Raw genomic sequence first — 86,143 nt, forward strand, 5'->3', positions numbered from 1 at the left:
TTTTGCTTTCCGGCCCTTCCGGGCCTTTCGGCGGTGTTGACTCTATCAGATCCTTTCGGGCCTGATTCCCTGTCAACCGGGTTTGTCGTTGCGGCTGTTGGGCCGTTCCGACACTCAAACTCTAGTTGATTTCCCCGGCCGTTCAAAATCGGGCCGCGAATTCAATTCCAGGCATGCCGAAATTGATCCCGTTGGGAGATCGTGCTGAGTTTGGTGTGCCGCTCTCGCGGCGAGAGATGCCGCCGCAGAACCGTTACGGCTCCGTGGCAACCCGAAGAACTTTACGGATCCAGACAGGGGCTGTCAACCCCCGGTTCACTCAAGATCGCTGAGCCGACCGCCGGCGTCCGGCTGGGCGTCCTCGACCCGGCGGAGCAGCCTGGTCAGCAGCTCGCCGAGCAGCCCACGCTCATCGCCGGAGAGGTCCTGGAGCAGGTCCTCCTCGAAGACCGTCGCCAGGCGCATCGCCTCCAGCCACTTCTCCCGGCCCGCGTCCGTCAGCTCGATGATCACTCGTACGCGATTCGACTCGTCGCGGTCTCGGGTCACGAGGCCCTCCGCGACCATGCGGTCGATGCGGTGGGTCATGGCGGCCGGGGTGAGGCCGAGGCGCTTGGCGATCTCGCCGGGGCCCAGGCGGTACGGGGCGCCGGAGAGGACGAGGGCCTTGAGGACCTCCCACTCCGCGTTGCTGATGCCGAGCGTCGCCGTCTGACGGCCGTAGGCCACGTTCATGCGGCGGTTGAGGCGGCCGAGCGCGGAGACCACCTGCTCGACCTGGGGGTCGAGGTCGCTGAACTCGCGCTGGTACGCGGCGATCTGCTCCTCGAGGGTCGGCTCGGGCGGTGCTGTGGCGTCGGCGGTGTCACCCATGCCCGGCAGTATCGCACGCTGCGACTTTGCACTAAAGACCTTCGAGCCGTACTCTTTAGGTCTGAACTTTAGCTTCTAAGTCTTCAGGTCTAACTCCTGGAGCGACTCCTACGACTCCTAAGGCAGGTGAAAGTGACCAGGGCGATGGGCGCTGCGATGCGCCGGATCCACGTGGGCAACGCGCTGAGTGCGTTCGGTCTCGGCTTCACGGTCCCGTTCCTCTACGTCTACGTGGCGCAGGTGCGGGAACTCGGCCCTACGACGGCGGGCCTCGTGCTCGCCGTCTTCGCCGTGGCCGCGCTCGTCGTCCTGCCGTTCACCGGTCGCGCCGTCGACCGGCGCGGTCCGCTGCCCGTGCTGCTCGCCGCCCTGGTGACCGCCGCGATCGGCGCGATGAGCCTCGGGCTCGCCGCGAACACTCAGCTGGTGCTCGCCTCGGCCGCGCTGCTCGGTGCCGGGCAGGCCGTGATGCAGCCGGCGCTCGCCACGATGATCGTGGAGTGCTCGACGCCCGAGACCCGTACGCGCGCATTCGCCATGCAGTTCTTCCTGCAGAACCTGGGCCTCGGCCTCGGCGGTCTGATCGGCGGGCAGATCGTGAAGCACGAGCGTCCCGGTGACTTCACGCTGCTCTTCGGTATCGAGGCCGGTATGTTCCTGGTTCTCGTCGCGATCATGGCCACGGTGAAGCTCCCGGCGCAGCCGCGTATCGGCGATGCGACGCCGCAGGCCAAGGGCGGCTGGAAGCGGCTCTTCGGCAACCGGGCCATGGTGCAGCTGTGTGTGCTCGGCTTCGTCCTCTTCTTCGCCTGCTACGGGCAGTTCGAGTCCGGTCTGTCCGCGTACGGGGTGGAGGCGGCGGGGATCTCGCCGTCCACCCTTGGGATCGCGCTGGCCGCCAACACGGGCGCGATCGTGGCCGCGCAGTTCCTGGTGCTGAAGTTCGTCGAGCGTCGCAAGCGTTCGCGGGTGATCGCGTCGGTCGGGCTGATCTGGGCCGTGGCCTGGCTCTTCGCCGGGTACGCGGGCCTGGGGCACGGGAGCCAGGCCATGGCGACGGCCGCGTTCATCTCCACGTACGCGCTGTTCGGGATCGGTGAGGCCATGCTGTCGCCGACCGTCGCGCCGCTCGTGGCGGATCTGGCGCCGGACGGGATGGTCGGGCAGTACAACTCGGCCTTCGCCCTGGTGAAGCAGCTCGCCCTTGCGGTCGGGCCCGCGGTGGGCGGGCCGATGGGGGCCTCGCTGCACGGTCCGTACATCGTGCTGTTCGTGCTCTTCTCGCTCGGCATCACAGTGCTCGCCGTGAAGCTCGGGCGGTCGCTCACCCCGGCGCAGGACCACCCGTGGGCCGAGAAGAGGAGTCTCGTCGTACGGGAGGGCAAGCCCGCCCCCGAAGTGGCCGGCGTCTGACGACGGGCGTACGGATCACTCGCGCGGCAGGGCGAACTCGCACCAGACCGCCTTGCCGCCTCCCGGGGTGCGGCGGGAGCCCCAGGAGGACGCGATCGTCGCGACGATGGCGATGCCTCGGCCCGCTTCGTCGGCCGGCTCCGCTCTGCGGCGGCGGGGCAGGTGGTCGTCGCCGTCGGTGACCTCGACGATCAGGCGGCGGTCCGTACGACGGAGTCTGAGGCGCATCGGTGGGGTGCCGTGCTGCAGGGAGTTCGCGACGAGTTCGCTGGCGGCCAGGACGCCCAGGTCGTGCAGCTCCGTCGGGAAGCGCCAGCTGGCGAGGACGCCGGAGGCGAAGGCACGCGCGCGTGGTGCCGCTTCGACGCCGCCGAGCAGTTCGAGCGCGGCGCCCCGGAAGCGCTCCGCGTCGGCGCCCGTGCGCTTGGGGTGCTGGAGGACCAGGACCGCCACGTCGTCGTCGTGCTCGGCGGTCACGCCCAGGGCGCGGATGAGGCGGTCGCAGACCACCTGAGGGGTGCCGGTCGCACCGGCCAGGGCCTGTTCCAGGGCGGCCACTCCCTGGTCGATGTCCTCGTCCCGGCGCTCCACCAGACCGTCGGTGTAGAGCACGGCGGTGGCGCCGGGCGGGAACGGCAGGGAGCCCGACGTGTGCATCCAGCCGCCGGTGCCGAGGGGCGGTCCGGTCGGCTCGTCCGCGCGGTGCAGCTCGCCCTCCTCGTCGCGTACGAGGATCGGCAGGTGGCCGGCGGACGCGTAGGTGAGGCGGCCCTCGTTCGGGTCGTGGATGGCGTAGACGCAGGTGGCGATCTGGCTGGCGTCGATCTCCGCGGCGAGGCCGTCGAGCAGTTGCAGGACCTCGTGCGGGGGCAGGTCCAGGCGCGCGTACGCCCGGACCGCCGTGCGGAGCTGGCCCATGACCGCGGCGGCGCGCACCCCGCGCCCCATGACGTCCCCGATGACGAGGGCGGTGCGGCCGCCGCCGAGGGTGATCACGTCGTACCAGTCGCCGCCGACCGCGGCGTCCGTGCCGCCCGGCTGGTACGTGGCGGCGATGCGCAGGTCGTCCGGGCCCTCCAACTCCTGCGGGAGGAGGGAGCGTTGGAGGGTGACGGCGGCCTCGCGGTGGCGGCGTTCGCTGGCGCGCAGGCGCTCGGCGGCCTCGGCCTGGTCGGTGACGTCGGCCGCGAAGACGAGCACGCCGCCGCCGTCGGGGGTGTCGAGGGGGGTGCACGTGAACGTGTACGACCGGCCGCCGGGGACCTTGCGGGACTTGACCGTGCGCGGCTTGGCGCTGCGCAGGACCTGGTCGAGCAGGGGGAGCAGGCCGAGCTCCTCCAGCTCGGGCAGGGCTTCGTGCGCGGGGGCGCCGACCGGGCGGGGGCCGAAGGCCTCGGCGTACGCGTCGTTGACGTACGCGATGCGGTGCTCGGGGCCGTGGACCAGGGCGACGAGGGCGGGGACGCGGTCGAGGATCCCGCGCACCGGGAAGTCCTCGACGGCGGGCGTGGGAGCGGCGTCATCCGATTCGTCCACCAGGTGTTCGGCGCGGGCGGCGGGCACGGATCCGCGGTCGGATCGTGCTGCGGCGCGGCGTTGCGTTCCGGGGAGTCGGGCGCTCCAGCGCGTGAAGTTCACTGCGTTAGGCCTCGTGTGTTCGCTTCTGGGTCGAGACACGGCACTGGGGATGCCTCGTGCAAGTCGAGGGGCGGTTCGCCCTTGGTCGTGTCCAGTCTGTCGGACCGGACTGACATCCGTCAGACGCCGGTGCGGTGCGGGGAGTTCCTGGCTCCGGTCAGGAGGACTCCTTCGGGCGCTCCCCTCCGGCCGCGAGTTCGAACTCCGCACGCGGGTGCTCCAGGGAGCCCAGGGAGACGATTTCGCGCTTGAAGAGGCCGGAGAGGGTCCATTCGGCCAGGACGCGGGCCTTCCGGTTGAAGGTGGGGACCCGGCTGAGGTGGTACACGCGGTGCATGAACCAGGCGGGGTAGCCCTTCATCTTCCGCCCGTAGACGTGCGCGACGCCCTTGTGGAGGCCGAGCGACGCGACGGACCCCGCGTATTTGTGGGCGTAGTCCGTCAGGGGCCGGCCGCGCAGTGAGGCGACGACGTTGTCGGCGAGGACTCTCGCCTGGCGGACGGCGTGCTGGGCGTTGGGGGCGCACTCGGTGCCGGGTGCGTCGGCCGTGATGTCGGGCACCGCGGCCGCGTCACCCGCCGCCCACGCGTGCGTGGTGTCGTCCAGGGCGAGCTTCGCGGTGCACTTGAGGCGCCCTCGTCCGTTGCGCGGCAGGTCGGTCGCGGCGAGCACGGGGTGGGGTTTGACGCCCGCGGTCCAGACGACGGTCCTGGTGGGGAAGCGCGAGCCGTCGTCGAGTACGGCGACCCGGTCCTGGCAGGAGTCGAGGCGGGTCTCCAGGCGTACGTCGATGTTGCGGCGGCGCAGTTCGCGGACGGTGTAGCGGCCCATCTCCTCGCCGACCTCGGGCAGGATCCGGTTGGAGGCCTCGACGAGGATCCACTTCATGTCGTCGGGTTTGACGTTGTGGTAGTAGCGCGAGGCGTAGCGGGCCATGTCCTCCAGCTCGCCGAGCGCCTCCACGCCCGCGTAGCCGCCGCCGACGAAGACGAAGGTGAGGGCCGCGTCGCGGACCGCGGGGTCTCGGGTGGAGGAGGCGATGTCCATCTGCTCGATGACGTGGTTGCGCAGGCCGATGGCCTCTTCGACGGTCTTGAAGCCGATGCCGTAGTCGGCGAGCCCGGGCACGGGCAGGGTGCGCGAGATGGAGCCGGGGGCGAGGACGAGTTCGTCGTACGGGATCTCGACGGAGCCGGTGCCCTCCTCCTCGGTGGCGAGGGTGGCGACCGTCGCGGTGCGCTTGGCGTGGTCGATGGACTGGGCCTCGCCGATGACGACCTTGCAGCCGTCGAGGACGCGGCGCAGCGGTACGACGACGTGGCGGGGCGAGATCGAACCGGCGGCGGCCTCGGGCAGGAACGGCTGGTACGTCATGTACGGGTCGGGGGTGATCACCATGATCTCCACGGACCCGTGCCTGAGCTCGGGTTTGAGCTTCTTCTGCAGCCGCAGCGCGGTGTACAGGCCGACGTAGCCGCCGCCGACGACGAGAATGCGAGCCCGGGCGGATCCGGGGGCCCTCCCCCGTGTGTTTGCAGCCATCACCAGTCCATGACGCACCGCGGCCGCGCGTTTGTCCACAGGCCCGGCAATTTGTGTGACCGGAAGTCTGCGCGACCGCGACTCGCGGCGTGTTCCGCGGCTTTGGAGAAATACGCAGGTCAGGGTGTGACTTGGGCGGCTCGGGCAGGGGTGCAATCGGGGCGGAACCGGTGCGTACTCCGATCGGGGGGCGCACCGTCCGGAACGGGCCCCTTCTGAATTGACTCCGCCTCAACTATGTTCGTGTGTCATCGGGGTGCGGGGGAAGTACCACAGATGATCACGGCCAGACCCCCTCCGCGCACCGGCAGTCAGGCGGGGAAGTCTCCGGGGGGAGACGTCATTACCGGGGGAACGCTTATGCACATTCAGGATTCTCATTGGGGTTCCGCGTCAGCTCTCGCGGCGGCGGACGGGCCTCAGCGGAACGGTCCGGCGGAGGGTGCGCGCAGCACGCCGCTGCGGGTGGACGCCCAGCGCAATCTGGAGCACGTACTGCGCGCCGCGCGCGAGGTCTTCGGCGAGCTGGGGTACGGCGCGCCGATGGAGGACGTGGCGCGGCGGGCGCGGGTCGGGGTGGGGACGGTCTACCGCCGCTTCCCGAGCAAGGACGTCCTCGTGCGGCGGATCGCCGAGGAGGAGACCGCGCGGCTCACCGAGCAGGCGCAGACGGCCCTCGGTCAGGAGGACGAGCCGTGGTCGGCGCTCTCCCGCTTCCTGCGGACGTCGGTGGCGTCCGGCGCGGGCCGGCTGCTGCCGCCGCAGGTGCTGCGGGTGGGCGTGGCCGAGGAGGGCTCGGCCCAGTCGGCCGAGGACACGGCGCGGGTGCCGCAGCAGCGGCACGCGGCCAAGGCCGATCTGCGGCTCGTGGAGCAGCGGCCGGCGCCGGAGCTGGAGGCGGACCCGGATGCGGCGGGTTCGGGTACGGCGGCGCTGCTCGACGTGGTCGGCCGGCTGGTGGAGCGGGCGCGGGCGGCGGATGCGCTGCGTGCGGACGTGACCGTCGCGGACGTGCTGCTCGTGATAGCCACGGCCGCGCCTTCGCTGCCCGATCCGGCGCAGCAGGCGGCGGCCTCGGGGAGGCTGCTCGACATCCTTCTGGAAGGGCTGCGGTCCCGGCCCGCCTGATCTCTTTTCGGGTTCGGCACACTTTGCGGAAATGCCGGGTAACGGCCTGCGAGTCGGGCCCTAAGGGGTTCGAGTGCGGTCAACTCGTGTTCCTGGCATAGCTGTTCAGTGTGCCCCGAATGAGTGAACGGTAGTGCTGTGTTTCCGTAACTCGCCCCGGATGAGTGGTTGCCCGCATTCGGGGGGTCGGTGCCGTTGACGCGTGTGACACTCTTTCCCGGTGTTCGGTCTGAGTGTTTGTGCGGGGGGCTTCGCGCTATGGGCGTTGACGGGCGGGACGAGCCACTCTCCGGTGGAGATGTCGACTCTGCCGGGCGGCCCTCTCGGCAGGTGCCGAGCCAGGGCGGCCCTTCCGGCCCTTCCGGCGCCTCGAGCGGCGCGCGGGACGACGGCTCGCTGACCGACGAGCTGCTCGCCTCCGCTCAAGACCCGCTGTCCGACCCCGAGTTGATCGGCCGGATGCGCGCGGGCGACGACTCGGCGTACGAGGAGCTGTACCGCCGCCACGCGGAAGCGGTCCGGCGCTACGCGCGTACGTGCTGCCGGGACGGCCACACCGCGGACGACCTGACGTCCGAGGTGTTCGCCCGCATGCTGCAGGCGGTGCGCGGCGGTTCGGGCCCGGAGCACGCGGTACGCGCGTATCTGCTGACGTCCGTGCGGCGGGTCGCGGCGAGCTGGTCGAAGGCCGGGAAGCGGGAGCGACTCGTCGAGGATTTCGCGGTGTTCGCGGCGCAGGCCTCGCGTTCCTCGGAGGTCTCCGACGACGACACCCTGGATCTGGGCGCCGACGTGATGGCGATGCACGAGGCCGAGCGGTCCATGGTGATGCAGGCCTTCCGCAGCCTCTCCGAGGAGTGGCAGGCCGTCCTGTGGCACACGGAGGTCGAGGACGACCCGCTGAGCGAGGTGGCCCCGCTGTTCGGGCACGCCTCGCCCAACGCGACGGCGCAGCTGGCGAGTCGGGCCCGCGAGGGCCTGAAGCAGGCGTATCTGCAGGCCCATGTGAGCGTCTCGCTCGCGTCCGACGACGAGTGCGCGCGCTATGCGGACCGGCTCGGGGCGTACGCCCGCGGGCGGCTGCGCACGCGTGCCGAGCGCGGCCTGCGGGGGCACCTGGAGGAGTGCGCCAAGTGCCGTCTGGCGGCAGGCCAGATCAAGGAGTTGGCGAGCGGCATCCCGGCGCTCGTGCCGGTCGCGGTCATCGGTTGGTTCGGCGCCGCCGGGTACTCCGTCAAGGCCGGGCTGCTGTTCGGCGGGAGTGCCGCGGGTGCTGCCGGGGCCGGTGCGGCGGCGGCCGCGGGGGGCGCGTCCGGCGGTGCGGCCGGGGGCGCGGCGGCCGAGGGGCTCGGCGCCCCGGCGAAGGCCGGTATCGCGGCGGGTGTCGTCGTCGCGGCCGGGGTCGCGGTGGCGCTCGCCCTCACCGGCAGCGAACCCCAGCCGGAGGCGAAGCCCAAGCCCGCCCCCACCCGGTCCGCCGAGCCGCAGAAGCCGGAACCCGAGCCGGAGCGGGAGTCCCCGCAGCCGAAGCCGCCGGCCCCGAAGCCCTCATCCGAGCCGACCCCGACCCCGACGCCCACCCCCACACCCACGCCCACCCCCACACCCACGCCCACCCCCACACCGACTCCGACGCCACCTCCGCCGCCGAAGCCCAGCCCGTCGAAGCCCGCTCCGCCCCCGCCGGCGGAGCCGAGGATCTACCCGGTCAACGAGCTGCGGTACAGCGTTCTCGGCGACGGCACCGAGCCCGAGGTGCGGATGGGCGAGTCCAGCTGGTTCTGGCAGCGCCGGGGCCTGAACATCGGCGGTCAGCGGTACGACCACGGTGTGACCGTGCACGCCCGCTCCTCGCTGACCATCGACCTCAACCGCCCGTGCAGGTCGTACGACGCGCTCGTGGGCGTGGACGACATGACGTTCGGGCTCGGCGCGGTGCGGTTCGAGGTGCTCGCCGACGGGGAGCACCTGTGGAGCTCCCCGGTGATGCGCGGCGGGGACCCGGCGGTGCCCGTGCATGTCGACCTGACCGGACGCAGGACGATCCAGCTGGTCGTCGAGCCGCACACGGAGTTCGACGCGGTGGCGCTCGCGAACTGGGCACAGTCGAGAATCGCCTGCGCGTAGGAAAGGCCGCCCGCCTGCACCTACCGGCGGCCCAACTCACCTGCCGCGGCCGCCACTCCACCCAGCACGACATCGGGGCTGAGGCCCGCACCCGCCGTACGCACGCTCCCGTGCCGCCACTCCACCCAGCACGACATCGGGGCTGAGGCCCGCACCCGCCGTACGCACGCTCCCGTACCGCTCCTCTCCCAGGGCCGCGCGCGCTGCGAGCGCGTCCGCTCCCCGGTCGGTGTCCCTGAGGGCGCGCATCAGTTGGGCGTGCAGCGGTTCGTCGTACGGATGGTTCCCGGTCAGTTCGTGCAGTTCCGGTACGAGATCGTGGGCGCGGCCCGGGCGCAGCTCGGCCTCGACGTGGTGCGGGTGGCGTCGGGGCGGCGGGACTCGGGGCGGGCGGCGGGCGTGCGATCCGGGAGGTCGGCGAGGGCGGGGCCGCGCCAGAGGAGGAGCTCCTCGCGCAGGAGGCGGGACGCGGTGCCCGGATCGGCCGCGGGCAGCGCCTCCGTGCCGCGCCGGCTGAGGCGTTCGAAGCGGTGCAGGTCCACGTCGTCGCGATGGGTCGCGAGCTGGTACCCGCCCGGGGACGAGGTGATCGCCTGCCCGGCGCAGGCGGACGACCAGGCCTGGAGGGCGGCGGGTGCGTCCCGCGGCGGGTCGCCGGACCACGCCTCGTCGATGAGCGTCTCGACCGGGACCGTGCGCCCCGCCCGCGGCGCGAAGGCCGCGAGGAGCGCGCGCACGCGCGGGCCGCCCACCGGCACGGGGCGCGCTGCTCGTCGTGCGCCGTCGTGGCGCCCAGGTTTCGGTACCGCACAGGCCCCATTGTTCCTGCGGCCACTGACAAGCGCGGGTCGCGCGTGCGATCGGCGGCACGCGCAGGTGCGAGCCCTGCCGGGAGCCCGCGAGCTCAGCCCCCGCTCGGGCAGACCCCGCTCGGCTAGACCCCGCTCGGCCTAGACCCCGCTCGGGCTCGACGCGCTCCCCAACGCCCCTCGCTGCTGCCCGAGCACGCCCGGCGGCGTGATCCCGGAAGGCACCGCACGCGCGCGTGCCGGTGTGCCCGTCCAGCAGGTGCCGCGGCGGGAGAGGAGGCGGCGCAGCCACAGTTCGGTCGAGACGAGTTCGGCGAGGCCGTCGAGCCCGCCCTGCTCCCCGTCGGCGGCCTCCCGCAGGGCCCGTTGCACGACGCGGCCCTCGACCAGACCGGCCTGGGCGAGCAGCGGCGCCGCGAACAGGTCGACCAACTCCTCGACGGCGACGCGGAGTCCGGTGCCGACGGCGGCGGTGGACGAGGCGAGCGTGGGTTCGCCCCAGCCGTCCGGGAGGTCGGCCACGCCGGCGCCCTCCAGGACCGTGCGCAGGATGTCCGCGCGTGCGCCGGGCTGCACCCTGAGTGCTTCGGGGAGCGCCCGGCACGCGCGGACGACCTGGTTGTCGAGGAACGGGGCGTGCAGGCGCTGGAAGCGGACCTCGGCGGCCTGTTCCAGGACGCGCAGGTCGGCCGCGTGCCGGGTGAGGGCGGCACGCGCGCGTAGTTCGCCGGGGTGCTGGCCGGGGCCCGGTCCTGGGCGGGTCGCCGCCTGTTCGAGGCGAACCGATACTTCAGCGAGCGCCTCGCCGGTCAGCCAGCGCGCGGCGGGTCCCGGTCTCGCCCAGGCGAGCGCCGCGAGGGAGGCCCCGACCGCGCCCGCGGGCTCCTCGAACCGGCCATCCCTCAGGCGCGCGGCGGCGTCCTCGATGCCGGAGCGATACGACGTACGGGCGAGGCGGCGCGCGGCGGCGTACACCCGCGCGGGGACGAGAACCGAGCCCTCCGCCTTGGCCAACGCGGCGACGGGGCGCACGAGATGGCGACGGCGCCGGTCCATGAGGAGGTCCGCCAGGCGCGCGGGGTGCGCGTCGAGCACTTGGCGTGCGCCGTGCCCGGTGAAGTGGTCGGCGCTGCCCGAGGCGAGGCGGGCGCGGTGGCGTGCGGCGGTCACCAGGGAGGGGCCGGGTTCGTCGGTGAGCGGGCCGTCCAAGTCGGCGTAGGGCAGGGCCTCTTCGCCCGCCGCGACCACCACGTGGTGCAGGCGCGGGTTGGCGGCGATGGCGCCCGCGCGCCGCAGTTCGCCCTCGCCGGCGCGGGTCGTCAGGTCGTTGAAGGTGACGGCGAGGAGCCGCTCGCCCGCGCCGGTGCCGTGCCCGAGGACCGTGCCGGGCAGTCCCGGCAGGCCGGCGGCGAGCAGCGCGAGCGTGCCGGACGCGGGCCCTCCGGAGAGGTCGGCGCCGATGCCGGGCACAGGCATCCGCACACCGCGCCGCTCGGCGGGCCCCATGCCGGGGACCGGTCCCGGGTCGATGTCCGGTACGTGGCGTGGCGCGGCGAGGCGGGTGCGTACGGCCTCGACCAGGGCGTCGCGAACGCCGTCCACCGCCCGCGCGCCGTCCATCTGCGGGGCGGCGACGGCGAGCGAGGCGACCGGTTCGTACCCGGCGATCTCGCGGGCGCCGTCGCGCAGGATCAGGGCGTGTCCTGGCGGGATGCGGCTCACGCCGAGGTAGGGCGTGGAGTCGTGCAGCGCCTCGGGGACGTCGGGGCAGGCGAGCAGGGCCGCGAGATGGCCGATGTCGAGGTGGGCCTCGATGAGGTCGGCGAGCGGCAGGGCCGCCGTCGCGTACGCCGTACCGCCCGCCCAAGGGGTGTGGAAGACGGGGCGCGCGCCCGCGAGGTCGCCCGCGACGGTGACGCGGCGGCCGACCTGCACCACCGCCGTGTAGCTGCCGGGCCAGGCGGTGAGGTGGCGCAGGGCGCCGCCGCGGGCCGCGAACAGGCCGACGCGCAGCTGTTCGTCGCTGGCGCCGCAGGTGCCCAGCACGGCGATCCTGGTGCGGGCGTCGGCCTTGATCACACGCACTTCGTCGGGGCGCCAGTCGCCGACCGCCCAGAGCGGGTCCGGGTCCCCCCACAGGAGTTGGGAGCCCACGGGGTGCACGGTCTCGCCGCCGGCCGTGGCGTCGTAGGCACCGGCCGCGCCGTCGTAGGCACCGGGGGTCCTGGCCGGGCCCGTCCTCGCGGTGGTACTGCTCCACCCCACCAACCACCGCATCGACGCCTCCACAGGCTGTGGACAACCGGGACCGAAGGAACTGCCGGGAACAGAACCCGAAGGAACTGCCGGGAACTCAGGTCCATGCTGCCACGAAGACGGCGCACGAGAGGGGTGGTGGGAGCGCATGGGCATGGCTCAACGCGCCCCCGGATTCGGACACTTGAGACATCTCGGGGGCGGTCGGCAAGCGTCGATATTTGGCCAATTCGGCGACCGCTCAGGCGGCGCCACAGCGGGGACGAGGAAGGACAAACGCGCGCGTGCGGCACGGAATCGCACAGTCCGGGAGGTGCCCATCACCTCCCGGACCGCTCCGCCGCCCGCGGGGATGAAGGCGGCGGCATCCCCCAGCCCACTGGTTCCTGTGCACAGCGGGCCGACCCACGCACCGCCCATGGAAGCGCTCCCCCGAGGTGTCCGAGAAGAGCGCACGCGCAGGCGCACGGCCACACACCCGGAGCACGGCCCCTACGACCCGTACTCCTGTACAGACAACAATCTCGCCATCCGGAACCGGGCCCCTTAACGCTTGGAATGCGGGGAACTACGCTGGGTTTACGAATGCCGCGTGGTTATGCCAAAGCCGGTCATGCCACAGCCGCGGCAGCCGTCTGTGTCGAGGGGTGGCGCATGTCCAGGGAGCAACGCGGGCCGAACGAAAAGCTCGGCGCGGTTCTCGCCCTCGCGGGAATCAGCAACGCCGGACTGGCGCGAAGGGTCAACGACCTGGGTTCCCAGCGGGGGTTGACGCTTCGCTACGACAAGACCTCGGTGGCCCGCTGGGTCTCCAAGGGCATGGTGCCGCAGGGTGCCGCGCCGCATCTGATCGCCGCGGCCATCGGCCAGAAGCTGGGCCGCCCGGTGCCGCTGCACGAGATCGGCCTCGCCGACGCAGACCCGGCGCCCGAAGTGGGCCTCGCCTTCCCGCGCGACGTCGGGGCGGCGGTGAAGTCCGCGACGGAGCTGTACCGCCTGGACCTCGCGGGCCGCCGGGCCGGAGGTGGCGGGATCTGGCAGTCCCTGGCCGGCTCCTTCGCCGTGAGCGCGTACGCGACCCCGGCGTCCCGGTGGCTGATAACGCCCGCCGACAGCTCCGTCGAGCGCTCGCCCGAGAGCGCGGCGGAGGCCGACACGGCCGCCGCAGCGGGCGAGACGCTGCAGCGCGTCGGCCACAGCGATGTGCACAAGCTGCGCGAGGCCGCCGAGGACGCGCGCCGCTGGGACTCCAAGTACGGCGGCGGTGACTGGCGTTCGTCGATGGTCCCGGAGTGCCTGCGGGTCGAGGCGGCCCCGCTGCTGCTCGGCTCGTACTCCGACGAGGTCGGCCGCGCCCTGTTCGGCGCGACGGCGGAACTCACCCGCCTCGCCGGGTGGATGGCCTTCGACACCGGCCAGCAGGAGGCCGCCCAGCGCTACTACATCCAGGCGTTACGCCTGGCCAGAGCGGCCGCCGACGTCCCCCTCGGGGGGTACGTCCTGGCGTCGATGTCGCTCCAGGCCACCTACCGGGGCTTCGGCGACGAGGGCGTGGACCTCGCCCAGGCCGCCATCGAGCGCAACCGCGGGCTCGCCACCGCCCGCACCATGAGCTTCTTCCGCCTCATCGAGGCCCGGGCACACGCGCGTGCGGGCGACGCCCAGGCCGCGGGCGGCGCACTGAAGGCCGCGGAGGGCTGGCTGGAGCGCGCGCGGGACGGCGACAACGACCCGCAGTGGCTCGGCTTCTACTCGTACGACCGCTTCGCCGCCGACGCCGCCGAGTGCTACCGCGACCTGAAGGCGCCGCGCCAGGTGCGCCGCTTCACCGAGCAGGCGCTGTCCCGGCCGACCGAGGAATTCGTCCGCTCGCACGGGCTGCGGCTCGTGGTCAGCGCGGTCGCCGAGCTGGAGTCGGGCAATCTGGACGCGGCGTGCGCCCAGGGCCTGCGCGCCGTCGAAGTGGCCGGACGCATCTCCTCCGCCCGCACCACCGAGTACGTCCGCGACCTGCTGCACCGCCTGGAGGCGCACGGCGACGAGCCGCGCGTCGCGGAGCTGCGGGAGCGGGCGAGGCCGCTCCTTGTCACCCCGGCGTAGGAGTGGGCGTCCGGAACCGTGAGCGTCCGGCGGACCGCCTCTTGCCACTCCGGCGGCAGTCCATGATCCTTTCGGGTTTGAAGGCATTGTCAGTGGCGCAGTGCACTATCGGACCTGGGAGGTGGAGCGCATGACGTACGACTGCGACGTGCTGGTGATCGGCGGCGGGATCGTCGGCCTGTCCACGGCGTACGCACTGACGCGCACCCGTCCGGGCACCCGCGTCACGGTCCTGGAGAAGGAGCCGGGCCCGGCCAGGCACCAGACGGGCCGCAACAGCGGAGTGATCCACAGCGGGATCTACTACGCCCCGGGCTCGCTCAAGGCGCGGTTCGCGGTCCGGGGCGCCGCGGAAATGGTCAAGTTCTGCATGGAGTACGACATTCCGCATGCCGTCACCGGCAAGCTGATCGTCGCCACGGACCGCGCGGAACTGCCCCGCCTGCACGCCCTGGTGCAGCGCGGCCGGGAGAACGGCATCCCGGTCAGGGAGCTGGGCCCGGCCCAGATAGCGGAGTTCGAGCCGCAGGTCAGCGGCATCGCGGGCATCCACGTCGGCACGACGGGCGTGTGCGACTTCACGGCCGTCGCCGCCCGCCTCGCCCAGGCATCCGGCGCCGACGTGCGGTACGGCGCGGAGGTCACCCGGATCGACCGCCGCCCGGAGCGCGGCGTCGCGGTGCGCACGGCGGACGGCACGGTGCTGCGCGCCCGCGCCCTGGTCAACTGCGCCGGCCTGCACTGCGACCGCGTGGCCCGGCTCGCGGGCGACGACCCGGGCATGCGGATCGTCCCCTTCCGCGGCGAGTACTACGACCTGGCCAGACCGGAGCTCGTCCGCGGCCTGGTCTATCCGGTGCCCGACCCGGACTTCCCCTTCCTCGGCGTGCACCTCACCCGCGGGGTCGACGGCGGGGTGCACATCGGCCCCAACGCCGTCCCCGCCCTCGCCCGCGAGGGGTACGCCTGGTCGGTCCTGCGCCCCCGCGACCTCGCCGAGACACTGACCTGGCCCGGCAGCCGCCACATCGCCCGCAGACACTGGCGGTACGGGGCGGGCGAGCTGCAGCGCTCCCTGTCCCGGCGCGCCTTCACGGAAGCGGTGCGCCGGCTGCTGCCCGCCGTCACGGAGGACGACCTGCGCCCCGCGAAGGCCGGGGTGCGCGCCCAGGCGGTGCTGCGCGACGGCACGCTGGTCGACGACTTCCTGATCCGCGAGACCCCGCGCACGGTCCACGTACTGAACGCCCCGTCCCCCGCCGCCACGGCCTCCCTGCCGATCGGCCGGGAGGTGGCGGGGCGCGTCCTGCGGGTCTTGAACGGGGGTTAGGCTCCCCGCCCCGCCCTTCCCGACTGTGTCGAGGTGCGGCTGGCCCCCGAGGGGACCAAGAGACACCGAGGCACCCGAACCGCCGGAACCCACTCCCCACCCCGGCCCCGTAAAATTGTCCGCACTGTGTCTGACATCCCCGCGCCGAACGCCACCAACGCCCCCGATGCCGCCCCGACGGCACCGGCCGTCGACGAGCAGCAATCCCTCAGTGCCTCCCGCCGCACCCGCCCGAAGGGCGAGCCCCGCTTTCCGGACGGGCCCGCGCCCGACCCCGCGGGCTCGCACCACGAGCGCCGGATCCGCAGCTTCCAGCCGCGCCGCAGCCGGGTCACCACGAGCCAGGCCGAGTATCTGCAGCGGCTGTGGCCCCAGTGGGGCCTGGACATCGACGGCCGCGGCACGCTCGATCTGGACAAGATGTTCGGCGGCCTGCCCGTCGTCCTGGAGATCGGCTTCGGCATGGGCGAGGCCACCGCTCAGATGGCGGCCGACGACCCGCACACCGGCATCCTCGCGGTCGACGTGCACACCCCCGGCATGGGCAACCTCCTCGGCCTCGCCGAGCGCGGCGGCATGACCAACGTCCGCGTGGCCAACGGCGACGCGATCATCCTGCTCCGCGAGATGCTCCCCCCGGCCTCCCTCGACGGCCTGCGCGTCTACTTCCCGGACCCCTGGCCGAAGAAGCGCCACCACAAGCGCCGCCTGATCCAGCCGGAGTTCCTCACGCTCGCCGCGCGCTCCCTCAAGCCGGGCGCCCTCGTGCACTGCGCGACGGACTGGGAGGAGTACGCGGAGCAGATGCTGGAAGTCCTCACCGCGCACCCCGACTACACCAACACCCAGGCCGACGGCGGCTACGCCCCGCGCCCCGCCTCCCGCCCCCTGACCCGCTTCGAGGGCCAGGGCCTGAACAAGGGCCACGTGGTGCACGACCTGCTGTTCCGCCGCGCGGCGTAGGGCGGATTCTTACGGACCACGACCGTCACGTGCCCCTTCAGGGGCGCGGGGCTGTGACATGTGCGGCTACGCCACGGGGCGCGACCAGCCACGACGGTGCCGCAGACCAACGACAGCCAGTGCAAGCCCGTCGCGCCTGTCACACCCGCTGGTTATCGTCGACGACGTGACCGTAACGCCTCCGCCCCCATCCGCCACCCCCTGGTGGCACCGGCGCCCGGTCAAGGCGTGGGCGCTCGGCACGTTGCTCGCGCTGGCCGGCCTGGTGATCCTCGGCCTGGTCAGGGAGCAGACCGGCACCGAGGGCTTCCTGGTCGGCCTCGGCCTGGCCACGCTGCCGGTGCCGCTGCTGACCGCCGCGTTCCGCTGGCTGGACCGGGTCGACCCCGGGCCCTGGCGGAACCTCATATTCGCCTTCGCCTGGGGCGCCTGCGCGGCCGCGCTGATAGCGATCGTGGCGAACTCCTTCGCGACCCGCTGGATAGCCACGGCCACCGCCGACCCTGCGAGCGCCGACACCCTCGGCGCGACCGTCATAGCCCCCGTCGTCGAGGAGTGCGCCAAGGCCGCCGCCGTACTGCTCGTCTTCCTGTTCCGCAGACGGCAGTTCACCGGAATCGTGGACGGGGTGGTGATAGCCGGGGTCACCGCCACCGGCTTCGCGTTCACCGAGAACGTCCTCTATCTGGGCAACGCGTACGGCACCGACGAGGCCAGCGGCATCACCGGCCTCGCCCTCGACTCGGTCACCGCCGCGACCTTCTTCGTCCGCATCGTGATGTCGCCCTTCGCGCATCCGCTGTTCACGGTGCTGACCGGCATCGGCTTCGGCCTCGCCGCCCGCGCCGCGCAGCGCCGGCGCGTCCTCCGCTTCCTGCTCCCCGTCCTGGGCCTCGGCCTCGCGATGGGCATGCACGCCCTCTGGAACAGCTCGGCCGTCTTCGGCCCGTACGGCTTCTTCGCCGTCTACGGCGGCTTCATGGTCCCCGCCTTCGCGCTCCTGACCTGGCTCACGGTCTGGACGCGCCAGCGCGAGCTGCGCACCATCCGGACCGAACTCCCCGTCTACGCCGCCGCCGGCTGGATCGGCCCGTACGAGGCGTACGCGCTCTCCTCGATGCGCGCCCGCCGCTTCGCCCGCGACCACGCCGCCCGCCTCGGCGGCCCGGCCGCGGCCCGGACCGTCGCGGAGTACGAGGCGTACGCGACGTCCCTGGCGTTCCTGCGGCACCGGGGACGGCACGGCCGGGCGGGCGCGGAGTTCGTCTCCCGCGAGCAGGAACTCCTCGGCGAGATCTGGAGCCGCCGCGCGACCGCCCGCCCGGCCCTGGAGCACGCGGCCCGCGCCACGGCCCCACCGATCCCCGCACCACGCCCGTACCCGTACGCGTACCCCTACCCGAACCCGTACGCCCCTCAGCCCGGCCCGCGCCTCACCTATGTGCCGCGCCAGCCGGGATACGGGCCGCCGCACCCCGCCTACGCCCCGTACACCCCCTGCGCCCCCTCCCCCGCGTACGCCCCCGGCCGCTCAGGCTGAGGCGGCCGTCAGATCCGCCAACTCGGCGTCGGTGAGCTGGAGTTCGGCGACCTGGACGAGGGCGGGCAGCTGCTCGACCGTACGGGCCGAGGCGATCGGCGCGACCACGGTCGGCTGCGCGGCGAGCCAGGCGAGGGCGACGGTGGCGAGCTCGGCGTCGTGCGCGGCCGCGACCCGGTCGAGCGCGTCGAGCACCTTGAGGCCGCGCTCGGTGTCCAGATGACCGCCCGCGCTCTGCGCCCGCACGCTGTCCACGCTCGCGCCCGGCCGGTACTTGCCGGTGAGGAAGCCGGAGGCGAGGGAGTAGTACGGCACCGCGGCGAGCCCGGTCCGGGAGGCGACCTCCTGGAGCGGGCCCTCGTACGTGTCGCGGGAGACGAGGTTGTAGTGCGGTTGCAGCGCGACGTACCGCGCGAGGCCCTCGCGCTCGGCGAATTCGAGGGACTCGGTCAGGCGCTCGGCCGAGATGTTGGAGGCGGCGACGGCGCGCACGGTGCCCGCGCGGGCCAGCTCGTCGAGGGCGGTGACGATGTCCTCGACGGGGACGGCCGGGTCGTCGAAGTGCGTGTAGTACAGGTCGATGTAGTCCGTGCCGAGGCGGCGCAGGGAGTCCTCGACGCCCCGCTTGATGGTGTTCGGAGCCAGGCCCTTGGCGCTTTCGAGGGCGCCGACCTTGGTGGCGAGGACGATGTCGGCGCGGTTGCCGCGGGCCGCGAGCCACTTGCCGATGACGGTCTCGGACTCACCGCCGCTGTTGCCCGGCACCCACGCGGAGTAGACGTCGGCTGTGTCGACGAAGTTGCCGCCCGCCGCGGTGTAGGCGTCGAGGACGGCGAAGGACTGCTCCTCGTCGGCACTCCAGCCGAAGACGTTGCCGCCGAGGGCGAGCGGGAAGACCGAGAGGTCGGACGAGCCGAGATGGCGCAGAGAGGTCATGGGTACGTCAACAGCCGCCGCCGACGGGCGTATTCCGGTACGGACGTACGCGGAAGAACCCGTCCGGCGACGGCTGTGGAAGGCATGCCTCACCTCACCGATGCATGCCTCGTACCGGCAGCCCTGACCGAAGGTGGCTCAGAGGCTGATGCCCTTGTCGCGCAGCCACGCCCCCGGGTCCATCAGGTCGCCGCCCGGCGTCTTCACCTCGAAGTGCAGGTGCGGACCGGTGGAGTTGCCGGTGGAGCCGACCCGTCCGATGACGTCGCCGGTGGTGACCTTCTGGCCGACGCTGACGCTCATCGACGACTGGTGGTTGTACGCGAGCTCCGTGCCGTCCTCCAGCTCGACCACCGTGCGGTAGCCGTAACTGCCGGACCAGCCGGCCTCCTTGACGGTGCCGGAGTGGATCGACTTGATCGGCGTGCCCGTGGGCGCGGCGAAGTCCAGACCCGTGTGGTAGCCGGAGGCCCACATCGAACCGGCCTGTCCGTACGTGGTGCTGATGGTGTACGAGGACAGGGGGCTGACGAAGCTGCGGGCGAGCTTGGCGAGGCGCTCGGCCTCGGCCTTCCGCTTCGCCTCCTCCTCGGCCTTGCGCTTGGCCTCCGCGGCCTTCTTCTCGGCCTCGGTCTGCTGCTTCTCGGCCTCTTCGGCGGCGGCCTTCGCGGCGGCGTCGGCGGCGGCCGCCTGCTCGGCGGCCGCGGCCTCGTCCTGCTTCGACTCGGCCTGCTGCATGATGCGCGAGCGCAGCGCCTCACCGGCGTCGGCGGAGGCGGCCTGCTGCCCGCCGTCGAGCTGCGCGACGGGCGCGCCGCCCGCGGCGGCGGCCTGGGTGACACCGGAGAAGTCGCTTCCGGCGTCGGCGGATTCATCGGAGTCGGAGATCAGCGAGCCGACGCCGGGCAGGGACTCGGCGTCCGGCAGGGAATCGGTGACGCCGGAGAGGTCGGGCAGCGATATCGGTACCGGCGGACGGTCCTTGGCGGTCGCGATGCCACCGGCGCCGACCGCGGCGATGACGCCCACGCCGAGCACGGTGGAGCTGCGCGCGAAGCCGCCGCGCTGCTTGCCGACACGGTGCCGGCCGCGGACGGGACGAACGGACTCCTCGGTGGGATTCCACTCTTCCCAGGGCCCGTCGTCCTGCCCGAACGTCTGGTCACCGTCCGGGAAATACGCGGGCTCATGACCGCTCGCGCCTCTGCTGGTCGGGGTCGCCACTGGGGCGCACTCCTTTCCTTCCTTCTCGCCTACCGGGTTAGCTGACGGGTTCGGAACAGGAAGGTTTCCTACGGACGAAGAACGCCCGATTCACCCCAAGTTGGTGGTTCCCCGGCTCCCTTGCGGGATTAGGCGTGTGCGCACGGAGCCGACTCTTGTGACGGCTGGGACGACCGCGCTGCGTTATCGAACGTTAATAGACAGCGGCATCGGATTCCAAGCCGTTCCGACTGATCGTTCACGACTCTGGCCAAGGCTTTTTCGGACACGAGGGGGCGGAACCGGGCGAGTTGACTCCTCCGCTTACACCTCTCACGGCCTTCTGTTTTCTGACGTTGCGTCATTTGTTATGCGGAGGGCGGCGCTTCACTCACGCAGGGTGACAGCGTCGGCGGCCTCCGGCTCCTCCCCCGAGGGCCGCCGCACCCCGAGCAGCGCCATGTCGTCGGTCATGCCCGAGCCCTCGGTGTGCGCCCGTACCTCCTCGGCCACCGTGGCGAGCAGGGAGTCCGGCGCGGTGAACATCCGGCCGCTGAGCCGCGCCGCCGGATCGTAGAACTCCCCCGCCTCGTTCCGCGCCTCGGAGAGCCCGTCGGTGTAGAAGAGCAGTGTCGCCCCGGCCGGGAACCAGCACTCACCGGCGCGGTCCGGCCAGATCCCCAGGTCCCCCATGCCGAGCGGCAGCGCGGGCTCCTCCGTCGCGAGCACCCACAACCGCCCGCCCGCGGACAGCATCAGCGGCTCCGGATGGCCCCGGTTGATGAACCGTACGACCTCACGGCCGTGCGGCATCTCCGCGAGCACCGCCGTCGTGAACCCCTCGAAGGCGTCGAGGCCCAAGCGCCGGGTTCCCTCGCGCGCGAGCGCGCGCTCGAGCCGCTGGGCGACCGCCTCCAGCGTCGCCTCCTGCTCGGCCGCCTCCCGGAACGCGCCGATCACCACGGCCACGGCCTCCACCGCGCCCAGCCCCTTGCCGCGCACATCGCCCACGACGAGGCGTACGCCGTGCGGAGTGTCCTGCACCGCGTACAGGTCACCCCCGATGAACGCGTCCGCCTGCGCCGCCTCGTACCGCGCCGCGATCTGCAGGCCCCCGATCCGCGAGGCCGGTTCGGGCAGCACGGCGCGCTGGGCGGCCTCCGCGATCTCCCGCGCGGAGGCGAGTTTCTCTCCGCGCTGGCGTACGACGACATTGATGAGCACGGCGAGCGCGGACACCGTGACCACGTTGATCAGCTCGGTCACCTCCTGCGGCCGCCCGGCCGTCCCGTAGTACAACTGCAGCAGCACCACGGAGGTGGACGCGGCGACCCCCGTGAGCACCGTGCCGAGCAGCCCGAAGAACGGGGCCGCGACGAGCGGCGCCGCCGAGAACAGCGGGGCCGCCGTGAACCGCGGCGGGGTGAGCAGCGCGGAGACGAGCCCGATGCCGATGAGCAGCGTCGGCAGGCTGCGGACGAACGCGTGGGCCTGAGCGTGCATGATCGGCCGCTTCGGCTCTTCGAGGGGAGACCGGCGACGCGGACCACGTCCGCCCCGCCGCCCGCCTCGCGCTCCTCGCTGCCCCACCGGTCGCCTCCTGCCCCGTCCGCAGTGTCGGCGGACCACTGCCGCTCCTGTCCCAGGGTTTCCGCCCGGGAGGCGACGAGCGACTCCTCGTCGGCCGTACGAGTTACTGGGGCCGGGGGAAACGGGGGTGGCACGAGGGGTCACCGGGATGGCGTACACTTGTGTTCACCGACGCGGGGTGGAGCAGCTCGGTAGCTCGCTGGGCTCATAACCCAGAGGTCGCAGGTTCAAATCCTGTCCCCGCTACTGAAACATCAGGCCCGGCACATTCCGATGTGCCGGGCCTGATGCGTGTCGCACTCCCTGCGACCTGCGACTGGCTCGGCTCGGGCTCGGGCTACGGCTGGTCGTCGAGGACGCCCGCCTTCGCCACGCGGGCGGTACGGGACCAGTGCCTCCCCGAAGGTCCGTCAACTCAGGGCCCACACGGCTCACACAGGCTGAACCTTCAACTGGCGGGCGCCGCAAGCCGGAAGCCCACGCCGATCGCCACGAGGTCCTCCTCGTACGCACCGTGGCGACGGGCACAGCGCGCCAGGTCCCGGTCGTGCCGGAACGCCCCGCCGCGGGTGATGTGCGGGTCGAACGCCCAGTCCTCCACGGCCGGAACCGCATTCGGCGCGCCGGGGTAGGGGGCGTAGAGCGTGGATGTCCACTCGTCGGCGTTGCCCGCCATGTCGAGCACGCCGAACGGGCTGGCTCCCTCGGGGAACGAGCCGACCGGGGTGGTGGTCCGCATACCGAGGTCCACGAGGTTGGCCAGTCCGGTCCGGTACTCGTCCCCCCAGGGGAACTCCCGCCCGTCGTCCCCCCGGGCAGCGCGCTCCCACTCGTCCTCCGAGGGCAGCCGCACACCTACCCCGCCGAGCAGCGCGTCGATCCAACCGCAGTACGCGACGGCTTCCCCCCAGGGGACACCGGTCACGGGATGGTCGGCCGACCCGCGCGGCGCCGGCCGCCCGGTGTCCGCGGCGAACTCCGCCCACTGCCCGACGGTCACCGGGACACGTCCGATCAGGAACGCCGGTACGTGAACCTCCGCCCGCGGCGCCTCCTTCAGGTACCACTTCACCGGCACCCCGGTGTCCCGATACCGCTCGGCAACCCCCGGCACGTCCCCCTCGGCTGTCCCCCGCGCCACGATCCCCGCGGGAACCCGAACCCAGTCCACCTGCGGGGCAGGCAAACGGTGTTGCGACTGGTTCTGGTCCTGGTTCTGGTTCATTACGGCTGCTCCTCGGTCTTCGCGGACCGCGCTCATGGGCGGCATACGAAAAGGGCCCGCACCGGCGGGCCCTTTTCAGTGCTGGTTCGCACTCCTAGTTGCTGCAATATCCCACGCCGAGCACGCCGATCCCGCAGAGGATGTTCAGGCCGATTCCTGTCCAGTCGTCATCCTCCGGGCTCGGCGCGCGGTGCTCGACCGCGTTTGCCGGTCGCTCAGCTGCCACTGCTCCTGCGCCGGCGCCGGCGCCGAAGATCATTGCAGTGGCCATCAGAGTGACGGCGGTAAGCCTGGCACGGTTCCGCATTACGCCTCCAATACGACGGTGTACTGACTCTCAAACCGTCACCGTCAGCGCCCGACCGTGCAACGCGTGGTGGTCTGAACGGAGGGGGAGATGCCTGCGGAGGCGCCGAGATCCGAGTGCTGGGCTGAGCTTTGAGCCCCGGGCTCACAGCGAGGATCATCCGGCGGTTTCGCACGCCCGGACACGGGCTGTCTCCCGCACCCGGGCCGGCCGCACCCCGACCCCGATCCAGCCGGTCAGGACCATGGCGAGCCCCGCGGGGATCAGCGCCAGTCCGGCAAGATCGACCGAATTGACTCCCCCGGCCAAGAGGCTGCTTCCCAGGGCGGCTCCCGCCGCGGAGCCGAGGTACATCGCGGCCATCTGGAAAGCGATGACCGGCATGGCCTGGGCTGGGCGGTCCTGGGTGAGTGCTTGCTGCACGGTCGGAACGCTCGCCCACCCGGCAGCTCCCCACGTGGCCGCGGCGATCAACCACACAGCCGGAGCAGAAGAGATCCAGACCGTCGCGAAGCTCGCGGCGAGTATCGCGGGCAGGACCAGAAGCAGCGCCCTCGGCCCGTATCTGTCCAACGGCTTGCCGATCAGCGCGGCCCCGGTGACGCCACCGATGCCCCATGCCCACACGAGGGCGAAGCCCCAGCCTTGAAGACCTCGCGAGTCCGCCATGGGAAGCAGGTACGTGTAGAGGCCGAGGCTGGCCACGCCGAGCAGGAACGCCGCGACGATTCCGGCGGAGGTCCTGCCCGAGCGCAGCACTCCGAAGACCGGCGCCCCGTCCGTCCTGGGCAACGGCGGCAGCGTGCGTGCGCGGGAGGCGAGGGCGATCATGCTGAGTACGCCGACAGCGACGACCAGGGCCATGGTCCAGCGCCAGCCCCGGCTTTCGCCGATCAGCATCCCCACGGGCACTCCGGCGACGGTCCCCGTGGACAGGCCGAAGGTGACCATCGCCATCGCCCGGCCGCGCTCTCGCTCAGTGACCATCGCCGCGGCGGTCGCGGTAGCGACAGCCGTGAGGATGCCGGCGCCCGCGCCGGCCATGACGCGGGAGCCAAGGAAGATCCCGACTCCCGGTGCGACGACCGTGATGAGGTTCCCGAGATTGAACACGCCGAGCGCGATCAGCAACGCTCGCGCGGTACTGCCTTGGGTGAGCCTTCCGGACAGCAGCGGTCCGGCCACGGCGTAGGCAGCGGTGAAGGCAGTCACCCCGAGGCCGATCACCGCGACTGTGGTCGCCAGTGAGTCGGCGATCGACGGCAGTACGCCGGCGACGACGTACGCGTCGATGCCGAGCGCGATGGCGGCGGTGACCAGGGGCCACACCTTGCGGATCACGCGCCCTCCTCGTCGTCCACGTCGTCCACGTCGTCCACGTCGTCCACGTCGTCCACGGGTGCCGGATAGCCGTTGAGGACGGTCTGGATCAGTCCGGGGAACCGGGCCTCCAGATCGTCCTCACGGAGCCGGATCATGCACTTGCGCCCCTCGGCGCGTACGAAGACGATCCCGGACTCGCGCAGCAGGCTCGTGTGGTGCGTCAGCGTCGACCGCGGCAGTTCCGGGCCGAGTTCGATGCTGTCCACTTCTCCTCGCTCGACGAGCATGCGGACCATGTTCAGCCGCAGCGGCTCGCTCAGCGCGAACAAGACCTTGGGCATCGCGATCTCTGACGTTTCCGGATGCTGGTAGACCCGCGCAGGAGTCATCGCCCCTCCCTGATCGTTCGAAAAATCTCGCACGAAGATAGTTCGATGATTCCCGCACGGTCAAGCTCGGGCGCGGATCGCCTTGACGACCCGTCACATCCGCATCACCACCAGCCCGTCCGCTCACGCATCGCCCGCACAAGCCCCGCGCAACGCAGAAACGCCCGCCCCCACCGAAGTGGAGTCGGGCGCTTCTCAGCAGGTCAGACGGGGTTTCCGTAGACCCTCGCGTCGTAGGCCGTGTGGGACTCGAACCCACAACCAATGGATTAAAAGTCCACTGCTCTGCCAATTGAGCTAACGGCCCGCGTCAACGCACCCCCCGAGCATAGCCGCAGGAGCGGACAGAGCCGATCGGGTATCGGTGCGGCGACGTGAGAAGCGGACCGGCTCCGTGGAGTCGGCCCGCTTCTCAGGTCAGTTGCCGGTGCCGGCGGGGTCAGCCGTTGCGCTTCCAGCGCGGCTTGTCGTCACGGCGGCCGAAGGAGCCGGCGCCGCGGTCGTCACGGCGGTTGAACGGACGGTCGCTGCCACCGCGGTGGTCGCGACGGTCGCGGTTGAAGGGGCGGTCGTCGCGGTTGAACGGACGGTCGCTGCCGCCGCGGTGGTCGCGGCGGTCGCGGTTGAAGCCGCCGTTGCCGCCACGGTCGTCCCGGCGGAAGCCGCCCCGCTCGTCCCGGCGGAAGCCACCACGGTCGTTGTCGCGGCGGTCGCGGTTGAAGCCGCCGTTGCCGCCACGGTCGTTGTCACGGCGCTCGAAGGAACGGCCACCCCGGTCGTCCCGGCGGAAGCCACCACGGTCGTTGTCGCGGCGGTCGCGGTTGAAGCCGCCGTTGCCGCCACGGTCGTTGTCGCGACGCTCGAAGGAACGGCCACCGCGGTCGTCACGGTCGCGGTTGAAGCCGCGGTCACCGCGGTCGTCCCGGCGGAAACCGCCCCGGTCGTTGTCGCGGCGGTCGCGGTTGAAGCCGCCGTTGCCGCCACGGTCGTTGTCGCGACGCTCACGGCGCTCAAAGTTGCCCCGGTCGTCCCGGCGTTCCCGACGCTCGTACGACGGACGCTCCTCGCGGAACTCCCGCTGCTCGCGCACCTCGCGCTGCTGCTGCTCGGGCACCTCGACCTCGGCGACGGCGGCCTCGGCGGCAGCGGCGACGGCCTCGGCCGGGTCCTCGCCCCGCTCGCGCGCGGCGCGGGCGGTGAGGCGGTCGGCCTCCTCGCGCAGCTCGGTGGCGCGACGCTGCGCGCGCTCCAGCTCCTTGGTGAGCTGCGACACGTCACGCTCGGCCTGCTTCGCCGCGTTGTCCGCGGAGTCTGCCTGGACCTCGGTCAGCGACCGGGCGCCGGTGATCTCGGCGACCTCCGGGTCGAAGGCGCCGCCCTGGCCGATGATGTGGCGCGAGGCGTCGACGCCCGCGTCCTCCATCAGCCGGAAGATCTGCCGACGCTGGTGCGGCAGCGAGAGCGAGACGACGGTGCCGGAGCGGCCCGCGCGGGCCGTACGGCCGGAGCGGTGCAGGTAGTCCTTGTGGTCACCGGCCGGGTCCACGTTGAGGACCAGGTCGATGCCGTCGACGTGGATGCCGCGGGCGGCGACGTCGGTGGCGACGAGCGCGTTGACGTACCCGTCCTTGAAGTCGGCGAGCGTCCGCGTACGGGCGCCCTGCGTCATGCCGCCGTGCAGCGCGTCCGCCTTCACGCCGGAGTCGCGCAGCTGCTCCGCGATGCGGTCGGCGCCGAGCTGGGTGCGGACGAAGATGATGGTGCGGCCCTTGCGCGCGGCGATCGCGGCGGTGACCGGCGCCTTGTCGCGGGGCTTCACGATCAGGATGTGGTGCGTCATGGTCGTGACGGCGCCCTGGGCGGCGTCGACCTCGTGCGTGACCGGGTCGGTCAGGTAGCGCTTGACCAGCGTGGAGATCTCGTTCTCCATCGTGGCCGAGAACAGCATGCGCTGGCCGCCCGCCGGAACCTGGTCGAGCAGCTCGGTGACCTCGGGCAGGAAGCCCAGGTCGGACATCTGGTCGGCCTCGTCGAGGACGGCGACCTGGACGTTCTCCAGGGAGCAGGCGCCGCGGTTGATGATGTCGCGCAGCCGGCCCGGGGTGGCGACGAGGATGTCGACGCCGCGCTCCAGGGCGTAGATCTGGTTGCCCATCGACGTACCGCCGCAGACGACCTTCATCTTCAGGCCGAGGACGTCGCCGTACGGCTGGAGGGCGTCGGCGACCTGCATCGCCAGCTCACGGGTCGGGGTCAGGATGACCGCGCGGGGCTTCTTCTTCTCCGTACGGCCTTCGGCGAGCGCCGCCAGGGTCGGCAGACCGAAGGAGAGGGTCTTGCCGGAGCCGGTGCGGCCGCGGCCGAGGATGTCCTTGCCGGCCAGGGCGTCCGGGATGGTCGCGGCCTGGATCGGGAAGGGCGTGGTCACGCCGTTCTGCGCGAGCTTGCGGACGACGCCCTCGGGCAGGCCCAGGTCAGCGAAGGTGACCTCGGGCGCCTCGGGGGCTTCGGGAGCGGCCGTCTCGGTGACGACAGCGTCGTCCGCGCTGTTCTCGGGCAGGACGGAGTGCTCAGTACTGAAAGTGGACATGCGAAATGCGAAACCTTCCGGAGTCTCGGCACGCGCCCAAACTCCGTGAATCGCAATTCGACCGCCTCAATGCGGTCAGCCACGGCTAGGGAGAGTACGCGCCACACGGCGCTCTTCGATGCTGGCGCCGGGCAAATGGGATCAAACGATCTACCACTGTACGCACCCCTCACCCCGGATGGCAAACCGCCCCTCTGACCTGCACCGACGACCGAAACCGGACCTCCGGAGCGGGGCTGCGGGGGCCGAAGCCCGCCTCAGCTCGGCCCGGCCTCCGGCGACGGCTCCCGCGCCGTGAAGCTCGCCCCGCGCACCCCGCCCGAGCCCCCCGAACCGCCGGACTGACCGCCGCCCGCCGCGGACGAGGACGGCTCCCCGGTGTCCGGCGGCGTGGGCGTCGTCCCCGGCGTGCTCTGCGGGGGCGGGGGCGTGGGCGCCTGCGTCGCGGAGGGCCGGGGTTTGGGCGTCGTACGCCCCGGACCGGGCCGGTCGGGCGAGGACGACGGGCGGGCCGGGGTCGCCGGGCGCGAGGCCGAGTCGGAGGCGGCGGGGGAACTCTCCGCGTCACCGCTCTCGGCGTCACCGCCCTCGGGGCGCACACCGTCCGGCCGCGCGCCCTCCCGCCCCGTGACACCACTCACCACGGGCCCGCCGTCCGGCCCGGCCTCACCGGCGTTCTCGCCCGCGGACCGGGAGGACTTGGCGGGCGCGGGCTCCTGGGCGTCCCCGCCGACGCTCACACACCCGGCGCCCGCACCGAGGGCGACCACCACCGCGGCCAGACGAACGGGTACGGACAACTGGCGCACGGGTGGGCACCTCCGGAGCGCGGCAATGTGTTGCCCTGCCCAACTCCCGCCGCCCGCAAGAGGACACGCCGCGCACACGGCGCCCGAACCGCGCGTTCCCACGGCCGCACGCCCCGCCGCACGGGAGTTCGCACCGGGGCCCGCACATCCACCGCTCGTCCCGGACAATGGGCCGTGTGCTGGAGATGACCCGTGAGGCGTTCGAAGAGCTGGTGAGCCAGGCCCTGGACCAGATCCCCCCGGAACTGACCAGGGTGATGGACAACGTGGCCGTGTTCGTGGAGGACGAACCGTCCGCCGACGACCCCGAGCTGCTCGGCCTGTACGAGGGCACGCCGCTCACCGACCGCGGCGAGTGGTACGCCGGGGTGCTCCCGGACCGCATCACGATCTACATGGGCCCGACCCTGCGCTACTGCGAGAGCCAGGAGCAGGTGGTCGACGAGGTCGCCGTCACCGTCGTCCACGAGATCGCCCACCACTTCGGCATCGACGACGAGCGCCTGCACGAGCTGGGCTGGGGCTGACAGCCCTCGGCCCACCCCCGGGCCCGGCCCGGCATCACCACCCCCCGGCCCGGCCCGGCATGAACACCCGCAGACATGGGCATAGGGGCCCAATGGCCAGCGCCCGCGCCGCCGCCCGAAACGTCCTGGACCGCGTACGGACCGCCCCGGCCGCGTTCGTACGCCACTACCGCGCGCGCCACCCGCACCCCGTCGGCGAACTGGTCCACCCGCCGCACCCCTTCGGCCGCGCCCTCGGCCTGGTCGCGGTCGTGCTGCTCGGCGCCTGGCTGGGGCTACTGATCGTCGGCAGCGTGCACGTCCCGGTCGGCCCGATGGACACGCGGATGACGCTGCGCCCCTCGCTCACCGGCGGCACGAAGATCAACGTCTCCCCGCTCGGCGCCCTCGAACTCGACTCCCACACCGCGCCGCTCCGCCTCGACGTCGACCTGGACAGCCTCGACCCGGACCGCGCCCGCGCCCTCGTCGACCACCCCGAGCGCATCGCCGGACTGCAGGACGAGGTCACCCGCGACGTCCAGGCCGGCACCCTCGACCTGGCGCTGCGCTCCTGCGTCGCCGTGGTGCTCGGCGCCGCCGCGCTCGGCCTCGTCGTCTACCGCAGGCCCCGCCGCGCCCTCACCGCCGGCGGCACCGCGCTCGCCCTGCTCGTGATCTGCGGCGCCACCGCCTTCGCCACCTGGAACCCCAAGTCGGTCCTGGAGCCCAGGTTCTCCGGACTGCTCTCCTCCGCCCCGTCCGTCGTCGGCAACGCCCGCAGCATCGTCAGCGAATTCGACGCGTACCAGAAGGAGTTGGCGCGCCTGGTCACCAACGTCACCAAGCTGTACGACGCCACCTCCACGCTCCCCACGTACGCCCCCGACCCGTCCACGGTCCGCGTCCTGCACGTCTCCGACATCCACCTCAACCCCGCGAGCTGGCACATCATCGCCTCGCTCGTGGAGCAGTACGAGATCGACGTGATCATCGACTCCGGCGACACCATGGACCACGGCACCGCCGCCGAGAACCGCTTCCTCGACCCGATCGAGGACCTGGGCGCCCCCTACGTCTGGGTGCGCGGCAACCACGACTCCCGGACGACCCAGCGCTATCTGGAACGCCTGAAGAACGTGCACGTCCTGGACGACGGCCGCACCGTGAACGTCGGCGGCCTGCGCCTGGCGGGCATCGGCGACCCGCAGTTCACCCCGGACCGCTCGGTCGTCGCCCGCGGCGACCCGGCCGAGCGCACGGCGGGCAGCTTCCTCGCCGGCTCCCTGCGCGTCCAGCGGGCCCTGGGTGCTCCGGTGGACATCGCCGTCGCGCACAACCCGGTCGCGGCCCGGCAGACCGACGGGCAGGTCCCGCTCGTCCTCGCGGGCCACGTCCACCACCCGAAGACGGAGCAACTGCCCGGCGGCACCCGGCTGCGTATCGAGGGCTCCACCGGTGGCAGCGGCCTGCGCGCCGTCGAGGGCGAGGAACCGGACCCCGTCTCCGCGTCCGTCCTGTACCTCGACCGGACCACCAAGCGCCTGCAGGCCTGGGACGAGATCCGCCTCGGCGGGCTCGGCCTCACCACGGCCGAGGTCAGCCGCCATGTCCCGCAGGAGAACGAACCCGGCGCGACGCCGTCGGCGCCGGACAGCTCACCGGCGCCATGACCGCCGGACGGCCTCACATCTTTTCGGTTTGGTCGAGGTCCAAACGCCGTAGTACAGTCTGGGCGTGCCCAACGGCACCGGTCAGGGCTTGACCGTCCAGAACTCCGTGAGGAGCGAAGGAGAAGCAGAACCCTCCGGGGGGACGCGGAGTCACATGCTTCTGACGTCCCCGGACGCGCAGACGAAGCAGAGCTGTAACCAGTAGTTCCGCCCTCATCGTCTAGTGGCCCAGGACGCCGCCCTTTCAAGGCGGTAGCACGGGTTCGAATCCCGTTGGGGGCACGCACCACCCTGTGCGACACTTAGTCGCGCAACAGCTTGGTCCTGTGGAGCAGTTTGGAGTGCTCGCCACCCTGTCAAGGTGGAGGCCGCGGGTTCAAATCCCGTCAGGACCGCTGAGATTCCTCGCGAATCTCGTGGCTGGGTAGCTCAGTTGGTACGAGCGTCCGCCTGAAAAGCGGAAGGTCGCCGGTTCGACCCCGGCCCCAGCCACAAGTGAAGCCCCCGTCTTCGGACGGGGGCTTCAGTGTTTTCGGAACGTGCCCGTCGGGCGACCGGCTCCGCCCACCCGTACGCCGGTGGGCGGAGCCGGTCCCGCTCAGCTCTCCGTCTCCGCCCCCGCGTTCACCCCGGCGGCCGAGCGGCGGCGCCACGCGCGTACCGCGAAGAGCGCCGCCGCCGCGGCGATCGCGGCCAGCACCAGCGTGCCGTCCGAGACGCGCTCGCCGAGGCCGCGGGCCCACTGTTCGACCGCGAACGAGTCGTCCACGTCGAGGATTCCGGGCAGTGCCGTCGTGCCGTCGAAGGCCAGGAACAGCGTGCCGAGGGCGATGAAGAACAGGCCCGACAGGGTCGACGTCGTATGCAGCTCGAAGCGGCCGACGCGGAAGGTGCGGCCGCGGAGCCAGCGGCGGCGGCCCAGGTCGAAGCGCTCCCAGAGCAGGGCCAGGAGGAACAGCGGGACCGCCATGCCGAGGGCGTACACCGCGAGCAGTGCGCCCCCGTACCCCGGATTGCCGCCCAGGGCCGCGACCGTGAGGACGCTGCCGAGGATCGGGCCCGCGCAGAAGCCGGCCAGGCCGTAGACCGCACCCAGGGCGTACACCGACAGGGCGGTGGTGGGGCGGATGCGGCCGGAGAGCTCGGACATCTTGCGGGAGGCGAAGCCCATGCCGAGGAGCTGCAGCAGACCGAGCGTGATGATCAGCCAGCCGCCGACGAGGACGAGCAGATCCCGGTTGCCGTAGAAGAACCGTCCGGCGAACGAGCCCGCGGCGCCCAGCGGGACCAGGGTCGTGGCCAGGCCCAGGTAGAAGATGCCGGTGCGGGCCAGGAGCCGGGACGAGCTGTTGATCGAGTACGCGAAGAACGCCGGCAGGAGCAGCGCGCTGCACGGGCTGAGCAGGGCGAGCAGGCCGCCGAGGAACGCGGCGAGATAACCGATGTCGCCGGTCACCGGCCCGTGTCCTTCTTGCCGGAAGCCGTTGCCGCCGCCTGCTCGATGGCCTGCTCGAAGGTCTCCGCGGGCTGGGCGCCCGCCAGCGGACGGCCGTTGATCAGGAAGGACGGGGTGGAGGTGGCGCCCAGCTTGTAGGCCTCCTCGGTGTCCCTGCCGACGGCCTTCTTCGCCGCCGCGCTGTCCAGGTCCTTCTTGAAGCGGTCGAGGTCGGCGACTCCGGCCTGCTCGGCGAGCGCGTTGAGGCGGTCGTCCTTGAAGCCCTTCTCCTTCACGCCCTCCGCGTACGCCGCCTCGTGGAACTGCCAGAAGCGCCCCTGCTGCCCGGCCGCCCAGGCAGCGCGCGCGGCGGCCTCCGACTCGGCGCCGAAGATCGGGAAGTTGCGCCATTCGATGCGCAGGGTGCCGTTGTCGACGTACTTCTTCACGAGGCCCGGCTCGGTGTCGCGGGCAAACTTGCCGCAGAAGCCGCACTTGAAGTCGGCGTACTCGACGAGGACGACGGGGGCGTCCGCCCGGCCCTGCGCGAGCGGGTCCTTGGCGTCGCGGCGGGCCAGCTTCTCCAGCTCCGGGTAGACGCCGTTCTGCGGGTCGGCGGAGACGTCGGCGGCGGGGGTGTCGCTCGCGCTGCCGGTGTCGGAACCGGAGCCGGAGCCGGGCTTGGTCGCGGTGTACGAGAAGACGCCGAGGAGCAGCGCGGCCACGAGGACGGCCGCGCCGATCGCGAGGCCGCGGCCCTTGCCGGGCGCGGAGGAGGACTTCGATGGGGAGGACTTCGATGAGGTGGATGAGGTGGGGGCCATGGGTGTTCAGGTCTCCTGGTGGTACGGGTCGGGAAGTCGGTGGGTCAGCGCGCGGGCTTCGCCGGGCAGGCGACCTCGCCGGCGAGCCGGCGGACGGTGGCCACGGCGAGCAGCACGAGCGAGGCGACCGCGAGCACGGGCTGCAGCGGCGCCCAGACGGTGAGCGCGCCGGAGGTGCCGAGGGCGAGCAGCACGAGCTTGTTGCACACGGGGCAGCCGACGGCGAGGAACGAGAGCAGTGCTCCGGCCGAGCCGAGCCGTGAGACCCGTTCGCTGTCCCGGGTGCGCTCGGCTCCTGTGCGTACGTACGTGGCGAGCAGCAGGCCGGCGAGCAGCGCGGAGGCCACGAGCACCGGATAGCTCCACCACTCGGGCGGGATCTCGCGGCCGAAGACCGGGTTCGGTACGAGGGCGGTCGGCAGGCCGAGCAGCAGGGCGCTGAGCAGGGCGCCGCCGAGCGCGACGAGCCGGCGCGCCGCCGGCCAGTGGGCGGGGGCGCGCAGAGCGAGCCGCAGATTCATGCGGGTTCTTCTCCTGTCCTGGGCGGGTGGTGAGGGCCGGAGACAGGGCCCTCTACACGCGCAGGACGGAGAGTTCGACGGGGGACGGCGGGTCGCGGGGCGGTGGGCCGCGGTCGGGTGCGACACCGGCGAGGTGGCCGAAGGGCGTCCCGTCACCGGTGGCGGACTGCTCGTGGGAGAGCGTGGAGGCGAGCTGTTCGTGCGCGGAGCCGCCGCGGTTCGGGGTGGCGGGCTGGCCGCTCTCGTCGGTCTGCTTCTTGCCGCAGCCGGTCTTGCCGTCCAGGGCGGAGGCCGAGGGCGCGGCGGCGCGTACGGACTCGGTCACCTGGCCGGCACTCGCACTCGCACTCGCGCTCGCCGGGCCGCACACCAATCCCACCGTGAGCAGCGCGAGGAGCGCGGCGAGGAGGAGCGTCACCGCGGAGCGGCGACGGCGGGTGGCTGCGAGCGACATGGCTCCATACTGCACCACCCGGACAGAGGGGACAGAAATGCGTTCGCCAGTGCCGACAAGCGGGTGAGATCCTGGAGTTCGTATGTCTACTTCCTATGCCGAGCTCGCCCGGCTCCTCGACGAGGCCTCGCTCCGCGACGCGCACCGTTTGGGGCGTCGCCTCGAAGGCAGCCGTAAGATCCGCAGGCCCGAGGCGCGGCAGGCGGTCCTCGACGAGATCGCGGCCGAGGCGGAGAAGTCCGCCGCGCGGATACGGGAGCGGCGTGCGGCCCTGCCGCCGGTCACGTACCCCGAGCAGCTGCCGGTCAGCCAGAAGAAGGACGAGATCCTCGCGGCGATCCGGGACCACCAGGTCGTGATCGTCGCAGGTGAGACCGGTTCGGGGAAGACCACGCAGATCCCGAAGATCTGCATGGAGCTCGGCCGGGGAGCCCGCGGCATGATCGGCCACACGCAGCCCCGCCGGATCGCGGCGCGCACGGTCGCCGAGCGCGTGGCCGACGAGCTGGCCACCCCGCTCGGCGGGACGGTCGGCTGGAAGGTCCGCTTCACCGACCAGGTCGGCGGCGACACGTATCTGAAGCTGATGACGGACGGCATCCTGCTCGCCGAGATCCAGACGGACCGCGAGCTGCGCGCGTACGACACGATCATCATCGACGAGGCCCACGAGCGGTCCCTGAACATCGACTTCCTGCTCGGCTACCTCGCCCAGCTGCTGCCGAAGCGCCCGGACCTGAAGGTCGTCATCACCTCGGCGACCATCGACCCGGAGCGCTTCAGCCGGCACTTCTCCGACGCCCCGATCGTCGAGGTCAGCGGCCGTACGTACCCGGTGGAGGTGCGGTACCGCCCGCTCCTGGAGGAGGATTCCGAGGAGGCCGACCGCGACCAGATCACCGCGATCTGCGATGCCGTCGAAGAGCTCCAGTCCGAGGGCAAGGGCGACATCCTCGTATTCCTCTCCGGCGAGCGCGAGATCCGGGACACGGCGGACGCGCTGGAGAAGAAGAAGTACAGGTTCACGGAAGTGCTCCCCCTGTACGCGCGCCTGTCGCACGCCGAGCAGCACCGGGTCTTCCAGCAGCACACGGGCCGACGGATCGTCCTCGCCACGAACGTCGCCGAGACCTCCCTCACCGTCCCCGGCATCAAGTACGTGATCGACCCGGGCACGGCCCGTATCTCCCGCTACAGCCACCGCACCAAGGTCCAGCGGCTGCCCATCGAGGCGATCAGCCAGGCCAGCGCCAACCAGCGCAAGGGCCGCTGCGGCCGTACGTCGGACGGCATCTGCATCCGGCTGTATGCGGAGGACGACTTCGAGGCGCGCCCGGAGTTCACGGACGCGGAGATCCTCCGTACGAACCTGGCCTCCGTCATCCTGCAGATGACCGCCGCCGGGCTCGGCGACATCGAGAAGTTCCCGTTCATCGACCCGCCGGACCACCGCAACATCCGCGACGGCGTCCAACTCCTCACGGAACTGGGCGCGTTGGACCCGAAGCAGAAGGACGTGCGGAAGCGCCTGACGGAGCAGGGCCGCAAGCTGTCCCAGCTGCCCGTCGACCCGCGCCTTGCACGGATGGTCCTGGAGGCGGACAAGAACGGCTGCGTGCGCGAGGTCATGGTGATCGCGGCCGCGCTCTCCATCCAGGACCCGCGCGAGCGACCGGCGGAGAAGCAGGCGCAGGCGGATCAGCAGCACGCCCGCTTCAAGGACGAGACGAGCGACTTCCTCGCGTATCTGAACCTGTGGCGGTACGTGAGGGAGCAGCAGAAGGAGCGGGGCTCCAGCTCGTTCCGCCGCATGTGCAAGCAGGAGTATCTGAACTTCCTGCGGATCCGCGAGTGGCAGGACATCTACCACCAGCTGCGCACGGTCGCCAAGCAGATGGGCATCCATCTGAACGAGGACGATGCCCCGGACCAGCAGGTCCACATCTCCCTGCTCGCCGGTCTGCTGTCGCACATCGGCATGAAAGACGTGAAGGAGTCCAAGGAGAGCGACCCGAAGCAGCGCGGCGGGCGGAACGAGTATCTGGGCGCCCGGAACGCCAAGTTCGCGGTCTTCCCCGGCTCCGCCCTGTTCAAGAAGCCGCCGCGGTTCATCATGTCCGCCGAGCTGGTCGAGACGTCCCGGCTGTGGGCGCGGGTCAACGCGAAGATCGAGCCGGAGTGGGTCGAGCCGCTCGCCGAGCACCTGCTGAAGCGCACGTACTCCGAGCCGCACTGGGAGAAGGACCAGGCGGCGGTGATGGCGTACGAGAAGGTCACGCTGTACGGCGTGCCGATCGTGGCGCAGCGCAAGGTGAACTACGGCCGGATCGACCCCGAGCTCTCGCGCGAGCTGTTCATCCGCAACGCCCTGGTGGAGGGCGACTGGCGCACGCACCACAAGTTCTACGCGGACAACCGCAGACTCCTCACCGAGGTCGAGGAGTTGGAGCACCGGGCGCGCCGCCGCGACATCATGGTCGACGACGAGACGCTCTTCGACTTCTACGAGCAGCGCATCCCCGAACACGTGGTGTCGGGCGCGCACTTCGACTCCTGGTGGAAGCAGAAGAAGCGCGACGAGCCCGAACTCCTCGACTTCGAGCGGTCGATGCTCATTCGCGAGTCGGCCGAGGCGGTCACCAAGGACGACTACCCGGACCAGTGGCGTCAGGGCGGGCTGAAGTTCCGGGTGACGTACCAGTTCGAGCCGGGCGCGGACGCGGACGGTGTGACGGTCCACGTGCCGCTCCAGGTGCTCAACCAGGTCACGGACGAGGGCTTCGACTGGCAGATCCCGGGCCTGCGCGAGGACGTGGTGACGGAGCTGATCCGCTCGCTGCCCAAGCCGATCCGCCGCAACTACGTACCGGCGCCGAACTTCGCCAAGGCCTTCCTGGAGCGTGCGGTGCCCCTCCAGGAGCCGCTGCCGGTCACGCTCGCGCGTGAGCTGAAGGGCATGGCCGGCGTCCCGGTTGCGGCGGACGACTTCGATCTGTCGCGCGTACCGGACCACTTGAAGATCACGTTCCGGATTGTCGACGAGCGGCGCCGCAAGCTCGCCGAGGACAAGGACCTGGAAGCGCTGAAGCTCCGCCTCAAACCGAAGGCCCGCAAGGCGATCTCGCAGGCCGCGGCGGCGACCGCGGAGCGCTCCGGCGGCGAGTCCGTGGAGCGTACGGGCCTGACGGATTGGACGATCGGCACGCTGTCGAAGGTCTTCGAGACGCGGCGGGCCGGCCAGCCGGTCAAGGCGTACCCGGCGCTCGTGGACGCGGGCGACTCCGTCTCCGTACGCCTCTTCGACACCGAGGCCGAGCAGCTGGAGTCGATGTGGCAGGGCACGCGGCGCCTGATCCTGCTCAACATCCCGGTGAACGCGGCCAAGTTCGCCACGGGCAAGCTCACCAACCAGCAGAAGCTCACGCTCTCCTCGAACCCGCACGGCTCCATCCAGGCCCTGGTGGACGACTGCGCGACGGCCGCCGCGGACAAGCTGATCGCCGACTTCGGCGGCCCGGCCTGGGACGAGGCGGCGTACCGGGGGCTCTACGAGAAGGTCCGCGCGGACCTCGTGGACGCCACCGTGCACACGGTCGGCCAGGTGCAGCAGGTCCTCGCCGCCTGGCAGGCCTGTGAGCGCCGCCTGAAGTCGACGAACTCCCCGGCGCTCCTGGCCAACCTCACGGACGTACGCACGCAGCTGGACGCCCTGGTCAGGCCCGGCTTCGTCACGGCGACGGGGTTGCGCCGCCTGCCGGACCTGATGCGGTACCTGACGGCCGCCGACCGCCGCCTGCAGCAGATGCCGACGAACGTGCAGCGGGACACCACGCGCATGCAGAAGGTCCACGACATGCAGGACGAATACGCCTGGCTCCTTGAGCAGTTGCCGCAGGGCCGCCCGGTGCCGCAGAACGTACGGGACATCCGCTGGATGCTGGAGGAGCTGCGGGTCAGCTACTTCGCGCACGCGCTCGGCACGGCGTATCCGATCTCGGACAAGCGGATCGTGAAGGCCGTCGACGCGGCGGCACCGTAGCGCAAAAGGTGTGACGGGCCGCTCACGGAGAGCGAGTTCGACCCCGGCCAGCTGCTGCTGTAGAGTCTCTTCTCGCAGCGCAACGCACTGATCAAGCGCCGCAACACCTGGTCCTGTGGAGCAGTTTGGAGTGCTCGCCACCCTGTCAAGGTGGAGGCCGCGGGTTCAAATCCCGTCAGGACCGCACAGAGTCGAAGCCCGTATCCGTCGGATACGGGCTTCGGTGCGTCTTGACTCCGTCACGTACCGCCGGTACTCACACACCAAGGGGTGGACGGGGCAAGGAGGTCGCACATGCGGGCGTCCCCACGACGGCACGAGACACGGGCACTGCTGCGGGCCCATCTGGCCGCGGCCTCCGGCTATCGCTTCGGGTACCGCCATCTGACCCGGCACTGTCCTGTCTGCCATCGCCTGCTGCGGCTGGCGTTGGAGTCGACCACTCAGATGGAGTCGGCCACGCAGCTGGAGTCGACCACTCAGGACGAAAGTCCCGCCCCTTCACGACCAATGCGGCCCTCATGACGCCCGCCGGGGTGGCACGCTGGTACGGAGGAGGCGTGCGGCCGGGCACGCGGTGCGCGTGATCTCCCTTAACGCGTGACCTCCCTCAACGCGCGACCTCCCTTAGCGCAGAAGCAACTTGAGCCACAAGCTTCACCGGCTGTGACGGGTGTCACCGAACTCCTTTGAGAAACACCCGTACTTACACCCTCCCTACAAGGGGTCAATTTAATATGTGCAATTGCACCGCCCGTTGAGGGTTACCCCGGAGTCGTCCGGGCGCCCGTCCGACGGACTCCCACAGACCCCCTCACACCCCAACACGGCACGCCTCACCAGGCGTTCAAGGACCAACAGCGGGGCGCCGACGCCCGTATGAAGGGCACAAAAAAGATCGCGCTGGACCCGGCGGAGTCCAGCGCGATCGACGACGTACCCAAGATGCTCGGGCGCGGAGCCTGTTGGGGCAGGCTCCCGTCATATGGAGCTGTTTCGGGCGGTTTCCGGGTTGGGGGACCCTGAACTGCCCGGTAATGCAGTGCTAGGCGGTGTTTCAGGCCTCGCTGCGCTGCTGCGGAATCCCCGCAAGAAGCGCGCGGACCTCAGCCTCGCGGTAACGACGGTGCCCACCCAGGGTGCGGATGGACGTGAGCTTGCCGGCCTTCGCCCAGCGCGTGACCGTCTTCGGGTCGACGCGGAACATCGTGGCGACCTCAGCCGGGGTCAGCAGCGGCTCGGCATCAGGGGTGCGAGCGGTCATGAGCGGCCTCCTCGGGTGAACCGAACCATCTCGGTTCATTCCTCTAAATTCTGCACCTTGACCCACGTTGCCCGAAATGGCGGACGCGGGTCGAGTCGGTTATAGGACGAACGGCTTGTCCTCGGCACTACAACTACACCATCTGTCCAGCCACGTCGGCCAAACCGATGGAATTGCCCTCTCAGGTGTCCATCAGCGGCGGAAGCCAATGGACCGTGCCATAGCGGACAGTCACGCCACTGTGACGATCAGTCACAGGGTGATCAGCAGTCATCAGGCCCCCCATAGAGTGCAATGCCGAGCACTCCGCCCAAACATGGACGGATGGAGTCCTCCCCGGACTCCTTGTCCTATTTTGGCACGAGGGTAGGGGAAGAGGGCAAGGGCGATGTAAGTGCGGTCCATCACGCTTGAGGCAAAAGCCCGGATCGGGACCTACGTCCTCGCCGTCCCCCGACCATAGACCCACGCCGCCTGAGGCATTGGCCCGAAGGGTCCGCTTTACGCGGATAATTACTAGCTTGCGAACTGCCGTTCGCGGACCGCGCGCCACCGTTCCACGAGCCGCGCATAGGCCTCACCGGCCCGGACCCCGTCCCCGTCGCGCAACGCCTCGATGCCCTCCGCGACATCCGCCGCCGAGTGGTCCGCGTCCAGGAGGTCGGCCGCAACGGCGTGCACCAGACCGCCGTAGTCGAGCTCGACCAGCGAGCGGGGGTGGAACTCCTCCAGCCAGCGCCCCACATCCACCAGGCCGTCGATCAGCGCCCCCTCGTCGAGCGCCTCCCGCAGCGTCCTGAGCGCCCGCGCGACCCGGCGCCGCGCCTGCACCATCGGCGTCCGGTAGCGCAGCACCGGCGCCCCCGCCTCGGTGCCGGCGTCGCCCGCCCCCTTCTCGTACCTCCGCTCCTCGTCCGCGACGAGCGCGAACCAGTGCAGCGGTACGTGCCAGATCGCCGTGCGGATCCACGGGCGGGCGTCGGGGTTGCGCTCGCGCCACTCCTCGTAGTCCGCGCTCGCCTGCCGGCGCACCACCGGCGGCAGCACCGCGTCGAGCACCGGCAGCGGCAGCTCCTCGGCCAGATCGCCGAGCGCCTGCCAGCCGCGCAGCCGGGTGCGCCAGGGGCAGACGCAGAGCACCCCGTCGACGTGCGCCACGAACGCGTCCGCGCTCTCGTGCGCCGGCACCGGCATCGGCGGCGTGGGCAGCAAGTCGCCCAGGGAACGGCGGAGTTCGACCTGGTACGTCGGAAGCTGGGGGCGCTCCGCATAGCGCGCCCAATGGCCGCGCTCGGGCTCGGGAAAGGCCGCGAGAGGCTCGTACACGCGCAGGTACGAGGCATAGGGGACGCAGAGCGATACGGGTGGGGTCGCTTCGGGCACGACTTGCTCCCTCCCCTCACGACAGCCGGGAAAACCCCGCCGATCGTCCCACGACCCGACGCACCATGGAGTGATCCACGGCACTGCCTCCCTGGAGTGCCATGACAGGTCGTACTCTCTTGCTCACGCGGCCCACAGCCGCGCACCACCAGCTCGCCCCACCCTCCGCCTGCCACAAGCGGGCGGCGAGCCAGAGCTGGCCCCATCCGCCGCTACACACCTGGGAGTCACCACCGTGACCGAAGTGACCGGCGCGCCTGCCGACGTACTGCACACCCTGTTCCACTCGGACCAGGGCGGCCATGAGCAGGTCGTGCTCTGTCAGGACCGCGCGAGCGGCCTCAAGGCCGTGATCGCGATCCACTCCACCGCACTGGGCCCCGCCCTCGGCGGCACCCGCTTCTACCCGTACGCGACCGAGGCCGAGGCCGTCGCCGACGCGCTCAACCTCGCGCGCGGGATGTCGTACAAGAACGCCATGGCCGGGCTCGAGCACGGCGGTGGCAAGGCCGTGATCATCGGCGACCCGGAGAAGATCAAGACCGAGCAGCTCCTGCTCGCCTACGGCCGTTTCGTGGCCTCGCTCGGCGGCCGCTACGTCACCGCCTGCGATGTCGGCACCTACGTCGCCGACATGGACGTCGTGGCCCGCGAGTGCCGGTGGACCACCGGCCGCTCCCCCGAGAACGGCGGCGCCGGCGACTCCTCCGTACTCACCGCGTACGGCGTCTTCCAGGGCATGCGCGCCTCCGCACAGCACCTGTGGGGCGACCCGTCGCTGCGCGGGCGCAAGGTCGGCATCGCCGGGGTCGGCAAGGTCGGCCACCACCTGGTCGAGCACCTCGTCGAGGACGGCGCCGAGGTCGTCATCACCGACGTCCGCGCGGAGTCGGTCCGCCGCATCCTCGACCGGCACCCGGGCACGGTGTCCGCCGTCGCCGACACGGACGCGCTCATCCGTATCGAGGGCCTCGACGTGTACGCCCCGTGCGCGCTCGGCGGTGCCCTGAACGGCGTGTCGGTCCCGGTGCTCACCGCGAAGGTGGTCTGCGGCGCGGCCAACAACCAGCTGGAGCACGCGGGAGTGGAGAAGGACCTCGCCGACCGCGGGATCCTCTACGCCCCGGACTACGTGGTGAACGCCGGTGGCGTGATCCAGGTCGCCGACGAGCTGCACGGCTTCGACTTCGAGCGCTGCAAGGCCAAGGCGTCCAAGATCTTCGACACCACGCTCGCCATATTCGCACGTGCGAAGTCGGATGGGATTCCGCCCGCCGCGGCGGCCGACCGGATCGCCGAGCAGCGCATGGCGGAGGCCCGCCGGGCCCGCTGAGGCGATCACTGCGGGTGACCCGCCCACGGGGGTTGTCTCATCACGTGGACATGACGAGACAAGCCTCACCCCCGTCGGCGGGTCGCTCGCCAAGAAGAGGTTAAAATCGCCTGTGACCAGCGAGGACGAAGCTCCTCCAGGGTCTTCGGGCAAGGCGCGTCCTGTGGGCGGCGTACCGTATGGCCGCCGAAGCAGGTACCGTTGAAGCCCTACGGACCGGTCTCTCCGAGGAGAGCCCGTTCTGAATCATGAACGCGTGTCAAGACTCTGGGGCCGTCGAGCCCCGTATCCGAGGGGGTCGAGCCATGGGGCGCGGCCGGGCAAAGGCCAAGCAGACAAAGGTCGCCCGCCAGCTGAAGTACAGCAGCGGCGGGACTGACCTGTCGCGTCTGGCCAATGAGCTGGGCGCTTCGACTTCGAGCCAGCCGCCGAACGGCGAGCCGTTCGAGGACGACGAGGACGAAGACGACCCGTACTCCCAGTACGCGGATCTCTACAACGACGACGATGAGGACGAGGACGACGAGTCCGGTCCTTCGTCTCGACAACGCCGCGGCGCGTAACCAGCTCGCCGCACCTTCGCACTTCACCCGGTCCCGGGTTCGCCGGACCGGGTTTCGTGCGTTGCTGGTTTTACGGGTCCTAGGTTGCCGGACGCTTTTTGAGTGCCCTTTTCCGTGGCTGAGGACGCGGGGCTCCGCCCCGGAACCCCTCCCCCGAGCTCTCGACTTCGCTCGAGCAGGGGGGACCCCCATCTCAATCGCCGGAGGGGCTTGATTCGCGCCGCAGGGAGCCGACCCAGCGCCGGACCCTCGGTTGCAGCTGGACGCGGCCTGTTTCCCGGCGGGGCCTACTTCGCGTAGTCGCCCGTCAGCGTCGCGCCCGTCGTGTGGTCGCCGCGTTCCGTGATCTCGCCCGCGACCCAGGCGTCCACGCCGCGGTCGGCGAGGGTGGCGAGGGCGACGTCGACGGAGGTCTCGGGGACCACGGCGATCATGCCGACGCCCATGTTCAGGGTCTTCTCCAGCTCCAGGCGCTCGACAGAGCCAGCCTTGCCGACGAGGTCGAAGACCGGTCCCGGCGTCCAGGTGGAGCGGTCGACCGTGGCGTGCAGGTCGTCCGGGATGACCCGGGCGAGGTTGTTCGCGAGGCCGCCGCCGGTGACGTGGCTGAAGGCGTGCACCTCGGTCGTCCGGGTCAGGGCCAGGCAGTCCAGGGAGTAGATCCGCGTGGGCTCCAGGAGCTCCTCGCCGAGGGTGCGGCCGAACTCGGCGACCTGCTCGTCGAGGGACAGCTTCGCGCGGTCGAACAGCACGTGCCGGACCAGCGAGTAGCCGTTGGAGTGCAGGCCCGAGGAGGCCATCGCCAGGACCACGTCGCCGGCGCGGATGCGGTCGGCGCCGAGGACCCGGTCGGCCTCGACGACGCCGGTGCCGGCGCCCGCGACGTCGAAGTCGTCCGCACCGAGCAGGCCCGGGTGCTCCGCGGTCTCGCCGCCGACGAGGGCGCAGCCGGCCAGGACGCAGCCCTCGGCGATGCCCTTGACGATGGCGGCGACACGCTCGGGGTGGACCTTGCCGACGCAGATGTAGTCGGTCATGAACAGCGGCTCGGCACCGCAGACGACCAGGTCGTCGACGACCATGCCGACGAGGTCGTGGCCGATGGTGTCGTACACGCCGAGCTTGCGGGCGAGGTCGACCTTCGTGCCGACGCCGTCGGTGGCGGAGGCGAGGAGCGGGCGCTCGTACCGCTTCAGGGCGGAGGCGTCGAAGAGACCGGCGAAGCCGCCGAGGCCGCCGAGGCCGGTGGTCTCGGGGCGCTGGGTCTTCTTCACCCACTCCTTCATCAGCTCGACGGCGCGGTCGCCCGCTTCGATGTCGACGCCCGCGGCTGCGTAGCTGGCACCAGTGGTCTCGGACATGGCGGAGAGAACCTTCGTGTCGTTACTGCGGGTGTTACGGGCGACGGATCGCGTCGGTCGCGGCCGTGCTGGCGGCGCCCGCGGCGAGCTCGGTCTCCAGAAGCTGCTTGCCCAGCAGCTCGGGGTCGGGCAGCTCCATCGGGTACTCGCCGTCGAAGCAGGCGCGGCAGAGGTTCGGCTTGGCGATGGTGGTCGCCTCGATCATCCCGTCGATGGAGATGTACGCGAGCGAGTCGGCGCCCATGGACTTGCCGATCTCCTCGACCGACAGGCCGTTGGCGATCAGCTCGGCGCGGGTCGCGAAGTCGATGCCGAAGAAGCAGGGCCACTTCACGGGCGGCGACGAGATGCGCACGTGCACCTCGGCGGCGCCGGCCTCGCGGAGCATGCGGACCAGGGCGCGCTGGGTGTTGCCGCGCACGATCGAGTCGTCGACGACGACCAGGCGCTTGCCCTTGATGACTTCCTTGAGCGGGTTCAGCTTCAGCCGGATGCCCAGCTGGCGGATCGTCTGCGAGGGCTGGATGAAGGTCCGGCCGACGTAGGCGTTCTTGACCAGGCCCACGCCGTACGGAATGCCGCTGGCTTCCGCGTATCCGACGGCGGCGGGGGTGCCGGACTCCGGCGTGGCTATCACCAGGTCGGCGTCGGCCGGGGCTTCCTTGGCGAGCTTGCGGCCCATCTCCACGCGGGAGAGGTAGACGTTCCGCCCGGCGATGTCGGTGTCGGGGCGGGCCAGGTAGACGTACTCGAAGACACAGCCCTTGGGCTTTGCTTCGGCGAATCGGGAGCTTCGCATCCCGTTCTCGTCGATGGCGATCATCTCGCCCGGCTCGACCTCGCGGACGTATGCGGCGCCGCAGATGTCCAGGGCCGCGGACTCCGACGCGATGACCCAGCCGCGCTCCAGGCGGCCGAGGACCAGCGGGCGGATGCCCTGCGGGTCACGGGCCGCGTACAGCGTCTGCTCGTCCATGAAGACGAGGGAGAAGGCGCCCTTGACGTGCGGAAGCACCTCGGCGGCGGCTTCCTCGACGGTCAGCGGCTTGCCGTCGTCGTCCGTCTGGCCCGCGAGCAGGGCGGTCACCAGGTCGGTGTCGTTGGTCGCGGCGACCTGGGTCGCGCGGCCGTTCTCCTTCGGGAGGTCCGCGACCATCTCGGCGAGCTGGGCCGTGTTGACCAGGTTGCCGTTGTGGCCGAGCGCGATCGAACCGTGCGCGGTCGCACGGAACGTCGGCTGCGCGTTCTCCCACACCGAGGCTCCGGTGGTGGAGTAGCGGGCATGACCGACCGCGATATGTCCCTGGAGGGAACCGAGGGAGGTTTCGTCGAAGACCTGCGAGACCAGACCCATGTCCTTGAAGACGAGGATCTGGGACCCGTTGCTCACTGCGATGCCCGCGGACTCCTGTCCACGGTGCTGCAGGGCATACAGTCCGAAATAGGTGAGCTTGGCGACCTCTTCACCCGGAGCCCAGACACCGAAGACGCCGCAAGCGTCCTGGGGGCCCTTCTCACCGGGGAGCAGGTCGTGGTTGAGTCGTCCATCACCACGAGGCACGCCACCGAGTGTAGGCGAGATCGACCACTGGTCCGAATTGGGGACGCCGGTCAACACGCGTAGGTGACACACCTCGCACTCGCGAAGCCGGCGGGAGGGCGGGTCCGAGGGCTCGGCCCCCGGACCCCCGCCGTCTACTTCTTCACGTTCGACGCGTTGGCGTTTAGGCCGAGGCCGTCCTTGCCGGTGAGGTGCAGGGTGCGGTGGTCGATCTCGTACGTCACCGTCGTGCCGAAGAGCTTCACCAGGTGCTGCTCGGCCTTCATCACGTCGCCGTCGCACATCTTGCGGGTGAGGCGCGGGGTGCCGAGCTCGATCTTGCCGTCGGTGACCTCGGCCTTGGCGTTGACGGTGTTGCAGCCGAGGTTGCCGTGGACCGTGCCGGCCTTCTCGTCGAAGATCAGGTGGGCCTTCTCGGCCTTGCCGGAGCCCTTGGGCAGGGAGGTCGCCACCTCCTTCTCCACGGTCGCGGTCAGCATCCACTTGGTGCCGTCCAGCTCGGCGGGCGGTTCGGAGGTGAGCGTGATCGAGTCGCCCTTGGCCGTGGTGAGGGTCAGCTTGTCGCCCTTCACGGAGGCCTTGAGCTTGCCCTTGAGCGCTTCGGTCAGGGTCGTCTCCAGCTTGTCGATCTCGTCGCCGCAGGACATCTCGGTCTTGGCGATCTTGTCGACGGTGATGGTGTCGCCCTTGACCTCGGCGACACCGCCGAAGCCGTTGCATCCGAAGTTGCCCGAGACCCGGCCCTTCTTGTCGAAGGCGACGTGTGCCTTGGTGCCCGGGGCGTCGGTCTTCTTGCCGCCGGCCGTGACGCTGTCCACGGTCCAGTGCGTGCCGGTCACGGGCACGCCGGGGTCGGCCGGGGCGGCTCCGGCGTCGGTCTTGTCGGCTCCGCAGGCCGTGAGCAGCCCCAAGGCCGCTGCGGCACTGACGGCTCCGACGGTGCTGAGGGTCTTTCGCTGCGTTTGCATGCCGGTGTGACGGAGGAGGTGGGGTGATCGGTTCCGTTCTTTTTCCGGTCACCCCTCGCCGACAATCGCTCCTGGCCCGTCAGCCCATGACCGCTCGTGGCCCATCAGCCCATGACCGCTCCTGGCCCGTCAGCCCATGACCGGCAGGACCGCCGACAGGTCCGCCCGCTCGCCGCTGGCCGTGACCTTCGCGGCGTCGAGCGCGGCGGCCCACTCCGTACGCCCCGTCGCGAGCCTGACCCAGGTCAGCGGGTCCGTCTCCACCACGTTGGGCGGGGTGCCGCGGGTGTGGCGCGGGCCCTCGACGCACTGGACCACGGCGTACGGCGGGATGCGCACCTCCGTCGCACCGCCGGGGGCCTTCGCCGCAGCCGCGTCCGCGAGGAGCCGGGTGCAGGCGGCGAGGGCCTGGCGGTCGATCGGGATGTCGATGCCCGCCGCCCGGTTCAAGTCGTCGGTGTGGACGACGAGTTCGATGGTGCGGGTCACCAGGAAGTCGCTCAGGTCCATGGCGCCGAGCCGCGTCGCCAGCGTGCGGTGCGGGTCGGCCGTGGCGAGTCGGTCGTCGAGGTCCGCCGTGGTCCGCTCGAACAGCTCGTCCAGCTGCTCCGGGGCGCGCGCCGCGAGCTCGGGGACGACATCGGCCAGCGCCCCGGCGAAGGGGAGGGTGGCCGACGGCCAGTCCAGGAGCCCCAGGTCGGGCTTGGCCGGCTCGGCGTCGTCGATGTGCCGGACCACGGCGGACACCGCCATGTCGATGTGCACCAGGAGTTCGCGCACCGTCCAGGCACCCAGGTGCGTCGGACCCGCGAGCTGCTCGGGCGTCAGGGCCTTCGCGGCCTCCCGTACGGCGCCGAACTGGGCCCGGACGGCCGCGACGGTCTTCTTCGGGTCGTAGGTGCGCGGACGCTTCTTCGCAGGCGGCATGCGAAAACCCTACGTCCGGCGGACGAACCCCCGTGGGCGAACGCACTTCGGCCCCGCCCGGAGCAACCGGACGGGGCCGAAGCCGCGTACGTACGAGAGGAACCTCAGGCGAGCAGCCCGGGCACCGTCTCCTCGTGGGCCGTGCGCAGCTCGCTCAGCGGGATGCTGAACTCGCCCTGCACCTCCACGGAGTCACCGTCGATCACGCCGATCCGCGTGGCCGGAAGCCCGCGTGCCCCGCACATGTCCGTGAACCGGAGCTCCTCGCTGCGCGGCACCGCGACGATCGCGCGGCCCGCCGACTCGGAGAGCAGGAACGTGAACGCGTCCAGGCCGTCCGGCACGACGAGCCGCGCACCGCGACCACCGCGCAGGCAGGACTCGACGACCGCCTGCACGACACCGCCGTCGGACAGGTCGTGCGCGGCGTCGATCATGCCGTCGCGCGAGCCGGAGATCAGGATCTCGGCGAGCAGCTTCTCCCGGTCCAGGTCGACCTGCGGCGGCAGACCGCCGAGGTGCTCGTGGACCACCTGCGACCAGGCCGAACCGCCGAACTCCTCGCGGGTGTCGCCCAGGAGGTAGAGCAGCTGGCCCTCCTCGGCGAAGGCGATCGGCGTGCGCCGCGTGACGTCGTCGATCACACCGAGCACCGCGACGACGGGCGTCGGGTGGATGGCCGTCTCCCCGGTCTGGTTGTAGAGGGAGACGTTTCCGCCGGTCACCGGGGTGCCCAGCGCCAGGCAGCCGTCCGCGAGACCACGGGTGGCCTCGGCGAACTGCCACATGACCGCCGGGTCCTCGGGCGAGCCGAAGTTGAGGCAGTTGGAGATGGCGAGCGGCTTGGCGCCGGACGCGGCGACATTGCGGTACGACTCGGCGAGCGCCAGCTGCGCGCCCGCGTACGGGTCGAGCTTCGCGTACCGCCCATTGCCGTCGGTCGACACGGCCACACCGAGGTCGGTGTCCTCGTCGACGCGCACCATGCCGGAGTCCTCCGGCTGCGCGAGGATCGTGTTGCCCTGTACGAAACGGTCGTACTGGTCGGTGATCCACGCCTTGGACGCCTGGTTCGGCGAGGCCACGAGCTTGAGGATCTGCTCCCGCAGCTCGGCCGCGTTCGCCGGGCGCGCGAGGGCGTTCGCGTCGTCGGCCTGCAGCGCGTCCTGCCACTCGGGCCGGGCGTAGGGCCGGTGGTAGACCGGGCCCTCGTGCGCGACCGTGCGCGGCGGTACGTCGACGATCTGCTCGCCGTGCCAGAAGATCTCCAGGCGCTCGCCCTCGGTCACCTCACCGATGACGGTGGCGATGACGTCCCACTTCTCGCAGATCTCCAGGAAGCGGTCGACCTTGCCGGGCTCGACGACCGCGCACATGCGTTCCTGCGACTCGCTCATGAGGATCTCCTCGGGCGAGAGCGTCGCGTCGCGCAGCGGCACAGTGTCCAGTTCGACGCGCATGCCGCCGGAGCCGGCCGAGGCCAACTCGCTGGTGGCGCAGGAGAGTCCGGCGCCGCCGAGGTCCTGGATGCCGTCCACGAGGTCCTCGCGGAAGATCTCCAGGGTGCACTCGATGAGCAGCTTCTCCTGGAACGGATCGCCGACCTGGACGGCCGGGCGGCGCGAGGGGCCGGTGGAGTCGAAGGTCTCACTCGCGAGGACCGAGACACCGCCGATGCCGTCGCCACCCGTACGAGCCCCGTACAGGATGACCTTGTTGCCGGTGCCGGAAGCCTTGGCGAGGTGGATGTCCTCGTGCTTCATGACGCCCACGCAGAGCGCGTTGACCAGCGGGTTGCCCTGGTAGCAGGCGTCGAAGACGACCTCGCCGCCGATGTTGGGCAGGCCCAGGCAGTTGCCGTAGCCGCCGATGCCCGCGACGACGCCCGGCAGGACGCGCTTGGTGTCGGGGTGGTCCGCGGCGCCGAAGCGCAGCGGGTCCATGACGGCGACCGGGCGCGCGCCCATCGCGAGGATGTCGCGCACGATGCCGCCGACGCCGGTCGCGGCGCCCTGGTACGGCTCGATGTACGAGGGGTGGTTGTGCGACTCCACCTTGAAGGTGACCGCGTAGCCCTGGCCGACGTCGACCACACCGGCGTTCTCGCCGATGCCGACGAGCAGCGCATCGTTCTCGGGAGCCTTCTCGCCGAACTGCTTGAGGTGCACCTTGGAGGATTTGTACGAGCAGTGCTCGGACCACATCACCGAGTACATGGCGAGCTCGGCGCCGGTGGGACGGCGGTCGAGGATCTCGCGGATGCGCTCGTACTCGTCCTGCTTGAGGCCGAGTTCCTTCCAGGGCTGCTCGGACTCGGGGGTCTCGGCGGCGTGCTTGACCGTGTCGAGCGTCATGCGTTGGCCCCCTTGAGGAGGTTCTTCAGGATCGAGGTGAAGAAGCCGAGCCCGTCGGTGCGGCCGGTGCCGACCAGCGGCTCGACGGCGTGCTCGGGGTGCGGCATCAGACCGACGACGTTGCCCGCCTCGTTGCTGATGCCCGCGATGTCACGGAGCGAGCCGTTCGGATTCACGTCCAGGTACCGGAAGGCGACGCGGCCCTCGGCCTCCAGCATGTCCAGGGTGCGCTCGTCGGCGACGTACCGGCCGTCGATGTTCTTCAGCGGTACGGAGATCTCCTGGCCGGCCGAGTAGTCGGAGGTCCAGGCGGTCCTGTCGGTCTCGACCCGCAGCTTCTGGTCGCGGCAGACGAAGTGCAGATGGTTGTTCCGCAGCATCGCGCCGGGCAGCAGATGAGTTTCCGTAAGGACCTGAAAGCCATTGCAGATGCCCAGAACCGGCATTCCGCCCTTGGCCTGCTCGATGATCGTCTCCATCACCGGCGAGAACCGGGAGATCGCCCCGGCCCGCAGATAGTCGCCGTAGGAGAAACCGCCGGGAAGGACCACGGCGTCGACCTGCTTCAGGTCCTTGTCGCGGTGCCACAGCGGCACCGCTTCCGCGCCGGCGACACGGACCGCGCGCTGAGTGTCACGGTCGTCGAGCGTGCCGGGAAAAGTGACGACTCCGATACGGACATTCCCGCGGCCCGCAGGGCCTCCGTTGAGGGTGGTGGCGGGCGACGGGTGGGAGGTCACTTCGGCTCCCCGGCAGCTGCGGGCTCTTCGACCTTGACGACGAAGTCCTCGATGACGGTGTTGGCGAGGAACGTCTCGGCCATCTCGTGGATACGGGCGAGGGCGGCCTCGTCGACCGGCCCTTCGACCTCGAGCTCGAAGCGCTTTCCTTGACGTACGTCCGCGATGCCCTGGAATCCCAGGCGCGGCAGTGCACGCTGCACCGCCTGTCCCTGGGGGTCGAGGATCTCGGGCTTGAGCATGACGTCGACTACGACGCGTGCCACTGGCACTCCCGGTGTGTGGTGCGTGAGAACGGTTCCTTCAGCGTATCCGACGGAAATTTCTACGCGCATAGATTCGTAGGGTCCTACGTGATGGCCGTCACTTTAGGGAGACGCGGAGCACCTGCCGGGGAAAATCCAGGAAAAATTCCGTGCAGGCATTGCCACACCCATTGCGCGCGGACACGCGGACGTATTCAGTCGGACTTCCCCATGCATTGCCTCGCCCTGTACAAAGGAAATGGCAATACCTCGGGACAGTCCGCGCACTGCCCCGGAAATACCCGGGGAAGAGCCGCAACACAGCCGAACAGTCGGCCATCACCGCATGTCAGCGCGGTGAGTCCGCATGAAGGGACCGATATTCGTGGCGCAGCGTGTCGTGGTCACTCTCTCTGACGACATCGACGGCGGAGAAGCGGCGGAAACGGTCGCCTTCGGTCTCGACGGCAAGTCGTACGAGATCGACCTCAATCCAGCCAATGCCAAGAAACTGCGCAAGGCGCTCGCCCCCTACCTGCAGGCGGGCCGCAAGCAGGCGCGGACGAGCCGGGCAGGCAAGCCGGGCAAGGAGTTCAAGCACACCGCGGTGACCGCCGACCCCGCCGCGGTCCGCGCGTGGGCCCGATCGCACAAGATGGACGTCCCGGCCCGCGGGCGCATCCCGAAGAAGGTCTACGAGGCGTTCGAGGCCGCCAACTGACCGTCTCCGCACGGGTGCTGCGGCGACGCTCCACGAGCTCGTCGCGGCAGCCGACTTGCACATCACCCCCGCAGGTCGGCTAAAGTCTGGAGCGCGCCGCGGGGCGAGGCCGGAAGGCCGGACTCCACGGAGAACGCGCGGGTGTAGTTCAGTAGTAGAACACCCCCTTTCCAAGGGGGAGGCGCAGTGTGCAATTCCTGTCACCCGCTCTGCATCGAGTTACCGACTACTCCGGTGGATCAGGTACCCTGGTGTTCGCGCCGACCAGTGAAAGCCTGTCGGAGGCAATGCGAACGTAGCTCAGTTGGTAGAGCGCAACCTTGCCAAGGTTGAGGTCGCGAGTTCGAACCTCGTCGTTCGCTCAGAGAACGAAGGCCCCGGTCCAGCGGACCGGGGCCTTCGTCGTGTCCCAGTCGTGTGCGCCTCCCAGTCGTGCGCGCGTCCCGTCTGACATTTGTCATGCACGCTCGTGACAGCGCGCACTGCCACCGGCCCGGCGCCCGCGAAATGCTTGAGCATATGAACACCGATGACCACGTGATCGAAGTCACTGATCTGCGTCGTGTGTACGGGGGCGGTTTCGAGGCCGTACGGGGAGTCTCCTTCGCCGTCGGCCGCGGCGAACTCTTCGCCCTGCTCGGCACCAACGGCGCGGGCAAGACCTCCACCGTCGAACTGCTCGAAGGCCTGGCCCGGCCCTCCGGGGGACGGGTGCGGGTGCTCGGGCACGACCCGTACGCCGAGCGCGGCCGCGTACGCCCCCGGATCGGCGTGATGCTGCAGGAGGGCGGCTTTCCCTCCGAGCTGACCGTCGGCGAGGCCGTCCGCATGTGGGCCGGGTGCACCAGCGGCTCCAGGCCCACGGGAGAGGCCCTGGAACTCGTCGGCCTGGGCCACCGGGCCCGCGTACGCGTCAAGCAGCTGTCCGGCGGCGAGAAGCGGCGGCTCGACCTCGCGCTCGCCCTGCTCGGACGGCCCGAGGTGCTCTTCCTCGACGAACCCACCACCGGTCTCGACGCCGAAGGGCGCGTGGAGACCTGGGAGTTGGTGCGGGCCCTTCGCGCCTCCGGCACCACCGTGCTGCTCACCACGCACTACCTCGAAGAGGCCGAGTCGCTCGCCGACCGGCTCGCGATCATGCACGCCGGGCAGCTCGCCGTGAGCGGCACACCCGCCGAGGTCACCGCCGCGCAGCCGTCCCAGATCAGCTTCGAGCTGCCCGACGGCTACCACCTCGGCGATCTGCCGCCGCTCGGCGCGCTCGGCGTCACCGCGCACGAGACGGAGGGGCGGAACGTGAAGCTCCGTACCGACGCGCTCCAACAGGCCGCCACCCAGCTGCTGTTGTGGGCGCGGGACGCCGGTGTGGAGCTGCGCGGACTCGATGTGCGGTCCGCCTCGCTGGAAGAGGCCTTCCTGCGGATCGCGCGGGACGTCAAGCAGGAAGCACGGGACGCCCGTGGACCCCGGGACAAGGAGAAGGTGGCATGAGCGCCGCGACCACGACCGCAGGACCGACCGCAGGACCGACCGCAGGACCGTCCGCAGGACCGGGCACGACCGCCGCGGGGCGCCTCGCGGCCCTGGGGAAGGCCGAGTTGACGCTGCTCGGCCGCAGCAAGGGCATGCTCGTCACCGCGCTCGTCATCCCGCTGGTGCTCCCGCTGAGCGTCCAGCAGACGCTCAAGGGCGACATCCTGGAGAAGGCCGGGCTCAGCATGGGCACCGCCATGCTCACCGCCGGCATCGGCTTCGCGATGCTCTTCGCGGTGTACGCGGCGCTCGTCAACATCTACGTCGCCCGCCGCGAGGAACTCGTCCTCAAGCGGCTGCGCACCGGCGAACTGCTCGACCGGGAGATCCTCGCCGGGACCGCGCTGCCCGCCGCCCTCATCGGGCTCGTGCAGTGCGTCGTCGTGGCCGTCGCGTGCACGGCGCTCATCGACCTGGAGGCGCCCAAGGCCCTCCATCTGGCCGTCCTGGGCGTGCTGTTGGGGATCGTGCTGATGGTGGCGCTCGGCGCGGTGACGGCCGCGTTCAGCCGCACCGCGGAGAGCGCGCAGGTCAGCAGCCTGCCGCTGATGTTCGTCTCGATGATCGGCTCCGGCATGACCGTGCCCTTCGAGATCTTCCCGGACCGCCTGGCCTCCGTACTGGAGCTGCTGCCCCTGTCCCCCGCGATCCGGCTCGTGCGCGGCGGCTGGACCGGGGAGCTCTCCGCGTACGAGGCACTCGGTGCCGTCGCCACGGCGGTGGCCTGGGTGGTGCTCGCGGTGTTTGCTGTACAGCGGTGGTTCCGGTGGGAACCGCGGCACTGAGCGGGGAGTGAGTGGGACGGTGTTCGTGCGGGTCAGGAAGTTGCGGGTCAGGAAGTGGCGTGAGGGCAGTGCCCTGGACCGGGTCGACCTCTACACGCGCGCGACCGTGTACCTCCTGGTCTGGGCCGCCGTCCCCGCCGTGATCGCCCTGTCGGTGACGCGGCCGGTGCGGGCGAAGGCCCCGGCGGTGCTGATCGCCGTCGTGATCCTGATCGCGCTCGGGGTGGGCTGTCTGGCGATCCGGCTGATCCGGAAGGCGTTCCTCCAGTATCTGGGGGTCGCGGACGTGCCCCGCCGGGAGGTGCAGGTGGGGGCCGCGCTCACCGGCGCCCTGCTCGTGGGCCTGCTCGCACTCGGCGGGCTCGCCGGGATGGCGAAGTACCCGATGCTGACGACGGCCCTCGGCTGCGCCACCATGCCGTTCCTCTGCGCCTACGCCCTGATCGTCCCGGTGCGTACGGCCGTCAAGCGGATCCTCGCGCTGAACGCAGTGCTGTGCGCGGCCGTGTGGCTGATGAGCGGGAGCGCTCCGCTGACGGCGGCCGCGCTGATCTCCCTCACCTTCGCGGGCGGCTGGATGTCGATGACCGTGCGCTGCTCGGGCTGGGTCCTCGGGGTGATGTACGAGCTGCGCGAGGCCCGCGACATCGAGACCCGCCTGGCCGTCGCCGAGGAGCGGCTGCGGTTCGGGCGCGACCTGCACGACGTGCTCGGCCGCAACCTCGCCGTGGTCGCCCTCAAAAGCGAGCTCGCCGTGCAGCTGGCCCGGCGCGGCCGGCCCGAGGCGGTGGAGCAGATGATCGAGGTCCAGCGGATCGCCCAGGAGTCGCAGCGCGAGGTCCGCGAGGTCGTACGCGGCTACCGCGAGACCGGACTCGGCGCCGAACTCGCGGGTGCGCAGGGCGTGTTGAAGGCCGCCGGGATCGACTGCCGGGTGTTCGGCGCGGAGGCCGCCGACGCTCTGCCACCGGCCGTGCACGCGGCGCTCGGCTGGGTCGTCAGGGAGGCCGCCACGAACGTACTGCGGCACGGGGACGCGGAGCGCTGCACGGTGGCCCTGCGCGTGACCGACGACGACGGCCCCACCGCGATCCTGACGGTCGAGAACGACGGCGTCCGGCACCGGTCCGCGCCGCCCGGCACCTCGCGCGGCTCGGGCCTCGTGGGCCTGCGCGAGCGGCTCTCCGGCGTGGCCGGCGCCCTGGAGGCGGGCCCGACCGGGGACGGCCACTTCCGCCTTACGGCCGAGGTGCCGCTGACCGGCGCCGCGGCCACGATCGGGACGACCCCGGGAGCCCCGGGAGCCCCGGCAGCACCGGCAGCACCGGCAGCACCGGCAGCACCGGCAGCACCGGCAGCACCGGCAGCACCGAACGCGCAGAACGCGCAGAAAGCACAGAAGGCACGAGAGGAATCCCGGTGACGCCCGTACGCGTACTGCTCGCCGACGACGAGCATCTGATCCGGGGAGCGCTGGCCGCACTGCTCGCACTGGAGGACGACCTGAGCGTGGTCGCCGAGGCCGCCTCTGGCCCGGAGGCGCTCGCCATGGCGCGGGCGCACCGGCCGGACGTCGCGGTCCTCGATCTGCAGATGCCGGGCGCCGACGGTGTGATGGTGGCCACATCTCTGCGGTCCGAACTCCCGGACTGCCGCACCATGATCGTGACCAGCCACGGCCGTCCCGGACACCTCAAGCGGGCCCTCGAAGCGGGGGTGCGCGGCTTCGTACCGAAGACCGTCAGCGCGCGGCGGCTCGCCGAGATCATCCGTACCGTCCATGCCGGAAACCGTTATGTGGACCCGGAGTTGGCTGCCGACGCGATCACCTCGGGGGACTCTCCGCTGACCGCGCGGGAGGCCGAGGTGCTGGAGTTCGCGGCCGACGGAGCGCCCGTCGCGGAGATCGCGGAGCGGGCCGCGCTGTCGCAGGGAACGGTCCGCAACTACCTCTCGTCCGCCGTCTCGAAGCTCTCCGCCGAGAATCGTCATGCGGCAGTGCGCATCGCACGCGAGCGAGGTTGGCTATAGTGGAGGTGCACCGACGCGGTGCACGCCTTGCGGACGTAGCTCAGTTGGTAGAGCGCAACCTTGCCAAGGTTGAGGTCGCCAGTTCGAACCTGGTCGTCCGCTCTTGATCGAAGCCCCGGCGCCATCGGCGCCGGGGCTTCGTCGTTCAGCCTCCGTCGTTCACGGCCTCACCAGGAAGTACCGGTGAGCTTCTCGTACGCCTCGATGTACTTGGCGCGGGTCCGCTCCACCACCTCCGCGGGCAGCGCGGGCGGCGGCTGCTCGCTCCCGCGGTCCCAGCCGGAGGCGGGCGAGGTCAGCCAGTCCCGGACGTACTGCTTGTCGTACGAGGGCTGCGCGCGGCCCGGCTCCCAGGTCGCGGCCGGCCAGAAGCGCGAGGAGTCCGGCGTGAGGACCTCGTCGGCGATCACCAACTCCGTACCGTCGAAGCCGAACTCGAACTTGGTGTCCGCGAGCAGGATGCCGCGCTCCCGGGCGATGTCGCGGGCCCTGCCGTACACGTCCAGGGTCGTGCGGCGCAGCTGGGCGGCGGTCTCCGCGCCGACCTGGCGGGCCACCTCCTCGTAGCTGACGTTCTCGTCGTGCTCGCCGACCTCGGCCTTCGTGGCGGGCGTGAAGATCGGCGCGGGCAGCTCGGAGCCGTCGACGAGGCCCTCGGGCAGAGCGAGGCCGCAGACGGTGCGGGACTGCTCGTACTCGACGAGTCCCGAACCCGTGAGGTAGCCGCGCGCGACGCACTCCACCGGGATCATCTTCAGCGACTTGCAGACCAGGGTGCGGCCCGCCCAGTCGGCCGGGGCGCCCTCGGGCAGCTCCGTGGAGAGCACGTGGTTGGGCACCAGGTCGGTGAGCTGGTCGAACCACCAGAGCGACAGCTTCGTGAGCACCCGCCCCTTGTCGGGGATCACGCTGGGCAGCACCCAGTCGTACGCGGACATGCGGTCGCTGGCGACCATCACGAGGTCGCCCGCCTCGTTCTGGTACAGCTCGCGCACCTTGCCGGTGTGCAGATGCACCAGACCCGGAACCTCGATCGGCTCGGGCTTTTCAACGAATCCGGACACGGTTCCTCCCCGTGGTTTTGGCCAATGCCTGCATTCTCCCGTACGCGGGGGGCTGCTTTCGGCCAGGGGCGGGGCGGGCACTGTTGTGCGGCCGGGGTGTCAGTCTCGCTTGCAGATGCGGTCGAGGAGGTTGGCCGTGGCGCGCTGGATGCGGGCATCGACGTGGCCGGGGCGGTCCAGGGCCGGGGACCAGGCGAAGGTGCCGGAGGCGAAGACCAGGGCGCCGGAGGGGGCGCGGTAGAGCGAGGTCTCCTGGTGGCGGAGGACCCCTTCGCCGTCCTCGTACGGGGAGTGGGCGAGGAGGATGCGGCCGCGGTGCTCGGGGAGGGCGGTCCGCGGGAAGTAGCGGTCGGCCTCCCCGGCGACCAGGCCCTCCAGCTCATCGCCCTCGTGCGCCCCGGTCGCCTCCCACAGCCAGTGCTCGGCGTTGCGCACGATCAGCGGGGCGGGCTCGGGTACGCGGCCCGCGTACTGGATGCCGAGGAGCTGCTGCTCGGCCCGGTCCACCTCGCGCCACAGGGCGGGGCGGCCGGGGCCTCTGCGCTTGCGGCAGGTCAGCAGCCGGTCGGGCACGCCGGACGGGGAAGGGCTCAACTCCACCTGCCAGTACATGGTGTTGGCGGAGAGGAAGACCAGGGACGTGCCGCCGTCTCTGGCCTGCTCGGCGGTGCGGCGCATCGGCACCGACCAGTACTCGTCGTGGCCGGGGAAGACCAGGCCGCGGTAGCGCGCGGGGTCGACGCGGCCCGCGTGCAGGTCGCGGGCGTCGGCGTACGCCAGGTCGTATCCGTACCGCTCGGCCCAGCGGATGAAGTCGTACGCGTGGCCCACGTGCAGGGGGAGGCCCGCGCCCGCGTACGGCCGGTCGAAGGAGACCGTGGCGGCGGCCTCGCTCTCGCCGAGCAGCCGCCCCTCATCGTCCCAGGCGTGGTAGAGGCTGGCGCCGGTCCGGCCGTCCTCGGGGTAGAGGTTGTACGCCTGCCACGTGATGTCCGGGAGGAGCAGGAGCAGGTCGGCCGGGCGGTCGTCGCGGACGGTGAAGGGGATGTGCGAGCGGTATCCGTCGGCGGTGGTGAGGACCGCCACGTACGCCCCGACGTTCCAGTGGCTCGGGATCTGCAGGCGCCAGGAGAGCCACCAGTGGTGGCAGGAGACCGTGCGGTCCGCGGTGAGCGGGGGCGGCTGGACGATGCCGGAGAGGCGCGGGCTGGTGGTGATCTTCGCGGCGCCGTCGCCGGCGTAGTGCCCGATGCGGTAGACGTCGACGCCGAACTCCTGCGGCGGGTCGACCGTCACGTGGAAGTCGATCGCCTCCCCGGGCGCCACCGCTCCGGTCGACGTGAAGCCTTTGATCTGCCGGTGCACGTCGTCGGCGGTGCGCGGACCGGCCGTCGCCGTGCTGCGGGGGTGCGGGATCTCGGGTGCCCTGCGGGTGGCGGTGTGCGCCTCGGCGGGCTGCGTCCCGGCGGGCTGCTGCGTCTCTCCGGGCTGCGTCTCTACGGGCCGCGCGGGGGCGAGGTCCACGTACCAGGGGACGACCTTGCCGGTGTCGTCGAAGTAGTGCTCGCTGCCGCGCAGCCAGGGCAGCGGGCCCTGGCCGAAGGGGTCGGTGACGCCGTGCGCGAGCGCGCCGGACTCCCAGCGCGGGATCGGCCGCTTCGGGCCTCGGGTCTCCGAGGCTTGCTGCTGTGTCTGATGCTGTGCCTCGTGCGGTGTCTCCCGCTCCGTCCCCATGGCGCCCCCCTTCTTCGCTCCCTCGGGTTCTGCGTTTTTTGCGGATTGTGACTATGGCTGCGACTGCTGCTGCGATCTAGCGTGCGGTTCTGCGGTCTGCGATCTGCGTTTCCCGGTCGCCGTCCAGCGGGTGTGCGTCTGGCCTGCGCCAGGCCTGCTTCCGGCCTTCGTCGGCCGTGCACAGCACATCACATCACGCATGCGCACCGTCACCCTTCGTCGCGAAATTCAGGGTTTCTCAGGGGTGTTGGGGGCATATCGGGGCTTGTACCCCGACGGCTGACACGGTCTGCGCCGGGTCTGCACGGCCTACACCAGGCGTACCGGCTTCTCCGGGCGCACGCCCAGCTCCTTCAGCCAGCCGCGCAGCGGCTCCGGGTCCCCGTCCTCCACGAGGCTCTGCACGCGGGGCGTGAGGTCCACGGCACGCTCACCGGAGACGAGCAGCGTGGGCCCGTCCAGCCAGTCGAGGCCGGGCGCGGCACCCGCGGTGTCGACGGCAGCGCAGCAGATCATCGCCAGCACGTGATCCGTGAGCAACTCGCGGCCCGAGCGCGGCGGTTGCAGCGGGAAGAGCGGCAACTGACCGTCGCTCCACAGGGCTTCGTCCGGCCCGCCCCCGGGTGCCGCGGGTACCGGAACGGCTGCCTCCTCCCGCGCCACCTCAGCGGTGAGCCGCGCGGCCAGAGCAGCGGTCTCGGCCGACTCCGGCACCTCCAGCGGGGGGTCGGGGAAGGTCGCGGTGTCGGCCTCGGCGAGGTCGGGCTTGGCCCGCGTACCGACGGCGGAGGTGGAGGTGGAGGCGGAGGCGGAGGCGGCCGAAGCGGGTGCCGGGGCGCCGATGGAGGCTGTGCTGCCGTTCGGCCCGGTGCCGGGGGACGCGGTTCTGGGGGCTGCCGTGCTCGGTCCGGCGCCGGTCGGTCTCGCTGCCAGGTGTTCCATGATCCGGGCGAGCGTGGGCGGCTCGGGGTCGCCCTTCGCCGTACTCGCACCGCTTGCATCCGTGCTCGCACCGCGTGCGTCCGCACTCGCAGCGCGTGCGTCCGTGCTCGCACCGCGTGCGTCCGCACTCGCAGCGCGTGCGTCCGTGCTCGTGGTGGCCGCGTCCGCACCGGCCGCGTCCGTGCTGCGTACGCCCAGGTCGTTCAGTACGCGATGGAGGCGGGCGGCGTCCGTGCGCCACTTCCGGTCGACGACCTCCTCCGGATACTCCTGCCAGCCGACCGGCGCCCAGTCCGGCCCCCGCTCGGCGGGCCCGCCATGGAAGAGGCGGGCGGCGAGCAGCGACGTGGCCTCGTCCACCACGCCCGGCTCCTCGAGGAGGTCACAGGCGGGGCGCTCACCCAGCCGGGAGGCGAAGCCCTCCGCGAGGCGGTCGCGCCGGGACAGCTCGGTCAGGGCGGCGACCACTCCGGCGTCCAGGCGATCCGGCCAGCGGCCCATGCGCCAGGCGGGCAGCGCGACCCTGGTGAGCAGCCGGTCCCAGCCCGCGTACGCCAGGCCCACCTGCTCCTGGGCGACGATCCGCAGGCCGTAGTCCACCGACTTCGCGCGCTCCGCGGCGGCTGCGGCGACGCCGCGCTCCATCTCGGCGGCGTGCCCGCGGCAGGCCCGCAGCAGCAGCCGGGAGACCCAGCCGACCCCGGCCAGGACGACTCGCGGCACCGAACCCCGGCCCGGCTTCGAGGCCACGGCGACCGCCGCGTCCAGACCTCGCACGAAGCGCCGGGCCGCCGCTATGTCGGGGTGGGCGGAGGGTCCCGTACCGGCCACGACGGGGGCCAGGACCGCGCGCAGCTCGGCGACCCGCATCCACCACAGGAAGGGCGAGCCGATGACGAGCACGGGCGCGGGCGGCACCGGGGCGGTCCCTTCGGCTGTCCGGGAGCCGGAATCCGCGGTGCAGCGGTCGGACGGCGAGCCCTCGACGGCGGTGCGGGGCGGGCCGTGAGCCGGGTGCGTACGGTCCTCCAGCCAGCTGTCGCAGTCGGGCGTGAGCGCTATGGCGGAGGGCGCGGGGACCTCCAGCCGGTCCGCGAGATCGCGCACCAGGCGGTACAGATCCGGGGCGGACTCCTCCGCGATCGGGACCGTGGGACTGACGGCCGGCCGCGCGCGGGCCACCACGAGGGCGACGCCCGCCGCGGCGAGCAGCACGAGCAGCGCGGCGCCCGTCACGATCCACCGGACGACGTCCCAACTCCCGCCGCCGATACGGCCGGTGACGCCTCCGGCCAACAGCACCACGGCCACAGCCGCGGGCAGCACGGCCACCGCGATCGCCCGGCTGCGCACCCGCAGCACGGCCAGCGCACGGAAGCGCGCCGCCTGCGCGCCCATCTCGCCCTCCATACCGGTTCCGGACACGGCCGGACGTCACCCCCTCTGCCCTGCGACGGCTTTGCTCACTCCCCCACTGTGGCACCCACCACTGACATCGCAATGCCGGTGGGCCAAGTGCCGGAATGCTTGCGCCGCACCCTAGTTGGGGCCTCGGGGCACGTCAGCCGGATGGGCCACCGGTCACTCGATGGAATGGCTTTGGCTAAAGGTGGGTGACGATCACGGCCCCGATCGGGCGTCAGATCGGATCCGGCTCGCGAGAGGCGCACGCGGGGCGGGTACGGGGCGTACGCGGGACCAGTACGGGGCGTACGCGGGACCGGTGCGGGGCGTACGCGGGACCGGTGCGGGGCGTACGCGGGACCGGTGCGGGGCGTACGCGGACCCACGGGGCGTACGCGGGACCAGTACGGGTCGTGGTCGGCGGCGCGCTCTCCGGGCGTACGAACGCGGACTGCGGGGGGCCGTGAAGGTCACGGCCCCGCGCAGTCCGGTGCGGTGCGGGCGGGCGCTGGTCAGCCGGCGGTCGGCGTCCCGGCGGCGGCCTTCGCCGCGATGTCGGTGCGGTGCTGTCCGCCGTCGAGCCGGATCCGGGCGACGGCCGCGTAAGCGCGCTCCCGCGCCTGGGCGAGGTCGCCGCCGGTCGCGGTCACGGACAGCACGCGACCGCCCGCGCTGACGACCGCGTCGCCGTCGCGCTTGGTGCCGGCGTGCAGCACGTACGCGTGCGGGGCGTCCTGCTCCGCCACCTCGCCGAGGCCGTCGATGGGGTCGCCGGTGCGCGGCGTGCCCGGGTAGTTGTGCGAGGCGACGACCACGGTGACCGCGGCGTCCTCGCTCCAGTTCAGCGGGGGCTCGTCGGCGAGCGTGCCCTCTGCGGCGTGCAGCAGGACTCCGGCGAGCGGCGTCCGGAGGCGGGCCAGAACGACCTGGGTCTCGGGGTCGCCGAAGCGGGCGTTGAACTCGATCACCCGCACACCGCGCGAGGTGATGGCGAGGCCCGCGTACAGCAGTCCGGAGAACGGCGTTCCGCGGCGCCGCAGCTCGTCGACCGTGGGCTGGAGAACGCTCTCCAGGACCTCGTCGACCAGCTTCGGGTCGGCCCACGGCAGCGGCGAATAGGCGCCCATGCCGCCGGTGTTGGGGCCTTCGTCGCCGTCGAGGGCGCGCTTGAAGTCCTGGGCGGGGGTGAGCGGCAGCACCGTCACACCGTCGGTGATCGCGAAGAGGGAGACCTCGGGGCCGTCCAGGAACTCCTCGATCACCACGCGCTCGCAGGCGTTCGCGTGCGCCCGCGCGGCCTCCAGGTCGCCGGTGACGACGACACCCTTGCCCGCGGCCAGTCCGTCGTCCTTCACGACGTACGGAGCGCCGAACGCGTCGAGCGCCTCGTCGACCTCGGCCGGGGTGGTGCAGACGTACGAGCGGGCCGTGGGCACACCGGCAGCGGCCATGACGTCCTTGGCGAACGCCTTGGAGCCTTCCAGCTGCGCCGCCTCGCCGGACGGGCCGAAGCAGGGGATGCCCGCCGCGCGCACGGCGTCGGCGACCCCCGCGACGAGGGGCGCCTCCGGGCCGACCACGACCAGGCCGGCACCTAGCTCGGTGGCGAGCGCGGCCACGGCGGCGCCGTCGAGGGCATCGACCGCGTGCAGCTCCGCGACCTCCGCGATACCGGCGTTGCCGGGCGCGCAGTGCAGGGCGGTGACCGCCGGGTCGAGGGACAGAGAGCGGCACAGGGCGTGTTCGCGGGCGCCGCTGCCGATGACGAGGACCTTCACACGTGCAGCCTAGCCCGAACGACGCCGTGCTTTCGTACGGGGCGACGGGCGTGAGACGCGTCCCTCTTCGTAGGTTCCTCCACGTGGACGACGCACATGTCCGGCGCCGCCGGGCTCACTCCTCCCCCTGTCCGTTCGCGGCCCTTCTGTCCGCCCTTCTGTCCGCTCTTCTGTCCGCCCTTCTGTCCGCTCTTCCTATCCGCTCTCTATTCGTTCGTGAACTCCTCGACCACCGTCGCGCCCAACTCCCGCACGATCAGGTCGTGTCCGGAGAGCGCCGAGTCGTCCAGGTCCGGGTCGTCGTCCGCCGGGACGTCGTCCTCGATGGAGTACGGCGGGGGTTCCGGGGCGGTGGGTTCGGGCCGCGGGGCCGGGGACGACTGCGCGGGGGCCGAGGCCTGCGGCGGTGCGGGGCGCTGCGGAGCAGAGGCCTGGGGCTGCTGGGGCTGCGCGGGGGCCTGGGGCTGGGACGGGGGCTGGGGCGCGGGCTGGCGGGGAGCCGGTGCGCCGCCGCCGAAGTTGGCCGCGGCGGGCGGCGGCGCGGCCCCGCCCGACGGGTCGACGATGGCCTCGATCTTCCAGTGCGCGTGGAACTGCTCGGCCAGGGCCTGGCGGAGCACGTCCTCGCTGCCGCTGCTCATGAAGTTGTCCCTGGCACCGGCGTTGATGAAGCCGAGCTGCAGCGTCTGGCCGTCGAACCCGGCCACCGACGCGTTCTGGCTGAGCAGGATCCAGGTGAAGCGGCGGCGGTTCTTGACCGCCTCCAGGATGTTCGGCCACAGGCTGCGGGCGTCCATCCCTCCGGCGGGCGGACCTGCCGGGGTGGCACCGCCCGGCGGCCCCTGCGGAGGCTGCTGTGCCTGAGGCGCGGCGGCCGGCGCCGGGCTCGGCGCGTTCGGACGACCACCGCCCGCGGGGGCGGCCGTGGGCCAGGCACCGGGACGCGCGGCGGGGGCACCGCCCGAGGGGGCAGCACCCTGAGCGGGGCCACCGCCGGAACCCGCACCGCCGCCGGAACCCGCGCCGGAGACCGTAGGCCAGGCACCGGGCGCGGACGTGGACGAGGACGCGGGCGTGGACGAGGACCCGGACGAGGACCCGGACGTGGACGCGGACGCGGGCGTGGACGAGGCAGGCGGGCCGCCGGCCTGCGCGGCCGGGGTCATCGGGGCGGCTGCCGGAGCGGTGGGCTCCGCGGGCGCCGGGGCGGGCTCGGCGGGAGCGGGCGCCGGGGCCGCCGGGGTGGGGGGCGGCGCCGGAGGCGTGGCTTCCGGGGCGGCGGGGGCAGGGGCCGGAGCGGCACCGGCCGGAGTGGCACTGGCCGGAGTGGCACCGGCCGGAGCCGCGCCCCCGCCACGGACCGCGGCACGCGCGGCAGCGGGACCACCGCCGGGAGGCACAGCGGGACCGGACGGCGGCACGGGCGCGTGGGCGTCGGGCCCCGGCGCGTACCCCATCGCGGGAGCGTGGGCGCCGGTGCTGAAGTTCCCCCCGCGCTCCAGGCGGTCGAGCCGGGCGAGGACGGCGCGCTCGTCGTCGTACGCGGCGGGCAGCAGCACGCGCGCGCAGATCAGCTCCAGCTGGAGCCGCGGCGAGGTCGCGCCGCGCATCTCCGTCAGGCCCTCGTTGACGAGGTCGGCGGCGCGGCTCAGCTCGGCGGCGCCGAAGACCCCGGCCTGCGCCTGCATGCGCTCCACGACATCGGCGGGGGCGTCGATCAGGCCCTTCTCGGCGGCGTCCGGAACGGCGGCGAGGATGACCAGGTCGCGCAGCCGCTCGAGCAGGTCGGCGACGAAGCGGCGCGGGTCGTTGCCGCCCTCGATGACGCGGTCCACCACCTCGAAGGCGGCGGCGCCGTCACCGGCCGCGAAGGAGTCGACGACGGAGTCGAGCAGCGAGCCCTCCGTGTACCCGAGCAGGGCGGTGGCCATGGCGTACGTCACACCGTCCGCGCCCGCGCCCGCGAGGAGTTGGTCCATGACGGACATGGAGTCACGGACGGATCCGGCACCGGCCCGCACGACGAGCGGCAGCACGCCGTCGGCGACGGGGATGTCCTCCCTGCCGCAGACCTCCCCGAGGTAGTCCCTCAGGGTGCCGGGCGGGACAAGACGGAAGGGGTAGTGGTGCGTACGCGAGCGGATCGTGCCGATGACCTTCTCGGGCTCCGTCGTCGCGAAGATGAACTTGAGGTGCTCCGGGGGCTCCTCGACCACCTTCAGGAGGGCGTTGAAGCCCGCCGAGGTAACCATGTGGGCCTCGTCGATGATGTAGATCTTGTACCGACTGCCGGCCGGGCCGAAGAAGGCCTTCTCGCGCAGATCACGGGCGTCGTCCACGCCACCGTGCGAAGCCGCGTCGATCTCGATGACGTCGATCGAACCCGGTCCGTTGCGCGCGAGGTCGCGGCAGGACTGGCACTCGCCGCAGGGGGTGGGAGTGGGACCTTGCTCACAGTTGAGGCAGCGCGCCAGGATGCGCGCGCTGGTCGTCTTGCCGCAGCCGCGCGGGCCACTGAACAGGTACGCGTGATTGACCCGGTTGTTCCGCAGCGCCTGCTGCAGCGGGTCGGTCACATGTTCCTGCCCGATGACCTCGGCGAACGACTCCGGGCGATAACGGCGGTACAGCGCAAGGGACGACACGCATACGAGGTTATCGGTGCCCACTGACAACCGGCCCCGCCCGCATCCGTCGCCCCCGCACCCGCCCCCGCTCCCGCTCCCGCCCCCGGAAACGCAAGCGCCCCCCACGCACCCGCCAGAGCCGACCTACCCTTGCTGCCTTCCGGCCCTGGGGGAGTTCAGTCAGATAGCGCCACGTGAGGGGCTGCGCCAAGAGTACATGCTCCGGGCCGGGGGGAACGAGTTCGCGAGCACTCCTCAACGTCTTGTATTGTTTGCCGCGGAGGATTCGCCTAGAGGCCTAGGGCGCACGCTTGGAAAGCGTGTTGGGGGCAACCCCTCACGAGTTCGAATCTCGTATCCTCCGCCAGTGCCTCACCGGGCACGAAGTCGAAGGGCCCCACCGTTCGCGGTGGGGCCCTTCGACGTGTGTGGTCTCAGTTTTGGTTGCAGTTAGGCCGTGTCCCCCTGGGGCTCGTGGTCGCGCCAGGAGAGGGCCACAAGGAGCAGGCCGCCGCAGACGATGAAGGCGTCGGCCAGGTTGAAGGTTGGCCACCAGCCCGAATGCAGGTAGTCGGTGACGACGCCGTCGGCGGCCCGGTCGATGAGATTGGCGGGCGTGGCCGCCATGCTCATCGGCATCGAGCTTCAGGTCCGCCGCATCGAGGAGCCCTGCCTTCGGCACGTTCACGGGGCCGCCTGGCAGGAGTACGCCGCTCGTACCGGCCGCTTCGTGCCCGGCCTCGGTCGCCTGCGCTGACCGGTGCCGATCCAGTCATACGGCCAGGTCAGAGCTTCACCTAGCTCCTGTACGCCGCCGCCGGAGAGTGGGCCGAGCCTGGCGATCCGGAGGCCAGCAAGACGTCAAGGTGACGGCTGCGCCGCTCTCGCCGAGAGGCAGGCGGGCGGTCCCACGGCAGCAGCGGTCACCGCTCTTCGGGAGGCGTGGGCGTCGTGACTCCCTCGATGATGTGGCACACCAGCGCTTCGTCGCCGCGGCCGACCGCCTGGTCGGCCTGGGCGCGGGCTCGCTTCAGGGTCGTACGCAGGGCTTTGAGGTCGGCGATGCGGTGCTCGATGTCGGCGAGGTGCTGGTCGAGGAGGTCGGTGACGAGCGCGCAGGGCTGCTCGCCGCGGCGCTGGAGGTCGAGGATGTCCTTGATCTCCTTGAGGCTGAGACCGAGGGCCTGAGCCTGGCGGATGAAGCCGAGGACGGGGACGGCGTCGTCGGTGTAGGTGCGGTAGCCGGAGGCCGTGCGCTCGGGCGGATCGATGAGCCCGTTGGCCTCGTAGAGACGGACGGCCTTGGGGCTCAGGCCGGTCCGGGCGGCGATGCGGCCGACGGTGAGCATGCTCTGAACTCCGTTCGAGGTGGGTCTCCAGTCTCTCCTTGACCTTGCCCTATGGGCAAGGTTTTAGCGTCCGGGCATGACGACGCATCAAGGCATCGCAGGGGCCGAAGAGCCCGACTGTCCGGACATGACGGTGGAGCCGCTGAGCTCGGCGTGCGCGACCGCGGTGGCCCGCGGTGAGCATGCCTGCTTCGGGATCAGCCCGTTCAACAGCTACTTCTCCACGGACCGGATTCGTGAGCTGGCCGCATGGGGCCTGGCCCGATTCGACCAGGTCGACTTCTTCGTGCCGGACGCGCCGAGTGCCTTCACCTTCGAGGCGCTGGGGTACACGCCGGAGAAGGCCGCGTGGAAGGCGCGTCGACAGGGCCAGTACACGCGCAACAAGATCGCGACCGCCCTGGGTTCGCTCGGGATGGACGGCGCGGGGGCTCGGGTCCTCGGCTGGGCCGAGCTGGACGCCAACCCGGCTTTCGGGGAATTGCACGAGCAGGGGCTGAAGCAGTACGCGAACGACGACGACTTCCGTGCCGCCTGCCGAGAGGCCACGTCCTGGGTGCTTGCGGGGAAGCTGCCTGGCGGGCAGGCACCGGACGAGACACAGGTCGAGCACGCCGTGCGCTACTTCCTTGCCGAGCTGCCGCTGTTCCTCGACACCCCGGCGATCGTCGGCACCGAGGCGTCGGTCTTCTGCTACCACCAGCCGCCCGATGTGCTCCGCCGCTTGTACGCAGGCGAGTTGGGATGGCGGCCCGCGGCGGGGCAGGGCTTTGCCGTGGTCACCCCGGCGGGCCGCGCATGACCACGGAAGGGAGATCCATAGTGTCCACGACGTCGCAGGCACCGGATACGGCTGCTGACCACGCGGTCGAGCTGTCGATCAGCGGGATGACGTGCGCCTCGTGCGTGGCACGGGTCGAGCGCAAGCTGGGACGGCTGCCTGGCGTGAACGCCACGGTGAACCTGGCGACCGCGACCGCGCATGTCACCCGCGAGGACCCCGCCGTAGAAGTGACGCAGCTGATCGCGGCCGTCGAGGCCATCGGATACGGCGCCCAGCTCCCCCGCCCCGCCGAGAGCACCGCCCTTGAAGAGGCGGAGGTCGACGCCGAGCAGGCACATGTGGCCGGGCTACGGCGCCGCCTGACCGGCTCGGCCCTGCTCGGGCTGCCGGTGGTGGCCGTGTCGATGATCCCCGCGCTGCACTTCGCGGGATGGGGCTGGATCGCTCTTGCACTGGCGACGCCAGTGGTGGCGTGGGGTGCGTGGCCGTTCCACCGGGCGTCGGCGCTCAATCTCCGGCACGGCTCCGCGACGATGGACACCTTGGTGTCGCTGGGTGTGCTGGCCGCGTATCTGTGGAGTCTGGGCACGCTCATCGCGGGTGGGGAGCACCTGTATCTGGAGGTCGCTGTCGTCCTGACGGCGTTCCTGCTGGCCGGACGGTTCTTCGAGGCGCGCGCCAAGCGGCGGGCCGGGGACGCGATCCGGGCCCTGATGGACCTGGGCGCCAAGGACGTCGCCGTCCTGCGTGACGGGGCGGAAGTCCGCATCCCCGTCGATGAGTTGACGGTCGAGGACCTGTTCGTGGTGCGGCCCGGGGAGAAGATCGCCACGGACGGAGAGGTCGTCGAGGGCGCCTCGGCGGTGGACGAGTCCCTGCTGACCGGCGAGAGCGTACCCGTGGACGTCGAGCCCGGCTCCGCCGTGACCGGGGCGACCGTCAACAGCCACGGCCGTCTGGTCGTACGGGCCACGCGTGTCGGGGCGGACACCAAGCTGGCTCAGATCGCCGCCCTGGTGGAGCGCGCCCAGACCGGCAAGGCGGCGGTACAGCGCCTCGCGGACCGGATATCGGCCGTGTTCGTACCGGTCGTCATCGCGCTGGCGGCGGGCACGTTCGGGGCGTGGACGCTGACCGGGGCCCCGGCGGCGACCGCCCTGGCAGCGGCCATCGCCGTCGTGATCATCGCCTGTCCGTGCGCACTCGGCCTGGCCACGCCGACCGCGCTCATGGTCGGCACCGGGCGCGGCGCACAACTGGGCCTGCTGATCCGTGGTCCGGAGGTCCTTGAGTCGACACGGCGGATCGACACCGTCGTACTGGACAAGACCGGCACGGTCACCGAGGGCCGGATGCGCCTGGTCGGCGTCATACCCGCCGACGGCGAGGACGAGCAGGAGGTGCTGCGGCTCGCCGGCGGTCTTGAAGATGCAAGCGAGCATCCGATCGCCGCCGCCATCGCGAACGCCGCACGGGAACAGCTCGGTTCGCTCCCTGCCGTGGCCGGCTTCGCCAACAGCCAGGGCCGGGGCGTGACCGGGCAGGTCGAGGGCCGAACGGTGCGGGCGGGCCGGTCCGCCTGGCTCACGGAGCAGGGCCAGGACCTGCCCGAGGACCTCGACCGGGCCCGGCGAGAAGCCGAAGCCGAAGGCCGTACGGTCGTCTTCGCCGGCTGGGACGGACAGGTTCGCGGCGCGCTGATCGTCGCCGACACCGTGAAAGCGACCAGCGCTCATGCTGTCGCGGATCTCAAGCGACTCGGGCTCACGCCCGTACTGCTGACCGGCGACAACACTGCCGCTGCCCGCGCGGTGGCCACCGAGGTAGGCATCGACCAGGTCATCGCCGAGGTCCACCCCGAGGACAAGGTCGCCGAGGTCCAGCGTCTGCAGGCGCAGGGCCGAGTGGTGGCGATGGTCGGCGACGGCGTCAACGACGCGGCCGCCCTCGCCCAAGCCGACCTGGGCCTGGCCATGGGTACGGGCACGGATGCGGCCATCGCAGCCTCTGATCTCACACTCGTACGCGGGGACTTGAGGGCGGCGGCGGATGCGATCCGGCTTGCCCGGCGCACCCTTCGTACGATCAAGGCCAATCTGTTCTGGGCCTTCGCCTACAACGTCGCCGCTCTGCCACTGGCCGCGCTCGGCCTGCTCAACCCGATGATCGCGGGCGGGGCTATGGCGTTCTCGTCGGTGTTCGTGGTGAGCAACAGCCTGCGTCTGCGGCGCTTCCGGCCTCTGCACTGACCCACAGGCGCTTGCGTCATCTGTTTGAGGTGTCGGGAGATGGGGATGGCAAAGAGGCCGAGGAGGGCGATCTGGAGGCGGGGGGTGCGGCCGCCAGGGCGGCGCCCCCCGTAGTGCAGGGCTCGGAGTCCTGGCCGGTGGCTTCAAGTGGCGGCGACCCCTCGCCCCGTCAGGTCCTGTACTCCAGTTCCGTCAGCGCGTCCCTTCTGACGCTCGGGGCCACCTCGTACAGGTCAAGGTCCTGCACGTACTTCACCAGCGCCTCGCGTGCTGCGCTGAGCTGCTCCATAAGGCTCTCTCCGCTGAACTGATGCGGGAGGACGATGCGGCGGAACTCCTCCTGCGTAATAGCGCCGGCGAGCAGCTTCTCCGCCAGCCACAACCGGGTTCGTTCCCGGATCGCGAAGGTCAGATGGATGCTGTGCTCTTCGGATTCGAGTACGTGCGGGTTGTGGACCCAGCCGCGCGGGAGCAGGAGCGACTGGCCGGCCTTGAGGTCGACCTCCATGTCAGGACCGGCCGCCTCCCACGTGGGGATGTACTCGTCCTTCCACACGCGGAAGCTCTCGTTGTGCTCGCGCATCGGCGCGGTGACCGGTGGCCGCCAGAGCTGCCAGCGCTTCGTCCCGGCGATCTGGACGATCACGGCCATCTGCTGGTCCCAGTGGTGGCGGAGTCCCTGGTGGCCGGGCGGGGTCAGGAAGGCGTGGATGTAGTTCGAGTAGCCGGTCTCCGTCTGGATGGCCTCGGAGATCTCGGCCAGGGCCGGGACAACACGTTGGAGGTTGCCGAGGCGGATGGTGTAGCCCTGCTCGTACAAGCGCACCAGCTTCGCGCGGTCCGTACGGCCGTCCGTCATGTACGCGTTCTGGCTCAGCGACGGGTTCGGCGCTTTGACGGCCGCGATCTCGTGGGCCGGGACGGTGCCCATGTAGAGGTAGCCCCGGACGGACTCCGCGGTGACGGCCTCGTCGAGTGCAGGCCGGCCGCGGTCGTACATGCGGGGCTCGTCCGGCCACGAGGTCAGTAGTTCGGTGACGCCTTCCTCGGGCAGCAACAGGCGCAGCGACATGGCGTCGACTCCTTATGACGGCGGGAGCGGGCAGGCGATCTCGGGGTGGAACCGGTTCGGGCAGCACACGATGGAGAACGAGATCAGGCGTTCCGACGGCGTGTAGTACACCCAGCTCACGTCAACGCCACGGGGCAGTACGTCAGTTGCGTAATCGAGCTTGGTGTCCAGCGTGGCGTACGCCTGCTGCCTGTCCGGCCTCTCGAAGGGCGGGTTGGCCTCGTACTGCTTCGTCAGCCAGGCGAGGACGATGCCGAGGTCCGACCAGGTGCGGTCGTCGGAGATCTGGTTCTTCTTCAGGAGCCAGTAGCCGGTCATCGTGGGCGGCACGTTGCCGGTGGTGAATTCGGAGGCGGCTTCGCGGTAGCGGTCGAGGACGGCCTGCTGCTTCTTGTCCTCGGGGTCGATCACCGAGGGCGGGCCGTTGGGGTGGGCGGGCCGTCGGCCTCCCTCCTTCCCGTACACCGCGGACGGTCCGATCCACGGTCCGTATCCATGCCAGTGCCCTGACCAGCTCATTTGGGTGCCCTTCTGGAGGTGCAGGGCCGCCCGCCGAAGCTGGGCGGCCCCTTTTGTCCTGGATGGGGAAGCGTCAGGCTAGAGCGCCAGGCCCCGCTTCTTGGCCCAACCGAGGACGAAGTCGTCCACCTCGGCGGCGGTGACCCGCAGCTTCTGACCGGCACCCTCGGGCTTCGAGTCGCGCAGCTCGAACGCCTCCACCGCGCCAGGGACGGCCGCGACGTCGATGCACGCCTCGTGCTCGCCGCCCAGGTTGCCGCCGCAGAAGTTCTCGAACGCGCCGTCCTCGACAGCGGGGAGGGTGTAGAGGTTCAACATGGGTGGTCCTCCTTGCGCATGTGCTGTGCGGAGAGTCGGTCTCCGCGCCGCCTTGCACTTCCACCCACCCCGGTCCGGCCTGTCCTTCTCCTGGGTATTGGCTGACTGGCGTGGGGGCTGGGCTCCGCCCCGCGAGGGTGAGTCGAGCGGGGAGGCCCGGGTGAAGTCACCTCGGGGGCGGAAGTTCACTGCGTCCGGTCATCGGTTCACGCCGGCCGTTGCGATCCCGTACGCCAGCACCGCGACGAGCACGGCGAGGGCCAGGACGTAGACCGTCTGTTGAGACCTCGGACTCACGAGCCGCCTGCTTCGCGTCTCTCCTGGTAGACCCGGAGCAGCTTGCGCGTCAGCAGTGCTACGTCGCGGTTGTAGAAGAAGACGCTGAAGGCCGACGCATCCTCGCCGGGGCGCGACGGCAGGTTGAGCAGCCTGTACGCGCGGATGATCAGGTCGCGGACCTCAGGATCCTCATCAGCCCCCAGCTCCTCCCCGAGGAGCAACTGCAAGTGACCCACGACTGCCGGGGTTTTGCTGTCGAGCGACGGCCGGGTAGAGGTCGCCATCTGCATCGCGAGAACCGTCTCCGTGCTGTCCTCGATCAACTCCACATCGAGAGGCAGGGATTCGAGACCGGCCACATCGTGCTGTTCGGACACGGCAGACACCACGCAACTCCCCTCGGGCCGCACGGTTTGCGGCTGCCTTGGCTGCTCGGTTCGGCACCGAACGTAGAGCGGCCCGCAGCCAACTCCCAAGAGGATTGCGGTGAATTGCAGCAAGTCGATTGACGGGCCCGAACGCTCCATCAACCATCAGCGAGTGCGCAATCCCGCGCAAGGCAGACGACGGGAGAGTGACCATGAAGCTACGGTTCCTTGGTAAGAACTCCACCCCCGGAGACAGCCCCACCCTGTATGCCAGCGACCAGGACAGCTACGTCGTACAAGGCTGGAAGGTCTACGCCCAAGACTTGCTGACGCAGCTCGATGTGCCGGAGGGGCAGACGGCCGTGGAGGTGCCGACGGAACTCTTCGAGCACCTGACGAAGGACGGTCTCGCTCATGGTGAGATCCGAAGGTTCCAGGCCCCGATCATGCTCGTCACCGAACAGGGCACATGCATCGTGCAGGGGCCGGTGATGCGCGATGCCGAGGCTCTGAGCCAGATGCGTTTGCCTGACTACGAGGATTGCGTCGAGGTCCCCAAGTCCTCGATCACGGCCCTACTGGAGGAGAGCAGTGGACCTGATCACCAGCGCCCAGCGTGACGAGCTGTTCAACAGCTTCGAGCGCGATGCGTTCCACCTGGAATTGAGGGACGACTACGGGTCCCCCGTCGAGGACACCCCCTACGCGCGGTGGCAGAAGGGCGAGCCCGACGGCTACGAGTGGCTCGACCCCTGGGTGACACTCATGAAGCGGGTGACCGGAGAGGGGAAGACGGTACGCCGAGTCCGGGTGATCACGGAGCCGCATTCGCAGTACGTCAGGTGGGAGCACTCACTGACGCACCTCAACATCGAGGCCGGCGAGGACATCCGGTGGCTGCCGCGGCACCGTTTGCCCGAGGGAGTCGCCTTCCCCGTCGACGGCAACGACTGGTGGCTGTACGACGATCGCCTACTTGCGGTCGGGCACTTCGACTCCGAAGGGCGAGTCCTGGGCTCGCAGATCATCGAGGCCCCGGACACCGTGGCCGAGTGCGTTCGGCTGCGGAACCAGCTCTGGGCCTCCGCCATCAAGCACTCCGAGTACAAGCCCTGACCGATCAGTGAGCAATCGAGCACAGGCGACACGAGAGGCGCTGGGCGCCAGGCTGCGTGGGTTCCGCAAGGACGCGGGATTCAGCAGCGGCAAGGCTTTCGCCGAGGCCACCGGCTGGCACGAATCCAAGGTCTCTCGCATCGAGACGGGCAAGCAGAACGCGAGCGAGGGCGACCTCCGCGTCTGGTGCGCTCTGACCGGGCGCGAGGGCGCCCTCGACGACCTCATCGCGACACTCCGCCACATCGACGAGCTGTGGTTGGAGTGGCGCCGGCAGCTCCAAGGGGGTGCCGAGAAGCGCCAGAAGAAGTCCCTGTCGCTCTACAGACGAACCAAGGTCTTCCGAATATGGGAGCCGAACGTCATCTGGGGCACCATCCAGACCGCTGCCTACGCCGAGGCAATCTTCCAGGAAGCAGCCGACCTGTACGGAACGCCGGCAGACACGGAAGCCGCCGTGGCGAAGCGACTTGAGCGCCAGGGGTACCTGTCAGCGGGGGACCGGATTTTCAACGTGGTCCTCGGTGAGCAGGCTCTCTACTCGAACCATGGTGGGGCGGGGGTGATGCGAGGAGCACTCGACCGGCTGATGAACGTGATGTCGCTCCCGAGACTGAGCCTCGGCATCGTCCCCCGTGATGCGCAGCTCGGAATCTGGGTCGGACACGGCTTCTCCATGTTCGACGACAAGCTCGTCATGGTGGAGACCTACTCTGCGGAGATGTCCATCACGGCGCCGGGCGAAATCGAGACGTACATGAAGGCATTTGAGCTGCACCGGCAGCTCGCGGTGTACGGCCGACCCGCCAGAGAGCTGGTCCAGGCGGCGTTTGACCATTTCAACCGACGGGAGTGAGGGCAATGGCGGAGGAGCCGAATTGGCGCACCAGCTCCTACACCACCCATGAAAGCTGCGTCGAAGTCGCCGACAACGACCCGTACCTGGTCCGCATCCGCGACACGAAGGCACGCACGCTCGGCGAGGTGACCGTCCAGCCCGTCGCGTGGAAGGCGTTCGTTGACTTCTGCAAGGCGGCGCTGGGCTTGCTACCTCAGCGATGAGGACTGGTCGAGGAGGGCGGGAGCCGCGGAGGAATTCAAGACAGCCGGCCGTGGTGTGAAATGCCTGGTAAAAGGGCCGTTGTGCGTGAGCGGATGTGCTGTCAAGGTGCGTCACCGCCTGGACCACGCGGCATTCCCAGCACTGTCTGACCTGGCAGTCCTGGACAGACAGGGACCGCCGGGATCTCACCGGACGAGCCTCTCCACGACTTTTAATCCATTGGTTGTGGGTTCGAGTCCCACACGGCCTACGACGCGAGGGTCTACGGAAACCCCGTCTGACCTGCTGAGAAGCGCCCGGCTCCACTTCGGTGGGGGCGGGCGATTCTTTGTTTCGCGGTGCTTGCGATGCGGCAGCCGACCTCTCAATTGCGCTCTTGTGAAACGAATTTGGCGGTCATGCGGTCATGCGGTCATGCGGTCACGAGAACGGAGGGACGGACATCGGCGTGGGTGGAGGTCTGGACAAAGCCTCATCGGATTCTCGGTGTCTTCCTGCCGTAGCAGGCAGGTACGTCCCTTCGCGATGATGCCCCGCATGACCCCTGACCAGAGCCTCACCACTCGTCGGCCCACGTACTCGGCACCCGTGGTGTCCGGTGCAGGAGCGGCGATCGGCGTGCTGGGCGGGATGATCGGGCTGGGCGGCGCGGAGTTCCGCCTGCCCCTGCTGATCGGCCTCTTCGGTTTCGCCGCGCTGTCGGCCGTCATCCTGAACAAGGCGATGAGTCTGGTCGTGGTCCTGGTCGCGCTGCCCGCCCGGCTTGCGGCGGTCCGGGCCGCCGAGGTGGCCGCACGCTGGCCGGTCGCGGTCAACCTGCTGGCGGGCAGCTTGCTCGGTGCCTGGGCGGGAGCGAGCTGGGCTGTGCGTATGCGCAGCGCGACCTTGTACAAGGTGCTGGCGGTGCTGATGGTGCTCATGGCGGCCGCCCTGGTCGTCACCCACACCACCACCCTGGACACGCTCGCGCTGCCTCTCTGGGCGCAGGTGCCGTGCGGCGTGGCGGCCGGCTTCGGTATCGGGGTGGTCGCGGCGATCATGGGCGTGGCCGGCGGTGAACTGCTGATCCCGACGATCGTGTTGCTGTTCGGGGAGGACATCAAGACTGCCGGGAGTCTCTCCCTGCTGGTCTCCCTGCCGACGATGCTGGTCGCGTTCGCCCGCTACAGCCGGGACGGCAGCTTCGCCGTCCTCGGCGCGAACCTCCGCTTCACTCTGGTCATGGCCACGGGCTCCATCGCCGGCTCGGTCCTGGGTGGACTACTCCTGGGCGTGTTCCCGGACTTGGTCCTCATCCCCCTGCTGGCGGTGATCCTGCTCGTCTCCGCCGTCAAGCTCGGCCGCCACGACTGATGAGCCGACAGGTGGCCGGTCCCGTATCGCTGCCCGGCCCCGGGAGGCGTCTTTGCGGTGAGGCCCCCAGAGCGACGGTTCCGGCCAGCACAGACAGCACGGCGAGCACACCGAACAGTGCGGGATAGCCGCCCAACGGCACGGCAAGGGCGACGCCCGCGAATGGAGCCAGGGCCGACGCCGTGGTGGTGGGTGCGGCGAGCAGGCCGGAGAGGCGGCCGTAGTGGGTGGTGCCCCAGCGGTCGGTGACGGCGGTGGCCTGGAGCAGGGTGAGGTTGCCGCGGACCGTGCCCGCGAGGACGGACAACGAGATCAACAGCCCGTACGGGCCTGGTGTGAAGGCCAACACGGCGGTGGTGAGGCCGCCGAGTGCGATGAGGGCCGTGGTGCTCGCGGTGGTGCCGGCGTGGCGGGCGAGTCCTGCGTACAGGGTGCGACCGAGGGTCTGCCCGGCGCCGCCGAGGCCCAGGGTCCAAGCAGCTTGGGCGGTCGTGTATCCGCGTTCGAGCAGCAACGGTACGAGTGCGATGACGACGGCGCTCATGGCGAACGCGGAGAGCGTGAGGGCGACCGCGAGGAGCAGGAACTGGCGGCTGCGGGCGGCTCGTTGAGCACTCCGACCAGTCTCAGTGGCGGCGGGCGGAGCTTGCGGCCAGGGGGCCTTCAGCGCGAGGGCGTGCGCCGGGATGGTCACGGCGGCGAGGATCGCGGCGAGTACGAGATAGGTGGCGCGCCACGACAGATGGTCGGCGAGCACGGCCGTCAGGGGCGCGAAGACGGTCGAGGCCAGGCCACCGGCGAGGGTGACGATCGTGAGAGCGCGTACGTGGTCAGGGGCCCACCAGCGTGTGAGCGCGGCGAAGGCCGGGTGATAGAAGATCGACGCCATGGCGAGCCCGGCCAGCAGCCAACCCGCCACGAAGACAGGCAGGTTGGGAGCGGTGGCCACGACGGCCAGGCTCGCCGTGCCGGTGACCGAACCCGTGGTCATGACGGTGCGTGGCCCGCGGTGGTCGAGGATGCGGCCGACCCGGATTCCCGCGACGGCGGAGACGAGGAGAGCGGCGGAGAACGCGGCCGTCGTGGCACCCGCCGGCCAGCCGGTGTCGGTGGTGATCTGAGGGTTCAGGACCGGGAACGCGTAGTAGACGACGCCCCAGCCGGTGATCTGCGTCAGGCACAGGGCGGGTAGCGCCGCGCGGGGCCGTGACCGGTGTGCAGTGCTGGTCGCGGCCCCGCTGGGGCGGGTGTCGACGCCGGTCATGAGCCGCAGCAGCCTCCAGCGGCTGTCGTCTCACCAGTGGTCGCCGCCGGAGCGCCGATCTCGACGAGGGCGGGGGCAGGTGCGCAGCAGCCCCCGGCAGCGGCTTCGGCTTCGGCTTCGGTCTCGGGGGTGCTGAGAAGTCCGCCGCCCTTGCACACGCCGGTCTCGGGCAGGGTGAGCTCGACGCGGTCGGCCGAGTCCAGGTCACCGGCGAGCGCGGCGACCACGGAGCGGACCTGTTCGTACCCGGTGAGGGCGAGGAAGGTCGGGGCGCGGCCGTACGACTTCATGCCGACGAGGTAGACGCCCTGCTCGGGGTGGGACAGCTCGCGGTGGCCGTGCGGGTAGACCGTGCCGCAGGAGTGCTGGTTGGGGTCGATGAGCGGGGCGAGTTCGATCGGGGCCTGGAGGCGTACGTCGAGGTCGAGGCGGACCTCGGACAGGAAGGAGAGGTCGGGGCGGAAGCCGGTCAGGACGATGGCTTCGTCAACCGGTTCGAGACGCTGCCCGTCCTCGCCCACCAGGACCAGGCGTCCATCGCCATCGCGTTCGACGGCATCGGTGCGGAAGCCAGTGACGGCCTCGGCGTAGCCCTGGTCGACCGCCGCCTTGGCGGCGAGGCCGAGCGCGCCACGGGCGGGCAACTGGTCGGCCTCGCCGCCGCCGAAGGTGGAGCCGGAGATGCCGCGACGCAGGACCCATACGGCCTTCGTGCCGATGCCGTCGTCGGACTGCGCGAGGTCGGCCAGCTGGGCGAGGGCCGTGAACGCAGAGGCGCCGGATCCGACGACGGCGGTGTGCTTGCCCGCATAACGGGCCCGTACGGACGGGTCGTTGAGGTCGGGGACGCGGTAGGTGATGCGGTCGGCGGCGGCGCGCTCGCCGAGTGCGGGCAGTCCGCTCGCGCCGGCGGGGCCGGGGATGGTCCAGGTGCCGGACGCGTCGATCACCGCGCGGGCGTGGAGGCGCTCCTCGTGGCCGTCGACGGTGCGGAGGTGCACGACGAAGGGCTGGTCCTCGCGGTCGGTGTCGACTACGCGGTCGCGCCCGGCGCGGGAGACGCCGGTGACGGTGGTGCCGAAGCGGACGCGGTCGCCGAGGACGTCCGCGAGGGGCTGGAGGTACTGCTCCGCCCAGTCGCCGCCGGTCGGGTAAGCGGCCCCGTCAGGGCGGGTCCAGCCGGTGGGGGCGAGCAGCTTCTCGGCGGCCTCGTCGGTGACCTCGGCCCAGGGCGAGAAAAGCCGTACGTGCGCCCACTCGCGCACGGCCGCCCCGGCGGACGATCCGCCCTCCAGGACCAGCGGCTCCAGGCCGCGCTCGATCAGGTGGGCGGCGGCGGCCAGCCCGATGGGGCCTGCTCCGACGACCACGACGGGGAGAGCGGGGGCGGTGGGCACGTGGTGGGTGGGCGCAGTCACGACGACTCCTCTGGTCCCTGTATCGACAATCCTGTTTCGACATCTGTCGATGGCTTGCGCTGCCAGCATCCCACCTGTTTCGATAAGCGTCAACATAGGCGTTCATCGAAGCAAGGAGTATGGACCATGGAGTACGTCGATGTCGCGGTCATCGGGGGAGGCCAGTCAGGGCTTGCTGCCGCGCACGTACTGCGCGGGCGCGGGCTGGAGCCGGTTGTCCTGGAGGCGTCGGCCGAGGCGACCGGCTCGTGGCCTGACTACTACGACAGCCTCACGCTGTTCTCGCCCGCCCGATTCAGTGCATTGCCCGACCTGGAGTTCGGCGGCGACGGCGACCGCTACCCGCACCGGGACGAGGTCGTCGAGTACCTTGCCCGTTACGCCCACCGCTTGGATGCGGAGATCCGCACCCGCACTCGCGTGGAATCCGTGGAGCGCGATGGGGCTGGGTTCGTGCTGCGTACGGACGACGGCTGCACTCTCGGGGCGGCCGGGATCGTCGCCGCCACCGGAGCCTTCGGTAATCCGCTGCGGCCTGAGCTTCCCGGTCGGCAGGGTTTCACTGGCGAGGTGCTGCACGTTGCCGACTACCGCGACCCCGCCCCGTACGCGGGCAAGCGTGTCGTGGTCGTCGGGGGCGGCAACTCAGCCGTCCAGGTCGGCCACGAGCTCGCCGAGTCCGCCACAGTCACCCTGACCAGCAGGAGCCCGGTTCAGTTCCTGCCGCAGATACGCGACGGCAGGGACCTGCACCACTGGCTGACGTCGACCGGCTTCGACCAGCTGCCGCCGGAGTGGCTGATCCATTACGTCGGCGGCACCCTCGTCCTGGACACCGGCCGCTACCGCGAAGCCCTGGAGTCGGGCCGACTGCCCCGCCGACCGATGTTCACCGCCATGGACGGCGACGAGGTCGTGTGGTCCGACGGCAGTCGCGAGCGGGCTGACGTCGTCCTGCTCGCCACCGGATACCGGCCCCAGCTCGACTACCTGGCCAAGCTCGGCGCCCTCGACGAGAACGGTCTGCCCCTGCACAGTGGCGGCATTTCCGCCACCCACCCCGGGCTCGTCTACCTGGGCCTCGAATTCCAGCGCTCCTTCGCCTCCAACACCCTGCGTGGGGTGGCGCGCGATGCGGAGTACGTGGCGGATGCGCTGGTCGCGCACGTCCGCGAGGCTCCGGCCGCCGCCGGCCTCTGAACCCGGGTATACAGCCCCTCGCCCACTGATTCGACGTGTGTCAACATAGATGCATGTCGAACACCAAGGTGCTGCCGCTGCTGGAACCGGATACGGAGTCGGGGCCGGAGTCGGTGGCGCCGTGCTGCCCGCCGCTCACCGAGAGGCCATTCACCGCCGAAGAGGCGGAGCTCACGGCGCGGATGTTCAAGGCGCTCGGCGATCCGGTGCGCCTGCGGCTGTTCTCGGCGGTCGCCTCGCACGCGGGAGGGGAGGCGTGCGTCTGCGACATCTCCGATGTCGGCGTCTCCCAGCCGACAGTCTCGCACCACCTGAAGAAGCTCAAAGAGGCTGGCCTGCTGACCTCCGAGCGGCGAGGGACTTGGGTGTACTACAGCGTCGAGCCGTCGGCGCTCGCCTCGATGGGACGGCTGCTCACCTCGGAGTGACCTTCGTGCCGCTAGCCGGACGCGAGCAGTCCGGCAACCTCACGGGCCGCGTCACGGGCCGGGCGGCCAACGCCGATGAGCGTGGCGGAGGCCGGCCCGGTCCAGTCGCCGTAGCCCAGCAGGTGCAGACGCGGTTCGCCGAGCGCGCGGGTGCCTTCAGTGGGGATGTGTCCGCGCGCGCCGCGCAGCCCGAGGGGCGCGAGGTGGGAGAGCGCGGGACGGAAGCCGGTGCACCAGATGACGGCGTCGGCCTCGGCACGGGTGCCGTCGGACCAAACGACACCGTCACGGTCGAGGCGTACGAACATGGGCGACGCCTTCAACAGCCCGGCGTCCCGCGCTTCCCGCACTGGAGGCACGGCCACGATGTCGCCCAGCGCGGCGACGCCGCCGGTGTCCGCACGGCCTGCTTCCAGCGCTTGTCGGCGGGCGGTGGCCGCGTCGAAGAGCGCCCGGCCGTCGATGTCGTCGGGCAGGTAGCGGGGCGGCCGCTGGATGGCCCAGGTCAGGTCGGTGTCGTACGCGAGGTCCGCGGCGATCTGAGCGCCGGAGTTGCCGCCGCCCACGACTACGACGCGCTGACCGGCGAAGTCGGACGGGCTGCGGTACTCGGCGGTGTGCAGCTGGCGGCCCTCGAAGTGGCCGCGCCCTGGGAGCGCGGGGATGAACGGACGCCACCAGGTGCCGGTCGCGCTGATCACCGCGCGGGCGGTCCAGTGGCCCGCGTCGGTCTCGACGCGCAGCTGTTCGCCGTCCCGGTGGACGCCGAGGACGCGTACCGGCCGCTGGACCGGCAGCTCGTAGCGCTTCTCGTACTCCCGCAGGTAGGAGACGACATGCGCTGCGTCGGGGTACGTCTCGCCCGGTTGTCCCGGCATCGGGCGGCCCGGCAGGGACGAGAAGGCCGCCGGGGAGAAGAGGTGGAGCGAGTCCCAGGCGTGCTGCCAGGCGCCGCCCGGCGTGGACTGGCCGTCGAGCACGACGAAGTCCACACCGAGGCGGCGCAGGTGGTAGGCGGCGGCGAGACCTGCCTGGCCGCCGCCCACGATCACCACATCGGTCCGCTGCACGGTCATCCGGCCGGGGCGAACTTCTTGCGCCAGGCCAGCGAGACGTAGACCAGGGCGATCAGGACCGGGACCTCGATCAGCGGGCCGACCACTCCGGACAGGGCCTGGCCGCTCGTCACGCCGAAGGTGGCGATGGCGACGGCGATCGCCAGCTCGAAGTTGTTGCCTGCCGCGGTGAAGGCGAGCGTCGCGGTGCGGTCGTACGAGAGGCCGATGGCCTTGCCCAGCAGGAACGGGCCGAAGAACATGACGGCGAAGTAGACCAGGAGCGGCAGCGCGATGCGCACCACGTCGAGGGGCTGCGAGGTGATCGTCTTTCCCTGCAGGGCGAAGAGGATGACGATCGTGAAGAGCAGGCCGTAGAGGGCCCACGGGCCGATCTTGGGCAGGAACTTGGACTCGTAGCGCTCGCGGCCGAGCTTCTTCTCGCCGAGGCGGCGGGTGAGGAAGCCTGCGAGGAGCGGGATGCCCAGGAAGATGACGACGTTCAGGGCGATCTTCCACATGGAGATGTCGAGGTTCTCGCCTTCGCCGAGGCCCAGCCAGCCAGGCAGCAGGTCGAGGTAGAACCAGCCGAGGACGCCGAAGAGCAGGACCTGGAAGACCGAGTTGAGGGCGACGAGGACGGCGGCGGCCTCGCGGTCGCCGCAGGCCAGGTCGTTCCAGATGATCACCATGGCGATGCAGCGGGCCAGGCCGACGATGATCAGGCCGGTGCGGTACTCGGGGAGGTCCGGCAGGAAGATCCAGGCCAGGGCGAACATGACCGCCGGGCCGATGATCCAGTTGATGACGAGGGACGAGACCATGAGCTTGCGGTCGCCGGTGACCGCGTCGAGCTTGTCGTAACGGACCTTCGCCAGGACCGGGTACATCATGATCAGCAGGCCGATGGCGATGGGCAGCGAGATGCCGCCGATCTCGACCTTGGCCAGGACGTCGTTCAGGCCCGGGATGGCCCGGCCGAGCCCGAGGCCCACGGCCATGGCGAGCAGGATCCACACCGCCAGGAAGCGGTCGAGAGTGGAGAGCTTGGCGACGACCGAGGATTCCTCGATGGTCGTCGCGGGTGCTTCGGTGCGGGTCACGGACAGGCTCGCTTTCGGTCTGCTTCAAGGGTCGTGCGCGCGGTGCCGGCCAGCGTGGCGAAGTGGGCCGCCAGGTCGTCCAGGACCTCGGGGTGCAGCTTGTAGTAGGTGAAGCGGCCGCACGGCTCCGTCTCCACCACGCCCGCCTCGCGCAGCACACGCAGGTGGTTGGACAGGTTCGTCTGCCGCGCGCCCGTCTCCTCCACCAGGTGACTGGTGCACAGCGTCTCGTGGGCGAGCAGGGTCACGATCTGAAGCCTGAGCGGGTCGGCCAGAACCCGGATCAGTTCAGTGTTGGCTGACGTCATCATGGACTGATACTCTCACATCAGCGGTGGCTGACGCCACCGGGTGCTGATGTCACTTCAGCGTGATGCCGTCGCGAGACAAGAGAGACCCCGATGTCCGAGAAGCCCTCCGTACTGTTCGTGTGTGTCCACAACGCAGGCCGCTCCCAGATGGCCGCCGCGTGGCTGACCCACCTGGCGGGCGACCGGGTCGAGGTCCGCTCGGCCGGCTCCAACCCCGGCAAGGAAGTGAACCCGGCCGCCGTCGAAGCGATGCGCGAGGTCGGCATCGACATCTCCGCCGAGGCCCCGAAGATGCTGACCGTGGACGCGGTCAAGGAGTCCGACGTCTGCATCACCATGGGCTGCGGCGACACCTGCCCCGTCTTCCCCGGCAAGCGCTACCTCGACTGGCAGCTGGAGGACCCGGCCGGTCAGGGCGTAGACGCCGTACGACCGATCCGTGACGAGATCAAGGGCCTCGTGGAGGGCCTGATCGCCGAGATTGCCCCGGAGGCTGCGAAGTGAGCGAGCTGCAGGAACAGCAGGACGCGCAGGCACAGCAGGACGTACGGAACGTCATCGTCGTCGGCTCCGGGCCCGCCGGATACACCGCCGCCCTCTACACCGCGCGCGCCTCCCTGAAGCCGCTGGTCTTCGAGGGTGCCGTCACCGCGGGCGGCGCGCTCGTGCAGACCACCGAGGTCGAGAACTTCCCCGGCTTCCAGGACGGCGTCATGGGCCCCGAGCTCATGGACAACATGCGCGCCCAGGCCGAGAAGTTCGGCGCCGAGCTGATCCCCGACGACATCGTCTCCGTGGACCTGACCGGCGACATCAAGACCGTCACCGACACCGCCGGCACCGTGCACCGCGCCAGGTCCGTGATCGTCGCGACGGGTTCCCAGCACCGCAAGCTGCACCTCGACCACGAGGACGAGCTGTCCGGACGCGGCGTCTCGTACTGCGCGACCTGCGACGGCTTCTTCTTCCGCGAGCACGACATCGCCGTCATCGGCGGCGGCGACACCGCAATGGAAGAGGCGACCTTCCTCTCCCGCTTCGCCAAGTCCGTGACGATCGTGCACCGCCGCGACAGCCTGCGCGCCTCCAAGGCCATGCAGGACCGCGCCTTCGCCGACCCGAAGATCAAGTTCGCCTGGGACAGCGAGGTCGCCGAGATCCACGAGAAGGACGGCAAGCTCGGAGGGCTGACGCTGCGCAGCACGACGACCGGCGACCTCACCGACCTCCCCGTCACCGGGCTGTTCGTCGCCATCGGACACGACCCGCGCACCGAACTCGTCAAGGGCCAGCTGGACCTGGACGACGACGGCTACCTGAAGGTGGCCTCGCCCTCCACCCGTACGAACATCCCCGGCGTCTTCGCGGCGGGCGACGTCGTCGACCACACCTACCGCCAGGCCATCACCGCCGCCGGCACCGGCTGCGCCGCCGCCCTGGACGCCGAGCGCTACCTCGCGGCCCTCGCCGACAACGACAACTAGGAGGAGTCGCCATGGCCCTCAAGAACACCACCGACGCCTCCTTCGAGGCCGACGTCCTCACGAGCGGCAAGCCCGTGCTCGTCGACTTCTGGGCCGCCTGGTGCGGGCCGTGCCGCCAGATCGCGCCATCCCTGGAAGCGATCGCGGCGGAGTACGGCGACAAGATCGAGGTCGTCAAGCTCAACATCGACGAGAACCCCGAGACAGCGGCCAAGTACGGCGTCATGTCCATCCCGACGATGAACGTCTACGTCGGTGGCGAGGTCGCCAAGACCCTCGTCGGCGCCAAACCGAAGGCCGCGATCGTCCGCGACCTCGAAGAGTTCATCGCCGAGTGACGAACTGCGAAGACGGACGGAGGCGATGGCCGGAACATCTGCTTCCGTCCGCCTTCGATTCCTACGCTGCGAGGGTCGAGACGACGTCCGTCCTGGGCAGCCATGTCGGCAACGCCGTGGCCCGGCAGACTACGACGCTCCCGGAACAGCGGCCTTCCAAAGAGGAGCAAGGAGCGAACCAGCAGCAGCCAACCGGGCGGTGACCAGGCAGAACGCGCTGATCCGTGGTTGCAGTTCCGGTTGCATTCGCCGCCGTACAGCACCGTTCAGAAGCCCAGCCCACGTTGCCTGCACCGCAGGTCAGAACGCTCCCGCACACCGCGGAACCGGCGGACGAAGACTTGGAAAGCGTGTTGGGGGCAACCCCTCACGAGTTCGAATCTCGTATCCTCCGCCAATGCCTCACCGGGCACGAAGTCGAAGGGCCCCACCGTTCGCGGTGGGGCCCTTCGACGTGTGTGGTCTCAGTTTTGGTCTCAGTTGGGCGGGGCGAACCGCCGGGGACATCCGCGGACAGGCTTCGGCCGGCCTCTGCCAATGGTCAAACCACCGAGTGATGATCGTCGACCGCGTCGAGACCAGAATCCTCCTGGGGACTGGGATGAGGCTCCGTGGCAGCGTGCGCGCCACGCCAGCCCAAGTCGGTTCCTCGACCGGCCAGCAGAGTCGGCCACAGCCTCATTGTCAGGGGGCCAAAATAGGATGCCCGGCGGAGACTCCACCGCTTCCAGACCGCCACCCGGACACGAGCAAGGACACCCCCAACTGATGGCAGTGACCCAGCAGGAGATCGAGAACCGGTTGTGGGACGCCGCCGACGAGCTGCGCGTGGCGATGCCCGAAGCGCAGTACTCCTCGGTCGTCTTCCCTCTGATGTTCTGGAAGTACCTGTCGGACACCTGGGAGCACCAGCACCAGAAGTTTCTGGCTGAGAACGAGGACCTCGGCCTCACTGATGAGGAAGCACGTGAGGTCGAGTACAGCATTTACCAGTCGTTCGACATCCCGTTCATCCACCCTGGGACCGTCCAGAAACAACGCGCCTCTTGGTCGTCCGTCCTCGACACCGTCACCCGGCCCGGCCTCGGCCAGCGGGTCCGCGCCTCCCTGCAAGCCATCGAGACGGCCAACCCTGACAAGTTCTCCCGCCTGTTCGGGTCCATGACCTGGACGTCCGAAGCGGTGCTGCCGGGGGAGGTGCTGGCGTCGGTCATGCGGGCGATGGACCGCACCCCCAAGATGCACGAAGGCAACATGTCTCACGACGTGCTCGGCGGAGCGTACGAGTACCTGCTGAAGCGCTTCTCAGACGGTTCCGGCACCCGCGCTGGCCAGTTCTTCACCCCGCGCGAGGTCGTCGAGCTGATCATCGAACTGCTGACCCCCAAGAACAACGAGTCGGTGTACGACCCGACCTGCGGGTCAGGTGGCATGCTCATTGCCGCCGCGAGCCTCCTGAAATCCCACGGTGGGCGGGGGTACACACTCAGCCTGAACGGGCAGGAGGCGGTAACAGACACCGCCGGTGTGGCCCGCATGAACCTGTTCATGCACAACTTGACCGAGTTCAAGGTCGAGGTTGGCGACACTCTGAGGGATCCGCGCTTCAAGAAGAAGGACGGGTCCGTCAAGCAATTCGACGTGATCGTCGCCAACCCTCCTTACAGCCTCAAGTGGAAGCCCTGGACCCGCGACCCGCGCGCTATCGGAGGGGTCGCCCCACAGTCGTCAGCCGACTGGGCATTCGTGCAGCACATGATCGCCAGCATGGACCCGAAGAAGGGTCGCGCCGGCGTCGTCCTGCCACACGGCGTCCTCTTCCGAGGCGGCCAGGAGGCAGCCATCCGCAAGCGCGTTCTCGACGACGACCTGCTCGAAGCAGTCATTGGCCTGCCCGCGAACCTCTTCTACTCGACCGCCATCCCCACTGCGATCCTGGTGTTCCGTGCACCCGGCACCAAGGCCCCGGAGCGGCAGGGTGGCGTGCTGTTCGTCGATGCCTCCAAGCGGTTCGCCAAGGCCAAGAATCGCAACATCCTCACCGCCGTCGACATCGCCGACGTGGTGACCGCCTACAACTCGAAATTCGACGCAGAAGGCAACCCGGTGGACTCCGACGGAGATGGCGGACTCGCGACGCGGTTTGTCCCCACAACGGAGATCGTGGCGAACGGACACGACCTCAACATGGGCCAATACATCAAGCAGGC

At 70.8% G+C, this 86,143-nt stretch carries 74 protein-coding genes, 10 tRNA genes, 1 other RNA gene, 1 pseudogene and 1 riboswitch; of the genes and pseudogenes, 41 read left to right on the top strand and 45 right to left on the bottom strand.

The annotated features are described in order from the left end of the window. Nucleotides 1-315 precede the first annotated feature (315 nt). The gene (locus QIT00_RS27360) at nucleotides 316-873 is read right to left on the bottom strand and encodes a MarR family winged helix-turn-helix transcriptional regulator (RefSeq protein WP_282538091.1); all 558 of its coding nucleotides are present in this window, start codon (nucleotides 871-873) and stop codon (nucleotides 316-318) included. Nucleotides 874-1,017: 144 nt separating this feature from the next. Here QIT00_RS27360 and QIT00_RS27365 point away from each other — a divergent pair, with 144 nt between their 5' ends. Continuing rightward, entirely contained in the window at nucleotides 1,018-2,286 is a 1,269-nt protein-coding gene (locus QIT00_RS27365; protein WP_282538092.1) for an MDR family MFS transporter, read from the top strand. A gap of 15 nt (nucleotides 2,287-2,301) precedes the next feature. Here the strand turns inward: QIT00_RS27365 and QIT00_RS27370 are convergent, their stop codons facing one another. Both QIT00_RS27370 and QIT00_RS27375 read right to left on the bottom strand, forming a co-directional pair. Continuing rightward, nucleotides 2,302-3,924: an ATP-binding SpoIIE family protein phosphatase gene (locus tag QIT00_RS27370; RefSeq protein ID WP_282538093.1), complete on the bottom strand. Its 1,623-nt coding sequence runs from the start codon at nucleotides 3,922-3,924 to the stop codon at nucleotides 2,302-2,304. Between the two features lie 157 nt (nucleotides 3,925-4,081). Continuing rightward, nucleotides 4,082-5,467: an NAD(P)/FAD-dependent oxidoreductase gene (locus QIT00_RS27375; protein ID WP_282538094.1), complete on the bottom strand. Its 1,386-nt coding sequence runs from the start codon at nucleotides 5,465-5,467 to the stop codon at nucleotides 4,082-4,084. 360 nt (nucleotides 5,468-5,827) lie between these two features. Between QIT00_RS27375 and QIT00_RS27380 the strand changes: the two genes are divergently transcribed. After that, entirely contained in the window at nucleotides 5,828-6,595 is a 768-nt protein-coding gene (locus QIT00_RS27380; protein WP_282538095.1) for a TetR/AcrR family transcriptional regulator, read from the top strand. A gap of 258 nt (nucleotides 6,596-6,853) precedes the next feature. After that, on the top strand, nucleotides 6,854-8,722 hold the full coding sequence (locus tag QIT00_RS27385; protein WP_282538096.1) for a sigma-70 family RNA polymerase sigma factor: 1,869 nt from the start codon (nucleotides 6,854-6,856) through the stop codon (nucleotides 8,720-8,722). A 36-nt stretch (nucleotides 8,723-8,758) separates the two neighbouring features. On the opposite strand, the pseudogene QIT00_RS39015 reads toward QIT00_RS27385, so the two are convergent. Together QIT00_RS39015 and QIT00_RS27395 are read right to left on the bottom strand one after the other, a co-directional pair. Beyond that, nucleotides 8,759-9,480: pseudogene (locus QIT00_RS39015) on the bottom strand (AfsR/SARP family transcriptional regulator). A 192-nt stretch (nucleotides 9,481-9,672) separates the two neighbouring features. After that, complete coding sequence (locus QIT00_RS27395; RefSeq protein WP_282538097.1) at nucleotides 9,673-11,808, bottom strand: asparagine synthase-related protein; 2,136 nt, start codon at nucleotides 11,806-11,808, stop codon at nucleotides 9,673-9,675. 633 nt (nucleotides 11,809-12,441) lie between these two features. Between QIT00_RS27395 and QIT00_RS27400 the strand changes: the two genes are divergently transcribed. The 4 genes from QIT00_RS27400 (at nucleotide 12,442) to QIT00_RS27415 (ending at nucleotide 17,720) form a co-directional block, all read left to right on the top strand. Next, nucleotides 12,442-13,887: an MFS transporter gene (locus tag QIT00_RS27400; protein WP_282538098.1), complete on the top strand. Its 1,446-nt coding sequence runs from the start codon at nucleotides 12,442-12,444 to the stop codon at nucleotides 13,885-13,887. A 130-nt stretch (nucleotides 13,888-14,017) separates the two neighbouring features. Then, nucleotides 14,018-15,217 carry an L-2-hydroxyglutarate oxidase gene (gene lhgO, locus QIT00_RS27405; protein WP_282538099.1) on the top strand — a complete coding sequence of 400 codons (1,200 nt, stop codon included), beginning with the start codon at nucleotides 14,018-14,020 and terminating at the stop codon, nucleotides 15,215-15,217. Between the two features lie 126 nt (nucleotides 15,218-15,343). Continuing rightward, complete coding sequence (gene trmB, locus QIT00_RS27410) at nucleotides 15,344-16,180, top strand: tRNA (guanosine(46)-N7)-methyltransferase TrmB (protein WP_282538100.1); 837 nt, start codon at nucleotides 15,344-15,346, stop codon at nucleotides 16,178-16,180. 166 nt (nucleotides 16,181-16,346) lie between these two features. Continuing rightward, nucleotides 16,347-17,720, top strand: coding sequence for a PrsW family intramembrane metalloprotease (locus tag QIT00_RS27415; RefSeq protein ID WP_408909861.1), 1,374 nt, complete (start codon nucleotides 16,347-16,349; stop codon nucleotides 17,718-17,720). On the opposite strand, the gene QIT00_RS27420 is transcribed toward QIT00_RS27415, so the two are convergent. From QIT00_RS27420 to QIT00_RS27430, 3 genes are all read right to left on the bottom strand, one after another. Then, nucleotides 17,712-18,656 carry an aldo/keto reductase gene (locus tag QIT00_RS27420; RefSeq protein WP_282538101.1) on the bottom strand — a complete coding sequence of 315 codons (945 nt, stop codon included), beginning with the start codon at nucleotides 18,654-18,656 and terminating at the stop codon, nucleotides 17,712-17,714. The two genes, QIT00_RS27415 and QIT00_RS27420, sit on opposite strands and share 9 nt — an antisense overlap. Before the next feature lie 138 nt (nucleotides 18,657-18,794). Then, entirely contained in the window at nucleotides 18,795-19,880 is a 1,086-nt protein-coding gene (locus tag QIT00_RS27425; protein WP_282538102.1) for a M23 family metallopeptidase, read from the bottom strand. 11 nt (nucleotides 19,881-19,891) lie between these two features. After that, a riboswitch (cyclic di-AMP (ydaO/yuaA leader) is annotated at nucleotides 19,892-20,025 on the bottom strand. Between the two features lie 221 nt (nucleotides 20,026-20,246). Beyond that, nucleotides 20,247-21,449 carry a PP2C family protein-serine/threonine phosphatase gene (locus QIT00_RS27430; RefSeq protein ID WP_408909862.1) on the bottom strand — a complete coding sequence of 401 codons (1,203 nt, stop codon included), beginning with the start codon at nucleotides 21,447-21,449 and terminating at the stop codon, nucleotides 20,247-20,249. A 172-nt stretch (nucleotides 21,450-21,621) separates the two neighbouring features. On the opposite strand from QIT00_RS27430, the gene QIT00_RS27435 reads away from it, so the two are divergent. Further along, nucleotides 21,622-21,695, top strand: a tRNA-Met gene (locus QIT00_RS27435). A 202-nt stretch (nucleotides 21,696-21,897) separates the two neighbouring features. Here the strand turns inward: QIT00_RS27435 and QIT00_RS27440 are convergent. The 7 genes from QIT00_RS27440 to QIT00_RS27470 form a co-directional block, all read right to left on the bottom strand. After that, the gene (locus QIT00_RS27440; protein WP_282538104.1) at nucleotides 21,898-22,674 is read right to left on the bottom strand and encodes a formylglycine-generating enzyme family protein; all 777 of its coding nucleotides are present in this window, start codon (nucleotides 22,672-22,674) and stop codon (nucleotides 21,898-21,900) included. Nucleotides 22,675-22,768: 94 nt separating this feature from the next. Next, nucleotides 22,769-22,945, bottom strand: a complete 177-nt coding sequence (locus QIT00_RS27445; protein ID WP_282538105.1) for a hypothetical protein — start codon at nucleotides 22,943-22,945, stop codon at nucleotides 22,769-22,771. A gap of 192 nt (nucleotides 22,946-23,137) precedes the next feature. Then, nucleotides 23,138-24,322, bottom strand: coding sequence for an MFS transporter (locus tag QIT00_RS27450; RefSeq protein WP_282538106.1), 1,185 nt, complete (start codon nucleotides 24,320-24,322; stop codon nucleotides 23,138-23,140). Continuing rightward, a complete protein-coding gene (locus QIT00_RS27455) occupies nucleotides 24,319-24,693 on the bottom strand; it encodes an ArsR/SmtB family transcription factor (RefSeq protein WP_282538107.1) in 375 nt (124 codons plus the stop codon). Before QIT00_RS27455 ends, QIT00_RS27450 begins: the two co-directional genes overlap by 4 nt. Before the next feature lie 234 nt (nucleotides 24,694-24,927). Further along, a tRNA-Lys gene (locus QIT00_RS27460) sits at nucleotides 24,928-25,000 on the bottom strand. Nucleotides 25,001-25,132: 132 nt separating this feature from the next. After that, nucleotides 25,133-27,283, bottom strand: a complete 2,151-nt coding sequence (locus QIT00_RS27465) for a DEAD/DEAH box helicase (RefSeq protein ID WP_282538108.1) — start codon at nucleotides 27,281-27,283, stop codon at nucleotides 25,133-25,135. A gap of 257 nt (nucleotides 27,284-27,540) precedes the next feature. After that, nucleotides 27,541-28,092, bottom strand: a complete 552-nt coding sequence (locus QIT00_RS27470) for a hypothetical protein (protein WP_282538109.1) — start codon at nucleotides 28,090-28,092, stop codon at nucleotides 27,541-27,543. 176 nt (nucleotides 28,093-28,268) lie between these two features. On the opposite strand from QIT00_RS27470, the gene QIT00_RS27475 reads away from it, so the two are divergent. The 5 genes from QIT00_RS27475 (at nucleotide 28,269) to QIT00_RS27495 (ending at nucleotide 30,763) form a co-directional block, all read left to right on the top strand. Beyond that, nucleotides 28,269-28,619, top strand: a complete 351-nt coding sequence (locus QIT00_RS27475; RefSeq protein WP_282538110.1) for a metallopeptidase family protein — start codon at nucleotides 28,269-28,271, stop codon at nucleotides 28,617-28,619. A 92-nt stretch (nucleotides 28,620-28,711) separates the two neighbouring features. Beyond that, entirely contained in the window at nucleotides 28,712-30,271 is a 1,560-nt protein-coding gene (locus QIT00_RS27480) for a metallophosphoesterase (protein ID WP_282538111.1), read from the top strand. Nucleotides 30,272-30,480: 209 nt separating this feature from the next. Further along, nucleotides 30,481-30,553, top strand: a tRNA-Glu gene (locus QIT00_RS27485). Between the two features lie 38 nt (nucleotides 30,554-30,591). Next, nucleotides 30,592-30,666, top strand: a tRNA-Asp gene (locus QIT00_RS27490). Between the two features lie 23 nt (nucleotides 30,667-30,689). After that, nucleotides 30,690-30,763 (top strand) — tRNA-Phe (locus QIT00_RS27495). A 106-nt stretch (nucleotides 30,764-30,869) separates the two neighbouring features. On the opposite strand, the gene QIT00_RS27500 is transcribed toward QIT00_RS27495, so the two are convergent. Genes QIT00_RS27500 through QIT00_RS27515 form a run of 4 tightly spaced genes read right to left on the bottom strand, consistent with a single transcriptional unit; the run spans nucleotide 30,870 to nucleotide 33,505 of the window. Next, nucleotides 30,870-31,727, bottom strand: a complete 858-nt coding sequence (locus QIT00_RS27500) for a cytochrome c biogenesis CcdA family protein (protein WP_282538112.1) — start codon at nucleotides 31,725-31,727, stop codon at nucleotides 30,870-30,872. Next, nucleotides 31,724-32,530 carry a DsbA family protein gene (locus tag QIT00_RS27505; RefSeq protein WP_282538113.1) on the bottom strand — a complete coding sequence of 269 codons (807 nt, stop codon included), beginning with the start codon at nucleotides 32,528-32,530 and terminating at the stop codon, nucleotides 31,724-31,726. Before QIT00_RS27505 ends, QIT00_RS27500 begins: the two co-directional genes overlap by 4 nt. Before the next feature lie 44 nt (nucleotides 32,531-32,574). Continuing rightward, nucleotides 32,575-33,051 (bottom strand): hypothetical protein, encoded by a 477-nt coding sequence (locus QIT00_RS27510; protein ID WP_282538114.1) that lies wholly within the window; start codon nucleotides 33,049-33,051, stop codon nucleotides 32,575-32,577. Nucleotides 33,052-33,103: 52 nt separating this feature from the next. Further along, the gene (locus tag QIT00_RS27515) at nucleotides 33,104-33,505 is read right to left on the bottom strand and encodes a hypothetical protein (RefSeq protein ID WP_282538115.1); all 402 of its coding nucleotides are present in this window, start codon (nucleotides 33,503-33,505) and stop codon (nucleotides 33,104-33,106) included. Between the two features lie 82 nt (nucleotides 33,506-33,587). Here QIT00_RS27515 and hrpA point away from each other — a divergent pair, with 82 nt between their 5' ends. The 3 genes from hrpA to QIT00_RS27530 all read left to right on the top strand — a co-directional run bounded on the left by hrpA (nucleotide 33,588) and on the right by QIT00_RS27530 (nucleotide 38,069). After that, a complete protein-coding gene (gene hrpA / locus QIT00_RS27520; RefSeq protein ID WP_282538116.1) occupies nucleotides 33,588-37,544 on the top strand; it encodes an ATP-dependent RNA helicase HrpA in 3,957 nt (1,318 codons plus the stop codon). 109 nt (nucleotides 37,545-37,653) lie between these two features. Continuing rightward, a tRNA-Asp gene (locus QIT00_RS27525) sits at nucleotides 37,654-37,728 on the top strand. A 110-nt stretch (nucleotides 37,729-37,838) separates the two neighbouring features. After that, the gene (locus QIT00_RS27530) at nucleotides 37,839-38,069 is read left to right on the top strand and encodes a DUF6274 family protein (RefSeq protein ID WP_282538117.1); all 231 of its coding nucleotides are present in this window, start codon (nucleotides 37,839-37,841) and stop codon (nucleotides 38,067-38,069) included. 532 nt (nucleotides 38,070-38,601) lie between these two features. Here the strand turns inward: QIT00_RS27530 and bldC are convergent. Both bldC and QIT00_RS27540 read right to left on the bottom strand, forming a co-directional pair. Further along, nucleotides 38,602-38,808 carry a developmental transcriptional regulator BldC gene (gene bldC / locus QIT00_RS27535; RefSeq protein WP_003949541.1) on the bottom strand — a complete coding sequence of 69 codons (207 nt, stop codon included), beginning with the start codon at nucleotides 38,806-38,808 and terminating at the stop codon, nucleotides 38,602-38,604. 516 nt (nucleotides 38,809-39,324) lie between these two features. Beyond that, nucleotides 39,325-40,191 carry a hypothetical protein gene (locus QIT00_RS27540; protein WP_282538118.1) on the bottom strand — a complete coding sequence of 289 codons (867 nt, stop codon included), beginning with the start codon at nucleotides 40,189-40,191 and terminating at the stop codon, nucleotides 39,325-39,327. Between the two features lie 235 nt (nucleotides 40,192-40,426). On the opposite strand from QIT00_RS27540, the gene QIT00_RS27545 reads away from it, so the two are divergent. Both QIT00_RS27545 and QIT00_RS27550 read left to right on the top strand, forming a co-directional pair. Further along, nucleotides 40,427-41,524: a Leu/Phe/Val dehydrogenase gene (locus tag QIT00_RS27545; protein WP_282538119.1), complete on the top strand. Its 1,098-nt coding sequence runs from the start codon at nucleotides 40,427-40,429 to the stop codon at nucleotides 41,522-41,524. Nucleotides 41,525-41,829: 305 nt separating this feature from the next. After that, on the top strand, nucleotides 41,830-42,087 hold the full coding sequence (locus QIT00_RS27550) for a DUF3073 domain-containing protein (protein ID WP_282538120.1): 258 nt from the start codon (nucleotides 41,830-41,832) through the stop codon (nucleotides 42,085-42,087). A gap of 287 nt (nucleotides 42,088-42,374) precedes the next feature. Here QIT00_RS27550 and purM read toward each other — a convergent pair whose 3' ends face one another. The 7 genes from purM to purS all read right to left on the bottom strand — a co-directional run bounded on the left by purM (nucleotide 42,375) and on the right by purS (nucleotide 50,264). Beyond that, nucleotides 42,375-43,448 carry a phosphoribosylformylglycinamidine cyclo-ligase gene (purM, locus tag QIT00_RS27555; protein WP_282538121.1) on the bottom strand — a complete coding sequence of 358 codons (1,074 nt, stop codon included), beginning with the start codon at nucleotides 43,446-43,448 and terminating at the stop codon, nucleotides 42,375-42,377. Between the two features lie 34 nt (nucleotides 43,449-43,482). Further along, on the bottom strand, nucleotides 43,483-45,009 hold the full coding sequence (purF, locus tag QIT00_RS27560; RefSeq protein ID WP_282538122.1) for an amidophosphoribosyltransferase: 1,527 nt from the start codon (nucleotides 45,007-45,009) through the stop codon (nucleotides 43,483-43,485). 134 nt (nucleotides 45,010-45,143) lie between these two features. Next, nucleotides 45,144-45,977, bottom strand: a complete 834-nt coding sequence (locus tag QIT00_RS27565) for an META domain-containing protein (protein ID WP_282538123.1) — start codon at nucleotides 45,975-45,977, stop codon at nucleotides 45,144-45,146. A gap of 129 nt (nucleotides 45,978-46,106) precedes the next feature. After that, nucleotides 46,107-46,904 (bottom strand): maleylpyruvate isomerase family mycothiol-dependent enzyme, encoded by a 798-nt coding sequence (locus QIT00_RS27570; protein WP_282538124.1) that lies wholly within the window; start codon nucleotides 46,902-46,904, stop codon nucleotides 46,107-46,109. A 104-nt stretch (nucleotides 46,905-47,008) separates the two neighbouring features. Beyond that, nucleotides 47,009-49,258, bottom strand: a complete 2,250-nt coding sequence (purL, locus tag QIT00_RS27575; RefSeq protein WP_282538125.1) for a phosphoribosylformylglycinamidine synthase subunit PurL — start codon at nucleotides 49,256-49,258, stop codon at nucleotides 47,009-47,011. Then, a complete protein-coding gene (gene purQ / locus QIT00_RS27580) occupies nucleotides 49,255-49,932 on the bottom strand; it encodes a phosphoribosylformylglycinamidine synthase subunit PurQ (RefSeq protein ID WP_282538160.1) in 678 nt (225 codons plus the stop codon). Before purQ ends, purL begins: the two co-directional genes overlap by 4 nt. 62 nt (nucleotides 49,933-49,994) lie before the next feature. Then, the gene (gene purS, locus QIT00_RS27585) at nucleotides 49,995-50,264 is read right to left on the bottom strand and encodes a phosphoribosylformylglycinamidine synthase subunit PurS (RefSeq protein WP_282538126.1); all 270 of its coding nucleotides are present in this window, start codon (nucleotides 50,262-50,264) and stop codon (nucleotides 49,995-49,997) included. A gap of 364 nt (nucleotides 50,265-50,628) precedes the next feature. Here purS and QIT00_RS27590 point away from each other — a divergent pair, with 364 nt between their 5' ends. The 8 genes from QIT00_RS27590 (at nucleotide 50,629) to QIT00_RS27625 (ending at nucleotide 55,415) form a co-directional block, all read left to right on the top strand. Further along, complete coding sequence (locus QIT00_RS27590; protein WP_282538161.1) at nucleotides 50,629-50,964, top strand: histone-like nucleoid-structuring protein Lsr2; 336 nt, start codon at nucleotides 50,629-50,631, stop codon at nucleotides 50,962-50,964. A gap of 137 nt (nucleotides 50,965-51,101) precedes the next feature. After that, nucleotides 51,102-51,173: transfer RNA gene (locus tag QIT00_RS27595), tRNA-Gly, on the top strand. Nucleotides 51,174-51,253: 80 nt separating this feature from the next. Then, a tRNA-Gly gene (locus QIT00_RS27600) sits at nucleotides 51,254-51,326 on the top strand. 157 nt (nucleotides 51,327-51,483) lie between these two features. Next, nucleotides 51,484-52,455, top strand: coding sequence for an ABC transporter ATP-binding protein (locus QIT00_RS27605; RefSeq protein ID WP_282538127.1), 972 nt, complete (start codon nucleotides 51,484-51,486; stop codon nucleotides 52,453-52,455). Beyond that, the gene (locus QIT00_RS27610; RefSeq protein ID WP_282538128.1) at nucleotides 52,452-53,282 is read left to right on the top strand and encodes an ABC transporter permease; all 831 of its coding nucleotides are present in this window, start codon (nucleotides 52,452-52,454) and stop codon (nucleotides 53,280-53,282) included. The genes QIT00_RS27605 and QIT00_RS27610 overlap by 4 nt, the downstream gene beginning before the upstream one ends. A gap of 7 nt (nucleotides 53,283-53,289) precedes the next feature. Then, the gene (locus tag QIT00_RS27615) at nucleotides 53,290-54,705 is read left to right on the top strand and encodes a sensor histidine kinase (protein WP_282538129.1); all 1,416 of its coding nucleotides are present in this window, start codon (nucleotides 53,290-53,292) and stop codon (nucleotides 54,703-54,705) included. Then, nucleotides 54,702-55,313, top strand: a complete 612-nt coding sequence (locus QIT00_RS27620) for a response regulator transcription factor (RefSeq protein ID WP_282538130.1) — start codon at nucleotides 54,702-54,704, stop codon at nucleotides 55,311-55,313. The genes QIT00_RS27615 and QIT00_RS27620 overlap by 4 nt, the downstream gene beginning before the upstream one ends. Before the next feature lie 29 nt (nucleotides 55,314-55,342). Continuing rightward, nucleotides 55,343-55,415: transfer RNA gene (locus tag QIT00_RS27625), tRNA-Gly, on the top strand. 65 nt (nucleotides 55,416-55,480) lie between these two features. On the opposite strand, the gene QIT00_RS27630 is transcribed toward QIT00_RS27625, so the two are convergent. The 6 genes from QIT00_RS27630 to ffs form a co-directional block, all read right to left on the bottom strand. After that, complete coding sequence (locus tag QIT00_RS27630) at nucleotides 55,481-56,377, bottom strand: phosphoribosylaminoimidazolesuccinocarboxamide synthase (RefSeq protein WP_282538131.1); 897 nt, start codon at nucleotides 56,375-56,377, stop codon at nucleotides 55,481-55,483. A gap of 99 nt (nucleotides 56,378-56,476) precedes the next feature. Further along, nucleotides 56,477-58,111 (bottom strand): N,N-dimethylformamidase beta subunit family domain-containing protein, encoded by a 1,635-nt coding sequence (locus tag QIT00_RS27635; RefSeq protein ID WP_282538132.1) that lies wholly within the window; start codon nucleotides 58,109-58,111, stop codon nucleotides 56,477-56,479. A gap of 309 nt (nucleotides 58,112-58,420) precedes the next feature. Beyond that, nucleotides 58,421-60,463 carry a hypothetical protein gene (locus QIT00_RS27640; RefSeq protein WP_282538162.1) on the bottom strand — a complete coding sequence of 681 codons (2,043 nt, stop codon included), beginning with the start codon at nucleotides 60,461-60,463 and terminating at the stop codon, nucleotides 58,421-58,423. A gap of 506 nt (nucleotides 60,464-60,969) precedes the next feature. Beyond that, nucleotides 60,970-62,235 (bottom strand): phosphoribosylamine--glycine ligase, encoded by a 1,266-nt coding sequence (gene purD, locus QIT00_RS27645; RefSeq protein WP_282538133.1) that lies wholly within the window; start codon nucleotides 62,233-62,235, stop codon nucleotides 60,970-60,972. A 206-nt stretch (nucleotides 62,236-62,441) separates the two neighbouring features. Then, nucleotides 62,442-64,880 (bottom strand): DNA polymerase III subunit gamma and tau, encoded by a 2,439-nt coding sequence (locus tag QIT00_RS27650; protein ID WP_282538134.1) that lies wholly within the window; start codon nucleotides 64,878-64,880, stop codon nucleotides 62,442-62,444. Between the two features lie 90 nt (nucleotides 64,881-64,970). Continuing rightward, an RNA gene (ffs, locus tag QIT00_RS27655) (signal recognition particle sRNA small type) lies at nucleotides 64,971-65,069 on the bottom strand. Between the two features lie 72 nt (nucleotides 65,070-65,141). Here ffs and QIT00_RS27660 point away from each other — a divergent pair. After that, nucleotides 65,142-65,229: transfer RNA gene (locus QIT00_RS27660), tRNA-Ser, on the top strand. A gap of 83 nt (nucleotides 65,230-65,312) precedes the next feature. On the opposite strand, the gene QIT00_RS27665 is transcribed toward QIT00_RS27660, so the two are convergent. Then, a complete protein-coding gene (locus tag QIT00_RS27665; RefSeq protein ID WP_282538135.1) occupies nucleotides 65,313-65,489 on the bottom strand; it encodes a signal peptidase II in 177 nt (58 codons plus the stop codon). On the opposite strand from QIT00_RS27665, the gene QIT00_RS27670 reads away from it, so the two are divergent. After that, a complete protein-coding gene (locus tag QIT00_RS27670) occupies nucleotides 65,479-65,619 on the top strand; it encodes a hypothetical protein (protein ID WP_282538136.1) in 141 nt (46 codons plus the stop codon). The two genes, QIT00_RS27665 and QIT00_RS27670, sit on opposite strands and share 11 nt — an antisense overlap. 166 nt (nucleotides 65,620-65,785) lie before the next feature. On the opposite strand, the gene QIT00_RS27675 is transcribed toward QIT00_RS27670, so the two are convergent. Next, a complete protein-coding gene (locus QIT00_RS27675; RefSeq protein ID WP_282538137.1) occupies nucleotides 65,786-66,211 on the bottom strand; it encodes a heavy metal-responsive transcriptional regulator in 426 nt (141 codons plus the stop codon). 76 nt (nucleotides 66,212-66,287) lie between these two features. Between QIT00_RS27675 and QIT00_RS27680 the strand changes: the two genes are divergently transcribed. Together QIT00_RS27680 and QIT00_RS27685 are read left to right on the top strand one after the other, a co-directional pair. Then, the gene (locus tag QIT00_RS27680; RefSeq protein ID WP_282538138.1) at nucleotides 66,288-67,013 is read left to right on the top strand and encodes a tRNA-dependent cyclodipeptide synthase; all 726 of its coding nucleotides are present in this window, start codon (nucleotides 66,288-66,290) and stop codon (nucleotides 67,011-67,013) included. Beyond that, on the top strand, nucleotides 67,010-69,244 hold the full coding sequence (locus QIT00_RS27685; protein ID WP_282538139.1) for a heavy metal translocating P-type ATPase: 2,235 nt from the start codon (nucleotides 67,010-67,012) through the stop codon (nucleotides 69,242-69,244). Before QIT00_RS27680 ends, QIT00_RS27685 begins: the two co-directional genes overlap by 4 nt. A 169-nt stretch (nucleotides 69,245-69,413) precedes the next feature. Here the strand turns inward: QIT00_RS27685 and QIT00_RS27690 are convergent, their stop codons facing one another. The 4 genes from QIT00_RS27690 to QIT00_RS27705 form a co-directional block, all read right to left on the bottom strand. Continuing rightward, nucleotides 69,414-70,316: a JmjC domain-containing protein gene (locus QIT00_RS27690; protein WP_282538140.1), complete on the bottom strand. Its 903-nt coding sequence runs from the start codon at nucleotides 70,314-70,316 to the stop codon at nucleotides 69,414-69,416. A 12-nt stretch (nucleotides 70,317-70,328) separates the two neighbouring features. Further along, nucleotides 70,329-70,835, bottom strand: coding sequence for a hypothetical protein (locus QIT00_RS27695; protein WP_282538141.1), 507 nt, complete (start codon nucleotides 70,833-70,835; stop codon nucleotides 70,329-70,331). A gap of 78 nt (nucleotides 70,836-70,913) precedes the next feature. Further along, nucleotides 70,914-71,153, bottom strand: a complete 240-nt coding sequence (locus QIT00_RS27700; protein ID WP_282538142.1) for a DUF397 domain-containing protein — start codon at nucleotides 71,151-71,153, stop codon at nucleotides 70,914-70,916. A gap of 293 nt (nucleotides 71,154-71,446) precedes the next feature. Continuing rightward, nucleotides 71,447-71,809, bottom strand: a complete 363-nt coding sequence (locus QIT00_RS27705; protein WP_282538143.1) for a hypothetical protein — start codon at nucleotides 71,807-71,809, stop codon at nucleotides 71,447-71,449. 203 nt (nucleotides 71,810-72,012) lie between these two features. Between QIT00_RS27705 and QIT00_RS27710 the strand changes: the two genes are divergently transcribed. The 5 genes from QIT00_RS27710 to QIT00_RS27730 all read left to right on the top strand — a co-directional run bounded on the left by QIT00_RS27710 (nucleotide 72,013) and on the right by QIT00_RS27730 (nucleotide 75,332). After that, nucleotides 72,013-72,420, top strand: a complete 408-nt coding sequence (locus QIT00_RS27710) for a hypothetical protein (protein WP_282538144.1) — start codon at nucleotides 72,013-72,015, stop codon at nucleotides 72,418-72,420. After that, entirely contained in the window at nucleotides 72,392-72,916 is a 525-nt protein-coding gene (locus QIT00_RS27715) for a DUF6879 family protein (protein ID WP_282538145.1), read from the top strand. The genes QIT00_RS27710 and QIT00_RS27715 overlap by 29 nt, the downstream gene beginning before the upstream one ends. A 7-nt stretch (nucleotides 72,917-72,923) precedes the next feature. After that, nucleotides 72,924-73,772 (top strand): helix-turn-helix domain-containing protein, encoded by an 849-nt coding sequence (locus QIT00_RS27720; protein WP_282538146.1) that lies wholly within the window; start codon nucleotides 72,924-72,926, stop codon nucleotides 73,770-73,772. A gap of 5 nt (nucleotides 73,773-73,777) precedes the next feature. Then, entirely contained in the window at nucleotides 73,778-73,978 is a 201-nt protein-coding gene (locus tag QIT00_RS27725; protein WP_282538147.1) for a DUF397 domain-containing protein, read from the top strand. A 538-nt stretch (nucleotides 73,979-74,516) separates the two neighbouring features. Then, nucleotides 74,517-75,332, top strand: a complete 816-nt coding sequence (locus QIT00_RS27730; protein ID WP_282538148.1) for a sulfite exporter TauE/SafE family protein — start codon at nucleotides 74,517-74,519, stop codon at nucleotides 75,330-75,332. Here the strand turns inward: QIT00_RS27730 and QIT00_RS27735 are convergent. Together QIT00_RS27735 and QIT00_RS27740 are read right to left on the bottom strand one after the other, a co-directional pair. Next, the gene (locus QIT00_RS27735) at nucleotides 75,310-76,596 is read right to left on the bottom strand and encodes an MFS transporter (protein WP_282538149.1); all 1,287 of its coding nucleotides are present in this window, start codon (nucleotides 76,594-76,596) and stop codon (nucleotides 75,310-75,312) included. The genes QIT00_RS27730 and QIT00_RS27735 overlap by 23 nt on opposite strands. Beyond that, nucleotides 76,593-78,083 carry an NAD(P)-binding domain-containing protein gene (locus tag QIT00_RS27740; RefSeq protein WP_408909863.1) on the bottom strand — a complete coding sequence of 497 codons (1,491 nt, stop codon included), beginning with the start codon at nucleotides 78,081-78,083 and terminating at the stop codon, nucleotides 76,593-76,595. Before QIT00_RS27740 ends, QIT00_RS27735 begins: the two co-directional genes overlap by 4 nt. A 57-nt stretch (nucleotides 78,084-78,140) precedes the next feature. On the opposite strand from QIT00_RS27740, the gene QIT00_RS27745 reads away from it, so the two are divergent. Both QIT00_RS27745 and QIT00_RS27750 read left to right on the top strand, forming a co-directional pair. Next, nucleotides 78,141-79,214: a flavin-containing monooxygenase gene (locus QIT00_RS27745; protein WP_282538151.1), complete on the top strand. Its 1,074-nt coding sequence runs from the start codon at nucleotides 78,141-78,143 to the stop codon at nucleotides 79,212-79,214. A gap of 53 nt (nucleotides 79,215-79,267) precedes the next feature. Next, complete coding sequence (locus QIT00_RS27750) at nucleotides 79,268-79,642, top strand: ArsR/SmtB family transcription factor (RefSeq protein WP_282538152.1); 375 nt, start codon at nucleotides 79,268-79,270, stop codon at nucleotides 79,640-79,642. Nucleotides 79,643-79,653: 11 nt separating this feature from the next. Here the strand turns inward: QIT00_RS27750 and QIT00_RS27755 are convergent, their stop codons facing one another. Genes QIT00_RS27755 through QIT00_RS27765 form a run of 3 tightly spaced genes read right to left on the bottom strand, consistent with a single transcriptional unit; the run spans nucleotide 79,654 to nucleotide 82,111 of the window. Beyond that, on the bottom strand, nucleotides 79,654-80,718 hold the full coding sequence (locus QIT00_RS27755) for an ArsO family NAD(P)H-dependent flavin-containing monooxygenase (RefSeq protein ID WP_282538153.1): 1,065 nt from the start codon (nucleotides 80,716-80,718) through the stop codon (nucleotides 79,654-79,656). Further along, nucleotides 80,715-81,800, bottom strand: coding sequence for an ACR3 family arsenite efflux transporter (arsB, locus tag QIT00_RS27760; protein ID WP_282538154.1), 1,086 nt, complete (start codon nucleotides 81,798-81,800; stop codon nucleotides 80,715-80,717). Before arsB ends, QIT00_RS27755 begins: the two co-directional genes overlap by 4 nt. Continuing rightward, complete coding sequence (locus tag QIT00_RS27765; RefSeq protein WP_282538155.1) at nucleotides 81,797-82,111, bottom strand: ArsR/SmtB family transcription factor; 315 nt, start codon at nucleotides 82,109-82,111, stop codon at nucleotides 81,797-81,799. The genes arsB and QIT00_RS27765 overlap by 4 nt, the downstream gene beginning before the upstream one ends. Nucleotides 82,112-82,201: 90 nt before the next feature. Here QIT00_RS27765 and QIT00_RS27770 point away from each other — a divergent pair, with 90 nt between their 5' ends. From QIT00_RS27770 to QIT00_RS27785, 4 genes are all read left to right on the top strand, one after another. After that, a complete protein-coding gene (locus QIT00_RS27770) occupies nucleotides 82,202-82,615 on the top strand; it encodes an arsenate reductase ArsC (RefSeq protein ID WP_282538156.1) in 414 nt (137 codons plus the stop codon). 5 nt (nucleotides 82,616-82,620) lie between these two features. Continuing rightward, nucleotides 82,621-83,595, top strand: a complete 975-nt coding sequence (trxB, locus tag QIT00_RS27775; protein WP_282538163.1) for a thioredoxin-disulfide reductase — start codon at nucleotides 82,621-82,623, stop codon at nucleotides 83,593-83,595. Nucleotides 83,596-83,606: 11 nt separating this feature from the next. Next, nucleotides 83,607-83,933, top strand: coding sequence for a thioredoxin (trxA, locus tag QIT00_RS27780; RefSeq protein WP_282538157.1), 327 nt, complete (start codon nucleotides 83,607-83,609; stop codon nucleotides 83,931-83,933). A 768-nt stretch (nucleotides 83,934-84,701) separates the two neighbouring features. Further along, nucleotides 84,702-86,143, top strand: a 1,442-nt coding sequence (locus QIT00_RS27785) for a type I restriction-modification system subunit M (protein WP_282538158.1), incomplete at its 3' end; no start/stop codon positions are given.

This window comes from Streptomyces luteolus (assembly GCF_029968015.1).
GTDB lineage: Bacteria > Actinomycetota > Actinomycetes > Streptomycetales > Streptomycetaceae > Streptomyces > Streptomyces luteolus.

What these genes read in the sequence shown, in the direction of transcription:
- QIT00_RS27640 (WP_282538162.1), bottom strand. Translation starts at nt 60,463, where the DNA reads ATGGAGGGCGAGATGGGCGCGCAGGCGGCGCGCTTCCGTGCGCTGGCC.
- QIT00_RS27550 (WP_282538120.1), top strand. Translation starts at nt 41,830, where the DNA reads ATGGGGCGCGGCCGGGCAAAGGCCAAGCAGACAAAGGTCGCCCGCCAG.
- QIT00_RS27690 (WP_282538140.1), bottom strand. Translation starts at nt 70,316, where the DNA reads ATGTCGCTGCGCCTGTTGCTGCCCGAGGAAGGCGTCACCGAACTACTG.
- QIT00_RS27755 (WP_282538153.1), bottom strand. Translation starts at nt 80,718, where the DNA reads ATGACCGTGCAGCGGACCGATGTGGTGATCGTGGGCGGCGGCCAGGCA.
- QIT00_RS27510 (WP_282538114.1), bottom strand. Translation starts at nt 33,051, where the DNA reads ATGAATCTGCGGCTCGCTCTGCGCGCCCCCGCCCACTGGCCGGCGGCG.
- QIT00_RS27465 (WP_282538108.1), bottom strand. Translation starts at nt 27,283, where the DNA reads ATGTCCACTTTCAGTACTGAGCACTCCGTCCTGCCCGAGAACAGCGCG.
- purL (WP_282538125.1), bottom strand. Translation starts at nt 49,258, where the DNA reads ATGACGCTCGACACGGTCAAGCACGCCGCCGAGACCCCCGAGTCCGAG.
- QIT00_RS27395 (WP_282538097.1), bottom strand. Translation starts at nt 11,808, where the DNA reads ATGCGGTGGTTGGTGGGGTGGAGCAGTACCACCGCGAGGACGGGCCCG.
- QIT00_RS27740 (WP_408909863.1), bottom strand. Translation starts at nt 78,083, where the DNA reads ATGCTGGCAGCGCAAGCCATCGACAGATGTCGAAACAGGATTGTCGAT.
- QIT00_RS27570 (WP_282538124.1), bottom strand. Translation starts at nt 46,904, where the DNA reads ATGCCGCCTGCGAAGAAGCGTCCGCGCACCTACGACCCGAAGAAGACC.
- trxA (WP_282538157.1), top strand. Translation starts at nt 83,607, where the DNA reads ATGGCCCTCAAGAACACCACCGACGCCTCCTTCGAGGCCGACGTCCTC.
- QIT00_RS27735 (WP_282538149.1), bottom strand. Translation starts at nt 76,596, where the DNA reads ATGACCGGCGTCGACACCCGCCCCAGCGGGGCCGCGACCAGCACTGCA.
- QIT00_RS27530 (WP_282538117.1), top strand. Translation starts at nt 37,839, where the DNA reads ATGCGGGCGTCCCCACGACGGCACGAGACACGGGCACTGCTGCGGGCC.
- QIT00_RS27360 (WP_282538091.1), bottom strand. Translation starts at nt 873, where the DNA reads ATGGGTGACACCGCCGACGCCACAGCACCGCCCGAGCCGACCCTCGAG.
- QIT00_RS27380 (WP_282538095.1), top strand. Translation starts at nt 5,828, where the DNA reads ATGCACATTCAGGATTCTCATTGGGGTTCCGCGTCAGCTCTCGCGGCG.
- QIT00_RS27730 (WP_282538148.1), top strand. Translation starts at nt 74,517, where the DNA reads ATGACCCCTGACCAGAGCCTCACCACTCGTCGGCCCACGTACTCGGCA.
- QIT00_RS27400 (WP_282538098.1), top strand. Translation starts at nt 12,442, where the DNA reads ATGTCCAGGGAGCAACGCGGGCCGAACGAAAAGCTCGGCGCGGTTCTC.
- lhgO (WP_282538099.1), top strand. Translation starts at nt 14,018, where the DNA reads ATGACGTACGACTGCGACGTGCTGGTGATCGGCGGCGGGATCGTCGGC.
- QIT00_RS27385 (WP_282538096.1), top strand. Translation starts at nt 6,854, where the DNA reads ATGGGCGTTGACGGGCGGGACGAGCCACTCTCCGGTGGAGATGTCGAC.
- QIT00_RS27745 (WP_282538151.1), top strand. Translation starts at nt 78,141, where the DNA reads ATGGAGTACGTCGATGTCGCGGTCATCGGGGGAGGCCAGTCAGGGCTT.
- QIT00_RS27725 (WP_282538147.1), top strand. Translation starts at nt 73,778, where the DNA reads ATGGCGGAGGAGCCGAATTGGCGCACCAGCTCCTACACCACCCATGAA.
- QIT00_RS27770 (WP_282538156.1), top strand. Translation starts at nt 82,202, where the DNA reads ATGTCCGAGAAGCCCTCCGTACTGTTCGTGTGTGTCCACAACGCAGGC.
- QIT00_RS27695 (WP_282538141.1), bottom strand. Translation starts at nt 70,835, where the DNA reads ATGAGCTGGTCAGGGCACTGGCATGGATACGGACCGTGGATCGGACCG.
- QIT00_RS27680 (WP_282538138.1), top strand. Translation starts at nt 66,288, where the DNA reads ATGACGACGCATCAAGGCATCGCAGGGGCCGAAGAGCCCGACTGTCCG.
- QIT00_RS27515 (WP_282538115.1), bottom strand. Translation starts at nt 33,505, where the DNA reads ATGTCGCTCGCAGCCACCCGCCGTCGCCGCTCCGCGGTGACGCTCCTC.
- QIT00_RS27565 (WP_282538123.1), bottom strand. Translation starts at nt 45,977, where the DNA reads ATGCAAACGCAGCGAAAGACCCTCAGCACCGTCGGAGCCGTCAGTGCC.
- QIT00_RS27440 (WP_282538104.1), bottom strand. Translation starts at nt 22,674, where the DNA reads ATGAACCAGAACCAGGACCAGAACCAGTCGCAACACCGTTTGCCTGCC.
- QIT00_RS27605 (WP_282538127.1), top strand. Translation starts at nt 51,484, where the DNA reads ATGAACACCGATGACCACGTGATCGAAGTCACTGATCTGCGTCGTGTG.
- QIT00_RS27635 (WP_282538132.1), bottom strand. Translation starts at nt 58,111, where the DNA reads ATGGGGACGGAGCGGGAGACACCGCACGAGGCACAGCATCAGACACAG.
- QIT00_RS27375 (WP_282538094.1), bottom strand. Translation starts at nt 5,467, where the DNA reads ATGGCTGCAAACACACGGGGGAGGGCCCCCGGATCCGCCCGGGCTCGC.
- QIT00_RS27365 (WP_282538092.1), top strand. Translation starts at nt 1,018, where the DNA reads ATGGGCGCTGCGATGCGCCGGATCCACGTGGGCAACGCGCTGAGTGCG.
- hrpA (WP_282538116.1), top strand. Translation starts at nt 33,588, where the DNA reads ATGTCTACTTCCTATGCCGAGCTCGCCCGGCTCCTCGACGAGGCCTCG.
- QIT00_RS27480 (WP_282538111.1), top strand. Translation starts at nt 28,712, where the DNA reads ATGGCCAGCGCCCGCGCCGCCGCCCGAAACGTCCTGGACCGCGTACGG.
- QIT00_RS27675 (WP_282538137.1), bottom strand. Translation starts at nt 66,211, where the DNA reads ATGCTCACCGTCGGCCGCATCGCCGCCCGGACCGGCCTGAGCCCCAAG.
- QIT00_RS27710 (WP_282538144.1), top strand. Translation starts at nt 72,013, where the DNA reads ATGAAGCTACGGTTCCTTGGTAAGAACTCCACCCCCGGAGACAGCCCC.
- QIT00_RS27420 (WP_282538101.1), bottom strand. Translation starts at nt 18,656, where the DNA reads ATGACCTCTCTGCGCCATCTCGGCTCGTCCGACCTCTCGGTCTTCCCG.
- QIT00_RS27445 (WP_282538105.1), bottom strand. Translation starts at nt 22,945, where the DNA reads ATGGCCACTGCAATGATCTTCGGCGCCGGCGCCGGCGCAGGAGCAGTG.
- bldC (WP_003949541.1), bottom strand. Translation starts at nt 38,808, where the DNA reads ATGACCGCTCGCACCCCTGATGCCGAGCCGCTGCTGACCCCGGCTGAG.
- QIT00_RS27610 (WP_282538128.1), top strand. Translation starts at nt 52,452, where the DNA reads ATGAGCGCCGCGACCACGACCGCAGGACCGACCGCAGGACCGACCGCA.
- QIT00_RS27665 (WP_282538135.1), bottom strand. Translation starts at nt 65,489, where the DNA reads ATGGCGGCCACGCCCGCCAATCTCATCGACCGGGCCGCCGACGGCGTC.
- purM (WP_282538121.1), bottom strand. Translation starts at nt 43,448, where the DNA reads ATGTCCGAGACCACTGGTGCCAGCTACGCAGCCGCGGGCGTCGACATC.
- QIT00_RS27455 (WP_282538107.1), bottom strand. Translation starts at nt 24,693, where the DNA reads ATGACTCCTGCGCGGGTCTACCAGCATCCGGAAACGTCAGAGATCGCG.
- QIT00_RS27750 (WP_282538152.1), top strand. Translation starts at nt 79,268, where the DNA reads ATGTCGAACACCAAGGTGCTGCCGCTGCTGGAACCGGATACGGAGTCG.
- QIT00_RS27700 (WP_282538142.1), bottom strand. Translation starts at nt 71,153, where the DNA reads ATGTTGAACCTCTACACCCTCCCCGCTGTCGAGGACGGCGCGTTCGAG.
- QIT00_RS27765 (WP_282538155.1), bottom strand. Translation starts at nt 82,111, where the DNA reads ATGATGACGTCAGCCAACACTGAACTGATCCGGGTTCTGGCCGACCCG.
- QIT00_RS27505 (WP_282538113.1), bottom strand. Translation starts at nt 32,530, where the DNA reads ATGGCCCCCACCTCATCCACCTCATCGAAGTCCTCCCCATCGAAGTCC.
- QIT00_RS27685 (WP_282538139.1), top strand. Translation starts at nt 67,010, where the DNA reads ATGACCACGGAAGGGAGATCCATAGTGTCCACGACGTCGCAGGCACCG.